Genomic DNA, 113,525 nt, shown 5'->3' on the forward strand with positions numbered 1-113,525 from the left:
GTCGGCGCGACCCTGCTGATCGCGGCGCTGTCGATGAGCGTGTGGGCGCACCACATGTTCGTCACCGGCCAGGTGCTGCTGCCGTTCTTCAGCTTCCTGAGCTTCCTGATCGCGGTGCCCACCGGCATGAAGTTCTTCGTGTGGATCGGCACGATGTGGCGCGGGCAGATCAGCTTCGAGTCGCCGATGCTCTTCGCGATCGGCTTCATGGTCACGTTCCTCTTCGGTGGCCTCTCCGGCGTGCTGCTGGCGGCCCCGCCGATCGACTTCCACGTGTCGGACTCGTACTTCGTCATCGCGCACTTCCACTACGTGCTGTTCGGCACGATCGTGTTCGCCGTGTTCTCCGGCATCTACTTCTGGTTCCCGAAGATGTTCGGCCGGATGCTCGACGACCGCCTCGGCAAGGTCCACTTCTGGCTGACCTTCCTCGGCTTCCACGGCACGTTCCTGGTGCAGCACTGGCTCGGCGCCGAGGGCTTCCCCCGCCGGTACGCCGACTACCAGGCCGACGACGGCTTCACCACGCTGAACATGATCTCGACCGTCGGCGCGTTCGTGCTCGGCGCCTCGACCCTGCCGTTCATCTACAACGTGTGGAAGTCGTACAAGGTCGGCCAGCTCGTCACGGTGGACGACCCGTGGGGCGCGGGCAACTCGCTGGAGTGGGCGACGTCCTGCCCGCCGCCGCTGCGCAACTTCGACCGCATGCCGCGCATCCGTTCGGAGCGCCCGGCGTTCGACGCCAAGTACCCGGAGCTGGCCGCCGGCGAGCAGTCCATCGCCGGCCCGCCCGAGGGCGGCGCCCGCCCGCTGACCGGCGAGTCCGACGGCGGCGCGACCTACCGGGAAGACGTGAGCGACCGCAAGTAACACCGAGGCGATCCTCGCACCGACGCAGCGAAGCCCGCTCCGGCGCCGACCCGGGGCGGGCTTCGCCGTGAGCTCCGTCAAATCCGTTGGGAATGTCGTACCCCTGGCGGACACTGTCGGGCGGAGGTTAGGACCGCAAATGACACTCACGCCTTACCGGGAGACGCTCGCCCTGCGCGGGATCCCGTCGTTGCTCATCGTCGCGACCCTCGCCCGGATCCCCGTCACCGCCGGCACGGTCGTGCTCACCCTGCACGTCACCCAGGATCTCCACCTCGGGTACGGCGCCGCCGGGCTGGTCGGCGCCGCCTTCACCATCGGTGGCTCGCTCGGCGCTCCCGTCCTGGGCCGGATCACCGACCGCAAGGGGCTGCGGCCCGTGCTGGTGCTCACCACCGCCGCCGAGGTGACGTTCTGGACGGCGGCGCAGTCCCTGCCGTACTGGACGCTCCTCGTCGCTGCCCTGATCGGCGGCTTCCTGACGCTGCCCGCGTTCTCGGTGGCCCGGCAGTCGATCGCGGCGCTGGCCCCCGAGTCGCATCGGCTGCCCGCCTTCGCGCTCGACTCGATCACCACCGAGCTGTCGTTCATGGCGGGGCCCGCCCTGGGCGTCCTGATCTCCACGACCGCGGGCGCGCGCGTCGCGATGTTCGCCGTCGGCGCCGGCATCCTGGCCTCCGGCCTCGGCCTCTACCTGCTCAACCCGCCGATCCGGGGCGAGGACGAGGCGCCGATCTCGGCCGGCGAACGGGTGCCCCGCAGCGCCTGGCTGCGACCCCGCCTGGTCGCCGTCCTGGCCGCCAGCAGCGCCGCCACCCTGGTGCTCAGCGGCACGGACGTCGCGGTGGTCGCCGTGCTCCAGCACTCCGGTGAGGTCCAGTGGACCGGGGCGGTGCTCGCCATGTGGGCCGCCTACTCGCTGCTGGGCGGCTTCGCGTACGGAACGGTCAAGCGGGGCCTGTCGCCGCTGCTCCTGCTGGCCCCGATGGCCCTGCTCACGATCCCCGTGGGCCTGGGCGGCGGTCACTGGTGGCTGCTCGGGTTGCTCCTGCTGCCCGCGGGCGCCCTGTGCGCCCCGACCATCACCGCGACGGCGGACGCGGTGAGCCGGCTGACCCCCGCCGCCGCCCGCGGCGAGGCGATGGGCTGGCACAACTCGTCCCTGACGGTGGGCGTCGCGCTGGGCGCACCGCTGGCGGGCGTGGTGATGGACGCCTCGTCCCCGGCCTGGGGCTTCGCGGCCGTCGGCGGGGTGGGGCTCGCGGTCGCCCTGCTGGTGCTCCCGGCGGAGCTCCGCCGCCGCGGCACCGAGCCCCCGGACGCCGCCGCGGAAGCCGGCGAAGGAGCGCAGGCCGCGGACGGCGTGGCGGCCCGGACCGGGGACGGCGTGGCGGTCCGGTCCGCGGACGGCGTGGCGGTCCGGTCCGCGGACGGCGTGGCGGTCCGGTCCGCGGACGGCGTGGCGGCCCGGGCCGGGGACGGAGTTTGGGAGCGCGGCGAGGCCGGTCCCGCCTGTGAGTTTCCGAGGCAGGACGACGAGCCGGTCCGGGCCCGCTGACCGCCCCTCGCGCGCCGGGCCGGGGCGGGGTCAGGGGGCGGTGATGACGACCGGCTCGCCCGTCGTCGTCACCGCGGCCTCCTCGAACTGCGTAAGGGCCGCCGCCGTGGTCGCGGGGGCCACGCCGGCCGTCAGGTCCAGCAGCACCGTGGTGGCGAAGCCCGCCGCCTTGGCGTCCAGCGCCGTCGCCCGTACGCAGTGGTCGGTCGCGATGCCCACCACGTCGACCTCGGTCACGCCGCGACCGCGCAGCCAGTCCGCCAGGCCCTCGCCGGAGTCGGTGTGGCCCTCGAAGCCGGAGTACGCCGCCGCGTGCTCGCCCTTGCGGAAGACCGCCTCCACCCGGTCGGTGACCAGTGCCGGGTGGAACTCCGAGCCGGGCGTGCCCACGACGCAGTGCGCCGGCCACGAGTCCACGAAGTCGGGGTGCGCGCTGAAATGCGCCCCCGGGTCGACGTGGTAGTCCTTCGTCGCCACGACGTGATCCCAGCGGTCCCCGGAGCCGGTGAGCGCCGAGGAGATGGCGGCCGCCACGCCGGCGCCGCCCTGGACGGCCAGCGAGCCGCCCTCGCAGAAGTCGTTCTGGACGTCAACGATGATCAAGGCGCGGGCCATGGTTCCTCCGGGATTCGGGCAGCGGTCAGGTGGTGGGGACGACCGTGACGGGAACGGCCGGGTCTCCGGCCGAGAGCTTGAGCCCCTCCCACGGGATCGAGATCAGGCACTGCCGCAGATGCTCGCGCGACTCCGCCAGCGTCGGCGCCTCGGCCACCTCGCCGCCCACCACGAAGGACCGCTGCAGCAGCCGGTCGTTCGGCTGGTGATCGGGCACGCCCTGGGAGACGACGATCTCCTCGGTGGCCGTGCCCGTGGGCTTGTGGCGGCGGATCGCCGTCTTGCGGCCGCCGACGGTCGCCTTGTTCTCCGAGCGCTTCACCACCGGCCGGCCCTCCACCTCGACCAGCTTGTAGACCAGCCCGGCCGTGGGCGCCCCGGAGCCGGTGACCACCGCCGTGCCCGCGCCGTACATGTCGACCGGTTCCGCGGCCAGGGTCGCGATCGCGTACTCGTCCATGTCGCCCGAAACGATGATCTTCGTCTCGGTGGCGCCGAGGGTGTCGAGCAGCTCGCGCGAGTGCTGGGCCAGGACCGACAGGTCGCCCGAGTCGATGCGGATCGCCCGCAGGTCCGGGCCCGCCACCGCGATGGCGTTGCGGATGCCCTGCGCGATGTCGTACGTGTCCACCAGCAGCGTCGTGTTCTTGCCCAGCGCCGCCACCTGCGAGGCGAACGCGGCCGGTTCGTCGTCGTGGAGCAGGGTGAAGGCGTGCGCGGACGTACCCGTGGTGGGAATGCCGTAGCGCCCGCCCGCCGCCAGGTTCGACGTGGACGCGAAACCCGCGAGGTAGGCCGCGCGGGCCGCGGCCACGGCGGCCTCCTCGTGCGTACGCCGGGAGCCCATCTCGATGATCGGCCTGCCCCGGGCGGCGGTGACCATCCGGGCGGCCGCCGAGGCGATCGCGCAGTCGTGGTTGAGCACCGACAGGATCAGCGTCTCCAGCACCACGCACTCGGCGAACCCGCCGGAGACGGTGAGGATCGGGGAGCCGGGGAAGAAGAGCTCGCCCTCGGCGTACCCGTCGATGTCGCCCGTGAACCGGTAGTCCGCGAGCCAGGATGCCGTGGTCTCGTCGACGATGCCCGCCTTCCGCAGGAAGGCCACGTCCTCGTCGGTGAAGCGGAAGTCGCGGACCAGCTCGATCAGCCGTCCCTGACCGGCGGCCACGCCGTAGCGGCGCCCGGTGGGCAGCCGGCGGGCGAACACCTCGAAGACGCTGCGGCGATGCGCCGTCCCGTCCCGCAGGGCCGCACTCACCATGGTCAGCTCGTAGTGATCGGTCAGCAGGGCCGGAGAGAACGCGGCAGTCACGAGTGCCTCCTCGACATGCCTTGCCGGCCGTTGCCGTCACGGCCGTTGCCGCGGAGAGGTGGGCGTAGCTCGGTGCAGTCAGTCACGCTGTGTCTCCTTGGCGTGCCTTCCTGGCCCTCGCCGTCACGGCCGTTGCCGCGGAGAGGTGGGCGTAGCTCGGTGCAGTCAGTCACGCCCCTACCTTATTGCGGCAGCAATCGCAGTGCGGGCGCCAGTTCGTTGCGGCCGCTGACGCCGAGCTTGGTGTAGACACGCTGTAGGTGATTCTCCACCGTGCGTGGTGAGAGGAAGAGCCGGTCGGCGATCTCGCGGCTGCGGACGCCGCTCGCCGCCAGCTCGGCCACCTGTCGCTCCCGGACGGTCAGCGTCGGCTGCACCGCCAGCAGCGCCGGCGTCCGCAGGGTCTCGCAGCGGGCCAGCAGATCGGCGAGCAGGGTGCTGGCACCGAGCGCCCGCGGATCCCGTTCGGTGCGGAAGATCTGGACCGCGCGCGCGGCCGCCTCGGCCGCGAAGACCTGATACCCGTGTACGGAGAGCTCGCGCGCCACCGCGAGGTGGGCCTCGCCGTCCGCGCCGGCGCACGCGTGGCGCACCAGCAGCGGGGTCGCCCGCCCGCCGACGGCCTCGGCGAGCTCGGCCATCCGGGCGGCGGCCAGCTCGGGGCTGCCGAGCCGGACGAGGTCGTAGAGCACCAGCAGCTCCACCGCGTGGAAGCCGGCCGTGCGCAGCCGCGCGGCGACGTCGAGCAGCACGCGTACGGCGGAGGCGAGATCCCCCGCGCAGGCGTGGGTCCAGGCCCGGGCCTGCTGCCGCCAGGCGTAGTAGAGGCCGGTGGCGTGGCCGGCGGCCGAGTCCGCGATCTCCAGCGACGACCGGGCCAGGGAGTGGTCGCCGCGCTGCGCCGCGACGGTGGCCCGGGCGACATGTGCGCAGCCGTCGTAGACGCGGGTCATGGCGAGCGCGGCGCAGGCCTGCTCCACCGCCCGCAACGCCTCGTCGGTGCGCCCGGACAACAACGCGGCCCGGGACTCCAGCAGCGACACCCAGCCCGAGCCGAACCCGAAGCCGCCCGTCTGGGCGAGGGCGGCGAACTCCGCGGTCACGATCCGGTCGATCGCCGGCAGGTCCAGCGAGACGCTGGCCAGGGTGCCCTCGCACATCTGGAGCGCGTACTGCAGGGCCGGGATGTCCCGCCGCCAGGCGGCGGGGTCGGCGCCGGCCGTCGTGAGCAGCTCCCGGGCGCCGTCGGGGTCGCCGGCGAGGGCCGCCAGGAAGGCCAGCACGCAGCGCGCCAGCCCGCGGGCGGGGACGCCCGCCGCCGGGTTGCCCAGGACGCCGACCGCGAGCTCCCGGGCCCGGGCGGCCTGGTCGCACTGCAGGCGGATGAAGGACTCGACGGCCCGTACGCGCGCCGCGTCGGCCGGGTCGGCGTGCACGGCGGCGGCGAGCGTGTCGGCGGCTTCCGGCCTGCCCAGGCCGAAGAACTCCACCGTCGCGCGGGCGGTGGTCCATCGGGCGCTGTCCTCCGGCGAGGCGTCCAGGACCGCCAGGGCCTCCTCGGGCTCGTCGGCGAAGAGCAGCGCCGTGGCGAGCAGCTCGGCGGCCGGGCCGGGCCTCGGGGCGCCGGACGTGGAAACGCGGCCGGGCCTGGCAGTGGGGCCGGGCGTGGAAACGCGGCCGGGTCTGGGGGCGAGGCCGGGTTTGGTAGCGGGGCCGGTCTTGGAAGCGAGGCCGGGTTTGGTAGCGGGGCCGGGTTTGGTAGCGGGGCCGGTCTTGGAAGCGGGGCCGGTCTTGGAAGCGGGGCCGGTCTTGGAAGCGGGGCCGGTCTTGGAAGCGGGGCCGGGATTCTGGGTGTCGGGGCGGGCGCCGGGTTCGCCGACGGCCAGGCCCGAGGCGGCTGGGCCGGGACTGGCCGGGCCGGAGGTGGCTGGGCCGGGGCCGGGGCTGGCCAGGCCGGGGGTGGCGTCGTGGGCGGCGGATGCCAGGCGGCGGGCCAGGGCGATGTCGAAGCGGGCGAAGGCCTGCGACGCCGCGTCGAGCAGGAGCGCGTCGTCCTGGGCCGTGCCGGAGTCGAGTCGCCAGACCGCGACCCGCAGCAGATCGTCGCGGCGCCGGGCGCCGACGGATTCCACCAGGTCGGCGAGGGTGGCCAGGAGCCGGCGGGCCCGGGTGACCGGGCAGCGGCGGCGCACCACCTCGCCGTAGAGCGGGTGGGCCAGGCTCACGTCGCGCCGGCGTTCGTCGCGGGTCACCCGGATCAGCCCGCGCTCCTCGGCGGCCTCGACGTCGGCCGGGTCCGCGGCACGCAACAGCAGCGGCAGGCCGATCGGCTCGCCGAAGGAGGTGAGCTCCAGGACGTCGCGGACCCCGGCCGTCAGGCTCCCGACCCGGGCGTCGACCAGCTCCGCCAGGCTCGGCGCCAGCATCAGGCGACCGGTCCAGCGCCAGAAACCGTACGCCTGGAGCAGCTCCCCGCCGCGGACCGCGGCCATGACCAGCTCGCGCAGCAGCAGTGGGTTGCCGCCGCCCAGCCGGCCGAGCCGTTGCGCGGACCCCGCCTCGACCGGTCCGCCGGTCAGGGCGGTGAGCAGCGCCTGCGACTCGTCGGTGGGCAGCGGGGCCAGCTCGGCGTGGCCGACGAGGCCCTCGGTCCACAGTGCCGAGATGGGCGGCGGCACCGGCTCGGAGGTCCGCAGGGTGGCGAGCAGCGTCGCTCCCTCGCGGACGAGCAGGTGCACCAGCGCCGCCGAGGGCGGATCGAGCAGGTGGGCGTCGTCGACGGCGAGCACGACCGGGCAGTCGCCGGCGGCGGCGTGCACGGCCTCGGCCGCCCACCGCAGCAACCCGGCGGGGGAGAGGCCGGCGGGCGGGTCCGGCGGCAGGATCTGGGCGAGGCCGCCGAACGGCAGCCCGGAGCTCGCGATGGTGGCCGAGGCGGAGAGGACCGCCCACTTGTCCCCCGGAAGGCCGGTGACCGCCTCCCGCAGCAACCGGCTCTTGCCGATGCCGGCAACGCCACTGAGGATCAGGCCGTGCTCGGACTGGCTGGTCGCGACGGTGCGGAGGCGGGCCAACTCGTCGGCGCGGCCGACGAATTCCCAGTGCTCCACGGGCTCAGCATATCGAGATCTATCATCCCCGCGGTGCCCCCGGTGCCCGCGTCCGGAATGAGTATGTGCGGGTAAAACGGTGAGTAATCCGACATCTGTCCCGAGCCGTTCCGGCCGTTTACGGTTCGGCGGTGCCGGCGCAACGTGCCCGGGCGTGCCTGGCGGGGCAGGCCCGGGCGCCCGCCCATCCTCGCCAGGGGCGGGCCAGGGTGCCCGCGCATCTCTGCCGGAGGGCGGGCCAGGGTACCCGCGCATCTTCGCCGGGGGCGGGCCCGGGCGCCTGCGCATCTTCGCCGGGGGCGGGCCCGCGCGCCTGCACTTCTTTGCGCCGGGAGCTGGCCCTGGCCGTCTCCACGTGTGCGGTGCGCCGGCGCTGACGACCGGCCGGGCGATCGCCGCCCGTGGCGGGCCGCTGGCGTCCTGTCGGACCGGGGGATCTGCGGGTTCGCCCTGGCGACCGGCGGCGCCGGGCACCGGGCCGGCGGGGTGGAACACGAGGTTCGCGCCGCGTCATCCCTCGGCGGCTGGACCCCAGCCCCGGGCGGCGTGGCACGATGGGGGCATGGCGTTGCCTCAGGTCGCTCCCGTCGAGACGCCGCAGATCGAGGAGGTGCCGGCTGATGACCGGCCGTGGGTGACCATCGTCTGGGACGATCCGGTCAATCTGATGTCGTACGTGACCTGGGTGTTCCAGAAGCTCTTCGGCTACAGCCACGAGAAGGCCGAGAAGCTCATGATGGACGTCCACAACAAGGGCAAGGCGATCGTCTCGTCCGGCGCGCGCGAGCGCATGGAGATGGACGCCTCCCAGCTTCACGGATACGGTCTGTGGGCGACGGTGGACCGCGCGTGACTTTTGAGCTTGGGTTCGATGCTAGGCGGGTGATCGGCTGATGTTCCGGCGCAACGGCAACCAATGCGTGGCCACCTTCGCCGTGGACGAGGTGCGGGTGCTGCGCAAGGTGGCCGGCGAGGTCGTCGGCCTGCTGATGGACGGCTTCGACCACACCGACCCCGTCGTCGCGCGGCTCTTTCCCGACACCTACCCCGACCGTCCCGACGACTCCGCCGAGTTCCGCCTCTACACCGAGGGGGACCTCAAGACGGGCAAGATCGACCAGGCGGGCGCGATCCTGGCCGCGCTGCCGGACGACGGCCCGGGCGAGGTGCGGCTGGACGGGGAGGAGGCCGAGGCCTGGCTGCGCGCGATCAACGACGCCCGGCTGGCCATGGCCACCCGGCTCGACATCCAGTCCGACACCGACCTCGGCGAGGAGCTCGACGAGGCCGTGATCCACGATCCCGGGTCCAGCCGGGTCTTCCAGCTTTCCGTGTACGCGTACCTGGGCTATCTCCAGGAGTCCCTGCTCAACGCCCTTCCGGAGATCGAGCAGGCGTAGCGCGTGACCACCGCCACGCCCGCGGTCCCGGCCCGTCGCGGTAATGTGAACGTCGTGCTGACCATCGACAGCGCGATCATCGAAGCGATCGTCGCCCACGCTCGCCGGGACCACCCCGACGAGGCCTGCGGCGTGGTCGCCGGCCCGATCGGCAGCGACCTGCCGACCCGGCACATCGCCATGGACAACGCGGCGCGTTCGATGACGTTCTACGAGTTCGACTCGATGGAGCAGCTGCGGGTGTGGCGCGAGATGGACGACAACGACGAGGAGCCGGTCGTCATCTACCACTCGCACACCGCGACCGAGGCCTATCCGTCCCGCACGGATATCTCTTTCGCCGGTGAGCCGGGTGCCCACTACCTGCTCGTCTCGACCCGTGAACCGGATTCCGAGGAGATCCGCTCGTTCCGTATCGTGGACGGTGTGGTGACCGAGGAAAAGGTCAACATCGTGGATGCGACGGTGGACGCGTGAGGAAGAGTGCGGACGGGTTCGCCGTCCAGTCGTACATGTTCGGGCAGAGCCCTGCGTCGGTCTATTACGAGTGTCGCTGAGCGACGACTCCCGACCTGTCCCGAACGTCTTTTCGACACCCTCTTTCTGCTAGGAGCCCACAACCATGGCTATCGAAGTTCGCGTTCCGACCATTCTGCGCACGTACACCGGCGGCTCGAAGGTCGTCGAGGGGTCCGGTGACACTCTGTCCCGCCTGATCGACGACCTGGACGCCAAGCACTCGGGCATCAAGCAGCGGCTCATCACCCCCGAGGGCGGCCTGCACCGCTTCGTCAACATCTACGTCAACGACGAGGACGTCCGCTTCCTCGGCGCGCTCGACGCCCAGGTCAACGACGGTGACTCCGTCACCATCCTGCCCGCCGTGGCCGGCGGCGCGCTCGGCTTCGTCGCCGCCGCCGCACTGCTCGGCCGCCCCTTCACCGAAGGCCAGTAATCCGATGGCTCGCTACGAGAGCCTTCTGGACGCCTGCGGGGGCACGCCGCTCGTCGGCCTGCCCCGGCTCGCACCGACGGTGCCCGAGGGGGCGCCGCCGGTGCGGCTGTGGGCGAAGCTCGAGGACCGCAACCCGACGGGCAGCATCAAGGACCGGCCGGCGCTGTTCATGGTGCGCGAGGCGGAGGAGTCCGGCCGCCTCCGCCCGGGCGACACGATCCTCGAACCCACCAGCGGCAACACCGGCATCTCGCTGGCCATGGTCGCCAAGACGCGCGGCTACCGGCTGGTCTGCGTGATGCCCGAGAACGTGTCCGCGGAGCGCGTCCAGCTCCTCCGCATGTACGGCGCGGAGATCATCTTCTCGCCCGCGGCGGGCGGCTCCAACCAGGCGGTCGCCGTCGCCAAGCAGATCGCGACGGAGCACCCGGACTGGGTGATGCTCTTCCAGTACGGCAACGCCGCGAACGCCCGGGCCCACTACGAGACGACCGGCCCGGAGCTGCTGCACGACCTGCCGACGATCACCCACTTCGTGGCCGGCCTGGGCACCACCGGCACGCTCATGGGCACCGGCCGCTACCTGCGGGAGAAGGTCGACGGCATCCAGATCGTCGCGGCGGAGCCCCGCTACGGCGAGCTGGTGTACGGCCTGCGCAACATCGACGAGGGCTACGTCCCCGAGCTCTACGACGCCACGGTGCTGACCCGGCGCTTCTCGGTCGGCACCCGGGACGCGGTCCTGCGCACCCGCCAGCTCGTCGAGGTCGAGGGCATCTTCGCGGGCTTCTCCAGCGGCGCCATCCTGCACGCGGCGCTCGCGGTGGCCCACGAGGCGGTCCGGGAGGGCCGGCGGGCGGACGTGGCCTTCGTGGTCGCCGACGCGGGCTGGAAATACCTCTCGACCGGCGCATATGGCGGCACCCTCTCCGACGCCGAGGACGCCCTCGAAGGTCAGCTCTGGGCCTGAGAGCCGGACGCCGCCAGGTGTGAGGCCGCCGAACCGGGGGCCGGAGCGGCCGGCTCCGGGCGAGGCGGCGGACTGCCGGGCCGGTGTCCGCCTGCCCGCGTCGGCGTCAGGCGGCCGGTCGGTGCGGTCCACGTGTCAGGCGGCCGGGATCCGTGTGGGACCGCCGCGCCGGGACAAACCGGGCCGGAGCGGACCGGGACACGGCCGTCTGAATCCACGATCGCGGCCGCTGTGTGGGGGCCGCCGGGGCGGGGTGGACGCCGCCCGGCCCGGGGTACGTCCCGGTTGCGGCCGGACGGCTTCAGTAGGCCACCGCGAGCATCACGTCCACGATCAGCGGCACGGCCGCGGAGATCAGCAGGAGCCACGGCAGGAGCCGCCGGTGGATCGACAGGAACGCGCCCACCGACAATGCCACGCTCACCATGCCGAGGAAGGCCAGAACCCACGTGTACCAGCCGGGCACCCCGCCGCCGATCTGCGACAGCAGGCCGCGTACGCCGACACCCACGCCGGCCAGGCCCAGCAGCGCCGAGTAGATCGACATGCCGAGCAGCCGGCGGGTGCCGGGAGCCGGGTCGTCGGCGGCGGGGAAGCGGAACAGGGCCTCCTCGCCGGCGGCCGGCGGGGCGGCCGGGCGGACCGGTTCCCAGCCGAAGGGCACGACCTCCGGCGCCGCCACCTCGGGTGCCTTGGTGGCGTGGTCCACGTCCGTCGTCGTCACTTTTCGCCCCTTTGCATTTGCCCCGTCTGTCCCCTTCACGGTGTGCAACGGATGGAACTCACGAGGCGTAACGCGACCGGAAATGACCCAGCTCACGCCCGGTGTGACATACGTTGTCGATTTAGCGACAAATCGATCAGACGTTTACGTGACGCGCTGGTCCCGGCGTAGGCTGCGCAGCGTGATTGACTGGTCTGCAATATTTGCCGGTGGTCAGTCGGCAAAGAAGTGGACGACCGAGTGTGAACCAGAGGGACCCGCATGCGACTGACCGTTCTCGGCTGTGCCGGCAGTTTCCCCGGCCCCGAGTCGGCCTGTTCCGCCTACCTCGTGGAGGCCGACGGCTTCCGGCTGCTGATCGACTTCGGCTCCGGCTCACTGTCCGCGCTGCAGCGCTACGCGGGCATCGACGCCGTCGACGCGATCCTGCTGACCCACCTGCACTGCGATCACATGCTCGACGCCTGCACGTACGTGGTGGTCCGCCGCTATGCGCCCGGCGGGCCGCTGCCTCCGCTGCCGGTCTACGCGCCGATGGGCGCCGCCGAGCGCATCTCCGCGGCCTACAGCGCCGACAACGAGCCCGTCGACGACGTCTACACCTTCTATGCCCTGCAGCCCGGCACGTTCCCGATCGGCCCGTTCACCGTCACCGCCGACCGGGTCAACCACCCCATCGAAACCTATGGCGTACGGGTGGAGCACAACGGCCGCGTCCTCGCCTACTCGTCGGACACCGCGCCCTGCGAGCCGTTGCTGCGCCTGGCGCAGGGCGCCGATCTGTTCCTCTGTGAGGCGAGTTACCTCGACGGCGTGGCCAACCCGCCCGACCTGCACCTGACCGGCGGCGAGGCGGGCGAGGCCGCCACCAAGGCCGACGTCGCCCGCCTGCTGCTGACCCATCTGGTTCCCGCCTGGGCCTCGGAAGCCTCTACTGTGGAGGCGGCGTGCGCCGCTTACGCGGGTCCGGTGGAGGTGGTCCGGCCCGGGGCCCGCTACGATCTGTGAGCCGAGGGGACGGCACCAGAGCGCCATCGATTCGATCGTGACCTTGGAGTGCCCTGCATGACCGGTGGATCAGTGGGCGGGCGCGGGCTGCGCATCGTCCGACTGGCGAACTTCGTCTCACCTCGCTCCGGCGGTCTGCGGACGGCCCTGCGCCACCTCGGCGAGGGCTACCGCCAGGCGGGGCACGAGCCGATTCTGATCATGCCGGGCCGCGCGCACTCCGACGAGATGACCGAGCAGGGCCGCGTCATCACGCTGCCGGGTCATCACCTGCCGCGCACGGGCGGCTACCGCGTCCTCGCGGGCCGCCGCCGGCTCGCCCGGCTGCTCGACGAGCTCGCGCCGGACCGCCTCGAGGTGTCCGACCAGGCCACCCTGCGCTGGACCGGCCGCTGGGCGCGCGAGCGCGGCGTGGGGTCGATGATGGTGTCCCACGAGAGCCTGGCGGGCCTGCTGGGCGTCTGGGGCATGCCGCACCGCGACGCGCTCGCCGACCGGCTCAACCGGCGTACGGCGGAGTCGTTCGACCAGATCGTCTGCACCACCGCCTTCGCCGCCGCGGAGTTCCGCCGCCTCGGCGTGCCCAACCTGGTGGAGATCCCGCTCGGGGTGAACCTGCGCCAGTTCCACCCGGGCCGCCGCGACCCGGCCCTGCGCGAGCGGTACGCCCGGCCCGACGAGCTGCTGGTCGTCTACTGCAGCCGGCTCTCCGCGGACAAGCGCCCCGAGCTCGCGGTGGACACCGTGGCCGCGCTGCGCGCCGCCAAGGCGCCCGCCGTGCTGGTGATGGCCGGCGACGGGTCGCGGCGGGCCGCGCTGGCCTACCGTGCGGCCCGGCTGCCGGTGCGCTTCGCGGGACACATCACCGACCGTGACGCCGTCGCCGCGCTGCTCGCCAGCGCGGACGTGGCCCTGGCGCCCGGGCCGGTGGAGACGTTCGGGCTCGCCGCCCTGGAGGCGCTGGCGTGCGGCACGCCGGTGGTGGTCGACCGGGCCAGCGCGCTCCCCGAGGTCGTGGGCCGGGCCGGGATGGCCGTGCCGGGCACGCCGGAGGACTTCGCCGCGGGCGTACGCAATCTGATGGAGCGTCCCGAGACGGAGCGCCGCGCCGCCGCACGGGCCCGGGCCGAGCTGTTCGGATGGCCGCAGGCAGTCGACGGCTTCCTGCGGGCCCACGGGACGTCGCCGGCGCCGCGGCCGGTGGTCGCCCGGCAGAGCCCGCGGACGCTGCGACCCGCGGTTCCGGTCGGCGCGCCCGGCGACAGCCTCTGACGAGCGCGTTGTCCGCAGGATCCTGCGGGCGAGTTGTCCACAGGATCTGGCGGGCGCTGGTGTCCACAGGCCCTGACGGGCGCGTTGTCCACAGGCTCGGCACCCGGCGGCGCGAAGAGGTCACCGTCCGCCTAGGCTCTTGGCCATGGCACGCCCCGACGGCCGAGCGCCGGATCAACTCCGTCCCGTGACCCTCACCCGCCGGTGGAGCATCCATCCGGAGGGATCGGTGCTCGTCGAGTTCGGCGACACCCGCGTGCTCTGCACGGCCAGCGTGACCGAGGGGGTCCCGCGCTGGCGCAAGGGTTCCGGGCTCGGCTGGGTCACCGCCGAATACGCGATGCTGCCGCGCGCCACCAACACCCGCGGCGACCGGGAGAGCGTCAAGGGCAAGGTCGGCGGCCGGACCCAGGAGATCTCCCGGCTGATCGGGCGCAGCCTGCGGGCCTGCATCGACCTCAAGGCGCTCGGTGAGAATTCCATCGTCCTCGACTGCGACGTGCTGCAGGCCGACGGCGGCACCCGGACGGCGGCCATCACCGGGGCCTATGTCGCGCTCCACGACGCCGTCACCTGGCTTGCCGACCGCAAGTCGCTGGCCGGCAAGCCGGCCGCGGTCGTGCACCGCTCGATCCAGGCGGTCAGCGTCGGCATCATCGCCGGCGAACCCCGCCTCGACCTCATGTATGCCGAGGACGTCGCCGCCGACGTCGACATGAACGTCGTCTGCACCGGCGACGGCGACTTCGTCGAGGTCCAGGGCACCGGCGAGGCGAACGTGTTCCGCCGTGACCAGCTCGACGCCCTGCTCGACCTCGGCGTCCTCGGCTGCGCGGAGCTCGCCGCCGCCCAGCAGAAGGCCCTCGCGTCGTGACCGCCCGCCTGCTGCTGGCCACGGCCAACGAGAAGAAGCTCGTCGAGCTGCAGCGCATCCTCGACGTCGCGCTCGGCGCGGGCGGCATCGAGCTGGTCGGCCTCGGCGACTTCCCGAACTATCCGGACGTTCCCGAGACCGGCCTGACCTTCGGCGAGAACGCGCTGATCAAGGCCCGCGAGGGCGTTTCCCGCACCGGCCTGCCTACGATCGCCGACGACTCCGGCCTGAGCGTCGACGCGCTCAACGGCATGCCGGGTGTCTTCAGCGCCCGCTGGTCCGGCGGCCACGGCGACGACCGGGCCAACCTCGACCTCGTCCTGGCGCAGATCAGCGACGTCCCCGACGGCCACCGCGGCGGCGCCTTCGTCTGCGCGGCGGCCCTGGTGCTGCCCAACGGCCGCGAGCACCTCGTCGAGGGCCGGCAGCGCGGCCAGATCCTGCGTTCCCGCCGCGGCACCGGCGGTTTCGGCTACGACCCGGTCTTCCTCGGCGAGGGCCAGGAGCGCACCAACGCGGAGCTGTCCCCGGTGGAGAAGGACGCCATCAGCCACCGCGGCAAGGCCTTCCGCGAGCTTGCCAAGGTGATCGCCAAGGAACTGACCCGCTGACCCGTCGGCGGGTCAGGCGGCGGTGCGCAGTGCCGTGATCAAGGCGTCGGCGGGTGTGCTGGCCGGGCGGTCGCTCACCTGCCCGTCGCCGATCTCGACCATCCGCCAGCCGCCGTCGGCGTGCCGGACCAGGTCCGCGGTCACGAACGGCAGGTCCAGTCCGGCGATCAGCGGTGCGAAGGCCGCCGGGTCGACATCGGCCGGTGGCTGCTCGCCGGGGGTGTCCGGATGGGCGGTGACCAGCCGGCAGACGCCGCCGATCCACCACGTGCGCACCTCCGCGCCGGTGAAGGGCTCGAAGCGGCGCAGGACGAAGCCGCCGGCGAAATCGTCGGCGCGCAGCTCCCGGAACCGGCTCGCGACCCGCCACGCGGCGTCCGCGTCGGCGACGTCGGGGATGAACGCGGCCTCGTCCCAGTGGTGCTTCATCGACTTGGTGTAGTCGCGCAGCACGGCCGGACCGGACGCCAGGGCGGCGAGCGCTTCCTCGAAGCCGGACCGCTCGGCTCCCTGCGTCCACACCGCCTCCGGAGTCGCCGCCCGCACCGCGGCGTACCAACCGGGAAGCTCGTGTCCGCGCCGATACTGCTCGGCGCTCGTCCGCAGCACCACGTCGCGGGCCGCCAGCGCCGTCGCCAGCGCCGCGTACTGCTCCGCGCGCAGCATCCATCCGCGGTAGACGGCGTCGCGACCGGCCGGCACCCGGGCGACCGCCGCGGCGTGGTCCCCGCCCCGGGTGAAGGCGTCATGGTCGACGACGGCGACCTCGAGGCAGGCCGCACGGGCCGCCGAAGCCTCGGCCGCGAAGTGTTCGTCCGGCCGGCGGGGCCGGAGCGGATCCCCGGGTACGAGCAGCAGCATGCGTCCATGATCGATGAGCCGCCGGTGGCGGGGCCGCGCAGGGTGGGACGGCAACCGCACCGCGACGTCAGCCGCGCCGGCCGGGCTACCGCTTGCAGGGGTCCGGCAGCAGACCGGTCTCGCGGGCACGCAGCACGGTCGCCAGCCGGTCGCTGGTGCCCAGCTTGCGGTACAGCCGGCCCAGATGCTTGTGGACGGTGCCCGGGCTTATCCCGAGCCGCCGGGCGATCGTCGCGGCGGTCAGCGAGTCGGCGAGCAGCCGCAGGATGCTCAGCTCGCGCGGGGTCAGCCGCGGGACCGGTGTCGTGGGCGGGGCGGGCGCACCCGCGACCGCCTCGCCCGCGGGGACCACGCCGCTCGGCGCGACGAGGGGGACGCCGGTCAGGGTCTCCAGCCAGCGGGGGAACGCGTCGCAGGCGGCGAAGCCCCGCCGGGCGGTGGCCCCGGCCCGGTCCGCGGCCGCCGTGGAGCCGAGGTCGCGGTACGCCGCCGCGGCGTACACGTGGGCCTGGGCGGCGCCGATCCGGTCGCCGGACCGCTCGAAGGCGGCGGCCGCGCGCGCCGCGTGGGCGGCGGCGGCCGCGGGGTCGCCGCGCCGTGTCGCGTGGACCTGCGCGAGGTGGATGAACCCCGCGCGGCGGGGCAGGTCGTCGATCGTCGGGAGCGCGCGGGCGCGGGCCGCCCACCGCGCCGCGCCGCGGTCGTCGCCGGCGTCGGCGGCGGCCGCGGTCAGCCACTGGTACCAGCGTGCCTGCCACACCGGCCGCACCGACACCCGGCCCCCGGTGTGCCCGCCGCGGATCATCAGCTCCAGGCCCGCCTCGGGGTCGCCGGCGGCGTGCCGGGCGAAGCCGTGGTAGATCTCCGTCGAGCCACCCTGCCAGTCCGGGCCGTCCCCGACGGCCGCCAGTTCCGCCGCCCGCTCGCCGAAGGCCAGCGCCTCGTCCAGCTCGCCCCGCCAGACGCTGACCCACGACCGGTAGCTGAGCACGCGCGCGTGGGTCTGCGGAGAGCCGGTGAGCACGGCCGACTCCATCGCGTCCGCCAGGTGCCCGAGGGCCCGGGTGAGCTGACCGGTCATGCTGGTGAGGACCCCCAGCAGGGTACGCAGCGCGCCGATCAGGTGGCTCTGCCCGCTGCCCCGGGCGACCCGCAGCGCCCGTTGCAGGTGCCGGCGGGCGGCGTCGAAGCGTTCCCGGTACAGCTCGCCCCAGCTCACGAACAGCACCGTGTCGAGCCGCTCGGCGAGCTCGCCGTCCGGCATGGCGTCCACGAGCCGGCCGGCCTCGTCCAGCCAGGTGGTGATGTGCGGGTCGGTGATGTCGAAGGAGTGCTTGGCCACCGCGCCGACGCTCAGGGCGAAGGCGAGCAGGGGGCGGTTGCCCGTACCGCGGGCCACGCGGATCGCCTCGCCCACGGCCGCGGGGTCGGACGGGCCGTACATGACGGTGGTCAGGGTCTGCCCGACCCGCAGTACGCCGGCGGCGAGACCGTACTGGTCCGGCAGCGTCGCCAGCTCCTGCGCCAGCAGGGCACGGGCCTCGGCGTGGTCGCCGATCAAGTTCTGCAGCACGGCCAGGAAGCTGACCGCCTTCATCCGCTCGTCGGTGCCGGCGGGCAGCAGCCGGAGGATCTCGCCGAGGATCTCCCGGCTCTCGTCGAGCCGGCCGGTGACGCCCAGCGCCCGGCCGCGCAGGTTCAGCAGCTCCAGCCGCAGCGCGACGGTGTCCGGTGACCGCGGCAGCAGCCGCAGCGCCGAGCCCAGCCAGTGCGCCGCGGCGGCCGGGGTGGCGTGCACCGCCTCCAGCGCGGCGGTGTGGAGCTGCTCGACCGCCGCCAGGTCGCCGACCGCCGCCGACGCCTCGATGTGCGGGGCCCGTACGTCCATCGGCGCCCGGCGGTCGCGCAGCTCCGCCGCCGCCCGGGCGTGCGCGCCGAGCCGCCATCCCGCTCCGGCGTGGTGGTACGCCGCGCTGCGCAGCAGCGGATGGCGGAACCGGAACCGGCCCGGGGCGCTGCCCTCCCGGAGGAGGTCGCGCTGCGCCAGCTCGTCCAGCGCGGCCAGCACGTCCGGCTCGGCGAGGTCGGCGACCGCTGCGAGCAGGCCGAGGTCGAACTCGTCGCCCGCGACCGCCGCGGCGTGCAGCACCCGCCGGCGCAGCGGCTCCAGCGTGGCGAACTCCCCGGCCAGGGCGGCGCCGACCGGTCCCCAGGCGGGCGAGTCCGGCGCCGGCGGGGCCGTCGCGCCGCTGCGGGCCAGCACCTCGAGGTAGAACGGGTTGCCTCCGGCGGCGCGGTACAGCCGCTCGCGCTGCATCGGGTTCAGGCCCGCGGGCAGCAGGCCGTCGGCCTCGGCGGCGCTCAGCGGTCCCACCTCGACCGTCGTGGCCAGCCCCCGCTGGACCGCCCCGGCCAGCGCCTGGAGCAGCCGGGTCGGCGCCTGCCGCGGCCGGTACGCCACGGCCAGCACGATCGGGGCACCGGGCGGATGCCGCATCAGGTGGTCGAGAAGTTCCAGCGAGCCGTCGTCGGCCCAGTGCAGGTCGTCGAGGGCGAGCACGAGTCCCGCGTCGCCGGCGATGGCCTCCAGCGCGGCCCGGACCGCCCGGTGCAGCCGGTACCGCTCACCGGCCAGCAGTACGGGGGCGCCGCCCGGCCCGTCCTCGGCGAGCGCGCGGAAGGCGCTGGGCAGCAGCCGCAGGTCGGTGGCTTCCAGACGCTCGGGTCGCGACGCGTGCCATCGGCGCAGATAGTCCTCCATGGCGTTGCGCAGCACACCGAACGGCACTTCGCGCTCGAACTCGGCGGCCCCGCCGGCCAGCACCACGCGACCGTCGCGCCCCGCCTCGGCGAGCAGCTCGGCCAGCAGGCGGGACTTGCCGATGCCCGGGTCGCCGGCGACGGCCACCACGGCCGGCGCGCCGGCACCCTGGCGGAGGGCGGCGCGCAGGGCCGCCACCTCCGGGGCCCGGCCGATCAGTGGGGCCGTGAGGCCGGCTTCCCGCTGCCCGTCGCCGTCGAGTGTCCGATGCCCCATGTCCCCTGCCCGCGCCCGTCCCGGCGTCGGGTGGATCGACGCCGATGGGATCGTAGCGAGCCGATGCATCCATGCCGGTCACGCGCGGGCGCCGGGGCCCGGGCGCGGCCCGGACCCCGGCGGATCGGCCGGTCACCAGTAGTACTGCTCCCACGGCCCGATCACCGTGGCGCGGGCGCGCAGCATGCCGTAGTCGCCGGCGCTGTAGCCGATCTCCGTGGAGACCCAGCGGCCGTTGCCGTAGGCGTACATCGAGAACCAGCTTCCCGGCTGGGAGGTGGTGTAGTACTGCTCCCACGGTCCGACGATGGTGGCGCGGGCGCGCAGCATGCCGTAGTCGCCGGCGCTGTAGCCGAGCTCCGTCGACACCACCAGGCCGGTGTCCTGGGAGGCCCAGTAGGTGTATCCGGTCACGTTGTCGCGGCAGACCACGAAGCGTTCCCACGGGCCGACGACCGTCGCGCGGGCGCGCAGCATGCCGTTGTCGGTGCCGCTGTAGCCCTTCTCCATGGAGACCCACCGGCGGTTGGCGTTGGCGTAGATCGTCACGTTGTGCCAGCAGAGGACGGCCTGGGCGGCCGCGTTGTGCCGGGCGGCGATGGCCGAGCGCTGCTGCTCCACCGCGGCCGAGCCCGCCCCGTACGGGATGAGCTCGGCGGTCGACGCGGGCGGAGCGGTCGCCGGTGCGGGAGCCGCGGCGGCGGGTGTGCCGGCGAGCCCGGCGGCGGTGGTCACGCCGATCGCCAGGATGGCGGCGGCGCGCGCGAACATTCTCATGTCTGCTACCTCCCCCTCACGGAGTCGGCGGCGGGGGTTCCGCGGCCGTCCTCCGTCCTATGTGCTACCAGGCAGAGAGATAGAAGATTACCGATCTGTCCTCGATCGATCACTGTGAAGAAAACGGCGATGTCCTCAGTGGAGGGTGCCGATTTCGTGCTCGATTTCCGTTCGCAGGACGCGATTCGCGATGACGGCTCGTGCCCGCTCCATCACCGGCGCGAGGAAGAGGTCGGGACCGGGCTCGCCGGCGAAGACCGATACCGCCGATACCGCGGCCCGGCCCGCCGGTGAAGGCGTCAGCGGCGCGCGGAGCTGGATCCCGCGGACGCCCGAGATGAGCTCGACCGCCAGCACGCTGGTGAGATTGTCGAGCACCGTGCGCAGCTTCTTCGTCGCCGCCCAGCCCATCGAGACGTGGTCCTCCTGCATGCCGCTGGTGGGCAGCGAGTCCACCGACGCGGGACTCGCCAGCCGGCGGTTCTCCGCGACGATCCCGGCCGCCGTGTACTGCGCGATCATCAGGCCCGAGTTGACGCCGGCGTCCGGGGAGAGGAACGGCGGCAGGTCGCGGGAGCGCGCCACGTCGAGCAGCCGGTCCACGCGGCGTTCCGCGATCGCGCCCACCTCGGCCGCGGCGATGGCGAGGAAGTCCGCGGCGAAGCCCAGCGGCGCGCCGTGGAAGTTGCCCGTCGACTCCACCCGGCCGTCGGTGAGCACGACCGGGTTGTCCACCACCGAGCGCAGCTCCCGCGCGGCCGTCGTACGGACGAACTCCAGCGTGTCCCGGGCGGCGCCGGCCACCTGCGGCGCGCACCGCATCGAGTACGCGTCCTGCACCGCGTGGGCGAGGTCGTCGCGGTGCGAATCCATGATCGCCGAGTTCTGCAGCAGCTTGTGGATGTTCGCGGCGGACGCCGCCTGGCCCGGGTGCGGGCGGATGGAGTGCAGCTCCGGCAGGAACGGGCGCTCCGAGCCGAGCATCGCCTCGATCGCCAGCGCGGCCGTCACGTCGGCCATCGCGAACAGGTGCTCGGCGTCGTCGATCGCCAGCAGCAGCATGCCGAGCATGCCGTCGGTGCCGTTGATCAGCGCCAGCCCCTCCTTGGCGGCCAGGTCGAGCGGCTCGAGGTGGGCGGCGTGCAGGGCCTGCGCGGCGTCCACGCGGGCGCCGTCCTTGCCCAGCACCCAGCCCTCGCCCAGCAGCACGAGCGCGCAGTGGGCGAGCGGCGCCAGGTCGCCGGAGGCACCCAGCGAGCCGTGCTCGGGCACCCACGGCGTGATGTCGTTGTTGAGCAGGTCGACCAGGCCCTGGGCCAGCTTGGGGCGGACGCCCGACAGGCCCAGCGCGAGCGAGCGGACCCGCAGCAGCATCATCGCGCGGACCACCTCCCGTGACATGGGGACGCCCACCCCGGCCGCGTGCGAGCGGATCAGGGCGTGCTGGAGCTCCGCCCGGCGCTCCGGCTCGATGGACGTGTTCGCCAGGGCGCCGAAGCCGGTGCTGACGCCGTACACGGGGCGGCCGGAGGCCTCGATGCCGTCGACGATGGCGCGGCTGCGTTCCATGGCCGCGACCGCGGCCTCGGAGAGCTCGACCTTCGCGTCGCGCCGGGCGACGGCGAGAACGTCGGCGGGGGTGATGCCGGTGGGCTGGACGATGACTCTCATTGGGGCACTCCGTCGTGCAGAACTGTGCTGATCAGCGGAACTCCGGGCCGGTAGGCCAGGTGCAGGTGGGAGGGCGCGTCGAGGACGACCGCGTCGGCGCGGGCGCCGGGGCGCAGCACCCCGATGTCGTCGCGGCGCAGCGCCCGGGCGCCGCCCAGGGTCGCGGCCCGGACGGCCTCCGCCGGCGTCATGCGCATCTCGCGCACGGCGAGGGCGATGCAGAACGGCATGGACGACGTGTACGACGAACCGGGGTTGCAGTCGGTGGCCAGCGCGACGGTCACGCCGGCGTCGAGCAGCCTGCGCGCATCCGGGTACGGCGACCGCGTCGAGAACTCGGCACCCGGCAGCAGCGTCGCCACGGTCGCCGATCCGGCGAGCGCGTCCACGTCCGCATCGCTCAGATGCGTGCAGTGGTCGGCGCTGGCGGCGCCCAGCTCCACGGCGAGCCGCACGCCGGGGCCGGCGGTGAGCTGGTTGGCGTGGATCCGCGCGCCCAGCCCCGCCTTCAGCCCGGCGGTGAGAATCTGCCGGGCCTGGTCGGCGTCGAAGGCGCCGCGCTCGCAGAACACGTCCACCCACCGGGCGTGGCCCGCGACGGCGTCCAGCATCGGCCCGCAGACCAGGTCGACGTAGTCGTCGGGCCGGTCGGCGTACTCGGCCGGCACCACGTGCGCGCCGAGGAACGTGGTCTCCTCGGTCAGGTCGCGGGCGATGCGCAGGCTGCGCGCCTCGTGCTCGACGTTCAGCCCGTAGCCGCTCTTGATCTCGACGGTGGTACTGCCCTGCCGCCGCATCTCGGCGACCAGCCGTGCGGCTGCCGCGCGCAGGTCGTCGTCGGAAGCCGCCCGGGTGGCGGCGACCGTGGTGCGGATGCCGCCGCCGGTGTAGGGCTCACCGTTCATCCGCGCGGCGAACTCGGCGGCGCGGTCGCCGGCGAAGACCAGATGGGCGTGGCTGTCGACGAAGCCCGGCAGCACCGCCCGCCCGCCCGCGTCGAGCCGCTCGTCGGCCGCCGGGGCCTGCGCGGCCGGCCCGACCCACGCGACGCGGCCGCCGTCTGCGACGAAGGCCGCGTCGTGCAGCGTGCCCAGCTCGTCGTCGCCGGTGACCAGCTCGCCGATGTTGGTGACCACGAGACTCATGAGAGCGCCTCCCGCAGGGCGGCCGGTACGTCGAAGCCGGTGTGCCGCCCCCCGTCCACGATCATCCGCCCGTCCGCGACGACGTGGGTGACATCGGCGTTGGTGGCGGCGAAGACCACCCCGGAGGGGTCGACGCCCGCGGTGCGTACCGAGTCGAGCGCGACCGCGACCAGGTCGGCCCGCCTGCCCACGGCGATCTCCCCGGCGTCGTCCCAGCCGAGCGCGGAGTGCGCGGTGGCGGCGGCGACCAGCTCGTCCGCCGCGAAGTGGCCCCGGCGCTCGGTCGCCAGGCGCTCGTCCAGCTCCACGCCGCGGGCCTCCTCGAACACGTCGATGACGGCGTGGCTGTCGCTGCCCAGGCTCAGCGGCGACCCCGCGTCGGCCAGCGCCCGGCCGGGTCCGATGCCGTCCGCGAGGTCGCGCTCGGTGGTGGGGCAGAGACACACGCCGGTGCCGCTGCCGCCCAGCAGCTTGATGTCGCCGTCGCTGAGGTGGGTCGCGTGCACCGCGGTGGTGCCCGGACCGAGGACGCCGTGCCGGTGCAGCAGCTCGGTGGGGGAACAGCCGTGCACCGCGCGGCACTGCTCGTTCTCGGCGCGCTGCTCGGAGAGGTGCACGTGCAGCGGCGCGCGGCCCGCGAGGCCGTCGAGGAAACGCGCCGGCACCGCGCGTACGGAATGCAGCGCCGCACCGATCCGCACGCCCTCGCCGTCGCGCAGCGCGGCGGTCCGCTCCCGCCAGCCGTCGAGGTCGCCGTCGCCGAAGCGGCGCTGGACGCCCTCGAGCGGCTTGCCGTCCACCGTGGACGTGAGATAGAGGGTGTCGAGCAGGGTGATCCGGATGCCGGCGTCCCGCGCCGCCCGCACCACGGCGTGGCCCATCGCGTTGGGATCGGCGTACGGCTGGCCGTCCGGGGCATGGTGCAGGTAGTGGAACTCGCCGACGCAGGTGATGCCGGCGAGGGCCATCTCGCCGTAGACCGCCCGGGCGAGCGTGTAGTAGCTGTCCGGGTCCAGGCGCCCGGCCACCTCGTACATCCGCTCGCGCCAGGTCCAGAAACTGCCGCGGTCGCCGTGCGTACGCCCGCGCAGCGCCCGGTGGAACGCGTGGGAATGGGCGTTGGCGAGGCCGGGCAGCACCAGGCCGGGCAGGCGGGTGCCGCCCGGGGCGGCGCCGGATGTGACCGCGGTGAACCGGCCGCCGGCGACGTCGACGGCGACGTCGCGCTCAACCCGTCCGCCGATCCAGGCCAGCTCCGCGAAGTACCTCATGTCAGCGCCTCGAGAACCTTCGCGAGCGCCTCGACGCCCGCCGCGCAGTCCTCGTCCGGCGCGTGCTCGGCGGGAGAGTGCGACACCCCGGTCGGGTTGCGCACGAACAGCATCGCGGTCGGCACGTGCGCCGAGAAGACGCCCGCGTCGTGCCCGGCCCCGGTCGGCAGGATCGGCGCACCGCCGAGCAGCTCGGCGATCCGCTGGGCCAGCGCCGTGTCGAACGCGACCTGGGCGGTCACCGACTCGGCCGTCACGTCGACCTCGGTGCCGTCGCGGCCGGCCCGGTCGTGGGCGCGCTTGACGATCGCGTCCACCACACCGTCCAGCGTGGACTCCTCCGCGGCCCGCGCGTCGAGCCAGCCGCGCACCCGCGCCGGGATGGCGTTGGTGGCGTTGGGCTCGACCTGCACCCGGGCCATCGTGGCGTGCGCACCGGAGAGCCGGGCCTCCTTGTTGGCGGCCAGCACGGTGTAGGCGAACGTCAGCATCGGGTCGCGCCGGTCGGCCATCAGCGTGGTGCCGGCGTGGTCGCCGCGCCCGGTGAAGTCGAACCGCCACCGCCCGTGCGGCCAGATGGCGCTCGCCACCCCGACCGGCACGTCCAGCGCCCGCCCCTGCTCGATGTGCAGCTCCACCAGCGCCGACACCCGGCCCACGAGATCGGGCCGGGCGCCGGACGGGGTCGCGCCCAGTGCCGCGCCGAAGCTCACCCCGTCGCGGTCGGTCAGCGCGGCCGCCCGCTCCGGGTCGATCGCGCCGGTCAGCAGCCGGGAGCCGAGGCACGGCAGCCCGAACCGGCCGCCCTCCTCCTCGACGAACGCGACGATGCCCAGCGGCCGGCCCGGCGCGTACCCGTCGGCGCGGAGCCGGTCGAGCGCCAGGAACGCGCTGACGATGCCGAGCGGCCCGTCGTACCCGCCGCCGTGCGGCACCGAGTCGAAGTGCGACCCGGTGAGCACGCATCCCTCGCCCCAGGGCTCGCCCCACCAGGCGAACAGGTTGCCGTTGCCGTCCTCGGTGACCGGCAGGTCGCGCGCGGCGGCCTGGGCCCGGAACCAGTCCCGCAGGGCCAGTTCCGGTGCGGTGAGGGCGTACCGCAGGTAGCCGCCGCCGTCGGCCCGGCCGATCGGCGCGATCTCCGCCCAGAGGGCGGCGAACTGCGCGACGCTCATCGCTTCATGGGGATGTGGACCCCGGAGGCGGCGGCCGACTCGTAGCCCGCGTCGACGTGCCGGATGACGCCCATGCCCGGGTCGTTGGTGAGCACCCGCTCGATCTTCTGCCCGGCGAGCTCGGTGCCGTCGGCGACGCAGACCTGCCCGGCGTGGATGGAGCGGCCGATGCCGACCCCGCCGCCGTGGTGGATGGAGACCCAGCTGGCGCCGCTGGCGGTGTTCACCAGGGCGTTCAGCAGCGGCCAGTCGGCGATCGCGTCCGAGCCGTCGAGCATCGCCTCGGTCTCCCGGTACGGCGACGCCACCGACCCGGCGTCGAGGTGGTCGCGGCCGATCACGATCGGGGCCGACACCTCGCCGCGCTGCACCATGTCGTTGAACCGCACGCCGGCCTTGTCGCGCTCGCCGTAGCCGAGCCAGCAGATCCGCGCGGGCAGGCCCTGGTACGCGACCCGCTCGCCGGCCATCTTGATCCACCGGGCCAGCGGCTCGTTCTCCGGGAACAGGTCGAGCACGGCCCGGTCGGTGGCCGCGATGTCGGCCGGGTCGCCGGAGAGCGCCGCCCAGCGGAACGGGCCCTTGCCCTCGGCGAACAGCGGCCGGATGTACGCCGGCACGAAGCCGGGGAACGCGAACGCCCGGTCGTACCCGCCGAGCTGGGCCTCGCCGCGGATGGAGTTGCCGTAGTCGAACACCTCGGCGCCGCCGTCCAGGAAGCCCACCATGGCCTCGACGTGCCGGGCCATGCTGGCGCGGGCCCGGTCGGTGAACTCCTCGGGCTTGCTGCGCGCGTACTCGGCGGCGTCGGCCAGGTCGACCCCGACGGGGATGTAGCTGAGCGGGTCGTGGGCGCTGGTCTGGTCGGTCACGATGTCGATGGCCACGCCGCGGCGCAGCAGCTCGGGGAAGATCTCGGCGGCGTTGCCCACCACGCCGACGCTCTTCGCCACCCGGTCCCGCTTGGCGGCCTCGACCTGCGCGACGGCGTCGTCCAGATCCCGGGCCACCGTGTCCAGGTAGCGGTCCTTCACCCGGCGGCGCAGCCGCGACTCGTCGACGTCCACGATCAGGCAGGCGCCGCCGTTCATCGTCACGGCCAGCGGCTGGGCGCCGCCCATGCCGCCGCAGCCGGCGGTCAGGGTCAGCGTGCCGGCGAGGTCGCCGCCGAAGCGCTTGGCGGCCACCGCGGCGAACGTCTCGTACGTGCCCTGCAGGATGCCCTGGGTGCCGATGTAGATCCACGAGCCCGCGGTCATCTGGCCGTACATGGTCAGGCCGAGCTTCTCCAGGCGGCGGAACTCCGGCCAGGTCGCCCAGTCGCCGACGAGGTTGGAGTTGGCGATCAGCACGCGCGGCGCCCACTCGTGGGTGCGGAACACGCCGACCGGGCGGCCGGACTGCACCAGCAGCGTCTCGTCGCCCTTCAGCTCGTCGAGCTCGCGGACGATCGCGTGGAACGAGGGCCAGTCGCGGGCGGCCCGGCCGGTGCCGCCGTAGACGACGAGGTCGTCGGGGCGCTCGGCCACGTCCGGGTCGAGGTTGTTCATCAGCATCCGCTTGGCGGCCTCCTGCGGCCAGCCGTTCGCGGTGTACGCCGTGCCGCGCGGCGCGCGTACCTCAGGCATGCCGGACTCCTTCATGCTTCGAAGATGTGGCGGCGGATGGCCGTCGCCTCGAACTCCTCCAGGCGGCGCTGCGCCGTTTCCGGCGCCGCGTCGCACATGGCTTGCAGCAGCACCATGGCCATCGCCATGGGGCCGGTGTGCAGGTCGAACACGAGCTGGGTGCCGACCGGCGCGGGCAGCACCACGTCGGCGGCCTCGGCGACCGGGCTCACCGCCGAGTCGGTGAGCGCGACCACGGCGAGACCCAGCTCCTTCGCCTCGCGGATCGCGTCGAGCGTCTCCCGCGGACAGCGCGGCAGCACGATGGCCAGCACCGCGCTCGCCCCGGCGGCCCGCGCCTGGTCGAGACGGTCGAGCAGGATGGTGCCGCCGCCGTCGAGCACCCGGACGTCGGGATGCACCTTGGCCGCGAAGTACCCGAAGTATCCGGCCAGCGGCGCCGCGGCGCGCAGGCCCAGCACGGGCAGCGGGCGGCTGCCGACGAGCATCCCCGCGGCTTGCTCGATCGCGCGGAGATCGCCGAGCTCGTCCGCCATCCGTTCCAGGCGCCGGCTCTCGGCCCGCAGCGCCTCCTGCATCGGGTTCTCGCCGGGCTCCGGCGGGATGGCCGGCTCCGCGGCGAGCGCCCGCAGCTCGCGCCGCAGGGCGGGATAGCCGGCGTAGCCGAGCGCCATCGCGAACCGGGTCACCGAGGGCTGGCTCACCCCGGCGAGCTCGGCGACCTCGGCGGCCGACAGGTACGCGGCCGACGGCCCGTGCTGCACCAGACTGTGCGCGATGCGCCGCTGGGTGGGGGTGAGCCGGGCGCCCTGGAAGAGGCCGAGCACCCGCCCGCCCGTTCCCACCGCCACGTCATTCACGTACGCAGACTATGCATAAAAACTTTCACTCCGCTAGTGCCTCGGCCGGATTGGCCGTGCACGGCTGTGCGAGGCTGGCCCGATGCGGATCGCTTCGCTGCACACGTACCCGCTCAAAGGGTGTCATCGGCTGGACCACGACGTGGCGGTGACCGAGCCCTGGGGCCTGGCCGGCGACCGGCGGTGGATGGCGGTCGACGCCGACGGGGTGGGCATCACCCAGCGCGAGGCGCCCGCCCTCACCCAGCTGCACGCCGTGCCGCGTCCCGGCGGCCTGCTGCTCGACGGCCTCGACGTGGACGAGCCCGCCGGGGGGCCGCCCGCGACCGCCCGCGTCTTCCGCGCCAAGCCGCCGGTGCCCGTCCGGCTCGCCCCGGCCGCCACGGCATTCCTGTCGGATCTCCTGGGCCGCGACGCCCGGCTCGCCTGGCTCGCCGACCCTGCCGCCGCGCGGCCGATCCAGCGCAACGCCCACCCGGACGACCGGGTCAACCTCGCGGACGGGTTTCCGATCCTGCTCACCAGCGAGGCTTCCCTGGACGCCCTCAACGGCCGGCTCGACGAGCCGGTGCCGATGACCCGGTTCCGGCCCAACCTGGTCCTCACCGGCGCCGGCGCCTGGGCCGAGGACACGTGGGTGGGCGGGCGCCTGCGGATCGGGGAGACGACCTACCGGGTCGCCGAGCCGAGCAACCGGTGTCTCGTCACCACCATCGACCAGGAGACCGGCGAGCGCGGCCGGGAGCCGCTGCGCACGCTCGGCCGGTTCCGCCGGCGCGACGGTGGGCTGCACTTCGGCGTCAACCTGATCCCGGACCTCCGCCCCGGCGACACGGGTGTCATCCGGGTGGGGGAGTCTGTCTTAAGCGTGTCTTAGGAGAGTTGCCCGCGGCGGCGGAGGCCCCGGAGTATGCCTCAGCGTGACAGCTCACCGCCTCCTGCGTCCCCGCTGGCTCGCCACCGGCGGTGCCGTGCTCCTGGCCGGCGTGCTCGGCGTGGCGATCCTGCTGCAGAACGGCGGTGGCGCGTGCGCGGCCCCGCCGACCAGCGCCAAGCGTTCGGGCAAGGCCACCTTCTACGACCTGGCGGGCACGGTGGGCAACTGCAACTTCGCGCCGCCGGCCGACGATCTGTACGTGGCCCTGGGGCGCAGCGAGTACTCCGGGGCGCTGTCCTGCGGCAGCTACCTCGACGTCACCGGACCCAAGGGCACGGTACGCGTCAAGGTCTTCGACTCCTGCCCCGAGTGCACGCCCGGCTGGCTGGACCTGAGCCGCACCGCGTTCCAGAGGATCGCGGACCCGGTGCAGGGCATCGTGCCGATCACCTACCGGGCCGTGCCGGACGCGCCGACACCCGGGCCGCTGAGCATCACCTTCGCCGAGGGATCGTCGCAGTACTGGTGGGCGGTGCTGATCGACAACCACGCCAACCCCATCGCCAAGGTGCGGGCCAAGGGGCCGGGCGGCGACTGGATGACCGCTTCGCGCACCGACTACAACTTCTGGATCATCGACCGGCAGACCGGGAACGGCCCGTTCCAGATCGCGGTGACCGACATCTACGGCAAGACGGTGACCGCGCGGAACGTCAAGCTCGTCCCCAAGAAGAAGCAGGTGACGTCCGCGCGGGCCGCCGCCGAGGTCTCGGCACCGGCGCCGAAGAAGAAGGCGACGGCGAAGGCCAAGGCGACGGTGAAGGTGAAGCCCACGGCGTCCCGCACGCCGATCGTCGAGTCGAGCTCGGCGCCCGCGACGGACGCCGGCGAGAGCGAGAACCTCGATCTGACCGCGGCGCCGGCCTGTTAACCACCCGGGTGGTTCGTGGAATGCTGGGACGGTGAACCGGGACGACCTCGTCCGGCTGCGCCGGGCCCGCGATCGGATGGACCGCGACTTCGCGGAGCCGCTGGACGTGCCCGCGCTGGCCCGGGAGGCCCTGATGTCGCCGGGACACTTCTCGCGCAGCTTCCGGGCGGCGTTCGGCGAGACCCCGTACAGCCACCTCATGACCCGGCGGATCGAGCGGGCGAAGGCGTTGCTGCGCCGCGGCGACCTGTCCGTCACCGAGGTCTGCTTCGCCGTCGGCTGCACCTCGCTCGGCTCGTTCAGCTCGCGCTTCACCGAGCTGGTCGGCGAGACGCCGAGCGCCTACCGGGCGCGGACCCACGAGGCCGGGGCCGCCATCCCCGCGTGCTTCGCCAAGATCCTGACCCGGCCGGTCAGGAACGGAGAAGCCCGCGCGGGGTCGCCGAACGTATCGTGACCTGCATGGACATCAGGGTTTCGCACTGCTTCATCACGGTTGACGACCACGACAAGGCGCTCGGCTTCTATCGGGACGTGCTCGGTCTGGAGGTCCGCAGCGACGTCAAGTTCGAGGGCATGCGGTGGGTGACGGTGTCCCCGCCGAGCCAGCCCGAGCTCGAGATCACCATCGAGACGCCCGACTCCAACCCGAGCTCCTCGGCCGAGGACAAGCGCAAGCAGTCGGAACTGCTCGCCAAGGGCCTGCTGCGCGGGCTCATCTTCGTCACCGACGACGTCGACGCCACCTTCGAGCACCTCCGCGCCTCCGGCGCCGAGGTGCTGCAGGAGCCGGTCGACCAGGCGTACGGCGTCCGCGACTGCGCCTTCCGCGACCCGGCAGGGAACATGATCCGCTTCAACCAGCCGCGCAAGAGCTGACGCGGGTCCCGCCGCATCCGCAGCGTGTCCCGGTCGTCGTCCGGTGCCACCCGGAGGGCGCCCGGGACGCGTCCCTCCGGTGCCAGCTGGGTGCGGAAGGCGGGACTTGAACCCGCACACCCTCACGGATACGGGCTCCTAAGGCCCGCGCGTCTGCCTATTCCGCCACTTCCGCCCGACGCGCCCCGGTGGGCCGTCGATGCCAGCAGTCTAGACGCTGGCCTGCGGATCCACCGCCCGGGCAGGCCCGGGACCCGGTACGCGGCACGGCGGCCGCCTCGCGGATCCAGGCCGCATGACGGCCGCCGTGGGCCGGGGTCCGCGCCGAGGGTGCCCAGTGGCGGAACACTCCAGACTTATCGGCACCGCGCCCCGGGATCCGCGAACTTCGCGCGGGAACTCAGTCGATACCGAGATCGCGTCGCAGCTTCGCGACGTGCCCGGTCGCCTTGACGTTGTAGAGCGCCCGCTCGATGACCCCGTTCTCGTCGATCACGAAGGTCGAGCGGATGACGCCGGTCACCGTCTTGCCGTAGAGCTGCTTCTCGCCGAAGGCCCCGTACGCCGTCAGCACGCTCTTGTCCCGGTCGCTGACCAGCGGGAACGTGATCGCGTCCCGCTCGCGGAAGGTCGCCAGCCGGGCCGGGGTGTCCGGCGAGATGCCGACCACCTCGTAGCCCGCGGCCTGCAGCGAGGCCAGGGAGTCGCGGAAGTCGCAGGCCTGCTTGGTGCAGCCCGGCGTCATCGCCGCGGGGTAGGCGTACAGCACGACCCGGCGGCCGCGGAGCTCCTTCAGCGTCAGAGTGCCGCCACTGTCGGTGGGCAGGGTGAAGTCGGGGGCCGGATCACCCGGCGAGAGACGCTCAGTCATGCGTCCGAAGATATCCGGGCCGGTGCCGGGGAACGCAGGCGCAGCAGCGCCGAGACGGCCGCACCGGCACCCGCGCCGAGCGCGACGAGCACCGCGGCGCGCGGGACCCAGCCCGGCCCCGGGAAGTCGACCACGGCCTGGGTGAGGACCCCCGCGTCGCCCAGGCCGCCGAAGATCACCAGCGCGGTGCCGCCGAGGAACGCCAGGAACGGCGTACGCCCGAGCACGGTCGCGGCCCCGGCGGCCGTCGCGAGCACGGCCGCCCCGATCGCCGGCGCCTGCCCGGGCACGCCCAGGGCGGCGCGCGTCACCGCGTACCCGATGGTGACGAGGCCCGCGACCAGCGTGATCGCGCCCACCCCGCGGAACCGGCGCACGCCCAGGGCGACCACCGCCGCGGCCAGCGCGGCCGCGCCCAGCCACCAGGCCCACGTCACGGGCGGCGGCTCCCAGGTCAGCGTGCCGCGCACCTCGAACGGGACCAGGTCCTGGCGCAGCGGCACCACCCAGTCCCGCAGCCGGTGCGCGCGGTCCGGGTCGGCCTGCGCCTGCGGCGGCAGGCCGGGGCTCAGCCACCGGGTGCGCTGGTCGTGCCAGCGCACGGTCCGCCCGGCGGAGATCTTCTGCCATTGCGGTGCGGCGGCCGGCGACGCATGCGACGGTACGGACGAATCGCCGCCGAGCGTCTGGTTCGTGTACGTGGCCGGCGAGTTGACGTTCTGGTACGTGCCGTCCGGCCGCACCTCCAGGTACGGCTCACCGGCGTAGCCGAGCACCTCGACCGCGCGCCCCGTGTCGTTGACCAGCTCCAGGCGGGCGCCCGCCTCGACCGCGCGCACGGTCAGCCCCGGCACCGGGGCGCTGAGGCCGGTCACCTCGGTGCGGTAGGCGGTGGCGTCGGGCGCCTCGCCGCCGTGCGCGGCCGCCGGACCGGCCGGCCCGAGGAGCAGGCCGGCCAGCACGGTCAGGAAGAGGACGCCGCGTCTCACGCCGCGGCCGCCCCCACCGCGGCGGTCAGCGCCTCCGGCGTCGGACGCTCCAGCGGCTTGCCCGCGACCAGCACGGTGGGCGTGGCCGTGATCCCGCGCGACGATGCGGTGTCGGTGACCTTCGTGGCCCAGGCCGTGTAGGTCCTGTTCTCGATCGCGTCGGCGAACGCCTGGTCGGTCAGGCCCACCGACCGGCCGATCTCGATCAGCTTCGCGTCGTCGAGCCCCGGGCCGCCCTCCGGGGGCTGCTGGGCGAACAGCGCCTCGTGGTACTCGAAGAACTTGCCGCTCTGCGCCGCGGCCGCCACCGCGCCCGCCGCCCGGGTGGAGTACTGCGTCGAGGAGAGGCGGTCGAGAATGGCGATGGGGTGGTAGCGCACCGTCACCTTGCCGGCGTCGACGAGCTGCGTGATCGCGGGCCCGGTCGCCGCCTCGACCCGCCGGCAGTTCGGGCACAGGAAGTCCTCGTAGACGTCGATCTGCACCGGTCCGGTGCCGCGGGCGAAGGCCGTCCCGTCGTCCACCGCCGTCGACGGAACCGTCAGCTTGCCCGCGGTGGCCTTCTCCTGCCCCGCGGCGACGCCCCAGCCGATCAGCCCCGCGATGACCAGCACCGCCACCACCCCCACGGTGGTCCAGAGCGTGACCGTGCGGCGGCGTTCCCGGGCGAGCTGCTCCCGTACCACCTGCTTGGCCTGCGCCCGTTTCTTGTCGCCCTTGCTCACTGCTCGTCCCCCATCAGGATGCCGTCGATCGAAAAGCGGGTCCGCGGCCGCCACAGCAGGATCCCGGCGAGCAGCAGGAAACCGGCGTCGCGGGCGATGTCCCACCCGTACGCCGGGTCGACGCCCGCGCCCAGCTCGCCGCCCGTGCTGAAGCAGCCGCAGTCGATCTGCAGGCCGCGAGCCCACGCCGAGACGATCCCGGCGATGAAGATCAGCAACAGGGCGGCGGAGATGCCGGCACTGAGGCGTACGGCGAGACCGGCCAGCAGGAGCAGCCCGAGGGCGATCTCCAGGAACGGCTGGACGGCGCCGACGACCTTCGCCACCTCGTACGGGAACAGCTGGTAGGCGTTGACCGCACGCCCGGAGGCGGCCAGGTCCCCGACCTTCAGGGCGCCGGCGATCAGCCACACCGCGGCGAGGCCGAGCCGGGCGGCGGTCGAGATCCACGGCCATGCCGTCCGCGTACGCGTTTCCATGCTCACCCCCCTTAGTCGGCGCGCGGCGTCGCCGGGTTCCGTTGTACCGCCTGGGGGTTGGCTGTGTATCGGGCCGAAAGACCCTGAGAATCAGCTCGCGCGGGCCGCGACGACCGCGGCCATCAGCTCGTCGCGGGCGCGCGCCACCCGGGAACGGATGGTGCCGACCGGGACGTCCTCGATCTCGGCGGCTTCCGCGTAGGACAAGCCGAGCAGCTGGGTGAGCACGAACGCCGTCCGCCGCTCCTCGCCGAGCCGCTGCAGCAGGTCGGCGCTGCCCAGCCGGTGCGCCGGGTCCGGGTGCGCCCGGTGGTCCGCGCACGCCTCGGCGGCCAGCCGGGCGTCGAGCCGGCGCCGCCGCACCACGCCGCGGAGGTGGTCGGCGCACGTGCGCCGGGCGATGCCGAGCAGCCAGGTGCGCACGTGCGCGCGCCCCTCGAACCCCGGCAGCGCCCGGAACGCCCGCAGAAAGGTCTCCTGCGTCAGGTCGTCCGCGGAACCGGGATCGACCAGCGCGGCGGTGAAACGCCACACCTCGGCCTGCGTGGCCCGCACCAGAGCGGACTGCGCGCCGGCGTCGCCGGACCGCGCCCGGAGGGCGAGCGCGGTGAGAGATTCGCTCGCTGTCACGACCGCACATCGTACGCGGTGGAGAATTGTCGTACTGAGCGGGAACTATCGGGCCCGGGCGTCCGACTGTTCTTCGTCCGTCCGCGCCCGCGCGACCACGTTGTCGTGCCCTTCGAGCCATCGGGGAGCATTGCTCGCATGACCGTTGATCGACGCCGGGCTTCGGTGGCCCTCGCCGGGCTGCTTCTCGGGCTCCTGGGCCTGCTCGCCGGGCCGGCGAGCCCGGCCAGCGCCCACGCCGCGCTGGTCGCCAGCGACCCCGGCGCCAACACGATCGTCCCGGACGCGCCCAACCGCGTCACCCTGACCTTCAGCGAGTCGGTGCAGCTCATCGCGGGCAAGATCCAGGTGCTCGCACCCGACGGCAGCCGCGCCGACCAGGGCGAACCGGAGGCCGCCGGGAGCACGGTGACCATCCCGCTGCGCTCCGGCGGCGCCCGCGGCACCTACCTGGTCAGTTACCGCGTCGTCTCCGCCGACAGCCACCCGGTGGCGGGCACGCTGACCTACTCGGTGGGCGCGACGTCCACCCCGCCGAGCGAGGCGGACGCCGCGCAGGCGGTCGACCCGGTCGTGCGCGCGCTCATCCCGGTCGGCAAATACCTCGGGTACGCCGGCCTGGTGCTGCTGGTCGGGCCGGTGCTGGTGCTCGCGCTGCTCTGGCCGCACCGGCTCTCCCGCACCGGACCCGCGCGGCTCGTCTGGACCGGCGTGGGGCTGGTGCTCGCGAGCACGGTGCTGGGGCTGTGGTTGCAGGCGCCGTACACCACCGGCAGCGGGCTGTTCGGCGTCTCCGGCGGCGATCTGCAGACCGTGCTCGGCAGCACGTTCGGAGCGGTGATGCTGGTCCGGCTCGGCGTCATCGGGGCGGCGGCCTTCCTGCTGCGACCGCTGCTGCGCGGCGACGGCGGCGAGTCCAAGGCCGACCTGGCCCTGCTCGGCGTCCTGGGCGTCTCGGCCCTGGCCACCTGGCCGCTGACCGGGCATCCGACCGCCTCGCCGGTGGCCGGCGTCTCCGTGGTCGTCGACGCGATCCACCTGGCCGCGATGGCGGTCTGGCTCGGCGGGCTGGTGATGCTGGCCGGCTTCCTGCTGCGGCACGCCAACGAGGGCGAGCTCGGCGCGATCCTGCCGATCTGGTCCCGGTGGGCGGCCACCGCCGTCGCCGCGCTGATCATCGCCGGCGTCGTCCAGGCGCTCATCGAGGTCGCGTCCTTCGACGGCCTGTTCACCACCACGTACGGGCGGCTCATCCTGGCCAAGGTCGGCCTCGCCGCGGTGGTGATCGCGATGGCGGCGTTCTCCCGCAAGCTGGTGCGCAGCCGCCGGGCCGAGACCGGCCCGCGCACCCTGCGCCGCGTGGTACTCGCCGAGCTGGCGGTCACGGCGGTGGTGCTCGGCGTGACGGCGGCGCTGGTGCAGATTCCGCCGCCGCGCACGGCCGAGGCGGCCGAGACCGGCGCCACGTCCACCACCATCACGCAGACCGTGTCGGACGCCCGGGTCTCGTTGCAGGTGGACGTCTTCCCCGCCACGGTGGGCAACAACTCGCTGCACCTGTACGCGTACACGCCGGACAACAAGCCACTGCCGGTCGTGGAGTGGACCGCCACGGCGGCCCTGCCGGCCAAGGGCATCGAGCCGATCGAGGTGCCGCTGCTGCGGATCACCGACTTCCACGCCATCGGCGACATCGCGCTGCCCATGGCGGGGGAGTGGACGTTCAAGTTCACCGTACGCACGAGCGAGATCGACCAGTCCACGCTCACCGTGAAAGCGAAGATCTCCTAAGCGCGCTCTCCTCGCGAGGGCCGGTCCGCCAGGGCCGGCCCTCGCTGCCTTTTGCTCTCCCCAGGGTTCTTTCAGCGACGCCCTTTATACCGGTAGGGGCTGAAGTAACCGTTTATCCATTTTGGTGTTATTTCGGTCTGTATGGTCTGCCGCAGTACCACCGAGAAGGGGGAGATCGAGATGCGGGTGCTCCGCACGATCCTCGGCATGCTGTTGCTGACCGTCGGCATCCCGGCGCTACTGGTAGGCGGCGCCTTCTGGGCCGCCATGCAACACCGGGACGCCGGAGGCGCCTTCAGCGGGACGATGCAGCGCGTGGCGACCTCCGGGTACGCCGTCGTGGTCGACGACGTCGACGCCCTGCTGCGCAAGGACGCCCCGTTCGCCCGCCTCGGCGACACCCGGCTGCGCATCACGGCGGTCTCCTCCGGCGCCCCCGCCTTCGTGGGCATCGCACCCCGCGGGCGCGCCGACGCGTACCTGGCCGACATCCCCCGCATCTCGGTGGCCGCGATCGACCTCGGCACCGGAGCACTCCCGGTGACGGCGAAACCCGTCCCCGGCACCCGGGCCCCGGAACAACTGCCGGGCCGGGAACGCATCTGGATCGCCGCGGGCACCGGCGCCGTCGACTGGAACCCCACCACGCTGCGCGACACCGAATACAGCCTGGTCATCATGAACCCGGCGGCGCAGCCCGGCATCCGCCTGGAATCCACCGCGGGCGTGCGCCCCGGCTGGCTCAACCAGGCCACCTGGACCCTGCTGACCGCCGGCAGCATCCTGGTGATGATCGGCATGATCATCCTCGGCTGGCCGTCCCGCCGCCGCGAGGTCGTCTACATCGTCGAACCCAGCCAGGTCCCGGACCTCATGCAGGCGATCGGCGCCCCGTTGCCGCTCAGCCGCGTCGGCGGAGGCCGCCACTCGGCAACCCACCGCCCCCGCACCCTCGCCGACTGCCAGCCCCGCAGCCGCCCACCGTCGCTGACCTGGCCGCCGTCGTCCACGAGAAACCAGCCGTCGGCCCGCGGCCCGGCCATCCCGATGCCGTCCTCCCCGGAACCCGCCCCGCCGGTACCGGTCGCCGCTCCTTCGTCCCCGGCGGTGGCTCCTTCCTCGCCGGTGGTCGCTCCCTCGGTGCCGGTGGCCGCTCCTTCGTCCCCGGCGGTGCCCTCGCCGTCGTTGCCGTCTCCCTCTTCCGCGTCTTCTCCCGAGGTGGCGCCCGCTGCTCCGGCGGCGGCTTCCCCGGTCCCATCGCCGGTGCCGGCGTCCGCGCTCCCTTCGCCGGCGTCCCCGGTCTCTTCGCCGGCATCCCCGGTCTCTTCGCCCGCGTCCTCGGTCTCCTCGCCGGCGCCCGGCGAGCCACTGGGTCTGATCACGCCCCGGGTCACTCCGGCAGCGGGCCCCGCGGCCGCACCGCCCGCGGCCGCCGCCACCGACCCGCTCTTCGGCCGCGCCCCGGATCGAGCCGCCCGCCGCCGGACCGCCCCCCAGCCCACGGACCTGCCCATCTTCGAGGCCTCAGCGGTCGGAGCCTGGGTAGCGGAGACGGCCGCAGCCCGAGCCCGCGAAACCGAGGCCCGCGCCGTAGCCGCCCTCAACGCCTCCCGCAAAGCAGCCGCCACCACCGCGGCGGCGGCGAAGCAGCCAACCGCCCAGCCCACCGACCCGAAGCCGCCTGCCACCACCGGCCCGGCCTCCGTGGTCGGGCCCGCTCCCACCAGCGGCGCGACGGTCGCCGCCGACGCCCTGGCCGGCCAAACCGAAGCTGACGCGGCGAAGACGCGCCCGGCCGTGGCGATCTCGCCTCCGGACCGTCCGGCCGCGACCGGTCCGGCTCCGGAGCGCCCGGCTGCATCCGTTCCGCCGAAGGGTTACGACGTCCTGGTGACCGGTCTCTCCGTACCCGCAGGGACGGACGAGCCGCTCCACGCCGAGCCCGGAACGGCGCCGCGCGCCGAGACCGCGAAAGCGTCCAGGCCCGCCGAGCCCGACACGGCTTCGCGCGCCGAGACCGCGAAAGCGTCCAGGCCCGCCGAGCCCGACACGGCTTCGCGCGCCGGGGCCGGGAAAGTCTCCGGGCCCGCCGAGGCCGGCACGGCGTCGCGCGCCGGGGCCGGGAAAGTCTCCGGGCCCGCCGAGGCCGGCACGGCGTCGCGCGCCGAGACCGCGAAGGCACCCCAGCCCACGCCCACCGAGCCGGCCGAGCCCAATGCGCCCGCCCAGCCCGCCCAAGGAGCCGAGTCCGCCGAGTCCGCCGAGCCCGCCGCCGGGAAGGGTGCGCCGGCCAGCACTGTCGGCGCCGCGCCGAAGCCCAGCCAGCCTGCGAAGAACCCGCCGCGGAACGCCCTCTTCGGCGGCCCGCCGGCGAGCGCCTGGGCGGCAACCGGCCTCACCCGGGCCGACTCGGGCCGAGTCGGCACCAGCCTCGGTGCGTCCAAGCCCGCCGATCCGGCTGCGGAGCCCGCCGATCCCGCTGCTCAGGCCAAGCCGGTCAGCCCGGTGGAGCCGAGCAAGCCGGTCAGCCCGGCTGCGCAGGGCAAGCCGGTCAGCCCGGTCGAGCCCGGCAAGCCGGTCAGCCCGGCTGCGCAGGGCAAGCCGGTCAGCCCGGTCGAGCCCGGCAAGCCGGTCAGCCCGGCTGCGCAGGCCAAGCCCGTCGGCCCGGCTGTGCTGGACAAGCCTGCGGGTCCGGCGACGCAGGGGAAGGCCGAGCAGGTGCCGGCGAAGGCTGGGTCCATGCCGCAGCCGGCCAAGGCGCAGGAGCCGGTCAAGGTGCAGGCCGAGCCGGCTCCGGTCAAGGCGGGCACCGCGCCCGCGCCGGCCAGGCCGGTGTCTCCGGGGCCGGTCTCGCCGAAGCCCGTGGCACCCGCGCCGGTCTCTCCCGCGCCCGCTCCGTCGCGGCCCTCGGTTCCCGGGCCCTCGAGGCCGGCCGAGCCGGCTCGCGAGCCCGTACCGTCGGGCAAGGTCGAAGCGTCCGGGGCGGCTCCGACGGCTACCGCCCAGCGACCTTCGGCGTGGCCGGCGGTCTCCTCCGGCCCGGCAGAGCCGGCATCCGGCTCGGCCCGCGCCGACGCGAGTCCCGCGAATGTCGCGGATGCGGCGCCGAAGGTCGAGACCCGGATCGCCGGGCAGCGCACCGAGCAGGCCCAGCCGGCGGAGGCGAAGCCGGAGCAGCGTGCCGCCGCAGATGTGCAGGCGGAGCAGCGTCCCGTCGCAGATGCGATGGCGGACCAGCGTGCCGTCGCGGACGCGAAGCCGCAGGAGCGTGCCGTCGCGGACATGACGTCGGAAGCACCGGCCGTCGCGGAGGTGAAGCCGGTGCAGGAGCAGGGCGCCGAGAAGGGTTCCGGCGAGGTGGCGAGCGCCCGGCAGCCTGTCAAGCGGGGGCTGTTGGGCAGCTACAAGGACGAGGTTGCCGAGTTGCTGGGCGGTGCGAAGGCCAGGCGCCGGCGCAATGTCACGGCGTCCGGGTTGCCGGCGCCGGATCCCGACAGCCAGGAGCCTCCGATCAAGGTGACCCGGCCTCCTCGCCGGGGTCGCGGGCAGAGCAAGGACTGACGGACGGAGCGAAGCGGGGAAGCCCCGGGCGACGAGCCCGGGGCTTCCGCGTTTTCGTACCGAAAGGGCCCTCCGCGCTGCCGACGCGGAGGGCCCTTTACCGGGGGAACGGAGTAACCGAAGGGGGGCTTCGTCCGTTAAGCCCAGTTTAGCCCGTACTTGGGCGAAGTGGGTAGTCCTGGTGCCGATACCGACAATCTAGGGTGAATCCGGACGCCTGGGTGCGTTGAGTATCGAACAGGTGGGTACTACCGGGCGTCCCGCGCGTCACCAGTTCGTGCGCGTAGGCTGATCCTGTGGCGGATCTTCTGGTATGGATCGACTGTGAGATGACCGGGCTCGACCTGGGCAAAGATGCCCTGATCGAGGTGGCGGCGCTGGTCACCGATCCGGATCTCAACATCCTCGGTGAGGGCGTCGACCTCGTCATCCACGCCGACGACGCCGCGCTGGACGCGATGCCCGAGGTCGTGCGGGAGATGCATGCCAAGTCCGGCCTCACCGAAGAGGTGCGGCGGTCCACGGTCACGATGGCGGAGGCCGAGGAGGTCGTCCTGGCGTACGTGAAGCAGTTCGTGACCAGCCCGCGCACCGCCCCCCTCTGCGGCAACTCGATCGCGACCGACCGGGGTTTCCTGGCCCGCGACATGCCGACGCTGGACAGCTTCCTGCACTACCGCATGATCGACGTCTCGTCGCTCAAGGAGCTGGCCCGCCGCTGGTACCCGCGGGTGTACTTCGGGCAGCCCCAGAAGGGCCTGGCGCACCGCGCGCTCGCCGACATCCGGGAGAGCATCCGCGAGCTGGAGTACTACCGGCGCACGATGTTCGTGCCGCAGCCGGGACCGGACGTCGACCAGGCCCGGGCGATCGCCGCCGAGCTGTAGGTCCGCCGCGCCGCGCCGGGCGGTAACCCGGTCGACGGCGGGGTGGGGAGTCCGGCTATGCTTGTCCGGCGCCCGCTGCGGAGGTCATCCTCAGGCGGGGCATGGTGGTCGTAGCTCAGCTGGTAGAGCACCGGGTTGTGGTCCCGGGGGTCGCGGGTTCGAGTCCCGTCGATCACCCCAGAGAAAGTCCAAGGTCAGAGCGCCGGATCGCGAAAGCGGTCCGGCGCTCTGCCGTTCAGGTGTCCGATTTTGGGAGCAGGCTGGGAGCGGGTGCTCCGAGCGGGAGCGATCGGGGCCGGTTGGGGAGCGCCAGCAGGGCCGCGTTCAGCGCCGGGACCGCCGAAGAGGGCGACAGGGCGGCACGAGCCCGCAGCGATGCCATCCAGCGTTCCTGAAGGGCTCCGCAGAGTTCGGCCTCGGCCCTGCGGCGGCGTGTGCGGCTGGTCCGTCTCCGCTGCCGGCCATGGCGGCAGCGGCTTGCCGGGCCAGGGGTGCCGGTGGTCGACCAGGAATGCGTACCCATGTCCGGTGCACCATGGGATGCCCCCGGTGCCGCTGGCCTGTGCCACACAGTCGCATCTCAGCGGGACGCCTGAGGAGAGGTGACGCTTTAAGAGCCCATTGAGGAACGGCGGCGTCGCTACCGTCCGCATGGACCCGTCTTTCGGGCGACCGCCGTAGAACCGGCCGTTGAGTTCGTACAGCTTCCAATGCAGATCGATAGCGACGTCGACGACGGGGACGCTCAGAATCGTCGGATGTCGACGCCTCGCTGTTCCAGCGGCGGCAGGACGGCGTTCAGGAACTCGGCCTTGTCCTCGGAGCCCCCGCCGTACACCGCGGCCGGAATGATCATCGGCTGGTTCTCCGCGCCCACGTGTACGCCCTCGGTGGCGAAGATGGCGATCTGGGTCACCTGGTCCCAGCGGATCGTCCTGATGGCGCCTCGGGCCGTGCCCACCAGGCCGTGGTCGTAGATGTAGACCGCCATCCGAGCCCGGAGCAGTCCACGCACCGCCCGGATCAGGCCGATCAGTACGCCGGCGACCAGAACGATGAGCAGGCCACGGAGGATCGTCACCCAGCCGGCGTCGCCGAATGGAGTCAGGATCAGGTTGATCACGTACAGCGCGGCCGCCGAACCGATGGCCAGCGCGATGCCGTTCAGGGTTTCGCCGGCCGGGCCGGGTTCCCGCCGGGCCAGCCGTAACGCGCCGAGCCCGGCGGCGGCCGAGCGGACGCGGTCAGTCTCGAGCGCCGGCCGCCAGGTGGTCGTACCGTTGCCGTCCGACTCCGGTACGGGCGGCGCGGTGTGACCCGCTTGATTTGCCGAATCCTGCTCTGCCATGAATGTCCTTCCGAATGTCGGAGCGGCATCGGAGCCTAATGGGGCGTCGCTGCTCTGGCCAATCCCTGGCCGCTGGGTTCTGCTGTTGTCCACACCTGGACGAGATCAGCAAGATGTGCGCGTTGGGACGTTTGAGAACTACCTGCGCCCAGGCGTTTACGTAATGAAGCGAAACCCTTACGCCTCTCATGGTTCGGGACGAAGACCGTCGGTCACTGCGTGGAGCGAAGGTGGGAGCGGAATGCGCGTTCAGGTGCGGTCAGGTGCTGCGAAGATCGGCCTCGAGGCCTAGCTGACCTGCGAGGATGCCCGACATCGCGGGTTCCGCCCAATCGGTAACCTTGGTTGTGGTCCCGGGGGTCGCGGGTTCGAGTCCCGTCGATCAACCCAGATAAGTGCAGGTGAGAGACTCGATCGCGGAAGCGGTCGGGCCTTTCGTCGGCCCCGGCCGCTCCACCGATCGGGGTCCGCGCGCCACCGACTCGGCCGGTGACTCGTTGACAGCGCATGCCGGACGCGGGAGGGCCGCGGTTGCGCCCGTCGGACGACGAGTCGCTGTGCGAGCGGATGCGGCAGTCGGTGGCCGCCACGGTGACGTCGAGCGCGGGTGCCCTGCGCTCGGCCTCCGCGTCCACGATCGTCGGGGTGCTGGCCGTCGCCGCGCTCGCGCCCGTGGTCGCGGCGGCCGGGGGCGCGGGCGTCACCCTGGTGGCGGGCGTCGGGGTGGCCGGGTCGGTCGGGGCGAACATGCTCACCGCGGTCATCTCCGACGCGGTGCAGAAGCTGCGTGGGGGAGGCGCCGACGCGCGGGACGATCTCGTCGAGCGGATCGCGGTGGCGTTCCGTACCGAGGAGAACCGGGCGTTGCGCGCCGAGATCGTCGCCCTCTTCCAGAAGGCCGACCTGGCCAGCGCGGCCGTGCGCTCCGCCGCCGAGGGCGGCGACCGGGAGCTGCTGCCCCGGCTCGGCTTCGCCTTCGCCCAGCTCAGCGGCGAGTTCGGCGCCGCGCTTGCCGAGCTGACGGACGAGGTACGCCGGGAGGCCACCCGGCGCAGCGCCGACCGTGAGCGGTTCCGGCAGATGGCGGCCGACCTGGCCTGGCTGCGCGAGACGTTGCGGTGCCGCGCGGTGGTGCCGGAGCCCGGCGTCGAGCCGCGCCCTCGCTGGGAAGGCAATCCGTACCGGGGATTGCTGCCGTTCGGGGAGTACCACGCCGCGGTCTTCCACGGCCGCCGGGAACTGACCCGCCGCCTGGTCGTCCGGGCCGCGGAACAGCTCGACGCCGGCGGCCTGCTGCTGGTGGTGGGACCGTCCGGCGCCGGGAAGTCGTCGCTGCTGGAGGCTGGTCTGCTGTACGCCCTCGCGAACGACGAGGTGGCGGCCGGCTCGTCGGCCTGGCCCCGGCGGGTGATCACGCCGACCGCGGATCCGCTGCGGCATCTGGCCACCCACCTGGCCGACCTGGCCGGGACCGACGCCATCTCCGCTCATCACGCGGTGCGGGCCGAGCCGTGCGCGGCGCATCTGCTCGTACGGCAGGCCTTGCTGACCGTCCCGCAGTCCCGGCTGGTGCTCGTGGTCGACCAGTTCGAGGAGCTGTTCACCCTGGTGGACGACCAGGCGACCCGGCAGGCGTACCTGGGCGCGCTGCACAGCCTGGCCACCGAGCCGGCCCTGCCGGACGGCCGGCCGGGCGCGCTGGTCGTCGTCGGGATCCGGGGTGACTTTCTGGACCAGGCGATGGCGTGGCCGGCGGTGCGGGACGCGGTGGAGGCCGGCCCGTTCGGGGTCGGCGCGATGAGCGAGGCCGAGCTGCGCGCGGCGATCACCGGGCCGGCCGCCCAGGCGGGTGTCGCGGTCCCGGCCGCGCTCACCGACGCGATCGTCGAGGACCTGCGGGATCCGGGACTGCCGACCGGGTTCGACACCGGGGCGCTGCCGCTGTTGTCCCAGGCGCTGTTCCTGATGTGGCCGGACGGGCTGACCTTGGACGGCTACCGGACCACCGAAGGTGTCGCGGACATCGTCCGGTCCAGCGCCGACCGGGTCCACGAGTCGCTCACCGAGGCGCAGCGCGAGGTCGCCCGGCGGGTGTTCCAGTACCTCGTGGTGCATACCGACGGCCGGCCGGCGCGGCGGCCGGCGACCCGGCAGGAACTTCGTCTGACCGCCGGTGACGAGGGCCTGGACAAGGTGCTGGAGGTCTTCGCGGAGCGGCGGCTGCTGATCCTCGGCGACGACGATCAGGTGCACATCGCCCACGAGCAGCTCATCCAGTCGTGGCACACGCTGCGCAACTGGCTGGAGAGCAGCGCCGCCGACCGGGCGCTGCACCGGGAACTGGTGGAGCAGGCGTCGGCCTGGCACCGCGGGCGCGACCCGTCCTATCTGTACCGGGGCACCCGGCTGGCTGCCGCCTGGTACGCCACCGAGCGGACCGGGGCCGAGCCGGCGGTCGAGGAGTTTCTCACGGCGAGTAGCCGGCGCGAGCGGCGCAGGCGCCGGCTGAACCGGGCGACCGCGGCCGCGGTGGTCTTGCTGCTGGCGGGTGTGGTCGCCGGTGCCGTCCTGTACGACCGGCAGTCCTCCGTCGCGCTGTCCCGCAAGTTCGCCGCCCGGAGTCTGCTGCTGGGTCCGGAATCCTGGCTGAGCGCGCAGCGGCTGGCCTTGGCGGCGCTGCGCACGGCACCCACCGAGGAGGCGTACAAGGCGGTGAACGCCGTGCTCACCGGCTATCACAGCACCCTCGGGGTGGACGGCCCGGTGGAGGCCCTCGCATTCAGCCCGGACGGCCGGCACCTGGCGGCAAGCGGGTCCCGCGGCACGCGGATCTGGGATCGTGGCAGCGACCGGGTGGTCGCCGAGCTGCCTTCGGCGACCGATCTCGCGTTCAGCCGGGACAGCCGGCACCTCGTCGCCTTCGACAGCCTCGGCCCGGCGGAATTGTGGAAGGTCCCGGCGCCAGGGCAGGCCTGGACGAACCGTGCGGACGTCCTGCCGTTCGACTCGCGAGACCTGCCCCGGTTCGGCGGCTCGGCGGCACTCAGTCCCGGCGGTGACCGGGTTGTCGTCGAGACCCACGGCCGCACGGCGGACCTGTTCGACACCGGAACCAGGAGCCGCGTCGCATCCCTGCCGGCCGGGCCGGGCACCACCACGGCCGACGTCGCCTACAGCCCGGACGGCCGGTACATCGCCGTCGGCGACGGACGCGGCGCGATCCGGGTCTGGCACACGGCAACCCGCACGGCGGCGTATCCGGCGCTCACGGGCGGGACGGCGGACATCGTCCAGGTGCTCTTCACGCCGGACGGCAAGATCCTGCTGGCCCTGGCTTCCGATGGCTCGGTGTCCAGGTGGGACACGGTGACCGGCAGGGCCCGGGGTGTCCTCCCCGCGCCGCCCGGGAAGACCGCCGGGACCGACGTGGCGATCTCGCCGGACGGCCGGATGCTCGCGCTGGCCGGGGGCGGCGGGCCGCCCGAGCTGGTGGACGCCGCGACCGGGCGGCCTGCCGGGCCGCCGCTGACCGGGCCGCGCGACGACGCGACCCGGGTCGCCTTCAGCCCGGACGGCCGGATCCTCGCGGCCGGTGCGAACGGTGTCGTCCGGTTGTGGGATCTGGCCGGTCGCCGGCTGGTGGAGGCGGCGCCCGAGCTTCCGGCCGCGGTGCGTGCCCTGGCCTACAGCCCGGACGGTGCCCGGCTCGCGGTCGCCGACGACCGGGACCGCGTGCAGATCTTGGACGCGGCCACGATGCTTCCCTCCGGCCCGGTCCTGCGCACCAGCGCGGACGGCCTGGCGTTTCATCGCGACGGCGGGCTGCTGGCCGGTCGCGCCTACGGCGGCCTGACTCACCTCTGGGAACTGGGCGCCGGCAAGTCGCGGAAGAGGACGTCGGCGGGCGAGTCGAGATTCCCGGAGGAGCCGTTGCGGCGAACCGGGGTCGGGCTGGCCTACAGCCGCGACGGCCGGGTGCTGGCCATCGGCGGTGAAGACAGCCGTCCCTGGGTCTGGCGGCCCGACAGCGAGCCGGCGGCCGTGCCGCTGGCCGGGCACCGCGGCAACCTGGTCAGCCTGGCGCTGACGCCGGACGGGACGACGCTGATCACCGGGAGCGCCGGGCGGGTCGAGCGGTGGGACACCCGGACCCGGGCGGCGCGGGGTGACCCGCTCATCGACGAGGACGTCGACGACGTCGACGTGGAGTTCGGACGCGCCGAGTTCTACCGGGTGGCGCTCGACCCGAGCGGAACCCTGCTGGCCACCGCGTCCTCCTCGGGTTCCGTCCGGATCTGGTATACGCCCACCGGCTCGCCGGCCGGCCCCGAGTGGAAGGCCGGCGAGAGCGTGGACGGCGTGGCGTTCAGCCCGGACGGCCGGCAGCTCCTGGTCACCAGCGAGGAGGGCGCCGTGCTGTGGGATCCGCGTACCGGCCGGCGCCTCGGCGTACCGATGAGCAGGGCCCGCTGGCAGACGACCTTGTTCGCCTTCCGGCCGGACGGCCGCCGGCTGGCCACCGCCGACGGCCACGGCATCCAGATCTGGGACCCGGAGGTCTACCGGGATCCGGTGGGCAGCCTCTGCGCCCAGGCCGGCGACATGACCGAGCTGGACTGGGACCTCTACGCGCCGGAGGAGACCTCGTTCCGGAGCTGTGGTTGACGACGGCGGACGAAGAACGCCGTTGCGAATTCCACGGGGGAAGAACTCGCAACGGCGTGAGTCCTACCCTAATCGATGAAGTGTCAATCGTCCATATCGGCGGTCGAGATTGCCCCAACGGGCACCAGATCCCGGCCCGCGACGGCCGTGGCCCGGCGGGGCGCGCCGGTCGGCGCTTCCTCGATATTGCCGTACATCGATGAACACTTGCCGTGCGTGACCGAAATGTATCTATAGTGAGGTAGGTGGTGGGGGCAGGCCGGCTGAGGAAGGCTCATGGGTCGTGTGCGGCACATTCGACTAGGGAGCACATCGGAGCCGTCGTGGTGAGCCGGAACGGTGGTCCCCGGCCGGTGCACCCGATCCACTCCGGAAACGCGCGTGCGCCCGTGCACCACTCCGGACGCGGTCGTACGGCCCCGCCCGCGGTCGTCGCGGAGCTCACCGAGATCGTCGGCGCGCCGGAGCCCATCGCGGTCCGGGCGGAGGCCGTGCTCACCACCGTGCGGCACCGCTTCCGCTTCGACGCCGGCCGGATCAGCCTGCTGGACCCGGAGCGCCGGATCCAGCCCACGCTGGTCAGCTACGGCTATGACCAGCGGGTACAGGACTATCTGGAGGGGCGGGACCTCCTCCACGACGTCGAGGTCGTGGATCTGCACCGGCATCCGGCACCCGTACGGATCAGCTCGCTGCCCGTGCCGCCCGCCGAACTGCCGGTCTGGGCGGAGTATCTGCACCCGGCCGGCTTCCGGGAGGGGATCGCCGTACCGCTGCGCACCGCCGACGGCCGCTATCTCGGGTTGTTCGGAGCCTGCACCGAGACGGCCGCGCCGATCTGCGACGCGACGTGCCGGTTGCTGGCCCGCGTCGGCGGCCTGATCGCGCACGCCGTCGATCCGATGCGCACCATCGCCGCCATGGCCGCGATCGTCACCGACGCCGTGGCGGGCGTGATCCTCACCCGCGCGGGCAACACCGAGGACCTGCCCGGCCTGCCCCGGCACCGGCTGCTCGCGCCCGGGTCGCCCGTCCTCGAGGAGGCCATCGCCTGTTACCGCGACGGCGACAGTCGCGCCGGGTTTCTCACCCCCACCCGTCCGCCGGATCCGCCCGGCTATCTGAAGGCCACCATGCTCGCCTGCGGCGACGAGCTGCCGCACCATCTCACCGCCGTCGTCGTGCTGCATCCCGCCGGCGATCTGCGGCACCTGTCCCACCGGGAGATGGCCGTCCTCGGCCGCCTGATCACCGGCGGCACGCCGGACCAGATCGCGGCCGCCCTGCACATCCCGCTCTCGGCCGTCATCGTGGCGCTCGAGCAGGCGCGGACGAAGCTCGGCGCCCGCAGCACCGCGGCCGCCGTCATGCGCGCGGCCGACCTGGGCCTCTACCTGCCGCCCGCGACGGCATCCGGGTGCCCACCCGTACCCGAGTGAGCACCCGGAGCAGGACCGTCCGGTCAGGCGGTCGCCCGGCGGTACTTCTCCCACCAGGTGAACGCCGTGCGGTAGGCCGCCGGTGTGTCGTCGGCCGCGTGGTTGGCCAGCCCGTTACGACCGAAGTAGTAGTCGTGGATCTGCTGGGCGGCCGGCGCCGACAGGTCGGGGTCCGAGATCGCGACGGCGTGGATGTGGTGCGGCCAGGATCCCTGGGGCGGGGTACGCCACCAGGCGGCGAAGCCGACCGTTCGCAGCGCCCGTACCGTCTGCCAGCGCTGGGTGGTCGTCAGGTTCGCCACCGTGATGTCGACCGCGCCGCCGCCGTCGTGCGTGCCCGCGGAGGTCGGGTCGGACGTGCTGTACGAGCCCTGGTCGAGCGCCAGGTTCCAGGTCAGCCGGGCGTCGGCGGCGGCCAGCATGTCCCGGGTACGGGCGTTGACCTTCCGGCCGCCGTACGTGGTGGAGGAGCCGGCGGAGACGGCCCGGGTCACCGTGAACCGGCCGTCCCCGAGCTTGGCGAGCGACGTGGCGCCCGGGAGGCCGTTCGCGTCGATGCCCGAGAAACCGAGGGAACGCTGCCAGGCGGCGTACGCGGACCGGGTGGAGGTCCCGTAGTGTCCGTCGACCGCACTCGCCGCGAGCAGCCCCTTGGCGTTCAGGGCCCGCTCCACCTCCCGGACGTGGGCGGCCGCGCCGTCGGTGGCGCCGGTGCCGTCCTTCGGCGGGTCGACCTGGGCGGCGAGGAGGACCATCTCCATGTCGACCGCCGGAAGGGCCGAGGCCTCGCCGGCGACCAGCATGCCGGTGACGGTCGCCGCGATGCCGACCGCGGTGCCGCGCGACAGCAGCCACCGTCTCGAGCGGCCGGTTCTCGGTGCGTGCTGGTTCATGGCGCGCTCCCTCAGCTGCAGTGGACGCGGTCGTAGTGGCTGTAACCGCCGCCGCCGGACGTGTCGAAGCTGCCCCAGATGTCGATGCAGGAGTTCGGCGCGTGGACGTACAGCGGCCCGGCGAACTTGGTGAAGTGCTGGCCCGGCTTCTGGCCGTCGCTCTGCCAGGTGCCGCCGCTCTTACGGACCCCGACGGCGATGTCGTTGGACCAGCTGTGGATCACGTTGTCGTTCACCCGCGCCATGACGCAGTTGTAGCCGTTGGTCCGGTTGTAGTAGACGTCGATGTAGCCACCGGTGCGGGTCCGCCAGTCGATGGACCACGACTTCAGGAACGCGTAGGCGCTGCCGCACTGGTTCGTCCGCGGGATGGCCTGAGCCGGTGCGGCCGAGATCCCGACCACGCCGCTGCTGATCAGGGCGACGGCGCCGAGCGCGGCGGCGGTCCGGGCACGGAGGGACTTTCGCATGGTGGGAGCATCCGTTCTGTCTGGGAAGGAACTCCGACCACCACACCAGGAGCCGGCCCCGCGCAGTAGGTGGCGAAGCGGCCACCAATTCCTCCCCCCGCCGCGTCGCTCGAAGCCTTCGTCAAGAAAAGCTCAAGCCGCCGCCCGGCCGGTCGATGGTGCCGCTGCCAACTCGCCCGGCGCCCCGCCGTGGCGGCATGCCGCAAGGTGGTGCTCGCATGTCAGTCTCTTCGATCGGCTCGGGTGCGGCGCTGTGGGGCCACGTCATGGCCCCCGGCCAGGTGCGCGACCCGCAGGCGGAGCAGGCGCAGGTCAATGCCCAGGCCGACCTGCTGCAGGCGGTCCGCGGCGTCCAGGCCGGGACCGTCGTCGCCGCCCGGGTCACCGGCGGGACCGGGATCGACGTCTACGCGTGACGTCCCCCCGGCCCGGGTGACGTCTTCGGCGGTGGACGCCCTATCGGGCGACGCCCGAGACAAGCCCGGGATGAGCGGCGACGAACTGCGGCAGCGTGCCGTCCCGGACCGCGCGGAACATCTCGTACGCCTCCGGTTCCAGCTCCTCGCCGAGATATTGGCCGGCGCGGTGCACGCCGTGCCCCGGCGTCTTGATCATGGTGATCCGGTCGGGGCTGATCCCGCGCAGGGCCAGCGCCAGGTCGGTCGGACTGGCCGGCCCGGTCGTCATCGTCATCGCGTTGCCGGCTCGCCGGAGCACCGCGTCGAGCTTGATCGGGTTGGTCGCCAGGTTCTGCCGCTTGGCCTCCGCGGCGATCGCCGCGATGAACTCCTGCTGGTGGTGCTGGCGCCCGTAGTCGCTGCCCTTGACCGCCTTGCGCTGGCGCAGGTAGTCGATGGCCTCGGCGCCGGTCATCCGGTTGCAGCCCTTCGGGAACACCCGGTCGGTGTGTATCGAGCGGACCTGGGCGTCGACGCAGACGCGCAGCCCGCCGAGCGCCCGGATCACGTCGGCGAAACCGTAGAAGTCGACGAGCACCGCAGCGTCCAGCCCGGGCAGGCCGGTCAGCCGCTTGACCGTGGCGGCCAGCAGCCGGCCGCCCCGGGCCCGGTCCTGGTCCAGCCCGGACCCGTACGCGAAGGAGCTGTTGAGCCGGTCGCGGCCGCCCTGGAAACCGACCTCGGGCAGCGCCGGGATGTCGACCAGGGTGTCCCGCGGCAGCGAGAACAGGTACGCGCGATCCTTGCTCTTCGGCACGTGCAGGACGATCACGGTGTCCGACCGGATCGTGCCGGTGGACCCCTTCCGCCAGTCGATGCCGATCAGCAGGATGGTGAGCGGCTTGTCGAGGCTCCAGCCGTCCGGGTCCATGCGGTAGGCGGCCGCGTCGCCGAGCAGGTCGGCGCGCTGGATGGAGTTCTCGTACCGGTGGCGCAGGGCCGTGGTGACCACCGCCGTCGTGCCGCTCATCGCGACCAGCACGACGCCGGTCCACAGGGTGATCCGGGCCCACAGCGGGCCCTTGTCGCGCCCGAGCCGCCGCAGCCGGACCCGCCGCTGGATGCGCGCGGCGCGGGAGTCGGCCGAGGGAGCGTTCGGGACGAGAGCCGCCGCACGCCCGGTGCGCGGCGTGACGTGCCAGCGCAGCCGGCTGCCGATCAGTGCGGTCACCGCCGACTGGATCGTCACCAGATAGATGAGCTGCCGGTAACCGATCTGCTGCAACGGCAGTGACCACAGCGGACCGGCCGGCTCCCGGTCGAGGCGGAACGCGTAGACGGCGACCAGGAACTGGGCGAGGTGGATGCCGAGCCAGAGCACCGCGATCCAGCCGGCCGGCTCGAACAGCAGCGACCAGAGCAGGTAGATGTCGACGGCCGGGGCCAGCATGGGCTGCAGGACCTGGAAGATGGCGACGTAGACCGAGCCACGGCGGCCGAGCCGGCCGCCGGCACCGCGTTCGCGCAGCGCGGCCCGGTGCTTCCACATCGCCTGCATGGTGCCGTAGCACCACCGGTAGCGTTGCCGCCACAGCCCGGCCCAGGTGCTCGGCGCCTCGGTCCAGGCGCAGGCCTTGTCGTCGTAGACCACCCGCCATCCGGCCCGGCAGATGGCCATCGTGATGTCGGTGTCCTCGGCCAGCGTGTCGGTGTCGAAACCGCCGGCCGCCTCCAGCGCGGCCCGGCGGAAGGCCCCGAGGGCGCCGGGCACGGTCATCATGCAGCCGGCGGTCTCGAACACCCGGCGGTCCAGGTTGAACGCGACGACGTACTCCACGTGCTGCCAGCGGCCGATCACGCCGGTACGGTTCGCGACCTTGGCGTTGCCGGCGACCGCGCCCACCCCCGCGTCGGCGAACCGCCGGACGAGCAGCTCGATGGTGTCCGGCTCGACGATCGTGTCGCCGTCGATCAGCACCAGGATGTCGTGACGCGCCTCCGCGACGCCGGTACGCAACGCGGCCGCCTTGCCCCGGTTCGCCCGGCGCAGGACGCGTACGCCGGGCCGGCCGAGCCCCTCCACCAGGGCCGCGGTGTCGTCGGTCGATCCGTCGTCGACGACCACGATCTCCAGGTCGGGATAGCCGGTGGCGAGCAGCGACTCGACGGTGGCGACGATGTTGGCGGCCTCGTTGTGCGCCGGCACGATCACCGACACCGGCGCGCGGAACGGTGGCGGCGTCCGGCGCGAGCGGCGGGAGTGCCGCCACGCGCAGAAGGTCTGGATCAGCATGCGGGTGCCGGCGAGCACGGTCGCGAAGATCATGAGGGCGAAGAGGGCGTCGCCCACCAGGCCGGCGCCGTGCTGCGCGATCGCGAACGCCTGACCGTGCACGCGCATGCGCTGTGGCGCCTGCGTGGTGGCGGGCAGGTCCGGCAGGGCGTCCGAGAGGGTGACGCTCTGCCGCCCCTGTGCGGCGAGCTGCGGCAGCAGCAGGTCCAGCGCCGCGACGGTCTGCCGCCGGTCGCCGCCGCCGTCGTGCATCAGCACGATCGTTCCGGCGTCCCCGCGGGGCAGGGCGGCGTCGACGATCCACCGGGTGCCCGGGCGGCGCCAGTCGTTGGTGTCCCGGTCCGCGAGCACCGTGACGTAGCCGTCGCGCCCGGCGGCCCGGATCAGGTCGAGGCCGCGTTGGTCGACGCGGGCCGCCGATGCCAGGTAGGGCGGCCGGAACAGGCGGACGTCGCGGCCGGTGGCGTGGGCGACCGCGTTGCGCGTCAAGGCGAACTCGATCCGGCGCCGGCTCGGCGACATCGCCGACAGGTCGTGATGGGTGAAGGAGTGCAGGCCCAGCTGATGGCCCTCGGCGAGGATCCGGCGTACCAGCTCGGGATGCTTGTTCACCTGGGCGCCCACCACGAAGAACGTGGCCTTGGCGCCGTGCCGGCGCAGCGCGTCGAGGATCTGCGGCGTCCACACCGGATCCGGGCCGTCGTCGAAGGTCAGGGCGACGGCCCGGGCGGGGAGCCGCCGGGCGCTCAACCGTTCGTCCTCGGACCGGATGACCGGCCCGGAGAGACCCGACGCCTTGTCGACGATCTCCGTCTTGCCGGGCTGCACGGTGCCGCCGCCGGTCGTCGTGGTGTACGCGTTGACACTCAGAGTGATCATCAGGGCGGTCACGGCCAGCGCGAAGATCACCCAGTGCGCGCGGGGACGATCGGCGCTTCGCCTGCGCCCCACCCATGAGCTCAGGACGGTGCCGCCGCGACGACGACGCTCACCACGATGATGGCGAGCCAGGCGGTGAGCGCGGCCGCCACGAGTACGCCGGCCGCGCCCAGCAGCCGGCGTCGCGCCCCCCGCCGATCGACGAACACACCCGGTCGTAGCAGGCCGAGCACCTGCGTGTCGCTTGTCTGTTCCCAGTTCCCCCGTTGCACGCGGCGATGGTAGTCATTGATGCCCACCGGTGCCCTTCAAGAGCCGGAGACGATCGACACACAGCGATCAGCAACCATCCGACCGCGCCCAGTGATCAGTGGCCGGTCTTTTGCGGCTCGGGCGGCAGACGACCGGTTCAGGCCGACACGGCGGCTATGACCAGTGCCAGCAGCAGCGAGTCCACCCGGTCCAACAGGCCGCCCGAGCCCGCCAGCCAGCTCGCGGAGTCCTTGGCGCCCAGCCCCCGTTTGAGCATCGACTCCACCAGGTCGCCCAGCGGGGCGCCGAGCACCACCGCGGTGATCAGAGGCAGGGTCCCGGCGCCCAGGGCGACCAGCGTGGCGGCCCCGGCGATCGCGCCGGTCAGGGCGCCGCTCCACCGCTTGGCCGGGGAGAGAGGTGACAGGCGCGGGCCGCCGAGCCGCCGTCCGCCGACGTAGGCGGCCACGTCGGCGACCGAGACGGCCACGAACAGCACCAGCGCCGTGGGGCCGAGTACCACGACCAGGGCCAGTGGCGCCAGCCAGAGCACGCCGAACGCGCCGTGGGTCAGCCGGCGGAAGCCGTCGGCGCCGTCGCCGGCGAGGAGCGGCACGAGCGCCACCGCCAGCATCCCGACGGCGAGCAGCCGCGGCAGCCACGCCGGTTCGAGCCAGGCCGCGACCACCGTCGCGAGGACCACGGCAGTGAGCACCACCCGGTCGGGCCGGGGCAGGGCCGCCAGTCGGGCGTACTCGGCGGCACACACGACGGCGACCAGACCGGCCAGGGCGGCGGTGCCCGGCGGACCCAGCAGGAAGGCGCCGACGACGACCGGGACACCGACCGCCCACGCGCACCACCGCAGGAGCAACTCGCGCCGGCGGGACACCAGCACGACCGCCCCGGCAGCGAGCAGCCCGCCGCCGAGATAGGGCACCAGGTGGCGGGCGCCGGTCATGCCCGCCCCGGCGCGGCGCCCGCGCGGGGCGAGCCCGCCGGCGACAACGTCCGCAGCGCCTCGGCCACCACGTCGACGATCCGCGCGTTGGCGGCCGTGTCGCGCACGGCCACCCGCACGGTACGCCCCTCGAACGCCGGCGACACCGGGGACAGGTCGCGCAGGAAGACACCGTGGCGCCGGCATTCGCGTACCAGGCGGGGCGCGCCCGGACCGTGCGGCGGCAGCGTCATCAGCACGAAGTTGGCCAGCGCCTGTTCCACTTCGACGCCCGGACCGGTCCCGGCGAGGCCGGCCGCCAGCTCGGCGCGCAGGGTCGCCGTCTGCGCCCAGCGACCGGCGTAGTACCGCGGGTCCTGCAGCGCGCGGACCGCCGCCAGCTGCGCGGGCAGGCTCACCGCCCACGGCGGCGTCCACCGCCGGATCTCGGCGGCGATCGGCTCCGCCGCCACCAGGTACGCCGCGCGCATCCCGGACAGCGCGTACGCCTTCGACAGCGACTTGCACACCACGACGTTCGGCCGGCCGGCCGCGTACGCCTCCAGCGACTGCCCGGCACCGGCGTAGTCCACGTACGCCTCGTCCACCCAGACCCGGGTCCGCTCGCTCGCCTCGTCGAGCAGCCGGCGCAGCTGGCCGGCCGGGAGCAGGCGGCCCGTGGGGTTGTTCGGATTGACCAGTACGACCAGGTCGGGGCCGTCGCGCAGGGCGGCGCGCAGCGCGTCCGGGTCGATGCGCCAGCCGTCGGCACGCCGCACCGGCAACCACCGCACCCGGCACCCGGCGACCCTGCTCACCACGTGGGCGTACTCGCCGTAGCTCGGGTCGACGAGCAGGACGCTGCTCGTGGGGTCCAGCCACCCGCGGAACGCCCGGAAGATGAGATCGGAGGAGCCGGCCCCGACGGCGACGGTGCCGGGCGCCAGGCCGCGGCGCGTCGCGATCTCGGCGACCAGACCCTCGGCGCCGGTCGGCGGCGAGGTACGCGCGCTCCAGGCCGGGTCCTCCGCCAGTGCGGCCACGACCCCCGGCGCGGGCGGGAACCAGGCGTCGAGCACATCCGCGGCGACGATCTCGTGCCGGCGGTGCAGCGTCGCGAAATCCGCGCCCAATGCGTCGAACGAGGCGCCGCCGTGCTCGCACGCGCCCGCACCGGGCAGCATCGGCACGTCCAGCTCCCAGCGCACGGCGCCCGCCATCCGGCGCAGCAGCCCGCCGTACCGGGAGAGGGCCCGGTCGGCCAGGTCGGACACGGCGCCCTCCAGCACCTCGAAGGTCACCGCCCCCCGCGGTGATGCGCCGGCCGACGGCCCGCAGCCCCACGGCCCGGTACATGTCGAGGATCTCGGTGCGCCCCATGGCGACCACCCGCCGGCCGCCGCGGGAAGTGATCCAGCGCAGTGCCGCCCACATGAGCGCCGGTGCGGCGAGGCAGCCCCGCCGCCGCGCGGTGACGGTGAGGACCCGGATCTCGAACGGGTCGTCCGCGACCAGTCTCTCGTCGCGGGGAACGTACTTCTCCAGGGAGTAGCGGCCCCACCAGGGCGGCGTGACGCTGACGAAGCCGACGCGCTCGGACCCGTACGCCGCGACGAGGTAGACGTTCCCCGCGTCGAGCCCGTCGGTGATCATGCCGCCGGGCTGGGGCGAATGCTGGCCCAGCTCGGCGGCGTAGACGTCGTGGCGGACCCGGTAGATCCACCGCCGGTCGGCGGCGGTCGCGGCTCGCAGTTCCAGCATGGGTGTGTGCATGCGCTGCCTCCTGGCTGCTCGGGCCGTTCAGCCTCGGGCATCGCCGCGCCGCATGACATGAGTACCCGTACCGGAATCGTGGAGGTCACTCCACCGGGACGGTCATCGCCCGGCGGCCTGGCGCAGCATCGCGTCGATCTCGGGGTCGGGCATGAGCTCCCGCACCTCCTGCGCGCAGCGGCAAGCGGCGGCGATCTTGGCAGCCCACGCCAGCGCCTCCTCGCGTGCGGCCACGTCGACGACCACGAGCCCGCCGATGACTTCCTTGGTCTCCGGATAAGGCCCGTCGGTGACGCTTCCGTCCATGGCCACGACGCTCGCCCTCTGCCTCTGCAGTCCGCCGCCGAACACCCACACGCCGGCGTTCATGGCCTCCTGGATCACCGCGTGCGCGGCCCTGCCCACGTCGGGCAGGTCCTGCTCGGGAATGTGGTCCATCGCGCCGTCGTCGAACGAGATCACGTACCGCGTCATCGCATGGCTCCCTGGTCGCGGCGGCCTCCGGCGGCCACCTGTCGTGTGTTCTACGAACGACCCGCCCCGGAATCGACGCCATGCCGGGAAGTTCTTCGCGGGATCTCCGCCGCGCGGCGCCCGGCCGTGCGTCGACGCACGCGGCCGGCGTCGAGGAGAGGTCGGGCTCACCAAACGGAGTCAGGGCGCACTGGTACGTCAAGGGCAGGCTGTCGGCCTGGCCTGTACCGGGGTACGCGGATCAGGGCGTCGTCGACGCGGCCGGGCTCGGCGGGGCGCCGGGGACGGTGGCGGAGACGTTGATGGTCTGGGAGCGCTGCTTCCCGCCGCCGACCGTGTACAGGGTGTAGACGTGGGTCTCGGTGCTCCCCGGCCCCCCACCGCAGGAGAAGTTGAGCGTCTCGGTGCCGGTGGTGCCGGTGTAGCTGCGGTAGCTGCCGACCACCCCGGGATTGTCCACCGAGAGCGCGGCGCCGGTCGCGCCGCTGAGCTTCCATTGCACGGTGGCGGGCGTGTGGTTGCCGGCGGTGTCGCACCTCGGCTGCTGCTGGACGCGGAAGTAGACGATCTGCGGGCCGGCCGGCTTCGGGGCGTGGTGGCCGCCGCCGGCGGGTGTCCCGGCCGCGGCCGGCGCCTGGTGGTCGCGGGTCGGGGGTTGGCTCACGGGCGGTGTCGACGAGATGTTGCTCAGGTCGGCCCGCGTGCCGGTGCCGGCCCGGTCCCGGGCGGCCTGCTGCTGTCGGCCGTCCGGCCCGTCCAGCACCACGATGGCGATGGCGGCGATGGCGCTGAGCAGGGCGAGCACGCCGAGGAAGACGAGCGCGACGGTGAGGCGCCGGTCGATGGTGCGGGTCGGCTGGTGGGGTTCCATGATGTTCTCCTCGGGAGCGGCAACCATTCGTGAGGCTAGGCGCCCGCCGCCTTCCCGCACCTCGCCGATTCGTGCCATTGCCACGAGGTCAGCGCCCCGCTGGCCAGCGCTGGAACCAAGCACCGCCGGTTCGGCCGGTGCGGCCCGCGTCGTGGGTAAGCCGGGCGGACCCCTCCTTCCTGATCGACTCCTGTCAGGCCGGTCGATGCGCCGAATCGGGGCCGGTGCCCGGTGCGCGACGGTTGAGAATGAGGTCGGCGGCACGGGCGCGGACCTGGGCGCGGGTGCGGTCGCCGTGGTCCGCGGCGAGGTAGTGCTCGCCGATCGCCACGCAGAAGGCGAGCAGACTGCGGGCTTCGACCTCATCGGCATCGGAGCAGAACGTGCCGATCGCTTCGCGAAGCAGCGCCATCCGCCGATTGTCGACCCGCTGCAGGCGCTCGGCGACCGCCTCGTCGCGTCGGGCCCAGTCCCGGATGGCGAGGTCGATGGGGAGCAGGCGATCGCTGGAGAAGGTGAGCTGACCCGCGCGCTGAACCTTGGTCGTCGGATCGCCGCCCTCTCGCTCGATGCGTTCGATCACCTCGTCGGTGCTCTCGCGCTCCCACACGTCGAGCATCGCCCGCAGCAGCGCGTCACGGTCGGCGAAGAACCCGTAGAACCCGCCTTTCGTGACGCCCAGTTCCTTGGCCAAGGCCTCGATCCGGATGGCATCCGGGCCGCCGACTGCGAGCGCTCGCAGTCCCGCTTCGATCCACCTGTCACGTGGCGTACGCGTCGCGCCCACGATGTGTCCCACCTCACACTCAGCCTCATCTATACGCCACCGTATAAAAGAGGCTAGCCTCGTCATATACGGCATCGTATACAAGATCGGGGGAATGCGATGACGTCAGGTTTCGTAGTCGGCACTGTGGGGACCCGCAAGATCTCGAAGCGCATCCGCGCGCTCAGCTCGTTGCGCGCCGTGGACTACGCCGACCAGTTCACCTTTTCCACGCACGTCGACGCCAACGCCGAGCGGTGGGCCCGAGCGATGTTCGGCGACGTTCCCAGCCTCGCCGAGCGGCTGATCTGGCGCGGTCTGCTCGGGCTGCAGCTCAGCCGAGGACGATCGCCCACCACCGTGGCCGGCTGGCAGATCACCGGACACGGCCCGGACTGGGTCCGGCTCGAGGCCGCTTCCTGGTTCCTCAGCGCCAACCTCGTCATCCAGGCAACCGACGGACGGGTGTCGCTGGGAACGTTCCTGCACTACGACCGGAGCCTGGGACGCGGCGCCTGGCCACCGCTGTCAGCCATCCACCGTCGCCTGGCACCGGGATTGCTGCGCAGCGCCGCAGAGAAGATCCGAGCCTCCGGCTGACGCGACCACATGTCGCTCGGAGTGCGTTCCAGCGGACCATCCACTACCAACTGTGCCCAGGCCAGCCGACGTCGCCTGGCCGGTGGCTGAGGGGAGTCCCACGTGGCGGGTGGCGGTGTGCCGGGTGCGGGAGCCGGGCGGCATCGGTGGCGCTGGCCCCGACTTTGGACCACCGAGCCGGACCGGCTTCGGCGTGCCGCGAATCCTGAGCTGGGGACCGGCGTCAGTCGACGCTGCAGCCCTACGACCCGGCAGCTGTGGCCGGCCCCGTCATGGACTGGCGGGGCCGGACAGCAGCAGCTCGGCTCCGATCTGGTGGAACAGCCATCGCAGACGTGGGCTCGCGCCGCGGACGTGGAAAGGGTCGCCATGGCCGGCCACCGCTTCGGCCAGCCTCGCCAAGGCCCGGGCCCCGGCAACGTCGCAGAAGGCGAGGCCGGTCAGATCCACCACGACCGGCCCGACCGGCCCGAGGGCGAGCACGGCGTGGAGCTCGTCCACCAATGCCGAGATGGTGGACAGGTCGAGTTCACCGGTGAGTCGGATAGTCAACTCGGTACTGACCGCCGTCGTGACGCGGACTGCACCCGTGGGGTCGTGGGCGGCCGAAGACTGCATGAACGTCACCGCTTCGCGACCTCGGGCCGGATCGTGGCCCAGACGGCCTTGCCCTGCGCGGTGGGTATCGCACCCCACACGGTGGCGGCCGCGTGCACCACCGCCAGCCCCAACCCGCGTGACGGCAGCACGCCCGCCGGTGTCGGGAGCACCGCCAGGAGCCGGGGCAGAATCGGATCACCGTCGTGCACCATCAGGTGCACGCCGGTGCCCCGCCGGGACACGACCAGGGTGATCGGGGTGCCGGCGTGTTGCGCGGCGTTGGCCACCAGTTCCGAAACCACCAGCTCGGCCCGGTCGGCGAGATCGCCGAGGTGCCAGGCCGCACACGCCTCGGTGACCGCGCGCCGGGCCGGGACCGCCGTGCCCGGCCCGGCGGGAAGCCGCACCACGATCCGGTCGGTCAACGGTCGCCGTTCGCACGCCGCGGCCCGGGCCTGCTCCATAGTGGCGAACACCGGAAGGAACCGCCGCGCGCCCCATCGCTGCAGCCGCGCCGCGACCTCGCTGTCCGCAGGGGCGCACACCACCACCTGCACCGGCGGATCCATCCGCTCGGCCCGACGGCAAATTGTCAGCCACAGACCCGCGCTGGCACCCGTCGGATCATCCAGCTCCTGCAGGTCGGCGATGAGACCGGCGGGATGCCCGCTCAGGCACTTACGAACCGCGAGGTGAGCATCGCGTTGCAGCCGCAGCACGTAGGTGCCGTGCACCGCCAGCACCGCCACCGACGACTCCATGTCCAACGTGGCGCTGACACCGGCATCCCGGCCGGGCTCGTTGCGATGCAATAGATACGGCGGTACCAGACGCTTGCCCCGGGCCATGCGTCCGCCGGCCCGGCCACGTCGATCTTCATGCACCAAGTTGCGGCCTTCCAGCCAGAGCTCCGCATCGCCGCGGCGCCGTCACCAGAAGTTTGCCAATGCGGCGGCTATGGTCACAACCGTTCGCATCTGCGTCACAGTGCCGACTCCTCGAACGCCTCTCGTCACACCGGCGGTCGCTCTGCCTGCGGAAACAGGTTCTGAGGCAGCCACTAACGTGGACCTCGACCGCCCGTCTCTCCTCCTACCCGCCAGCGGGACTGTTCACGGCGCTCATGCGCGGCGAACCGTTCGGCCGCCGCGGCGGCCGCGAGGTGCTCCCCGGCTCGCCCAGGATCCAAGGCAGCCATCTGCCGTCGAACCGCCGCGACCTGCTCCTCAGTGTCCGCGATCGCACCGGCGAGTCTGGCCACCTCCTCACACAACACCACCGCCCGATCAAGCTGGGTGGCAGCGCCGCGGTCGTCGCGCAACACGCCTCCAGAATCCGCCTAGAACCAGCCGGCAACAATGGCCGACTTGCCCTAAATCCACCGCGTCACAAGCGGTATGGTGCCGGTGGCGAGAGCGCGGCAGGTGTGCAGGGTGCCGATGGTTGCGGCGTCGATGAAGATCACGTGGCGCACGTCGAGGGTGATCGTGGCGCGGCCGGCGGCCAGATGTCATCAGACGAGGTTCTGCCCGGTGACTGTGCGGTGGGCGAAGTCGTCGGTCGCGGGCTGACCACGGCAGCTGCTCCGGAGCTGCTCGGCCCGGGCACGGGCGTGACGGGCGGCGGCACAGGCGTCGGCGGCCTGGCGACCGAACCGATTTGCGACGGCTCGGCGCTGTTCGGCGCGGTAGCGCGCCTGCTCGGCGTCGGCGCGCCGTTCGAGGGCGCGCCGACGGGCGTCCGGGATGTCATCCATGTCTTCAGGCGACCCTCGGTTGACGTCGGCGGCAAACCGGGTCGATGGTGGACTTCGTTGTGCGGGTAGATGCAACGTTTCACGCGTACTCGGGTGCAGCCTCGTGAAGGGATGAGGTGCATGTCCGCGCTGCCGCCCCGCCTGCCGATCCAGCAAGCCGCGACGCAATCGGGTGACCTCGGCGAAGAGTTGCCGCGAATCACGAGAAGCATCGGCGAGGTCGCGGAGTTGCGTTGAATGCAAAGAAGCTTCGTGTTTCTGACCTTCTGGCATGGGCGAGCGCAACAGTGCTGACCTTCCCTGATGGACCCGCTTGACCTGCGGCTTTGCAGCGCCTCGTGCGTTTGATGCAAGATTCGTGCACTGACCGGAGGGATCGCTGAGGCGAGGATCTCGCGTGCAGACACGGTCCTCATGCCGGCTGCGCCGCGAGATCCACAAGGGCCGGCCCGGCGCGGGACGACCGGTGGAAGCGTCGGCTGGTGCAGTGGTCAGCGATCAAGCATGGCGCGGATTCGGCGGTTTTCTGCCAGCAGGGCGTGGGCCCGATCGATCAGCGCCGCGGATGTGGCGGCTACTTCCTTTACGGTGCAGGGGGAGGCCGGCGTGGTGCGCCCGCGGCGGCCGGAGGGCGGTCTGTCCTCGACCTTCGGTTCCGGGCTGGCGTCGCGCCGGTCGTCGTGTGGGGTGGCGGTGAGGTTCAGGACCCAGGCGACGGCGTCGGTGGCGTTGCTGATGGCCATGGTGGCGCCGGCGTCGCGGACCAGGGCGTGGCAGGTGAGCAGGGTTCTGACGGTCGCGGCGTCGATGAACGTGACGCGGCGCAGGTCCACGATGATCGCGCGGTGGCCGGCGATGACCATGTCACGAACCGCGGCGGCGATCTTCTGACAATTGTCGAGGTCGAATTCGCCGCCGGCGTGCAGCGTCGCTGTGTGCGGGGTGGCCGGGTCGGGGGCGGCGATGTCGATCGAGCCCGGTTCGGCGGCGTCGGCCATCCATGCCTCCTCGGGTCGGTGTCGCCGCGGCAGCGGGCATGGCTGGCCGCACCGGTCCAAGTCCTGTCCATGCTCGTCCGGGCCTCAGCAGTCCGGCTAGGTCATGAGGCGAAGTTCTCGGCCGGTGATTGTGTGGTGGGCGAAGTGGCCGCGTGCGCATGCCCGACAGCGCTGCTGCGCAGCTGCTCGCGCCGGGCACAAGCGGCTGCTGCGGCGGTCGGGGCAGCTGCGGCCCGGCGGGGCGTGCTCGTCCGCAGCGGCCCGGCGCCGTTCCGAGCGCTTTTGCGCGCGCTGCGCGTGGCCAGCCACCGCAGAGCGCGCTGAGATGCGGCGGTGGGGTCGTCCACGCTTCCAGGTGACGCCAGGGTTGACGCACGAGCGTCGCTGGACTGAGGGTGGACTGCGTCCAGCGGGTAAGTACGACGTTCGGCACGCATTCCCGGTGTGTCCAGGGAAAAGGAGAGTGGCGATGTCCGTACCGGCGTCTCCCGTGCCGATCGAGCATGCCTCGGTGCGCTCCAGCGACCTGGACTGGGTGCGGGAGATCATCAATCAGCGATACACCGATCACGTTCCCCGCGTCATGGGACACGGTCACCAGTTCGGGTTCCGGTCGCAGTTGGCCAGGGCCGGCGTGCTGAGCATCGACCGGGTCAGCTACCAGGCGTGCATGGCAATCAGCGCCGATCCACACGAGACCATTCTGATCATCAGGATGGTCCGTGGCGGATTCGACGTCTCCGCGGGGCGGCAACGCTGCCGAGTCGGCGGCGGCGAGGCACTGTTTCTGCCCCCCGCTGGTCTTGACATGGTGCAGGACTGGCCGGCCTACGAGGTGGCGCAGTTCCCGGCCGAGGCGGTGACCCGGCTCGCCGACCAGCTCGGCGTCGCACCGGCCGACTTCCGGTTCGACGCGATGACCGCCGTATCCCCCGCGATGAACCGGCTGTGGCTGGCCACCCACACCCACCTCACCGAGCTGCTGGCCACTGCCGGCGACACCGGCGTACCCGCGCTGCTGCTGAGCGCGGCAATCGACACCGCGGCCGCCGCGGCGCTGAGCGTGTTCCCGAACACCACCATGACCGTCGACTACGTTCCCGGCCCGGGCCGGGTCCCGCCCGCCACGGTGCGCCGCGCGGTCGCCTACATCGACGCGCACGCCGCCGACCCGGTCACCGCCGCGGACATCGCCGCCGCGGCCGGGGTCAGCGTCCGCGCGCTGCAAGCCGGATTCCGCCGGCACCTGGACACCACCCCACTGGGCTACCAGCGCCGGGTCCGGCTCGAACGCGCCCACCGCGACCTGCAAGCCGCCGACCCCACCACCGGCGCCACCGTCGCCACCGTCGCCCGCCGCTGGGGCTTCACCGACATGAGCCGCTTCGCCGCCGACTACCGCACCACCTACGGCCAGCCGCCCAGCCGGACTCTGCGTACCTGACCGGAGACGACGCCATGACCACGGCGGACGCCACCGCCCCGCAGACCACCACGCTCACGCTCACCGGCGCGGACGCGATCGAGCAGTTCCTCAGGAGCACGTACAGCGGTATGCACATGCACAGCGACATCGACCGGCCGTGGCTGCGCCACCACCGCATCGGCGCCGGGGTGTTCGCCCTGGATGACGTCGAGCAGTCCACCAGCCTGGACTTTCGTGTCGCGCCACTGCACGCGATTCTGATCACCCGGCCACTTACCTCCCGGATGCAGCGCGCGTGTGGCGATGCCGACCAGCGCTACGCCCCTGGGGACCTGTTCATCGTCGCCGACCCCGATCAGCCCTACACGATGCGGTGGCTACCCGGAAGGCTCACCACAGCCGTCCTCGACCCCGGCGTGCTGGCCCGGGTCGCGGCCACCGCCCCCGGCCGGCGGCCCGAACCGATCCAATTCACCAGCCTCGACCCGATATCAGCGCCCGCGGCAGCGCAGTGGTGGAACGTCCGCGCGTACGCCACCGAACTGGTCGGCAACGCCGAAACTGCAGCGCCGCTGATCCTCGCCAGCACGGCTCAGCTGCTCGCCGCCGCAACCCTCACCACGTTCCCGAACACCGCGCTGACCGACCCCACCATCGAGGACCGCCACGACGCCCACCCGGCCAACCTGCGCCGCGCCATCAGCTTCATCGACGACAACGCCCACCACGCCATCAGCCCCGCCGACATCGCTACCGCCGCCCACGTCACCATCCGCACCCTGCAACTCGCCTTCCGCCGCCACCTGGAGACCACCCCCACCGGCTATCTACGCCGTGTACGACTCGACCACGCCCACCGCGACCTGCAAGCCGCCGACCCGACCACCGGCGCCACCGTCAGCGCCATCGCCGCCCGCTGGGGCTTCGCCAACCACAGCCGATTCACCGCCGAATACCGCACCACCTACGGCATCACCCCGTCACAGACCCTGCGCCGCTAGACCGCGAAGACCGGCCCACTGCCGGAACCAGCAACCGCAACCGTCTGAGTACGTCCAGCAACGACGTAGGCGAGCGAGTCGGTGGCTAGCAGGGTAGGGCAGACGACCCGGTTCTGCGGGTCGAGCAGGCTCGGAGTGAGCTCGCGGTCGACGGCGATCAGCCCCTACGGATGGGCTTGGCTGGCCAGCCACAGGTGCAGCGACTAGAAGGCGCTCCTGCGCGGCGACGAAGGCGGGCGCCCAGGCTTCGACGCGCGGCTCGTCGAACGCGCGGGTGAACGCGTCGACATCCAGCGTGATGGCGCTGCGGTCGTCGATGGCCAGGGCGTCCCCGCGCAGCCGGATCCGCCGCAGCGGTGGCTTCCGGCGCCTTGCATCGGCACTCATGCGGACCACATGGTCATGCCGACGGGGCCTGGGCAGAAGTCCCGTCCTGCTCGGGAACGTGAGGCACCCGTGAAACCGAAACTTGGACCCGCGGGATCAACAGCCGCTCCTCGAGCCGGTGCCGCCGGGCCGTGGTGCGGTGGCCGGTCAGGGCTGAGCAGCGAATGCACCGGGTAGCAGGTCGGCGGCCGGTAACGCGAAGTCGATGAACTGGGCGACCTGCAGGGCGACCGGTGGGTCCAGGTTGGCCAGCACCACCGTGACGTGCCCCGATGCGGGATGGATGGTCAGCACGGCGTTTGCGCCGGGGAACCCGCCGGTGCCACCGATCGCCCGGATGCTGTGTACGGTCTGCTCGCGGAACCCGTACGCCTGCCGCCCGTTGAAGCCCGCGTTCACCTTGCCGGTGGTCAGCAGGTCGGTGTGTGTGGCGTCCAACAGGTCGTGATGCAGGATCGCTAGCGCGAACCGGCGCAGGTCACCGGCTGTGGCGTAGGCGCCGCCGGCCGGGTTGCCCAGTAGCGACCGGTAGTCGGTGTTCGGGGTGAGTTCGTCGCCGTGATAGCCGATGGCCAGGTCCGGGGCCGGTGGCTCACTGGGGTTGTTGCCGGAGCGGGTCATGCCGGCCGGACGCAGCACAGCGGTGTCCAAGTCGGCCAGGTAGCCGTGGCCGGTCGTGCGCTCGATGATCGCCCCGAGCAGGATGTAGCCGTAGTTGCTGTAGTCGTACATGCTGCCGGGCTCGAAGGTGGGGGCTCGGCGGCCGAACAGGGCGATGAAGTCGTCCGGAGTACGGATCTCGTCTCGGCGGTCCCAGTAGCCGTCGGTGAGGATGTCGCCGGTGCCGCCGGTATGGGTGAGCAGGTGGTGCACAGTGACCTTGGCGGCCAGTTCGGCGTTCGGGTAGTCCGGTAGGTACCGGCCGATGGGGTCGGTCACGGACACCCGACCATCCTGGATCAGTCGCACGATCGAGGTGGCGGTGAACAGTTTGGTGATCGACCCTATCCGGAATCGGGTGTCCATGGTCACCGGTGTCTTCCGCTCCCGGTCGGCCAGACCGTAAGCACCGGTGAATAGCGTCTCATCGCGCCGGGTGACCAGGACCATTCCGCTGAACCGGTCGGCTGCCGACTCCTCGTCCAGGATCGCGGTCAAGCGCTGCTGCCAGTCCATGAATCCCCCTCGGGCACCCACGTGAGTGCACCCATTGGTCTAGCTGAACGTCCGGCAACCCGCCATCGAATTTCTAGCCGGCTCGGTACGGGAACCGCTCGCGATTCCCAACCCCACCGTCCACACGTCGGCAGCGGCGGCATTTGCGGATGCGAAAGGCCCACCGTCACCGGCAGATCCGGACGCCGTCGGGTCGACGAGCCTCCACCTCATGGAGTCGAGGATTCCATCTTCGCTGCGACCGACAACCGGAACCACCCGGAGCGGCGCTGAAACTCGCACGACACGCAGTCGCTGCAAAATCAAGCGACGCTGAAAGTGACCGACGGCCGGCGCTCAGGCCGCTCGGATGTCCTCGGTCAAGGCCGCATGTCGCCGCCGTCCAGGAGGGAGCGAGGTGCCGAGCGGCGTCAGCCGGGGAGGGGGGCCGCCGGCGGGTGGCCTAGGACCACGCGGTCGCGGCCGGCGTTCTTGGCGGCGTAGAGGGCGGCGTCGGCGACGCGGACCAGTTCGTCGGAGCCGGGGATCACGCGTGGGGTGGTTGCGCCGCCGAGCGATACGGTGACGGTCAGTTCCACCCCGGTGGTCACGGGTACGGGCTGGGCGACGATGCTGTGGCGTACGCGTTCGGCGAGCTCGTGCAGCTCGGTGCGGGACACGTCGGCGGCGAGGATGGCGAATTCCTCGCCGCCGAAGCGGGCGATGACGTCGTCGCGCCGGCACGCCTGCTCGAGCCGGCGGGCGACCTCGATCAGCACCCGGTCGCCGGCCGGGTGGCCGTACGTGTCGTTGACCTGTTTGAAGTGGTCCACGTCGACGATCAGCAGGCCCGTCTCGCCATCGCGACGTGGCCGCGGTGGTGGGGCTTCGAGGCGTTCCTGCAGGAAGCGGCGGGTGTGCAGGCCGGTCAGCTCGTCGGTGATGGCCAGCTGGCGCTGGGCGGAGACCAGGCCCGCCATCCGGGCCAGCACGAGCAGGAACAGCACGGTGCAGGCGGCGGCGATGATCAGCAGGTTGGTGCGTGAGCCGCGCAGGTGTTCCACGACCAGCACGGCGGGGACCACCATGACGGCGGCGGTGAGTAGCCCGAGGCGCCATCGGGAGATCGACTCGGTGTTGACCGGGCCCGGTTCGTCGATGCGCCGCATGGACGGGTGCAGTGCCGCGGCGCCGAGCAGCACGTACCCCGCCAGCCAGAGTGCGTCCAGCCAGCTGCCGTTGACGAACTCGCCGAGCAATGTCTGCAGCCCGTACGCGGTGTCGGCCAGCAGCGTGAGCGTGAGAAAGCCGGTCAGCAGGTGGAACGACGTGGTGTGGCGGCCGCCGCCGAGGACGAGGCGCAGCGCGACGGCGAGCACGGCAAGGTCCATCACCGGGTAGGCGGTCGCGGCGAACCGGTCCGCGGTCGAGACGCCGGGGGCGGTGACGATCGGCTGGATCAGGTACGTCCACCACAGCAGCGTCGCGCCCGTGGCCACGGTGCCGGCGTCGATGAAGGTGGTCGCGTTGTTGCCTGTGCTGCGGCGCCGGATCAGCAGTGCCAGGGCGGCGGCGACGAGCGGATACTGAGCGAGGTAGAAGAGGTTTGCGACGACGGGGTAGCTTGCGCTCGGGTCGTTGGTCGTGATCACGGTGTACGCGATGTCGCCCGTGGTGAACATGATCTGCCCGGCGCCGAGCAGCCACCATGCTGCCCGCGCCTGCGGCCGGTGCATGCGCTGCCCGGCCAGGACGGCGGCCGCCGAGCCGGAGCTGATCACGCAGTACCAGGCACCCTGGCCGGCCGGGGAAGCGCCGGCGAGTGGCAGCAGGTAGTACGCGACGACGGCGAAGGTGCCGCCCAGTAGCCACCACAGGTGAAGGGGCGGCCTACGTTGGCCGGTAGTCATCGGTCCAGTCGAGCGCGGCACCGTTGCAATCAGGTATCCGTACCGGAGCCGAACGGTGGTCGCCGGTCCATGCGTGCCGCGACCGGTCAGCTTGTCCTTCAGGCGGCCAGCCCTCACGGCCACGAGGCACTGCGGGCTGCCGTCCTTGCCTCGCGGCTACAGCGTTGTGGGCGAGCTCGACCCCGGGCCGCGCCATCGGCCTGAACTCCTGGTCCGGCGCCGAGGGCCAGGGTGCTGACGGCGATGGGAGCATCGGCAAAGCGGTGCGGCCGATTTTGCCGTTGGAGGGATTGCAGGGGTATTTGGCGTCACGGCGCGAGCTCGGTCGGCGTGCGTCGTGCGCGGTCGAGTTCGGCCGCCATCGCCCGGCCCAGCGCGGGCAGTCCCACGGCCACGGCGTGCCGCTCGGCCTCCGACAGGCTGGCCAGGATGCGTTCGTGCCTGCGGCCCATGGCGTCGGCGAGTTCCAGCGCGGTGCGGCGGCCTGGATCGGTGAGTCTTACCTTGTGATAGCGGCGGTTGTTCGCGTCGCGTTCCTTGATGACCCACCCTTTGCTGGCCATCGCGTCGATGAGCCGGCTGACGGTGCTTTTCTCCAGTCCCAGATGGGAGCCCAGCTCGGATTGGGTCGCCTCGCTGCGCGACAGGAGTTCCTGCAGCGCCATCGCCTCCGATAGCGACGCACTCAGGCCGGGGATGGCTTGGGTGGGGTCCAGGACTCCGCGTAGCCGGAACAGCATGCTGAGGCCGACCTGCAGGACGTCGGAGTCTTCCTTCATGGTCACCCTCACAGTTGTGTCATGCAACTATGACCGGCTAGGCTCGCCGGACAGTTGCACAATACAACTCAGGGGAGTGCGTCATGCGCGCAGCCATGGACGGCATGCAGTACCTGTTCGATCACCACGGCCACGGCTACGACCGGTTCACCCGTGCCGTCTTCGGCCGCTTGCACGCTCGCGTGCTGGCCGACGCTGCCGCGGCCGCGCCGACCGGGGGAGTGGTACTCGACGTCGGTGCCGGACCCGGACGCCTCGCCGTCGCCCTCGCCGCATCCCGGCCGGACCTCACGGTGCTCGCCGTCGACGTCTCGCCGAGCATGGTCGAGGTGGCGAACCGGCGCGCTGCGAACGCCGGACTCGGGCAGCGGGTGCGGGTGGACCGGGCCGATGTGGCGGCCCTGCCCCTCGACGACGCGAGCGTGGATCTCGTCGTGTCGAGCGTCAGCTTCCATCACTGGACCGACGTGCCGGGAGCGGTGCGCGAAATGCGTCGGGTGATCCGGCCCACCGGCCGCATCTGGATCTACGACGCCCGGATCGCCCCATGGCGACGGCTCGCCGCCGCCGCGTACGGCTCGCTGCCGCGTACGTCTGCTGGGTTGCTGTTCACCCGCGCCGAGGTGCCCGCCGCGGCAGGTGTCCGATGAGAATTCTGGTCCTGGGCGGGTACGGCGCCGTCGGCGCCCGGATCGTCGCCGAGCTGCGCGCGGCCGGAGAACAGGCCGTCGTCGCAGGCCGTGACCCCGCCCGCGCCGACCGGGTCGTCGACCTCAGCGACGTGACCACCTACCGTGCGGCGCTGACCGGCATCGACGTGGTGGTCAACGCCGCTGGCACCGAGGATCCGGCTCTCGCGGTGGTCGCCACCGAGTGCGGGGCGGCGTTCGTCGACATCACCGCCACCACCGGCTACGTCGCGGCGTTGCAGGGCCTCGCGCCCGCCAGGCCGATCATCCTCAGCGTGGGCCTCGCCCCGGGTCTGACCAACCTCCTTGCCGCCGCGGTATGCGCCGACGGGCCCGCGCCGGTGGACATCGCGGTGGTCCTCGGCGCGGGAGAGCGGCACGGCGCCGCAGCTACCGCCTGGTCCTACCGCCTGCTCGGGCGCACCTTCACCGATGCCGCCGGTGTGCGGGTGCGCAACTACACCCGGCCCCGCACCTTCGACCTGCCCAACCGCGGGCGCCGCCGCCTCTATCGCGCCGACTTCAGCGACCAGCACATCCTCACCCGCGACCTCGGCGTGCCGGTACGCACCTACTTCGGCGTCGACTCGCGCACTGCCATGGCGGCCCTGGCCTTGCTGACGTGGATTCCCGGCGCGGCCCGAGCTCCTCGCGGCCTGCACCTACCCGGCACCGATGCCTGGCTGGCATTGGCCCGCACCGACGCCGGCGCCCTGCGCTGGGCCGTCGGACGCGGCCAGTCGCACGCCACGGCCATCCTCGCCGTCACCGCGGCTCGTCTGGGCGCCCGGCTGTCGCCGGGCGTGCACCACCTGCACCAGGTCGCCACGCTCGCGGATGTACCGCCCGGAGTCGGCATCGAGCTGCATGGGTCCGGCCGAGGTGCCTGCCGAGTTCTCTAGCGGGCTCGGCGGCCGGGGGTTCTCCCGGCGGTCTTCATCAGCCTGCTTCCCATCCCTGCGGCGGTAGGGACCTTCGGTCCTCGTCAAGTGCCGTTGGCCGGTACCCGCCCCCCGGTTGCCCGGAGCAGGGTGGAGGTGTCCCGAGCGGAAGGGGAATGTCATGAGACTGGGTCTGTACGCGATCGCCGTGGCGCTCCTCGCCGTCGGACTCATCGCTCTCGGCGTGCCGGCGAACACGCTGGTGGTCGGGGCGTTGGTGCTGGCCTGCCCCCTGATGATGATGGCCATGATGGCGGGCATGCATGGCGCCCACGGCGCCGAGCAGCGCGACCGCACACCCGACGAAGCCCCCAGAACCCGTCGTCCGCGTAGCCCGCAGGACCGGTGACCAAGGAGGGCACGATGATGTACTTCGGCAACGGCATGGGTGGTTGGGGCATGGTCCTCATGGCCATGAGCAGCCTGCTGTTCTGGGCGCTGGTGATCGTCGGCATCGTCGCTCTGATCCGCTACACCAGCGGCGGTGCCCAGCGCAGCGAGCCTGTCGTGCATGGACCGACGCCGCAGCAGACCCTCGCCGAGCGGTTCGCCCGCGGGGACATCGACGAGGAGGAGTACGGCCGGCGCCTGCAGGTTCTCGGTGGGACGGCACCGACGAGCGGACCCGGCGGCTGACATGGACGCTGGTGCCGCGTACGGGCTGTGGCCCTTGGCCAGCCGACGGCTCGTCAGGCCTAGGTGGTTCCGGCGTCGATCTGCGGGTTCGAAACAGGCTGCATCTCCGTATCCGCTGGCAATTTCGGCAACGCACGATGGTGGCCCGGCGCCTCGCAGGGCCACCATGGCGAGAGGGATGAATTGCTAGAAGCAGTTCAGACTGGAGGCCCTGTCGTTGATGTTCTTGGGCAGTCCCGAACTTTCGGTCAAGGTGAACATCTGGAAGAGACGAGGGCCGCCGGCTCCGACGTCCGACCAGACGTCGACGTCGAAGTCGGTATTGTTGGCCCAGGACGAGGTTATGTCGTTGAAATTGAACGAGGGTAGGTTGATGATGCGGTTGTCGCACAGCCTGTCCCGGAACGATACGGAATCGCCGCCGAAGTTGGCGTCCGCGTACAGGCAGAACCGGCCGTCCGGGCAGGGCGCCGCATCCGCTGTCTGGACTCCCTCGATGTTCGTGCGTGCCAAGGTCAGAACGACGTCGCCCTGCTGCCAGGAGACAGTGTTCCTGCTGGTCTGAATGGCGTCGGGATGCTGGGCCAATAGTTTATCGATCTTCTGCTGGGTCGCATCAGGGGAGATGGCGACCGCCGCGGCGCCGCTGGTAGCCAGCAGAGCGATCCCCCCGGCGACTGTAGCGAGCATTGCGGCCAGAATGCGCTTCATCTCAGTTCCTCCGGTAATGCGAGGTGAATGTGATGCCCTCTATTAAGGCTGCACCGACTGGACCCTAACTGGACATCGACTGGACGAGGGCCATCCCTGGCTCGGATCGGCATGACACCTCCACCCAGCGAACGGGTCACCCGGGCGCCTTCGAATACAATCCGTCGATCCTCGCACCGGCTTTCCGGATGAGGCCAGATCACACCGCTACTCCATCGAGTACCGGTGGGGCCACTTCAAACCGCCCGAGCGCGGCCAACCGGAGGGTTCTGTCGCGGGAAGTGTGGTGGGTCAGCGATCCTGTGGCGGGGACTACACCCTTGTGTGGCCGGAGGCTCGTTCGAGTCGCGCTTTACCCTGATCCAGTCATCGTCCAGGATTGAATAGATCGCTGTGTCGCGCCACGAGCCGTCAGCGCGACGGCGGTGCTTTCGTAGTACGCCTTCCCGCACTGCGCCGAGGCGTTCGATGGCGTTCTGAGCCCGCTGGTTGCGAATGTCGGTGACCAGGACCACGCGCACCGCGTGCAGTGTCTCGAAGCGAAGGATGTCGTGCCGATGAACTGCCCTGTCGCGGAGTCGATCTGGGCGTAGGGGAGGCGTTTGGCGCGCGCACGTGCCGCCAGGGCAGCGGTGATGTGCCGGCGCGCGTCAGACAACGTCGCTGGTTGCGCCAACGCGCCGCCTGCAGGGCTCTGCCAGCGGAAAATCTCGGCCGCTTCGTCTGGCGTCCCGGCGGCCGTCTCCTCGCAGATGGTCCGTGACTGGAGCAACAACGCCTCGAGTCTTGCTGGATACCCCCCGGGGGTATATGTTGGGTACTGGGAGAGGTGATGGGAATGAGTTCCAACGACAGCGAGGACATGTCCCGTCCGCCTGTGACGGGCCACCCGCACCACAGCGCCACGGCCACCCGGTCCGTCGGCGCGCAAAGTGAGCACCGAGGCCACGGCGCCGGCGTGATGACCGCCCATGACCATGCCGATCACAGTGGTGCGGCCACCGGTCACGGGCACATGGCGCATGGCGCGCACGGCGGTCACGACAAGCACGCCGGTCATGACCCCGAGATGTTCCGGCGCAAGTTCCGGCTCAGCCTCCTGCTGACGGTGCCGATCGTGCTGACCAGCCACATGGTGATGGAGTGGTTCGGCTACCGGATCGGCTTCCCCGGCATGAACCTGGTCGGTCCGGTCCTGGGCACGGTCGTCTTCTTCTACGGTGGCTGGCCGTTCCTGGTCGGTGGAGTGCGCGAGGTCCGTGACCGGGCTCCGGGCATGATGCTGCTGATCTCGATGGCGATCACGGTCGCCTATGTGGCGTCGCTGGCCACCAGTCTGGGCGCGTTCGATCTCGATTTCTGGTGGGAGCTGGCCGGGCTGGTGACCATCATGCTGCTGGGCCACTGGCAGGAGATGAAGGCGATCGGCCAGGCGCAGGGGGCCCTGGCCGCGCTGGCGGCGCTGCTTCCCGACGACGCGGAACGCCTCGGCGGCGGCGGTGAGGTCGAGCGGGTGCCGGTCACCGAGCTGCGGGTCGCAGACATGGTGCTGGTGCGCTCCGGCGGCCGGGTGCCCGCCGACGGTCGCATCGTGGACGGTTCGGCCGAGTTCGACGAATCGATGATCACCGGAGAGTCGCGGCCGGTTGCGCGATCGGTGGGCGACCGGGTGGTCGCCGGCACCGTGGCCACCGACTCGGCGGTGCGCGTACAGGTCGATGCGGTGGGGGAGGACACCGCTCTGGCGGGGATCGGTCGGCTCGTCGCCCAGGCCCAGGCATCGAGCGGGCGGGCGCAGGTGCTGGCGGACCGGTTCGCGGCGATGCTGTTCTACATCGCGGCGGCTGCCGCCGTAATCACGTTCGCCGTGTGGTGGGCGCTCGGCGACCTCGACCAGTCGGTGGTGCGTACCGTGACGGTCTTGGTGATCGCCTGCCCCCACGCGCTCGGCCTGGCGATCCCGCTCGTGATCGCGTTGTCCACCGCTTTGTCGGCCAAGGCCGGCATCCTGGTCAAGGACCGCCTCGCCCTGGAGCGTATGCGTACCGTGGACGCGGTGCTGTTCGACAAGACCGGCACCCTGACCAAGGGCGCCCACACGGTCACCGCACTGGCAGCCGCGGACGGCAGCACCGAGCAGGACGTGTTGCGCATCGCCGGAGCGGTGGAGGCGGACAGCGAACACCCCCTGGCCCGGGCACTGGTCGCGGTCGCCCGTGAGCGCGCTCCGCGGGCGACGGCCACCGACTTCCGGTCGCTGACCGGCAGGGGAGTGCAGGCGGTCGTGGACGGTACGACGTACGCGGTGGGCGGCCCGGCACTGCTGCGCGAGCTCAACGCCGCCGTGCCCGACAGTCTCGCGCAGACTGCGAAGCAGTGGTCGGCGCGTGGTGCGGCCGTGCTGCACCTGGTGCGACTGCCCAGCACGGGCGGCCCGGAGGTGATCGGCGCGTTCGCGCTCGAGGACGAGATCCGGCCGGAGGCGCGGCAGGCGATCGAGCAGCTGCGCGGTCACGGCGTCCAGAAGATCGTGATGATCACCGGTGACGCCCGGCCGGTCGCCGAGGCCGTCGCGGCCGACCTGGGGTTCCGGCCCGGCGTGGACGAGGTCTTCGCCGATGTGCTGCCCGCGGACAAGGACCAGGCGGTCGCCGAGCTGCAAGCACGTGGACTGACCGTGGCGATGGTCGGCGACGGCGTCAACGACGCTCCGGCGCTGGCGCGCGCCGACGTCGGTCTGGCCATCGGCGCCGGCACCGACGTGGCGATCGAGTCGGCGGGCGTGGTGCTGGCCTCCTCGGACCCGCGCGCGGTGACCAGCGTGATCCGGCTGTCGAAGGCGTCGTACCGCAAGATGATCCAGAATCTCGCCTGGGCGGCCGGCTACAACGTGATCGCCATCCCGCTCGCGGCCGGTGTGCTGGCCTGGGCCGGCGTCACGCTGAGCCCGGCGATCGGCGCGGTGCTCATGTCAGCGTCGACGATCGTCGTGGCACTTAACGCGCAACTGCTGCGTCGGGTGCACCTCAATCCGCAGCAGCAGTAGTCGACGGCTACTGGGGTAGGGGCGCGGGTTCTTCCAGAATCCGCGCCCCTGTGCGGGATGCCGGCTGCCCGTCGGTGAATCCTGACCGGACTCGGCGGCGTTCGCATCAAGGTTGGCTGGCCCCCGCGCGTTGCCTGGCCGTCGCCTGCGCTCGCCGGCGACCGTACGTGGTCATCCCACGGGGCTTGTCAACGGCGAGAACGGTTGCCACCAGCAGTACCGCGAGACCGCCGCCGGCGTGCACCACCAGTGAGAACCGCGCCTCGCGCAACTGTCCGGACGTGAGACCCGCGCTGATGGAAAGGTCAGCCAGATAGCCGATCGGCGTCAGTTGCAGCAGCAACACGAGCGTGGCCACCACGACCAGCAGGAACTTCACCAGCACCCAGTAATGGCGAAACAGGCCCCACGTGGTGCCCAGCGACGAGACCAGCCCCGTGATCAGCGAGGCGAAGGCTAGCGGGACGATCGCGTAGCGCACCGACACGTCCATCGCCACATAGGCGGCGCGGGCCATCGCCTGATCGCGTTCGCGCACACCGGCGATCGCGAATACGAGAAACACCACGACCGCCCCGAACCAGCCCACCGAGGACAGCACGTGGGCGGTCAACGCCGCCCGCCGGCCGGCCGGCGGCAGCATCATCCGAGCGGCCCCATCAGCAGTACGGCGCCGAGCCCACCGGCCGGCACATGCCGATTCGGCCCATGCTGTCCGCCGCCGAAGATTTGATGGGCGACCACGGCGAGCACCAGCACCCCCACCACGACGAGCAGGACTCGGACCCACCGTGGCATCCGCTCGGAGGCGGGGTCGCCATCACGATGGTCGTCTGAGCGCTTGGCCATGACCTTCTCCGTGTCTGGGAGAGATGCGGACATCCGGCACAGCTTTATCGAGACAGCCTGTCTCTGTCAATGACGATGTGTCGTACCCTGACCGGTGTGTCGTATGGTGGCGGCGTGGCCCCCCGGTTGTGGAACGACACCATCGAGGCGCACCGGCGCGCGGTGCGCGACGCGACACTGGATGCCGCGCAGCGGCTCGTTGCCGAGCGAGGGCTCGCGTCGGTGACGATGTCGCAGATCGCGCAGACGACCGGGATCGGACGAGCCACGCTGTACAAGTACTTCCCGGACGTGGACGCCGTGTTGGTCGCTTGGCACGAGCGGCAGATTCACCGCCATCTGCACCAGCTGGCCGAGGCTCGCGCCGGCGAGAAGGACCCCGGGGACAGGTTGCGTGCCGTCCTGCTGACGTACGCCCTGCTGCGTCGCGATCACCCGGTCGGGGACCTCGCCGCCGGACTGCACCGCGACAGTCACGCAGTCGAGGCTCATCGGCATTTGCACGACTTCGTCGTTGAACTCATCGACGACGCCGCGCGTACTGCAGACGTGCGTACCGATGTGCCCGCCACGGAACTGGCCGCCTACTGCCTGCACGCCCTCAGCGCCTGCACCGGCATGGCCGAGGAGGCGGTCCATCGCCTGGTTGCGGTGACCTTGTCCGGGCTGCGCCCGTGACCGTTCACGACCCGGCACCCCGGGCCGGGGATGCCTGCGCCGCTGGCCGGCGGGCGCGCTAGCGTGGAGGCCGTGACCAGCGCAGGAGCACCAGGCGTCGGGCGTGCCGTCCGGTGGCTGCTGCTGTTCTGCACCGTTTTCGGGCTGGCGACCATGCACACGCTCGGCCACGCTGACCCACACGTGGACAGCCACGACCCTGCGGTCGCCATGGCCGTCACCGGGCCCGCCATGGGGTCAGGTGCCTTCCCTGCGGCTGTCGCCGAGATGGTCGGCGCGCCCGGCGGACACTGCCCGGAGGGTCATTGCGGCGGCGGGCCGGGCCATGGCGGCATGAGCGGCTGGGCGGTGTGCCTGGCGGTGCTCGGCGGCTTCGGCGTGGTCATGCTTCTGGCGGCACTCTTGCTGTTCGCGGCGGGCGGCGCCGTGGGGGCGGGCCGCCGGCGACTGTCCGTGCTGGGCGGGCCGAGGCCGCCGCCGCGACGGCGCTGGGGATTGACCGTGGCTTCGGTGGCGGTGCTGCGCATATAGAACGCCCTCGGCGCGCGCCCATGCCGGCGCCCTGAGACGTTCACGCGCACCATCGTTACCGTTTCTGAAAGGTCATTCACCCATGATGAGCACTTCTGCCCTGTCTTCCGTTGTCCTGCGTCGCAGCCTGCTCGCCGGCGCCGCTGTCACCGCCACCCTGGTCCTGTCCGCCTGCGGCGGCGACAGTACCTCCTCCGACTCGGGGATGAACCACGGCGGCATGACCGCGACCAGCAGCGCTCCGGTCAGCGCTTCGGCCGGTGCGTCGACGTCCAACGACGCGGACGTGACGTTCGCCCAGTCGATGATCGAACACCACCGGCAGGCGATCGAGATGGCCGAGATGGCCGACGGTCGCGCCGCCGACGCCGAGGTCAAGGACCTCGCGACCAAGGTCATGGCAGCCCAGCAGCCCGAGATCGACACCATGACCCAGTGGTTGACCGCCTGGGGCAAGCCCACCGCCCTGCCCAGCATGGGCGGGCACGGCACGGACCACAGCTCGATGCCCGGCATGATGTCCGAGAAGGACATGGCGAAGATGAGGGACGCCAAGGGAGCGGCTTTCGACAAGCAGTTCCTCACCATGATGATCGCCCACCACGAGGGCGCCGTGGAGATGTCTCAGCAGGAAACGGCGCAGGGGTCCAACCCCGAAGCCAAGGCCCTCGCCCAGAAGATCATCACGGACCAGCAGGCGGAGATCGCCACGATGAAGAAGATCCTCGAGCGACTCTGACCGGTGAGGCGCGTGTGCTGGGCGCCGCGCAGGCGCCCGGCACACGCGCGTAAGGCAGCAAACGGCAGTTCGTCCTCGCAGAGCTGCCGAGTTCCTGCGGTGAGCCGTCCGTGCGGAGTCGCGACTTGCACTGATCTCGAATGCGGCGACCGGATGGTGAGCCGCCGTGTGGCACGACCGAACCTTTCCTGACGCCGCACGTTTGCGCCGTATCGACTCGCGCATCACGCCCGAGCCGCCTTCTCTGAGAACTCCTGCGCTGAGGTGCGACTCACCCTCTCAACACTTCATACCCCTAGGGGGTATGGGTACAGTCGTTGGTGGGCGGGCACAGGCGTCCGCACACCCGACCGTTCGAGGAGGAGTTCGCCATGGCGACGACGACGTACACGGTGACCGGTATGACCTGCGGGCACTGCGTCAACTCGGTCAGTTCCGAGATCAAGCAGATCCCCGGCGTGACCGACGTCCAGGTCGACCTGGCCAGCGGCGCCGTCACCGTCACCAGCGACCAGCCCGTCGACGACGCCGCCGTAGCGGCCGCGGTCGACGAGGCCGGCTACGAACTTGCGAGGTAGTCATGCGCACCACCGTCAAGGTGAGCGGTTTCACGCTCGGGCTGGCGGCCGTGTTCACGGCCGCCCTCGGGCTCGGCCACGCGGTCGGCCCGACCCGGGCCACGACCGCCGCCCACACCGCCGGCCACGACAGCAACAGCACCGAACAGACCCCCGGTGCCTCCACGCATCTGCCGGCGGGCCTGCAAGTCACCCAGGACGGCTACCGGCTCACCCCGCTGACCGCCACCCTCGCCACCGGCGCCCCTCAGCCGTTCCGGTTCCAGATCACCGGCCCCGACGGCACCCCGGTGACCCGCTACACCACCAGCCACGACAAGGACCTGCACCTGATCGTGGTGCGCCGCGACCTGTCCGGCTTCCAGCACGTGCACCCCAGCCTCGCCGCGGACGGCACCTGGAGCGTCCCGCTCGCCGTGGCCGCGCCCGGGCAGTACCGGGCGTTCGCCGACTTCCAACCGGCCGGCCGGGCCGAAGGACTCACCTTGGGCGTCGACGTCGCCGCACCGGGCCACTACCGCCCTGCCGCGCTGCCCGCCCCGGCGGCGAGCGCCACGGTCGACGGCTACACCGTGACCCTCAACGGCACCCTCGTCCCGGGCACCTCCTCCAAGCTGACCCTGTCGGTCAGCAAGGACGGCAGCCCGGTCACCGACCTGCAGCCCTACCTCGGCGCGTACGGGCACCTGGTGGCGCTACGCGACGGCGATCTGGCATACCTGCACGTCCACCCGGACGGTGCACCGGGCGACGGCCGGACCGCCGCCGGGCCGCAGATCAGCTTCTCCGCCGAAGTCCCCTCGGCCGGCGCGTACCGCCTGTACCTGGACTTCCAGCACGCCGGGAAGGTGCGTACCGCCGAGTTCACCGCCGTCGCCGCAGCGCCCGGACGGCAAGCCGCCGCGCCGCCGCCGACGGGCACCGCGTCGCCGCAACCGTCGCCGAGTCACGGCGATGACAGCCACACCCACGGGTAAGGAGAGCAGTCATGGCCTCTGTCGCCAAGCCGTTGCCCACGGCCCCGCACCAGATCGAGCTGTCGATCGGCGGGATGACCTGTGCCTCCTGCGCGTCGCGGATCGAGAAGAAGCTCAACCGCATGGACGGCGTCACCGCCACGGTCAACTACGCCACCGAGAAGGCCACCGTCCGCTACGCCGACCAGGTGACCCCGGACGATCTGATCGCCACGGTCGAGAAGACCGGCTACACCGCCGCCGTCCCGGCGCCGCCGCGCTCGGCCGGCGATGATCCGGCCGAGCAGGCGCCACCGGTCGACGAGCTGCGCGCCCTGCGGACCCGGCTGTGGGTCGCGATCGTGCTCAGCGTCCCGGTGGTGGCGCTGGCCATGGTCCCGGCCTGGCAGTTCACCTACTGGCAATGGCTGTCGCTCACCCTCGCCGCACCCGTGGTCGTCTACGGCGGGCTGCCGTTCCACACGGCGGCCTGGACGAACCTGCGCCACGGCGCCGCGACCATGGACACCCTCATCTCGATGGGCACCCTGGCCGCGTTCGGCTGGTCGCTGTGGGCGCTGTTCTTCGGCACCGCCGGCACGCCCGGCATGACCCACCCGTTCGAGCTCGCGATCGGCCGTACCGACGGCGCCGGCGCCATCTACCTCGAGGCCGCCGCGGGCGTCACCACGTTCATCCTCGCCGGCCGTTACTTCGAGGCCCGTTCCAAGCGCCGCGCCGGGGCCGCCCTACGGGCCCTGCTCGAACTCGGCGCGAAGGACGTGACCGTGCTGCGCGACGGCGCCGAGCGGCGCATCCCGATCACCGAGCTGGCCGTCGGGGACCGGTTCGTGGTGCGGCCGGGGGAGAAGATCGCCACCGACGGCATCGTCGAGGACGGCAGCTCCGCGGTCGACGCGAGCATGCTGACCGGGGAATCCGTGCCGGTCGAGGTGCGAGCGGGCGACACCGTCACCGGCGCGACGGTCAACGCGGGCGGCCGGTTGATCGTGCGGGCTACCCGCGTCGGCGCCGACACCCAGCTGGCACAGATGGCCACGCTCGTCGAGCAGGCCCAGACCGGCAAGGCCGCCGTGCAACGCCTGGCCGACCGGATCTCCGGAGTGTTCGTGCCGATCGTCATCGCGCTCGCCGTGGCGACGCTGGGCTGGTGGGTCGGCACCGGCGGCGGCTGGACCGCCGCGTTCACCGCCGCGGTCGCCGTACTGATCATCGCCTGCCCGTGCGCGCTCGGCCTGGCCACCCCGACGGCGCTGCTGGTCGGCACCGGCCGCGGCGCCCAGCTCGGCATCCTCATCAAGGGCCCCGAGGTACTCGAATCCACCCGCACCGTCGACACGGTGGTGCTCGACAAGACCGGCACCGTCACCACCGGCCGGATGACCCTCGTCGAGGTCACACCGGCCGACGGTCAGGACCGCGAGCAGCTGCTGCGCCTGGCCGGCGCGGTCGAGGCCGCCTCCGAGCACCCCATCGCGCAGGCCGTCGCCCGCGGCGCCGCCGACATCGCCGGCGATCTGCCGCCCGTCGCGAACTTCGCCAACACCGAAGGGCTCGGCGTGCGCGGCACCGTCGACGGCCACGAGGTGGTCGTGGGACGTCCCGCGCTGCTGCGCCAGGCCGGCCTCGACGTACCCGCGCAGGTCGAGCAGGCGCTCGCCGCGGCGCAGCAGGGCGGGCGAACCGCCATCGTCGCCGGCTGGGACGGCACCGCCCGCGGTGCCCTCGCGGTCGCCGACGTCGTCAAGGCGACCAGCCGCGACGCCGTCGCGGCGCTGCGGCGTCTGGGGCTCACCCCGGTCCTGCTGACCGGTGACAACGCCACCGTCGCCCGAGCCGTGGCCGACGAGGTCGGCATCGAGCAGGTCTTCGCCGACGTGCTGCCCGCCGACAAGGTCGACGTGGTCAAACGGCTGCAGGCCGACGGTAAGGCGGTCGCCATGGTGGGCGACGGCGTCAACGACGCGGCGGCGCTCGCCCAGGCCGATCTGGGTCTCGCCATGGGCACCGGCACCGACGTCGCCATCGAGGCATCCGACCTGACCCTGGTACGCGGTGACCTGATGGCCGCGGTCGACGCGATCCGCCTGTCGCGGCGCACGCTGCGGATCATCAAGAGCAACCTGTTCTGGGCCTTCGCCTACAACGTGGCCGCCCTGCCGCTGGCCGCCGCCGGCATGCTGAACCCGATGATCGCCGGAGCCGCCATGGCGTTCTCCTCGGTGTTCGTCGTGGCCAACAGCCTGCGACTGCGCCGCTTCACCACCGTGCAGTAACCGCCGGCCCGTCCGAGGCGATCTGGTCTCGGGCGGGCCGCCGGCCGGTTCCGCGGGAGAAAGTCAGGACCGCACGAGCCGGGCGATCGCCGCCGTGGCCTCTTTGACCTTCTGGTCGGCGTTGCCCTCGGCCGCGGCCTGGACGACGCAATGGCGCAGATGGTCCTCCAACAGCCCCACCGCGACGGCCTGCAACGCCTTCGTCGCCGCCGAGATCTGGGTCAGTACGTCGATGCAGTACGTGTCCTCGTCGACCATGCGCTGAAGCCCGCGGATCTGGCCCTCCACCCGGCGCAACCGCGACAGCAACGCCTGCTTCTCCGCCGAGTAGCCGTGCTGTCCCGCCGACGTCTTCTCCACCATGGCCGCCAACATACCCCGTACCCGTACCACGTCGGCGCCCTTGGGCAGGGCCTGGAGCTGCTTCACGGTCGCCGCGATGGTGCTGCTCTGGCCCTGCGACACCCCGGCCGTTCCGACACCACCTGGTGGCCCGACCCAGGTCCACGGTCAGGTCCTCGCCGTGTCGCCGCAGCCGTGCCCCGCCGGGCCGGAAGCAGAAGACGATTTTCCTGTCGCCCCGAATGCGATCTGCGGGACCGTGACCGTGAAACTGGCCAGCGGCCCGGACACGGGCACCACCGTCACGACCGACATCCCCGCCGGTCCCGGCGCGGTACAGGTCACCGCTGGCGACGACGCCGTGCTGCTGATGCTGCAGAAGCCCGACGGCGGCGGCGTCACCTACTCGATCTCGGATTTCCAGCGGTCCACGCAGCTGTGGCTGCTGACCGTCACCCGGTCCGCGACCGTCAGGGAGCTGGCACGCGCGAACCCGAAGTACCGGTTCCGGCAGCTCTACGGCGCCGCGACCCGCATCGGCCGCGCCCACATCGCCTCGGTCGTCAACACCATCGTGCTGGCCTACGCCGGCGCGTCGCTGCCGCTGATGCTGCTGTTCGCCGTCGGTAACACACCCGCCGGAGAACTACTCACCGGACAACTCATCGCCCAGGAACTCGTCCGCGCCGCGGTCGGCACCATCGGGCTCATCGCCGGCGTTCCCATCACGACCGCCCTCGCCGCGCTCGTCGCCGCACGCACCTCCCACCCCGAGAAACTGTCCGACGTCGACAGCGACGGCGTCGTCCGGCCCGCCGCTGCAAGCCGGGCGAGCCCGCGCCCGGCCGACGACCCGTGGGCGGCGTTCGTGGAGCGGCACCCCGGCTGGCAGGAGAAGGAGACCCCTCAGATTCCCGGCGCCAGCTCGTCTGACGCGGCATCGGAGCAGGTGGGGGCGCACCGAACCGGTTGCGCCCCCCACCTGTGCACCTCCGCGCCGAGAAATCAGACCAGGCGGCGCACGACGTAGTTGTTGCTGTAGACCTTCTGCTTGCTGACGGAGCCACCCGGCTTCGGTGCGGCCCACATGTAGCCGCCGCCCGCGTAGATGGCGACGTGGGTGCCGTAGGAGCCGGAACGGAAGACGATCAGGTCGCCCGGCTTCTTGTTGCTCTTGCTCACGGCCTTGCCGTAGTTCTGCTGCAGGTTCGCCTTGTGCGGCAGCTTCTTGCCGATGGCCTTGCGGTAGACGTACTGCGTGTAACCCGAGCAGTCGAAGCGCCTGGGGCCCGCGGCGCCGAACACGTAAGGCGCGCCGTTGTGCTTCCTGGCCTCGGCGAGAATCTTGGAGCCATCGGCCCTGACGGTGATCCTCATGGGCTTGGTGGCTGCCGCGCCGTAGGTGGTGCGGAACAACCTGGTCACATGGGGACCGGTCTTGAAGGCGACGACCCCGGAGGTGTTGCGCCGCTTCTGCCAGGTCTTCCACTTGTTGCCGTACTTGCCCTGGAGGAGTACGTACCCGCCGACCAGCTTCTTGCCGGTCTTCGGGTCGATCACCGTCGTGGTCACTCGGACCTTGGTACCTCGGCTGATCGTGCGCTTGTCGTACGAGGCGGAGATGCGCGGCTTCACCGGGGCTGCGGCGACCGTCGTCGTGGCGGCGGAAGCGGATGCCGCGGAGGCTGCCGGCGTCGCGACCAGTTGGCCGGCGCAGAGGCAGAGACCCAGGGACAGTGCGACGGTTGCGGTGCCGGCGGACATGCGGCGGCCACGGCTCGAACTGCGTTCGTGCACGGTAGAAGATTCCCTCCGGCACGCCTGCGAGGTTAGCTGTCGGGTTCGGGCGGGAAGGTGTGCCCGGCCGCCGGAAAGGCGGCTTCACCCCGAGGTCCGCCGGGCCTTGCGACCCGGGATGGACCGGATATGGGTCCCCCGTCCCTGCCCCGTATGCCTGTGTGGTTGTGCGTGTACTTCGTGGTCGCACCACTGGGACCGGGGCAGGGCTCGGCGATGATCCGGGCGGTGCGAGCGGCGAGCGGTCGCTCACCAGCCCCTCTTGCCTATCCGATTTCCGGAGCGGCCGTCGGCCGCCGCCTGTAACCGTGCGTGTTTGGCATATCGCCCGGTGTCCGGTTTGTGACCTCGCTGTGACAAATGCCGTTGCAGTGGGCGGGCACTTGACTACCCAGAGGTTAAGGTTGCGGGTGGCTCTGATCACAGAAAATGGCGGACTGATGCCGGTCATGGAGGGTCTCAGGCTGTCTCAAGCGTCCCTGTTTGCTTGATTCGTCCCCGAACGGCCGATGTCGTCATCGGTCACCTGCCGTCCTTGATGGGCATGATCCTGGGTGGACGGGCCGCTCGGATTGGGTCGCCTCGCTGCACGACAGGAGTTCCTGCAGCGCCATCGCCTCCGATAGCGACGCACTCAGGCCGGGGATGGCTTGGGTGGGGTCCAGGACTCCGCGTAGCCGGAACAGCATGCTGAGGCCGACCTGCAGGAGGTCGGAGTCTTCCCCCATGGCGCTGAACGAGCCGGAGCCGGCGGTCGTCACCTCGACTGCCAAGACGGCGCTCGCGACGAGCATCGACCGGCACGGCGCGATCAGTCGCCGGCTGACGCGGCCTGCTCGGTGGGGTGCACCCCGGCGGCGAAGCGGATCAGATCCGCGTCGCCGACCGGGTACCGCGCCGGTACCCGGACGACGAGCGACTGTCCCCGGTCGTCGAGTGCGACCGTGAGCGTCGTGTCGGCCGCGGTGCGGCGCAGCGTTCCCCGGTACCGCCCGACCGGCGTGGTCGGCCCGGTCAGCGGTCGGGCGCCGATCAGCGTGCAGCTGATCCGGTCCGCGTCGGTGCCGGTCCCGCCGGCGGGCCGCCAGGACATCGTGGAGGTCGTGACGGTGTCCACCGGCATGCCGGCCGGTGCGAGGTCGAGCCGGAACGGCGCGGCCGCCGGAACGGTGTCCGGCCGCAGCCGGTTGGCGAAGTTGACCAGCTCCGCGTCGGTGAGCGTGTCGTCGGTGTCGATCCGTACCCATCGGGTCGGCGACTCCTGCCAGTAGAGGCTGAGCTGGGCGGCCGGCGTCACGGAGACCCGGCGCAGGGTGGCCGTCCGGTCGCCGCGCAGCCGGTGCGGACTCTCCCCCACCGGGCCGGCCGGCGCGGCGAAGCGCGGTCGGCCCGCACCGACGCTCACCGTGACGTCGGCGCCGCGCACGGGGTCCTTCGCCTCGTAGTACGCGACGATCCACCCGGCCTCGACCGAGACGACCGGCGGGGCCAGCCCACCGGCCGGCGTCACCCCCGGCCGGTACGGAAACACGGGCACGTCAGCCGCGGACGGCGGCGACAGCGACAACCCCGCGGAAGGATCATGGACGTCCTGCGGAGGTTGCGCGGCGAGCCGGGACGGGCTTCCGCCGCCCGGCCAGGCCACCGTGCCGGCCACCCCGGCGACGGCGAGGACCGCCGCCAGTCCGGCCCCGAGCGCCGTGAGACGCCGGCGGCGGCCCAGCCGCGCGGAGCGGCGATGGACGTCGGCCAGGAGGCTCGAGGCGGCCGGCGTACGCTCGGCGTGCTCGTGCAGCGACTCGCGCACCCGGCGGTCTATATCGCTCACTGTGCCCCCGCCCTGCTTCCGCTACCGGCCCGGTCGGCCAGCGCCGCGCGGAGCCGGCCCAACGCACGGGAAGCGTGCGCCCGCACGGTCGACGGGGCGCAATCCAACGTCACGGCGATCTCCTCGTCGGTCATGTCCGCATAGAACCGCAGGACCAGCACGACCCGCTGGGCCCGGGGGAGGCCGGCGAGCAACGTCCACATCTCGTCCCGGGCCGCCAGCTCGTGCGCCGGGTCGGCGGTGAGCGGCGGCCGGTCCGGCAGCTCGGCCATGGTCCGCTCGGTGCTGGACCGGCGGCGGCGCCAGGAGAGGAATTCCCGCACGACCGCCTTGCGGACGTACGCCTCGGGCAACGTCATGGCCTCGATCCGGTCCCAGCGCCGGTGCGCCCGGGCCAGCACCTCCTGGACGAGATCCTCGGCCAGGTGCGAATCGCCGCAGAGGACGTGGGCGAAACGCAGCAGCGCATGTCCCCGGGCCACCACGAAGGCGTCGAATCCCCTCGACATACGCTGCGGCCCCTCGGTCAGCAGGCTCGGTACACGTAGTCGGACGAGCCCGGTGCGGTCACGAGACGGTCCCGTAGAACGATCGACAGTGTACGGCCGAAGCCACGGCACGCCTCGTCGAAGTCATCCTCGGTGTACTCGATCACGATGACCCGGTCGCCGTACGTCTCGACGTACGTCTGACACTCGTCCCAGTGGGCGCACTCCTCGGCGATGGCGAAGTCGAAGCCTGTCGCCGGACGCATCCGCGCCGCCAGCTCGGCGGCGTTCTTCTGGCCGACGGCGAGGTCGCGGCCGTGGGCGTGGTCGGTCAGGAGCTTCCCGTACGCCGTGGCGTGGTCGGCGGTCAGCAGGTCGTCGGAGCGGGTGAAGGTGTCGAGGTTGTCCACCTCCACCGCCTGGAAACCCTTGCGCGCGCACTCGTCGATCCAGCCGTTGACGATGGCGGCCAGGGCCGAGCGTTTGGCCGGCGTGGAGATGTCGAGCAGGATCTCGCCCCACTCCTCGTCGATCACCTCCTGGCCGTCGCGGGTGAGCAGCAGGTCACGGTGGCGGGTGCGCCACCAGTCGGCGTCCTCCGGCTGGGTCTGGAAACCGTTGACGTAACAGACGTTGTACTTGCCGGCCGCCGGTGCGGCGCCGTGGTCGCGCAGCACCACGTCGACGCCGGCCGGCGGCGGGTACGGCGTACCGATCTGATAGTCGACGCCGGCGTTCGCCGGTGGCGGAGCGAAGCGCCCGACGGCCGCGTCCGGCGCCCGGGGTGCCGGAGAGGTCGGTCCGGCAGCTTGCAGGTCCGCGGCCCGCGCGACACCCGCACCCGGCCGGGCCCGGTCCGGACCGTGGTCGTCCGCCACCGCCACCCCCGTGCCGACGGCCAGGACCAGCATGGTGGTCCCGACGACCACGCCGCGCGGGCGCCACCGGGACCTGCTCTGTTCGCGTGCCGACATGCCTGCTCCCTCGGTCGAAGATCAGCGATCCAACTCTGGAACGCGGCGGCGGCCGCGTCCTGCTGTCAACGGAGGCCGAAAACTTTGCGTCACCGATCAGGAGGCGATGTTGACGAGGAACCAGACCTGGTCGTCGGTGGGTTCCCACGTGCACGGGCTGTGGACGATCCCGATGCCGTCCTCGGTGGACCGGTTCTGCACGCCCGCGCAGTACTCGCTGGCTTCGCTCTGCATCGCGATGCCGCCCGTGGGAGCGCCGGGGAACCGCCAGTGTTCGTACTCGACGGGCGTACCGCCGCAGCGCCGCAGTTGCAGGACGTGGGTGTCGTTCTCCCGCGGGGGAACGCTCAGGCACTGTCCGGTCGCGATGGAGATGATCTGACTGCCCTCCGTACCCGCGTGCAGCTTCCATTGTTGGCGGAGCTCCCCGGTGACGGATTGCTGCGCCACCGTGTTGCTGTCCTGCAGGACGTGCAGTGCCTTGCCGGTGACCTGGTTCTTCACCACGACGGGCCGCTCCCAGGTGGTGGATTTCTCGGTGGCGCCGAGCTTGACGGCGGTGGGGGCCGGGCGTTGCGGGCTGGTGGGAGCTGGACGCGGCGGGGCGGCGGTGGCTGCCGGTGGTGCCGGCCTGTTCTGCGAAGCCGACGCCGGGGGCGGTGTGACGGCGGCGGCGGACGTCGACGCCGAGCCTGCCTGTGACGGGGCCGTTGCGGGGAAGGCCGGTGCGTCGAGGGTTTGCGCAGGGGTCGCGGCGGCGGACGGTGGTTCGTCGGCATCGAGGAGCCGGGTGGCGATGAAGGCCGCGGCGAGCACGTTCAAGCAGGTCACGGCGGCTATCAAGGGACGCCGCGACCGCCTGGCACGGTCGGTGCGGCGGTGCCGGCCCAGCGGTACGGCGGTGAGAGCTGCGCTGCGGGTGGCGGGGATCGGTGTGGCGGGGATCGGTGTGGCGGCGGGCGGTGTGGCGGCGGGCGGTGTGGCGGCGGGCGTCCATCCGGGTGCCGGTGGGCGTGCCTTGTCCGGCGTGGGTGTCGGCGCGGGCCGACGCGGCGTGGTGGGTGCGGTTGCATCAGCCCTCGCCGCGCCCGCATCAGCTCCCGCGGCGGTTGCATCAGCCCTCGCCGCGGCCGCACCGGCCCTCGCCTCGCCGACGGTTCCCGCCGCCCCCACCGTTCCCGGCGCGTCCGACATCGCAGCGAACCGCCCGCTCACACTGTCCGCGACGGCGGTGGGTGCGGGTGGCGCCGCGGGTGCTGGTGCGGCGTATGCCGATGCGGCCGGAACGGCGCGCACGGCGGGCGGCGGTTCGGCGGGCGGCGGTTCGGCGGGCGGCGGTTCGGCGGGCGGCGGTTCGGCGGGCGGCGGTTCGGCGGGCGGCGGTTCGGCGGGCGGCGGTTCGGCGGGCGGCGCCGGGATGTCGCCCGGCGTGCTGAGGGTCGGCCGGTTCACGGTGACGGTCTCCGCAGGGGGCTGGGCGCGTCCGGCGGCCGCCCGCTTCCACAGGAGCTGCGTGGTCTGGGGGTCGGTGTCGGCGCAGACCTGCGCGAAGCGGAGTACGGCCGTGCCGTCGGGAAAGGACTCGCCGCTGAGCCAGCGGCTCAGGGTCGCCGGGGAGCAGTGCACCTTGCGGCCGATCTGTGCCGAGCTGGTGCCGCACGCTTCGCGCAGGGCGCGCAGCCGTACGACCAGGGCCCGATGCTCGTCGGTGAGCCCGTCGATGATCGGTTTGAGGCTGCGCCGGGTGGTTGCCTGCCCTGGATTGTCCATACCGGCCTTTCTCGCGATAGTCCATGACATCGACATCAACGGATCAACATAGTGGTGATGCCGGACCATCGGTAGGTCGTGTACTGACGGCGTCCCGCCCGCCGAGCCGCTCCGCGCCGGACGACCGCCGAGCCGCTCCGCGCCGGACGCCCGCCGAGCCGCTCCGCGCCGGACGGCCGCCGAGCCGCTCCGCGCCGGACGCCCGCCGAGCCGCTCCGCGCCGGACGGCCGCCGAGCCGCTCCGCGCCGGACGGCCGCCGAGCCGCTCCGCGCCGGACGGCCGCCGAGCCGCTCCGCGCCGGACGACCGCCGAGCCGCTCCGCGCCGGACGGCCGCCGAGAGCGATTGCCAGGTGCGAATGCCAATTGCGGTCACCAAGTGCAGTTGCCTAGCGCGGTTGCCGCTGCCGCTGCGGGTGCGCTTGTGGAGGTCACGACTCCGCGTGCGGTTGCCACGGCTGCGGACGCCGGGTGGGGCGACGCGGTGATGCGGGCGCGAGGAAGGACTCGACCGGTTCGCTCCAGCTGCGGAGATCCGGCTCCCTGCTCATCTGCTGTATCTCAGGGTCTCGGTGACTGTGGAGAGGCGGTTGGTGTGCAGTCGCGCGGCGGGCTTCCGGAGTCGTCCCCACCGTCCTGAGTGGATGCGGAGGGAGGAGCGGTGGAGGGCTGGTCGGGTCCGGGCAGGATTATCGGTCCGGCGCTGGGGTCGGGTCGGGGCGGGACCATCGGTCCAGCGCTGGGCTCGGGTCGGGGCAGCGGGATCGGGTCGAGGCAGGGGGCGGGAGTGGACGGCTCTGGGCGGGGTTGCCCGGGCTGGTCGTCGTCCGGTGCTGTGGTGGCGGGGAAGATGACGGGTGCATGGTTGCCGGCGGGCGAGGGGCGCCAGGGTGCGGCGAACGGCTGCGCCGCGGTGGCGCTGGAGGCGACGCCGTAGTCGATCTCCCGGGCGTTGCCGCTGCCGGTGACGTGGGTGAAGTGGCCGCTGGCCTGCACGGCGGCCCCGACGGGCAGCACGAACCGCGCATGGCGGGGATCGTTCCACGCCCGCGGGTTCACGTCGAAGGTACCGACGGCCCGCCACGGCGCCTCGCCTGCGGCGTCGGCGATGACTCGCAGCAGGGCCGGAGCGTCGCGGCCACCGGCCGTGGCGTGCAGGGTGAAGAGCCAGGTGCCGCTGATCCGTACGCCGAACGCCGGCCGGGAACCGTCGCCCTCGGGATGGGGGACCACCATGAACCCGTCGGTGGGTTGCGCCGCGGGCAGGACCAGGGCCAGGCCCGTCGGCCGGTTCCCGCCGGCCAGCGGCCAGTGGACGCGATAGCTGACTTCGTCGACGGTGAGCGTGCCCGTACGGTAGGTGAAGACCTCGCGGCCACCGACTGTGGTGACCGGGGTCGAGGCGGTGGCCACGTCACTCAGGCCGGTGAGGGGGCCGGTTCCCTGCAACGCCATCACCAACGAGCCGCCGCCCGGGTTGTGCTGACGCAACAGCGCGGTGATCTTCCGACCCCAGGAAGTCTCGCCCGGCGTCGATGCGTCCGATGGTGCCGCGGACACCTGGCCGGACACTGACACCGAAGGCGCCGGTCCGGGTGCAGACGGCCCGGCTCCGGTTGCTGACGGTGCCGGGTCGGAGGCCGACGTCGACGGTGCCGGTGCGGATGTCGGGGAGGCCGACATCGACGGTGCCGGTGCGGATGTCGGGGAGGCCGACATCGACGGTGCCGGTGCGGATGTCGGCGGTGCCGGGTCGGGCGCGGGACTCGATGGTGCTGGTCCGGACGCTGACGGCGCTGGACCGGGTGCCGGCGGGCGCGGGCTCGTCGCGGCGCCGTGCAGGTTGTAGCTCACCACGGTGGGGGCCGTGGTGACGGCGTCCGCGGGATACATGGCCATCGCGCCGGCGAGGCTCGGGATGCTGAGGGCGATCGCCCAGCCGGCGGCCCGGGCCCACCGGCTGGGAGCGCGGCGGTGCGAGACCGGTAGCGGGCGCGCCGACGAGAACGGCCGCGCCGCCGGTGCGCCGGGTGCGGCACGATGGCGTCCACCCGCGGCCGCCGCATGGCGTCCTCCGGCGTACGGCTGGGGCAGCGGACGGCGTTCTCCGGCGGGTGTCGCCGGAAACGTCCTGTGGAGCATCCACACAGCAGTCTCCTTCGCGGTTCGAGAAGAGGTGGCGCGCAGCCAGGGGGCCGGATCTCCGCCGGCCTCGGGATGGCCCGGGCGAGGACCGATCGCCCGCTCGTCGACCGGCCGGGCGTGCGGCTCGCCCGGGGGTCCCGCCCGCCTCGGCGTGAGCTCGGCGGCGGGCGGGACTGTCTTCACCGGGACTCAGATGTCACGGCTGAGGGGGATTCGGCTTGTGGCCGATTTCTTCACACAGCGTCGACTTGGCCGGGGGGATGCACAGGCCCGGATCCCCGGGCAGTTCGGGTTTCTCCTCCGGCAGGTCGGGCCAGGGCTCCTTCGGCCAGACCGGGCCGATCGGCCCGATCGGTTCCGGGATCGCCGGGTCGGCCGGGTGTTCCCGCCCCAGCGGGGGTTCGATGGTGGGTTCCTGCTCCCCGCGGGCGCGCAGGTTCATCCCGAAGGCGACGGGCACGTGGTCCGTACCGTTGGGGATCTGCGGCGGGATGATGGTCCGTGATCCGGGCGGCGCCTCCCCGGAGGTGATGCCGTAGTCGAGCTCCGCGAGGTCACCTTCCGGCCCGAAGTGGGTGTACGTCTCGGTGCGCTGGACCTGTGCCCCGGCGGGCAGGACGAAGTGCGGGTGTTCCGGGTTGTCCCACACGCCCGGATCCACGTTGAAGTCGCCGAACACGTGCCACGGCGCGGAGCCCACGGCGGCGGCGATCTCCCGCAGGAGAGGCGGCATGTCGTTGCCGCTGCCGGTGAATCCGTGCACGGTGAAGTACCAGGTCTGGCCGAGCCTGATGCCGAACGCCGGCCGGCCGCCCATCGGGCTGGTGACCAGCATCCGCCCCTGGGGTCGCTGACGGGACGGGACCAGGATCGCCAGGTTCACCCGGTTGCCGTTGGGGTCGGTCGGCACCCAGTAGATGGTGTAGGGCGTGCGGTGCTGTTCCCAGTCGCTGTACGTACGGATCGTGAAAGCCGGACCGCCGTTGACCGGGATGAGTGTCTGGGTGTCGGTGTGCCGGCCCGGCACCCAGTCGGCGCTGCCGGCTTCCTGCAGCGACATGACGAGCTCGGCGCCGCCCGGATTGTTGTCAGGGGACAGCGTGTGGCCCACCTCGGTGCTCCACGCCGACTCGCCCTGCGACGAACCGCCCTGCATGTTGTAGGTGATCACGGTGCGCTCACCCACGGCGGCATGCGCCACCGGGCCCGGCGACGCCAGCGCCAGCGCCGCACCGGTCCCTCCGGTCGCGACGACCAGGGCGGCCGCGGCCACCCGGCGCGCCCAGCGGGGAGCGACCGTACGGTGCGACACCGGTCCGAGCGTTGCGATGGGGACCGGCGAGGCCGGCCGGGAACGAAACGCCTCGTAGTGCCGTCCGGCTTTCGGCGGCGCGAACACCGCACGTGCTCTGTGCCAGATCAACACGGACTCCTTCCGTGAACAATGGAATTGCGGAGAAGGTCCCGGGCCCGGACCACTACCCGGCGCCCGGCCCGAGTGGGCCCGAGGCGTCGGATACGCATTCATCCTGTCCACTGCCACCACCCGGGCGGCAAGCAGTCCACATTGCATTTCCGCAGGTAGAAACGTTGCACCCGCGCTACCAGCCGAAAGCAACGACAACGCGATGCACCGCAACGTTGCCGCACGCGCTCAAGCTAAGCCCGCCCGACGGTGCCCCGAGGTGACGTCGTGGCCGGTACGGGGTCGCGCTCGTCAGGTCCGGACGGGCCCCGCCGCTGCCGTCCGTTGCGTCTTCCCACGTTTACTGCCACCTTCCTCACCCTCGTAGCGAAGGATCGGTTGCCGTGATGTGGTGGCGGGTCCAGCACGGCGGTATCGAATCCGATCTCCACGTTCGAACAAGCATTCTGGAGCCTCTCCGCCGGCACCTGACCGGCAGAGAGGCCCAAGCACTCGCGCACCCCGGAAGCGTCAGGAAACGGCTGCGTGGTGACGCAGCTTGGTGGGTAGTCGCACGGTGAAGGTGGTGGCCGCCTCGTCGGGTTCGTTGACTTCGATGGTGCCGCCGTGTTGTTCGACCACGGCCCGGGCGAAGGTCAGACCGAGCCCGGTGCCGGGTACGCCCTTTTGGTGGGCGTCAGCGGTGCGCATGAACAGCTCGAAGATGCGGTCGCGTTCCTCGGCGGGAATGCGCGGGCCGGTGTTGGTGACCGCGAGCGCGGCGGTGTGTTCATCGGCGTGCACTGTCAGCCCGACAGTGCTGTCTTCCGGTGCCCACGTGACGGCGTTGGTGAGCAGTTCGTCGATGACCGCACGGAGCCGGTGCGGATCGCCCTGCACCATCGCCTGCGGTGGGCTGTTGACCGCCACCGCTACCGGCGAGTCGGCTGCGGCCTGGTCAGCGGCCTCGTGTGCCAAGGCGGCGAGGTCGACCGGGACGGGCTCCAGGCTGATGTGCCCGGAGCGGGTACCGGCAACGTCGAGCAGCTTCGAGATCAGCGTGTGCACGCGGGTGGCGTTGCGGTGCATCACCTCGAGCATCGGCGCCCGCTCCTCAGCCGATAGGCCCGGCTCGGCACGCATCACTTCGGTGTAGGACTGGATGCTGGTCAACGGGGTGCGCAGCTCGTGACCGACCAGCGCGATGTACTCGTTGCGGGTTTGATCCAGCTCGGCGGCGTACTGCTGAGCCTTGCGGCGGGAGAAGAACTCGCCGATGTGCGCCGCGATGCCGGTCATCACGGCGGTGCGCGTGTCATCCGGTGTCTCGCAGTGACCGCTGTAACAGACAAGTACCCCGAGAGTGACACCGCCTTGGGGGACGGGCACGGCGAGGGCCCCGCGAAGGGTGCCCCAGTCATGGGTCTGCCGCGCGGCGTCGGCGTCAGCGCGCAAGTCACCCGACCAGGCAGGGTCGGTGGTGCGCCATGCGCGGCCGGCGACGCCTTCGCCCTCGCCGAGCTGGTCGGGCAGATCGCAGGGCAGTTGGTGACCGTGCGCGGCCCAGCAGGGTCCGCGGCGCAACACCTGCCCGACCGGATCGACGGTCCAGAACTCGGTGGCCGCCCAGTCGAGCATGTCCCCGATCACTCGCACGACGTTCGTGATCACCGTGTCGGGCGGCTCGGGCTCGGCCAGCAGATCGGAGACCCGCATCTCGCAGTCCTTGAGCCGCGCGGTGCGCCGCTGCACGGTGGTCTCGTGCAAAGCGACGACCGCGGCGACCGGGCCGTCGTCCGGCACGGTATTGCCGTGGACTCTGAAGGATCGCCAGGTCCCGTCCGGGTCAGTGAACACCACCTCAGTGGCGTCGATCTTGCCGCCGGCCAACGCACGCGCCAGGAGCGAATCTCCGCCGCGCACGCGACGACCGTGGGTATCGGTGACGTTGAGATGTTCCAGCCACGAGGTGACCGGCATGTCGTCGATCAAGGGGCCGAAGAGGGTCCCGAGCAGCCTGATTGCACAGCATGGCGCGACCCTCGGCGTCGCACCCCACCACGACCGTTTCGAGGCTATCGAGGACTGCCCGCAAGGCATGCTCGGATCCCATTGGCCACCCTTCGCCCTATTTGCCAATACTAGAAGGCGATAGCGGCGGCCGCGCGAGCTTCGCAAGATGGCATGCTCTACCTGCGTCACACTCGGCGCGAAATCGCAACAGCACCGATGAGTCGGCCTCTGCAGTTGGCCGCCGACCTGATCCGCAGGTCAATCCACCGGCGCGAAGAGCCGGTCGAGCTGGTGATCGATCAGCTCGATCGCCCGCTCCGCGCTCAGCTGCCCGAGCAGCATTTGGCCCTGCAGACCGGTCGTTCCCGCCAGCAGGAAGTCCGCTTCGTCGCGCCGTCCCTCTGGCAGGAGCATGGCGATCAGATCCTCCAGCTCCGGCGGCGCGTCGCGGATCCGATCGCGTAGGGCATCCTCGGTCATGAACCGAACGAAGTAGGCCATGTGCACCAGGTGCCGTTGTCGGCGGCTCTCGTCGAGCGGGAGGAATTCGAGCAGGACGCTGCGCAGTATGTCGCGAGGTTCCGGCTCCGGGCCTAGCGCGGCGACGCGTTCCCGGGCCTCCGCTTCACCGTCGCGGTTGAGTAGCTCGAGAGCGCCGAGTAGCAGGTCCTCGCGGGTGCCGAAGTAGTACTGCAACTGTCGGGCGGGTACTCCCGCCTCCGCGGCGACGCGCCGGATCGTCGCGTCTTCGAGCCCTCCGGATGCGGCCAGCCGCCATACCGCAGCAGCGATGTGGCGGCGTCGTGCCTCATGGTCGACCTGGCGAGGCATTCGAAGCTCCCATCGATCTGGTACGGTCGTACCAATAAGATTTGGTGCAGTCGTACCAATATAGGGGGGCTTTGCCATGAGGACAGCAACGCTGGTTGTCGGCATGATTCTGCTGGTCTACGGAGCTCAAGGCACGGTGCGCCAACTCGTGGACCACGACAACGCTGGCTTGCTCGGCTGGCTACCCGGCGGCTTCGGGGCTCAACTGGCTGGCCATATCGTCCTAGTGGTCGCCGGTCTGCTCCTTGCTGGCTGGGCTGGACACCGCCCCAGTCACTGAACGCCCGCTCCCCGAAGTAGGTCCTGAATCCAGTCCGCCGTTCAGGAGCGATGCCTTGAAGTCGTCCTGTCACTACGCAGACATCAACGGTCACCAACATGGAACCGATCTGCGTCAGGACGGATGGGGCTTAGGGCCGATCGGATGAGACAGGGACATCACCTCCCGGCTTCACGCGTTCTCATCACCGTCACGGTACGGTGATGAGAACGGCAGAAATGTGCCTCGGCAGGCCAAAATCACGCTACCTGCGGAACAGGTTGCGAGACACCCACCAACTAACGAGCATTCGATCGCCGACGGTCAACGCTGTCCCGGGGACCAGCCGGTGGCAGTCGCCCACTCCTCCGCGACAATCACGACGAGGTCGACCACTGGGTCTTTGACGTCCGTGTAGATGTCCACGTCGTCAACGGCGGCGGCCAGAACACCCTTGAACCGCGCATACGCCGGCACGGCCTGGGCGTGGGATCGAAACCAGTCTCGAAACAGCAGGGCAAGCCGCGCGTTCGGCGAGCCGACGAGTCGGCAGTGCAGATTGACCTGCTGCTCACCGGGGTTCCGCTTATTCCAGTACCGCTTGGCCCAGCGCTGCGGCGGGTCGTCACGACCGGCCGGTACGTGGTCTTGCTCGTACGGTCGTCGGAAGAACCCGAAGGCGGCCAGTGGCCCATCGAACGCGGTCGCCGCGGCGTCGAGGTCGGCGACACTGACCTGCAGATCGATCGCCGGCTTCGCTGCCATGCCCGGAATGGAAGTGCTGCCGATGTGATCCACCCGAAGCGCCAGCGGCATCAGCGCGACATGCAACTCGCTGGCGAGAGCTTCCCCCTGTCGCTGCCAGGCCGGATCGTACGCAACGATGAATGTCGCGGCGGCCGAGTCTGGAATGGACACGTGGAGCAAGGTAGCGCACCGGGTGCGGGAAGATTCCTGCGGCGTTCGTCTCTCGACGTCGAGGTTCGGCCTTGCGGCGTTCGAGCGATCGGCGTCACTGTGACGGCCGCGTTGTCAACGGCTGGCTAAAGGATGTCTCGTGACTGCCGCGCACACGACGGTGAGACGCTAGCCGGGAGGCGAGGTCATGCGCCCCGGGAGGATGAGGTCATGGGCAACGAGGCGAGACGCGGTGCGGTGGCTGCGCTGATTGAGCTTGCGGGAAGCTCCGACTACCGCGACCGAGCTGACGCAGGCCGCGGTCTGGCGAGCTTGGTCGACGTACCTCAGGCCCGGGGAATGCTGTTGGACCTCCTACTCGACGCGGAGGATACGTTCGTCACCCGGGTAACGGCGGAGGCGCTGCTGCGGCGTCGGGACAAGACTGGCCTCGCGACGGTCGCCTTAGCACTTGGTACTGCCGACCCTGACCACGTCGACTGGATCGACGCAGCGGTAGTGGAAGTGTTGGGGGTGTTCGCCAGCGACCGGGATGCCGCTGTGCGCGAGTGTGAGGCGTTGACCAAGGACGCGGATGACCAAGTCCGCCACGGCGCTCATCGATTGATGGCGATGCTCACCGAGCTGAATCCGATCCTTCTCCCGGCGCAGAACGGATAGGGGGAGTCCTATGACGCGGCGGCTGTTTCCTCTGCGTCGCCGTCTTGCCGCGCCATTCGATCAGCGTAGGCGCGCTGCGACGGCACAAGTAGGCGCGAGAGGGCTGGTGCCGTTACGAAGCGCATTCGTGGCGCGGCCGAGGCGAGAACACGGCGAGGCCCCGGCGGCGGCCATCCTCAGAGAGTCGGCCGAGCTCGCCGGGGCCACGTCAGAGGGTCAGTGCGTGTGCGCGTCGGTGCGAGGGTCGACGTCGCTGCTGCGGCTGCCCGACTTCGCGAGGCCGCGGCTGATCGTGTAGCCGATGGTCAGCAGGGTGATGTACCACCACGCCTTGTCCGCGGCGAAGTAGTCCCCGCCGTCGTTCTTGGCGCCATCGCCGACCACGTACGACGCGATCAGCACGCCGATCACGGCGAGCACGTAAACGACCAGCTCGGTGGTCTTGAATGACGGCTTGGTCTCCTCACCGCGCAGGCGGTTGTGGGCACCTCGCGTGACGTCGTTGTGCATGGGGGTAGACGTAGCCATCTGAAAACCAACTCCTGAAGCTTCGGGGATCACTGCCGCCGGCCACCTGATCACCGGCGCTGCCGTGATCTACCCGGTTGCCAGGACCTTCACACTCGTCGAAGCTGCGAGGTGACAATGTCATAGATGCGGGACGGGGATCCGGCCCGCCCGCGACACCGGTCCGGACAACTGCGCGAACTATCGCCATACTCGCCGGAGGACGGCGACTGCGATGGTTGTCTGCGCCTGCTAACTGGCGTGGTCCGCAGGGCGACCCGCCAGGTGCCCACCCCGGTCAGCGCCGACGGCAGCACCGAACTGGGCGAGACGCTCGGCGGCGAGGATCACGAGTATGAGCTGGCGGAGGCCCCGCATCGCTCTAGCTCCGACGATGGCGGCCCTGGACGTGCGGGAGCAGAAGATCGTCACGCTGCGGTTCTACGGCAACCTGACCCAGTCGCAGATCGCCGAGCAGGTCGGCATCTCCCAGATGCCCGTCTCCCGGCTGCTCACCAAGGCGCTGGTCAAGATGCGCGGGCACTTGGACGTCGCTGCCTGATCCTCAGTTGCCCACCAGCGCAGACGGGTCACGATGTGCAGGTCAGGGTCAGCGCGGGTCGAGCACTGTCTCCGCCGGTGGATGGCCTGTGGTCCACTGCCGGTGCGGCACGGGATGTCGTCGCTGTGCCGTCTGGCGCCGGCGTGTCGGCTCTCGACCAGCAGGGCGTCGAAGTATCGGTCGGGGTCTTCGGTGACGGCCAGGCGGGTGGCGAGATCGACGAAGAGTTCTTCGCCGAGGCGGGTGCCGTCATCGGTGGAGCCTTCGATGACACCGTCGGCGGACAGCAGCAATCCCGCCACGGCGGGCACGGTGGCCACCGGTTCACGCCACGGGCCCCGTCCGGGTGCCAATCGGAGGCCGAGCCGTACGTTATCGCTGCGGAGTGTGGGCCGAGAGCGCGGTCGGTTCCGGACGCCGGCGGTTTGAGCCCGCTGCCGGCGCGCCGCCCCGCGGCGGGGCCCGGGCGCGACGGCGTCGGGGCGGCCCGCTCACTGCAGGTCTAGGACGACCTTGATGTCGTCCGGGCGGGCGTCCAGGGCCTGGGCGAAGTCGGCCAGCGGGAGCCGGCGGGTGATCAGGCGGGCCAGCCAGCCGGCGTCGGCCGCGGCCAGCGCTTCGGCGGCCGCGGCGTAGTGGGCCAGGTTGGCGTTGACGGAGCCGACGACCACGTCGTTCTCGAGCACCATCTCGCGGTTCGCGGTGCCGACGTCGACCGAGATCTTGTGCCCGACGGGTGAGACACCGGTGAGACAGACGACCCCGTACGCGGCGTTGCCGGTCAGCGCCCCGAAGACGACGCTCGGCACGCCGGTCGCCTCGATGACGATGTCCGGCTTGACCCGCGCGGCCACCTCGTTCATCTCGGCCGAGTGGTACTGCGCTCCGAGATCGCGGACCACCGGGGGCTTCGGCCCGTCGGTGGCCACGTCGAGGACGTGCACGTCCAGGCCCCGCTGCACGCCGAGCAGGGCAGCGAGCAGCCCGATCGGCCCGGCGCCGGTGACGAGGACGCGTTCGGGGGCGAACCACGACCGCCCGCCGACCTTCTCTACCTGTTCCCATGCCTTGGCGACCACCGACGCGGGTTCCATCAGGACGCCGGTCTCCGACAGGCCGGCGTCCAGCTTCACTGCGTAGTCCGGCTCCACGGTCCACAGCTGGCTGCCGTACCCGTCGAGCTGCTTGATGCCCCGCTCGGTGTACCGGCCGTTGCGGCACATGTCGAACTCGCCGCGGGCGCACGCACCGCACGGCTCCGGGTCGGGCCTGCGTACCACGCCCACGACGAGGTCACCGGCGGCGAAGCCGCTGTCGGCGGGTGCGCTGCGCACCCGGCCCAGCGACTCGTGTCCGAGCACGAGCCGGTCCCCGCCGTCCGGTGGCCAGCCGTACTCGCCCTCGGCGATCTCCCGGTCGGTCCCACAGACGCCCAGCGACAGGCCCTCGACCAGCAGCTCGCCGGGGCCGGGCTCCGGGTCCGGCACATCGCGTACGTCGGCGCTGTTCGCCTTGAGCGGTTCGACGGTCAACGCCCGCATCGCATCTCCCCATGGTCAGGTGAGCCGGCGCAGCACCCTGATGCTGCGGCCGGTCAGTTCGACGGTGTCCCCCGCCTGGATCACCTCGTCCGGGTTCGGCACCGCGTGCTCGGTGTCGACCTCGGTGGCCCATTGCTTGCCGTACCCCGCGTCGGGCACGGTGAACGGCAGCGGCTCGTGGTGGGCGTTGAACATCACCAGGAACGAGTCGTCCACGACGCGCTCGCCGCGCCGCCCGGGCTCGGTGATGGCGTCGCCGTTGAGGAACATGGTCACCGTACGGGCGTGGTCGACGTCCCAGTGCTCCTCGGCCATCTCCGTGCCGTCGAGGGTGAGCCAGGCGATGTCCGGCAGCGCCTCGCCGACGTCGCGGACCGGTGAGCCGCGCAGGAACCGCCGCCGCCGGAAGACCGGGTGCCGCCGTTGCAGCGTGATGAGTCGCCGGGTGAAGTCCAGCAGGTCGGCGTTCGCTTCGGCGAGGGACCAGTCGATCCAGGAGATTTCGTTGTCCTGGCAGTAGGCGTTGTTGTTGCCGCCCTGGGTACGGCCGAACTCGTCGCCGGCCAGCAACATCGGCACACCCTGGGAGAGCAGCAGCGTGACCAGCATGTTGCGCTGCTGGCGGGCCCGTACCTCGAGCACCTGCCGGTCCTCGGAGGGGCCTTCGGCGCCGCAGTTCCAGGACCGGTTGTGGCTCTCCCCGTCGTTGTTGTCCTCGCCGTTCGCCTCGTTGTGCTTCTCGTGGTACGACACCAGGTCGTTCAGGGTGAAGCCGTCGTGCGCGGTGACGAAGTTGATCGACGCCACCGGCCGCCGTCCGTCGTCCTGGTACAGGTCCGCCGAGCCGGTCAGCCGGGAGGTGAAGTCGGCCAACGTCGCGGGTTCGCCACGCCAGAAGTCGCGTACGGTGTCGCGGAACTTGCCGTTCCATTCGGTCCACGCCGGCGGGAAGTTGCCGACCTGGTAGCCGCCGTCGCCGATGTCCCACGGTTCCGCGATCAGCTTGACCTGCGACACGACCGGGTCCTGCTGGATCAGGTCGAAGAACGCCGACAGCTTGTCGACCTCGTGGAACTGTCGGGCCAGCGTGGCGGCGAGGTCGAAGCGGAAGCCGTCGACGTGCATCTCGGTGACCCAGTACCGCAGCGAGTCCATGATCATCTGCAGCGTGTGCGGGTTGCGCATCAGCAGGCTGTTGCCGGTGCCGGTGGTGTCCATGTAGTAGCGCGGGTCGTCGTCGACGAGCCGGTAGTAGGCCTGGTTGTCCAGCCCGCGAAAGCTCAGCGTGGGCCCCATGTGGTTGCCCTCGGCGGTGTGGTTGTAGACCACGTCGAGGATCACCTCGATGCCGGCGCTGTGCAGCTCGCGGACCATCGCGCGGAATTCCTGGACCTGCTCGCCCCGGGTGCCCCAGGCCGCGTACGCGTTGTGCGGCGCGAAGAATCCGATGCTGTTGTAGCCCCAGTAGTTGCGCAGGCCGCGTTCCAGCAGGTGGTTGTCCTGGACGAACTGGTGCACCGGCATGAGCTCCACGGCGGTGACGCCGAGCCCGCACAGGTGCTCGATCATCGCCGGGTGGCCGAGGCCGGCATAGGTGCCGCGCAGGTGCTCCGGCACTGCGGGATGCAGCCGGGTCAGGCCCTTGACGTGCGCCTCGTAGATGACCGTCTTGTGGTAAGGGATGCGCGGCGGGCGGTCGTTGCGCCAGTCGAAGTACGGGTTGACCACCACCGCCTTCATCATGTGCGGCCCGCTGTCCAGGTCGTTGCGCGCATCGGGGTCGCCGAAGCGGTACCCGAACAGCGCCTCGTCCCAGTCGATGTCGCCGTCGATCGCCTTCGCGTACGGGTCCAGCAGCAGCTTCGCCGGGTTGCACCGAAACCCCGCCGCCGGCTCGTACGGCCCGGACACGCGGTAGCCGTACCGAGTCCCGGCGCCGACGCCCGGGAGGTAGGCATGCCACACGAAGCCGTCCACCGACGTCAGCCGGTGCCGGGTCTCGGCCCCCGCGTCGTCGAACAGGCACAGTTCCACCACCTCCGCGGCCTCGCTGAACACCGCGAAGTTCGTGCCGGTGCCGTCGTAGTTCGCGCCCAGTGGATAGCTGCTCCCGGGCCAGATTTCCTGCCGCATGTCGCCCCCGTTTTCTGCGGCCGGAAGCCACCGGGCGTCCCTCAGCCCGCGCCACCGACGCCCGACGGTGACGGATACCCCGTCCTAAATGTCGAAAACATGCTAAATGCGAGTGGGATCCGGAGCAGCTGCGGTGTGCAGCACGAACAAGGTGCCTGCAGACACAGTCGGTCGTGTCGTCGACGAGCTCTTCGCGACCGTTGGCCCGGCGTTGGTGCGAAGCGGCGATCTGTCCCTCGTGCTCGCCGGACTGCAGCGTTTGCGCCGGCAGGGCACGGGTGCGACCCGGCAACGCGGCGTCCACCAGCGCACCGGCGACCTGCGCGCGGTACTGGCCGACCTCGCGGAACAAACTGCCCGAGGATGACCACGCCACCGCCCTCGTCAAGAGGGTCCGACGGCAGGGCGTGTCCCGTATGTATCGACCGGCTACACGGCGCTGTCCGCCGCCGTGCAGCCCCAGGGCGGCGCGCCGGACATCACGAGGAGGCGGCGGGCTGTGCGAGCAGTGTTGTCGCCAGCTCGTCCCAGGACGAGATCACGGTGGTGACCCCCGCATCGAGGAGTTCACGCCGCCGGGCGTCGCGTTCCTCCGGCCGGACGAACGTGATGTTGCCGACCGTGGGGATCCCGGCTGCGACGGCTGACTGCGCTCCCGGGACGGAGTCCTCGATCGCAAGGCACTGCTGCGGTACGAGGCCGAGTTGCTCGGCGGCGTACCGGTAGACCGCGGGGTCCGGCTTGCTGGTCGGCCGGGGGAGTGAGTCCTCGGCGCTGTACCGGCGCGGGGCGGGAATGAGCTCGTCGAGGTCGGTTGCGCGGAAACACTCGTCGAGCCGGGACAGCGCGCTAGAGCTGACCGCTGCGAACTGGTAACGCGGGGCAAGCCGGCGCAGCGGTTCCACGACGGCCGGGTCCGGGCTCAGCACCTGGCCCAGGTACTCGCTGACGACCTTCTTCTCTTCCGTGACCCAGTCGTCCAGCACCGTAGCCGTCAGCGCAGGTCGGCCCGAGCCGGCGTCGGCGCCAGGGTGCGACGCCGGTTCCACGGCGACGCCGTGGGCGATGGCCAGGTCGACCGCGGTGGTGCGGAAGTTCTTACCAGTAGTGGTCTTGAGCAGCTGCTCTGCGGTGTAGCTCACGTTTACGCCCAGGGAGGCGAGGAAGCGGTTGGTGACGTCGGCGGAGGCGACGAAGGCGGGCTCCTCGGAGGGGAACAGGTTGCCGTCCGCGTCGAGCAGCAGCACCTGCAGGTCGGCGGGGAACATGGGGTCGGTCATCAGCGGACTCCTCGCACGGACAGCCAGGTCTCGATGGTCTCGCGCGGCCCCGCCCGTAACGCTTCGGACGCGACGTGCAGGTCGCGGACGAACTCCGGGTTGTCGGCAAGGCTGTCGAAGACGTCTCGCACAGTGAGCAGCGGCCGCGGGTTCAGCCCGTCCTGCTGGGCCAGCGGGACGAGCTCGTCCTCGCGGGGCCCCTCGACCCGGATGGGATCGCCGGCGTAGTCCTCGCCCTGCAGGTAGCGGAACCAGCCGGCGACGGCCAGCGTGAGCAGCGGCACCGGGCGTCCCTGTTCCAGCGTCTCGGTGATCGAGGGCAACAGATAGGAGGGCACCTTTGTGGAGCCGCGCCGGCACAGCCGGGAAAGTTGATCGGCGATCTCCGGGTTGGCCAGCCGTTCCATCAGTGCCGCCTGGTATTTGTCGAGGTCGATGCCATCGACAGCAGGGAGAAGCGGCTTGATCTCGTCGACCAGAGCGGAAATGTACGCGGCGTAGGCGGGGTCGGCCATGACCTCGGCTGTCGTGCGGTAGCCGGCCAGGTAGCCGAGGTAGCCGAGCGCGCAGTGGCTGGCGTTGAGCAGCCGCTTCTTGGTCAGCTCGTAGGGGGCGACGTCCTCGACGAACTGCACGCCCACTTTCTCCAAGGGCGGCCGGTCGTTGCAGAAGCGGTCCTCGATGACCCACTGGGTGAACCGCTCGGTGATCACCGGCCAGCGGTCGTCGATGCCGAACGACCGGACGATCCGATCGCGCTCCTCCGGCGTGGTCTCCGGGGTGATGCGGTCGACCATGCTGCTCGGGAACGCGACGTGCTCGTCGATCCACCGGGCCAGCTCGGGGTCGCGCAGCTCGGCGAAGGACACGACCATGGTGCGGGCCGCGACACCGTTGCTGGGAATGTTGTCGCAGGACAGGACGGTGAACGGTGCCGCACCGGCGCGGCGGCGGCGGTCCAGTGCCTCCACCAGGTAGCCGAAGACGGTGTCGGGCCGGCCGGGGTCCTCGAGCTCGGAGGCGACCAGCGGGTCGTCGACGGAGAACTCGCCGTCAGATGTCAGGTTGTAGCCGTTACCGGTGATCGTCAGCGTGACCAGGCGGGTGGCGGGATCGCTGAGCGCGTCCAGCACGGCCGGCCGTTCGTCCGGCGCGTACAGGTAGCGGCCCATCGCCGCGACGACCCTCGCGGTGGTGCCGGCCCCGCTGCGTTCGACGACCAGGTACAGGCCGTCCTGAGCCTTCAGCACCTCACCCATCTGCGGGCTGTGCAGCCCGACACCGACCAGCCCCCAGTCAGCGGCCAACCCTCGGCGGGCCAGCTCGTCGAAGTACACGGCCTGATGGGCCCGGTGGAAACCGCCGACGCCGATGTGTACGACGCCCGGTCGTACGGTGCCCCGGTCGTACCCCGGTGCCTCGACACCGTCCGGGAGTACGGGCAGATTCGCGTTGTTCAGCGGCACCAGGTCGGTGATGGTCCCGGGCTGTTCCTGTGCAGGCATGATGATCCGTTCAAAGCAGGCGAGTCGGGGAGGGCGTGGGGCCCTGGCTACCCGCCGGAGCAGCGGATACACTGCATTTCATGCTTTATCCGGACCTAGTGGTCATGCGTCCGTGCCGGATCGTGATCGCTCGACCCCCGTCTCGGGACGTGCGCGGGCAGCCGTCATGACACCGCATCCCCACGCCCGGGCTGTCGCCGGTTCATGCACTCGGCCTCCGGTCTATCGAGCGGCGTCCGGATGTCCGGGCATGCCGGATCCACCGCCGCTGCCGCCGGACGCACCGCCTGCTGTGCCGGAGCCGTCCGGCGCAGTGACGATGTCGCTCTGAGGCATTTCCTCGGGCATCCGCTCGCTATCTACCTGACCGGCTGGGGTCCTCTCCTCGCGCTTGACGGCCGGGTCGGTGACCGGCTCACCTGTGGGATTTCGATCATTCGTCGTCATGCCGGCCGCGTACCCCCGAGCTGCCCGTTCACACGTGCCCGGTCGCATGGCGCGGTCAGCAAGCAGAGATGTCTCCCCTAGATCTCCGTGCTCGCCGGTCCTCTCCCCACCGTGCACCGCCCTGTCCATGGTGTTCACCCGAGCCGGGTTCGCCGTACATGCGACGACCAGTGGGGCGGACGCTCTGAGTAGTGCACATGCCCAACGCCCGGACGTCGTACTCACCGACCTCGAGCTGCCCGACATGACGGGGACACAGCTGTGTCAGGCCAACCGGCAAGGCTCGGGCCGTGACCGTCACCCACGACGACGGCCCGTCCCCGCTGGTCGTCCGAAGCACTCCGGGAGCCGCCGCTTGGTCGCCGCAGACAACGATCCACGCGGTCCTGCCGTGTGTGCACGCCGCGTCGATCAACCCAACGGCAAGGACATGCATCTCATCGAGGCCGTCGCCGACCGGGGGCGTCCGTCGCCACGACGTGTCCGAGGACGGCGAGGGTGCGCAGGAGCGGTCGGTGGCCCAGCCTGCGAAGTCCCATAGCGGTGGTCAGGCGGGGGTGTGCCACTTCCTGTGTGCTTGCCTGTCGCCCAGCCACTCGCCGAGTCGGCGCCGCAGCCGGCCACGACGATATCCGCCGTGCACCGCCCCGGCGGGTGGCGGCTCGAACAGCGATCCCGGACCCGGCTCCGCTTTGCCCTGCCTGGTCACGAACGTCGCGCTCCACCGGGCGACCAACGCCTCGGTGATATGCGGCGCGATCCGGTGGCCCACGAGTGCCAGGTGGGAGACCACACCGGCGGTCGCCTGTCTGCGCGGACGACCGGCGCACGCGAGGATCTTGGCAGCGAGGCGCTCCGGAGCGTACGCGGGCGGGATCGCGCGCAGTTGGCGGCCCGAATGGTTGGCGGCCCGCCGGAAGAACGGCGTGTCGACCGGCCCGGGCAGTATGAGGCAGACGTCTATCCGCCGATGGCGGGCCACCGCCTGCTGAAGGTTCAGGGCCAGCCCCCTGATGGCGAACTTGCTCATGGAGTAGAGCGGCACCATCGGATTGGGGAACAGCGACAGCAGCGACCCCACAAGCACGAGCGTGCCGTGGCCCTGCGCGCGGAATGTGTTCAAGGCTGCGCGGACGCACAGCACGGTGCCGAAGACGTTGGTGTCCACCAACCGGCGAATCTCGCCCACCGACTCGGAGCCCAGCGGCCCGGCGATGCCGACGGCCACCGCCTCGACCCAGACGTCGATCTGCCCGAACCGCTGCACAGCCAGCCGGGCCAACCGCTCGACCGCTTCCGGATCTGCGATGTCGGTCGGCACCACCAGCGCCTGGCCGCCTCGCGCCCGGCAGTCCCGTTCCACCTCCGCAAGCGCTTCGGCGCTGCGCGACGCCAGTACCAACCTGGCCCCTTCGGCAGCGAACGCCAACGCGGTCGCACGCCCGATCCCACTAGAGGCCCCCGTGACCAGCACCACGGCGTCACGGAAGGTTCTACGCTTCGCCATCACACCTCCCGCAACGCAGCAAGTTCGGAACCAACCGCCTACCCACGTACCGGACGATCACTCCGGGCGCATCACGGCAAGGTGACCAGTTCTCTTCTCTACCGCTCGGCCGGCGACCGGGCGAGATCGGGCCTGTTCCCGGGCGGGTACGGCCAGCGGCACGTCCGCCGCGACGGGTCACACCGAGTCGCAGCGTGCCGTTGGCCGAGCTCGGACGACCGCAAGACACAAGCCGCCGGCGATATCTGCCCCGGCCACCGCCGAACCCGGCTGTTCAGTCGGGTGAGTGCTTCCGGCTGGCTCTGGCCTGCTGCATGCGGCTCTTGAATTCGGTGTGACCGTTCGGGCAAACCACGAGCATCACCAGACCGGCAGAGACCACCGGATCCACCGTGCTTGATCCCGTCGCGCCGACCGGCATGGATGACGTGTCGACCCGCCGCCAGCGGGTTCGCGAATCAGCGGATCCGCTGGCGGCCGCACCGACCAGCCGAACGGGACGGACATCGCCGATGAACACCGGAAGCACATCCAAACGCTGCCACTGCCGCGACCGGGGAACCGGCAAACCGCTGGGCAGCACATGCCCGAAGCTGCGCCGAGGCAACAGCTGGAACCCCAATCACGGCCAATGGCAATACCAGATCGAACTGCCGCGGGCGGCGAACGGACGGCGTCGCCCGCTCCGCCGAGGCGGCTTCGACAGCCCAGCCGAAGCGGGCGACGTCCTGCGCCGCATCACCGACGTGACCGGTCTGCTGACGATGTTCATGACCAGCAGAGGCGGAGGCCGAGGCAAGAGAAAGAAGATCAAGGAAGGCACCCGCCGCTCCTACCAAGGCCACATCGACAACCACCTCATCCCGCACCTGGGCACGGTCCGCGCCGACCGGCTCACCGCCGGCCTCATCGAAGGCATGTTCGACAAGATCGAAGAACGCAACGACCGCCTCGACCTGTACCGCGCCAGCCCCGACCCGAAGAAGCAGCGCGAGGTCAAAGGGCTCCGCACCGGCGGTATCGCCACCCAGCACCGGATCCTCGCCACCCTGCGCGCCGCCTACAACTGGGCCATGCGACGCGGCATCGTCACAGTCAACCCGGCGAAGCTGGTCGAGATCGCCCCCGAGAAGGCACCCAAGAAGGCCCCGGACGCCCGCCGGGCTCCCGCAACCGGCGCACCGCGATCCGTCACGACGTGGGACTCATCCTGGTCACCGGCCAGGTACACCACCGGCCTGCCCATCACAAGAGGGGGCACCGAGCCTCGCCGGACTGGTTGAACGACAAGCTCAGTGGCTGTCCTTGAACCTGAAAGGTCATCGAGATGATGGTCCGGGCCCAGATGTTCGACCGGCCGGGTCGGGTCAGTCCAGCCAGGCGAGTCGGGCCACCCTATCGGCGACCGTGACCACCCTCGCCCGGAGCAGCGCGTCGTTGATCTTCAGGACCACGTGTTCCTTGCGGGCTGGGCACTGCTGGGCGCCGGACACCACGCAGGCTATCCGGGTCGGCTTGGCGGTGACCGGCTGGGCGCCGATGCTGGACCACAGAACCGCGTCGGTGCTGGTGCCGTCCCAGGTTCGGGCGGGGCGAGTGAAAACCAGGTGCTTGGCCAGCTCCGACTCCTGCATGCCGATGTCGGTGTAGGCGAAGTGGGCCTGCCGGTCCTGCACGGTGATACACCGGGCGATTGCCAGCAGCGGCTGATAAGAGCCGTCTATCCGCACCGCCACGTCGGCTCCCTCCGGTGGCGCGTGGTCGAGCACAGCGGCGAATCCGCCGACCGACACGTCGAGGGTGTGACCGACGCTCTCCACGGAGGTGTGGGGCCACCACACCGTCACCGGAAGGTTCAGCTCCCGTCGCGGGTACTGGCGCCGGTCGGTCTCATCATGGGCAGGGCGGCCCAGTCGAACCCATCCGTCGCCGACCGTCCGCACCGCCGCCCACCATCGGCTTACCGGCGGCGTGTGGATCAGCTGTACCACATCGAACGGACTGACCCCAAGATCACCTTTGACTTCGACGTCCAGGGTGCCGGTTGTCGGATCCGCCGCGATCAGGACGGCGGAAGCGCCGTTGACAGTGACCGTCGAACCGACCCGCTCTGCCCAGCTGTCCACCCGGTCAGCGTAGAACCGAGCAGGACCTTCTCGCGGGCGAAGCGACGCTACGGCGACCCTGTCGGTGGCGGCCAACACGGGCCGAGGTCCGCATGCGGCCGCCCCCGGCCGTCGCGGCTTCGCCTGGGTTCGACGGGCACGCCTGGCGTGAAGGCACATACGGCTGGTGGGGCCGCTCCGGCACCTTCGGGTAACCATCACCGTGACGCAACACCGCACGACAGCCGCAAGCCCCCTATCACCCCAAACCGCGCCCCACCTGCGGAACCAGGGTTGAGAGAGAACCACTCAGCAGACTGGGGCAGCGTCAGCGAGCGCGCAGCCTGGCCCGGACGGGCGGGATACCCCGTCACCTCGGTCTACCGCTCCTGGCGCGATGAGCGGACCGGATGGGAACGCGGGAACGCGGGCTCACCAAGCCACGGACCCGGGCGCCGACAGAACCATCCCAATATGTGAACTGGATCACGCAGAGATCACCGCGACGTGAATGTCGGCCCCTGTCGCCCGGTATGAACATCTCTAGATCACGCGCTCGTCCACAGGGGACAGAAAAATGGCCCTGACCAAACATGGAACGCCTGGTCAAGGCCATGATCACCTGTGCGCCGCGTAGGACTTGAACCTACAACCCGCGGATTAAGAGTAGATCGCAGGTGCCGAGTACCGGATTGAGCGCCTGCTCTTGATGTACCCCGTTGTCGGTCAATGTCGCTCGACGTCTGAAGGCTTGGCTGTACTGGTGGCTGTACCCGACGGACCTCAGCCAGAATCCCGAACCTGCTCAACCAGTCGCCGAGGTCTTGACGCTTAGCGGAATGGGGATGGTCGAGCAGAGGACATGACCTCCCACTTCTGCTCCCATGCGGGATTCGTGCCGACGGCAAGACGACGCATCCTGCCAGCAGCCCCGGGTACGGCCGCCGCGCCGCACCCGGGCGCCAGCCTCAGGCCGCGAGGTCACCGCCGACAGCGCCCCACAAGCTCGCGAACAGCTCGATCTGGACGTCGAGGTACTTTTCCACGTGCGCCAGACCCCGGGCAGGCAGGTGGTAATCCTTGCTGCGGCGCACGTCGACCACGCAAGGGGTCGCCCCGGGATGCAAAGCTGCCCTGTGCCGCCACATCAGGTAGAGCAGCACCTCCGCGGCAGGCCCGGCCAACGGCTCCTCGTACGGCCACAGGTACAAGACCTCCACCCGACCGTCGCGGCACCTCAGACCCAGCTGGGGCGCAACCTTGATGCTGAGCCCGCAACGAACCTCGATCGCCTTGCCGACCGGGACCACGGAGAGGCCGCCAGGGCCGCCCCGAGACTCGACGAACTGCTTGAACCCGCGTCCGAGCTGGCAGTAGTGCTCACCGAGCCTCTCTGATATCTTCCGCGCGCGCTGGTACGCAGCCCGCAGGTGCTCGAAGTCGGACTGCTCCAAGTCGCGGCGGGCCGCGTCGTAGAAGATCTGCCAGTACCAGGAGTTACCGCGACTCAGGCGGAGCATGTCCCTCACCATTTGGGGGTGGTGAGACGCCTGACTGTTGAGGATGCGGGCGAGCTGGGGTCCGGTGAGGTGGTGCCTCGGTCTGGCTGTCATAGGTGCTCCTTTGGTCGGCGCCTGGGTCACGCGCAGCAGGGCACGTGAGGCCCCCGCCCAAGGAGTCCCGAGTTGGATCGGACGGCCAACTGACCGAGCCTCTCCGCACTCGGTAAAGTCAGAACTTGGTACGCCCTGACCCGTCCCTGAGGCGGGAGCCCGGCCTCGTGAGTTCCAGCTCACGAGGCCGGTTCACGTTTCGAGGGGGTCAGCCTAGCGGACGGTAGTGGCGAGCGCACACCACGCGACAATTGCGCGTCCCAGCCGTCGCGCGGGCAAACCACCGATTCGCAGCTCAGATGGCGCATCCGGGACCTAGGGCTACTCGATGACCAGGGAGCGCCTACTGTCGAAAACCTCACGCTGCGCATTCAAGCTCGCTGGTCGGCGGCTGGCCGGTCGCAGGTAGATCATGGTGTCCCAATTGTTCGCTCTCGGCAGTATTCGAACCTGCGCTTCGCCTCCGGAGGGCGACGGCGAGGCCAGCATCGCCAAGCCGCTGAACAGGACAAGCATCAGTGGCCGGTGCTGCGGCCATGCCACTTGGCCGCCCATTTGCCGCCAGCAGAAATGTCTCGACGGATTTACAGTCCGCATGACCGAGTGCTACTGAGCTGCTCAAACGCTCTTACGGGCGCGGCTGTGGCCGCATATTCGCCGTGCGAGCGCCCACCTGTGGGCGTGGAGCCGCCAACCTTCCGACCTTCAGTCCGCGTGTCCGCTTGTCAGCCCGTGGCGTCCGCTCGGTTCCGGTTCGCGCCGACGATGGTCACGACCGGCGCGCGTTGTCGCCGGTTGGGATTCAGTCTCATCGGTTGTTCAGGCAGTGCGTGAGCAGCCTATGAGCAACTCGCACAGTCTGCGACCTCACCGGAAACTGCTCAATGAGATCTTGTTCAGGCTGTTCGAAGGACGAATGACTGATCGTGTCGTCTTCGAGCCCTACGGGTGACACCTACCGAACAGGCTACTGATCTTGATCTCTAGGACTCGCAGCCGCCGGTGTCTGCGGGCACTAGACGGCCGAGCTGGGGTCCCGGGTCCAGACGCCACCCAGGCGGCCACGTAGCGTCCTTCTGGCCACCCATTTTCACTACAGCATTCTTCAGGATTGGCGGGAAAATGTGATTGTAGGCGACATCACGGAACTGGGCTTGTTCGGTGAAGGTCGCTTTGGCAAATATGGCTTTTCTTTTGAAGGTGGCCCGATCAAAGAGCGGGCCATGGTTGAACGTCGCATTGTTGAACCAGGCGTCCTCGCCGAAGGTCGCCTTGGCGAAGCCAGTGGGACCGTTAAAGGTTGCTTCCACGAACCTCGCTATCGTGGTGAAAGTAGTCTCAATAAACGTCGCGAAACTGGTGAAGGTTGCCGCGGTGAAGTCGGCGTTTCCGTTGAAGACGGATTCGCCGAAGTCGGCATTCTCATTGAAGGTTGCCACGCGAAAATCTACTTCCCGGGCAAAATTCGCCTCGGCGAATTCGGCGGCGCCCATGAAAAAAGCATTGGTAAACTTTGCTGAGTCGGTGAAGGTAGTTTTTGAAAATTCCGCATGTCCCGCGAACATCACCTCACGGAACTGTGCAGAGCCGACGAAGGTAGTCTTCGTGAAGGTTGCATTGCGGAGGTTTCCTCCTACGAGCTCCCAGTCGACGAGGGTGGCGCCGGTGAGATCAAGGTCCAGGCAGGGCCAGAAGGGCTGATGCGGGCTTGCGGCAAGCGAAGCGGCCTGTTGGACGTCTATGTCGCTTGGCGTGCGCAGATGGGTGGTGAGGATGCGTTGCGCAGTCAGCCGGACCTGCAGTTCCTGATGTGGGCCGCGACCATCGGCAAATGCGGCGGCGTCCGATGACAGTGATGGGGCGTTCAGCGGCATTGGTGCCGCTGCCGTCTCGAACGCGCCGTCGTCCGGCAGGGCATAGGGCATGCGCAGGTAAGCGCACAAGACATTAACGATAGTTTGCCGCTGGCGGGGGTTGTTCTGCGCAACGCGCTCCAAGGCGTACAGGGCACCGAGGCGGACGGCGGCGTCGGTAGAGCCGAGCAGTTCGACCGCTTTGGTGTAGAGATCGGTGACGCGACGTTCGGCGGCGTCGTCGACAGTGTGTTCGTGGACATTCTCTTCGTGTCGTTGCCGTCGTAGGGCCAGTAATAGGGCAGCAGCAGCCCCGCCGGCGGCAACGGAGCCGAGCCCATACTTGATCGCCTCAATCTGCAGTTTGGCCCGCTCGGCGGGCGCACTCACATCGGCGGCGATGCCTAGCATCAGGACGAGGGTGCTGGCGCCAAGGGCGACTAGAACACCCGCGACGGCAAACAAGCCTTTATCGGTCAGCAGCCACGGCAACCGCCGCCGATCAGAGGTTGCTTCCGATTCTGCCGTCCGACGGTGATGCCCCCATCCCGCGGCCAACGCAATGAGCAGAACGGAAGCGGCGAGTGGGACCAGATGCTTCCCGAGAACCGCAGCTATGGACGGCCATGGCCACCGCCAAACTTGAAGCTCCGCCACTCCCACAACCATCACGATCGCAGCGGCGATACCAACCCGAACGCTACGGCGCTCCCACATACACGCATGGTGACGCACGGCGGGCCGCAAAGGCGGTGTTCGGGCGGATCCACGCGCTGCCGAATCGCGTGACCTATGGCGCGCGGCGGGGCCGCCGGCCAGTTACCGAGGCCGAGCTCGCTCGCGTCGCCGAACTCCACTCGCACCACACGCAACGACCTCGCTTACGCCTACGCGTCGGCGGGACGCCTCGACGACGCGATTTCCCTGTACGAGCGGGCCCTCGCTCATTGCGAGCGAGTGCACGGGATCGTGCATCCCACGACGAAGGTGATCCGCGGCAACCTCGCCGCCGTACGTGCCGCTCGGGGTACCTAGTTGGGCTATATCCCCGTATCGATTTCCCCGATTGCCGCGAGTGGCGGCGGGTGTCGCGGCATGTCGCGTTGGGCCGGCGTGATGGCCATAGCGACGAGGTGTGCGTGGCCAGGGGAGATCTAGGTTCTCGTACTCACGTGTCTCTATCGCCTAGGTTGGTAGGTTCTCAACCGGAACCGAGGGGGCGGTATGGAGACGCAGGTCGACCCGGCGGTCTTGGATGCGGCTGCCGGCAAGTGCGGGGATCTGGGGCAGCGGCTGGGTCAGGCGGTGGCCGCGGTGCAGCCGGACAGTCGCGCGGCGGTTGCAGGGTTGGGCAGCGGGTTCCTGCTGCGCTCGGCGCTGGAGCGGGTGCTTGCCTCCCGGGTCGACGAGTTCGGCAAGTTCGAGCGTTACCTCGGCAAGGTCGGAGAGGCGCTGACGGCTACCGCGGCCGACTATCGGCGCAGCGACGAGGTCAGTGCGGACCGGTTCGCGTTCCTGCGGGAAGGCTGACCGCTGATGGTGACCGTCGGAGAGCTTCGCGACGCCCAGCTCAGCAGCCTGGACGCGGCGGCGGATGCCTGGATCGCCTTCGGCAAGCAGGCGGAGGATTGGTCCGGCGACACGTCCGCGGAGCTGATCGGCCCGCTGCGGGCATCGCCGTGGGCCGGGCCGGCCGCGGACGCCGCGTTCAGCCTGCTGGACAAGGTTGATGACGAGTTCGAGGTGGCGGCCATGCAGGTCCGTACCGTCGGCTCCCTGCTGGCCGGGGCTGCGGACGAGCTTCGCGGCCTGCAGCGGCAACTACAGACGGTGCTCGACGAGGCGGCCGGGCAGGGCTTCACCGTGGGAGACGACGGCAGGGTCATCCCGCCGCCGCAGACGTACGCCGAGATCCACGACCCGGACGCCGCGCTGATCGTGCGGCAGCGCATGGACGTCGCCCGCGATCTCGCCCAGCGCGTCGGTGAC

The 113,525-nt window shown here is 71.5% G+C and carries 101 protein-coding genes, 2 tRNA genes, 2 pseudogenes and 1 riboswitch (1 of these 106 running past the window's edge); of the genes and pseudogenes, 47 read left to right on the forward strand and 58 right to left on the reverse strand.

The features are described 5' to 3' along the window. A partial coding sequence (locus IEY99_RS26420) for a cytochrome c oxidase subunit I (RefSeq protein ID WP_189206797.1) occupies positions 1–873 on the forward strand: 873 nt, incomplete at its 5' end. A gap of 139 nt (positions 874–1,012) precedes the next feature. After that, positions 1,013–2,431, forward strand: a complete 1,419-nt coding sequence (locus IEY99_RS26425) for an MFS transporter (protein WP_189206798.1) — start codon at positions 1,013–1,015, stop codon at positions 2,429–2,431. A 30-nt stretch (positions 2,432–2,461) separates the two neighbouring features. Here IEY99_RS26425 and IEY99_RS26430 read toward each other — a convergent pair whose 3' ends face one another. The 3 genes from IEY99_RS26430 to IEY99_RS34525 form a co-directional block, all read right to left on the reverse strand. After that, positions 2,462–3,046, reverse strand: coding sequence for an isochorismatase family protein (locus tag IEY99_RS26430; RefSeq protein WP_189206799.1), 585 nt, complete (start codon positions 3,044–3,046; stop codon positions 2,462–2,464). A gap of 25 nt (positions 3,047–3,071) precedes the next feature. Further along, the gene (locus IEY99_RS26435) at positions 3,072–4,361 is read right to left on the reverse strand and encodes a nicotinate phosphoribosyltransferase (RefSeq protein WP_189206800.1); all 1,290 of its coding nucleotides are present in this window, start codon (positions 4,359–4,361) and stop codon (positions 3,072–3,074) included. A 182-nt stretch (positions 4,362–4,543) separates the two neighbouring features. Beyond that, a complete protein-coding gene (locus IEY99_RS34525; RefSeq protein WP_229799272.1) occupies positions 4,544–7,471 on the reverse strand; it encodes a helix-turn-helix transcriptional regulator in 2,928 nt (975 codons plus the stop codon). Between the two features lie 562 nt (positions 7,472–8,033). On the opposite strand from IEY99_RS34525, the gene clpS reads away from it, so the two are divergent. The 5 genes and pseudogenes from clpS to IEY99_RS26470 all read left to right on the forward strand — a co-directional run bounded on the left by clpS (position 8,034) and on the right by IEY99_RS26470 (position 10,796). Beyond that, on the forward strand, positions 8,034–8,324 hold the full coding sequence (clpS, locus tag IEY99_RS26450; RefSeq protein WP_189206801.1) for an ATP-dependent Clp protease adapter ClpS: 291 nt from the start codon (positions 8,034–8,036) through the stop codon (positions 8,322–8,324). A 40-nt stretch (positions 8,325–8,364) separates the two neighbouring features. After that, positions 8,365–8,871, forward strand: a complete 507-nt coding sequence (locus tag IEY99_RS26455) for a DUF2017 domain-containing protein (protein WP_189206802.1) — start codon at positions 8,365–8,367, stop codon at positions 8,869–8,871. Between the two features lie 54 nt (positions 8,872–8,925). After that, positions 8,926–9,428: pseudogene (locus IEY99_RS26460) on the forward strand (M67 family metallopeptidase). Positions 9,429–9,493: 65 nt separating this feature from the next. After that, positions 9,494–9,826, forward strand: coding sequence for a MoaD/ThiS family protein (locus IEY99_RS26465; RefSeq protein WP_189206803.1), 333 nt, complete (start codon positions 9,494–9,496; stop codon positions 9,824–9,826). A 4-nt stretch (positions 9,827–9,830) separates the two neighbouring features. Continuing rightward, on the forward strand, positions 9,831–10,796 hold the full coding sequence (locus IEY99_RS26470) for a PLP-dependent cysteine synthase family protein (RefSeq protein ID WP_189206804.1): 966 nt from the start codon (positions 9,831–9,833) through the stop codon (positions 10,794–10,796). Between the two features lie 301 nt (positions 10,797–11,097). Here IEY99_RS26470 and IEY99_RS26475 read toward each other — a convergent pair whose 3' ends face one another. Beyond that, positions 11,098–11,520: a hypothetical protein gene (locus IEY99_RS26475; RefSeq protein ID WP_229799273.1), complete on the reverse strand. Its 423-nt coding sequence runs from the start codon at positions 11,518–11,520 to the stop codon at positions 11,098–11,100. A gap of 261 nt (positions 11,521–11,781) precedes the next feature. Between IEY99_RS26475 and IEY99_RS26480 the strand changes: the two genes are divergently transcribed. From IEY99_RS26480 to rdgB, 4 genes are all read left to right on the forward strand, one after another. After that, on the forward strand, positions 11,782–12,528 hold the full coding sequence (locus IEY99_RS26480) for an MBL fold metallo-hydrolase (protein ID WP_189206805.1): 747 nt from the start codon (positions 11,782–11,784) through the stop codon (positions 12,526–12,528). A 57-nt stretch (positions 12,529–12,585) separates the two neighbouring features. After that, positions 12,586–13,800 (forward strand): glycosyltransferase, encoded by a 1,215-nt coding sequence (locus tag IEY99_RS26485; protein WP_189206806.1) that lies wholly within the window; start codon positions 12,586–12,588, stop codon positions 13,798–13,800. A 145-nt stretch (positions 13,801–13,945) separates the two neighbouring features. Continuing rightward, positions 13,946–14,674: a ribonuclease PH gene (rph, locus tag IEY99_RS26490; protein WP_189206807.1), complete on the forward strand. Its 729-nt coding sequence runs from the start codon at positions 13,946–13,948 to the stop codon at positions 14,672–14,674. Continuing rightward, positions 14,671–15,285 (forward strand): RdgB/HAM1 family non-canonical purine NTP pyrophosphatase, encoded by a 615-nt coding sequence (rdgB, locus tag IEY99_RS26495; RefSeq protein WP_189206808.1) that lies wholly within the window; start codon positions 14,671–14,673, stop codon positions 15,283–15,285. The genes rph and rdgB overlap by 4 nt, the downstream gene beginning before the upstream one ends. 12 nt (positions 15,286–15,297) lie before the next feature. On the opposite strand, the gene IEY99_RS26500 is transcribed toward rdgB, so the two are convergent. The 9 genes from IEY99_RS26500 to IEY99_RS26540 form a co-directional block, all read right to left on the reverse strand. Beyond that, entirely contained in the window at positions 15,298–16,146 is an 849-nt protein-coding gene (locus IEY99_RS26500) for an ATP-grasp domain-containing protein (RefSeq protein WP_189206809.1), read from the reverse strand. Between the two features lie 85 nt (positions 16,147–16,231). Continuing rightward, a complete protein-coding gene (locus tag IEY99_RS34995; RefSeq protein WP_189206810.1) occupies positions 16,232–19,183 on the reverse strand; it encodes a helix-turn-helix transcriptional regulator in 2,952 nt (983 codons plus the stop codon). 132 nt (positions 19,184–19,315) lie between these two features. Further along, the gene (locus IEY99_RS26510; protein WP_189206811.1) at positions 19,316–19,960 is read right to left on the reverse strand and encodes a fascin domain-containing protein; all 645 of its coding nucleotides are present in this window, start codon (positions 19,958–19,960) and stop codon (positions 19,316–19,318) included. Between the two features lie 135 nt (positions 19,961–20,095). Then, positions 20,096–21,631 (reverse strand): histidine ammonia-lyase, encoded by a 1,536-nt coding sequence (gene hutH, locus IEY99_RS26515; protein WP_189206812.1) that lies wholly within the window; start codon positions 21,629–21,631, stop codon positions 20,096–20,098. After that, complete coding sequence (gene hutI / locus IEY99_RS26520; protein ID WP_189206813.1) at positions 21,628–22,776, reverse strand: imidazolonepropionase; 1,149 nt, start codon at positions 22,774–22,776, stop codon at positions 21,628–21,630. Before hutI ends, hutH begins: the two co-directional genes overlap by 4 nt. Next, positions 22,773–24,047 carry a formimidoylglutamate deiminase gene (locus tag IEY99_RS26525; protein ID WP_189206814.1) on the reverse strand — a complete coding sequence of 425 codons (1,275 nt, stop codon included), beginning with the start codon at positions 24,045–24,047 and terminating at the stop codon, positions 22,773–22,775. The genes hutI and IEY99_RS26525 overlap by 4 nt, the downstream gene beginning before the upstream one ends. Beyond that, positions 24,044–25,222 carry an allantoate amidohydrolase gene (locus tag IEY99_RS26530; RefSeq protein WP_189206815.1) on the reverse strand — a complete coding sequence of 393 codons (1,179 nt, stop codon included), beginning with the start codon at positions 25,220–25,222 and terminating at the stop codon, positions 24,044–24,046. The genes IEY99_RS26525 and IEY99_RS26530 overlap by 4 nt, the downstream gene beginning before the upstream one ends. Beyond that, entirely contained in the window at positions 25,219–26,850 is a 1,632-nt protein-coding gene (gene hutU / locus IEY99_RS26535; protein WP_189206816.1) for a urocanate hydratase, read from the reverse strand. Before hutU ends, IEY99_RS26530 begins: the two co-directional genes overlap by 4 nt. Before the next feature lie 11 nt (positions 26,851–26,861). Further along, positions 26,862–27,710, reverse strand: coding sequence for a MurR/RpiR family transcriptional regulator (locus IEY99_RS26540; protein WP_189206817.1), 849 nt, complete (start codon positions 27,708–27,710; stop codon positions 26,862–26,864). Between the two features lie 82 nt (positions 27,711–27,792). On the opposite strand from IEY99_RS26540, the gene IEY99_RS26545 reads away from it, so the two are divergent. The 4 genes from IEY99_RS26545 to IEY99_RS26560 all read left to right on the forward strand — a co-directional run bounded on the left by IEY99_RS26545 (position 27,793) and on the right by IEY99_RS26560 (position 30,397). Then, positions 27,793–28,587: an MOSC domain-containing protein gene (locus IEY99_RS26545; RefSeq protein ID WP_189206818.1), complete on the forward strand. Its 795-nt coding sequence runs from the start codon at positions 27,793–27,795 to the stop codon at positions 28,585–28,587. Positions 28,588–28,630: 43 nt separating this feature from the next. Continuing rightward, entirely contained in the window at positions 28,631–29,518 is an 888-nt protein-coding gene (locus tag IEY99_RS26550) for an expansin EXLX1 family cellulose-binding protein (RefSeq protein WP_189206819.1), read from the forward strand. A 76-nt stretch (positions 29,519–29,594) separates the two neighbouring features. Beyond that, positions 29,595–29,975 (forward strand): helix-turn-helix transcriptional regulator, encoded by a 381-nt coding sequence (locus IEY99_RS26555; RefSeq protein WP_373293448.1) that lies wholly within the window; start codon positions 29,595–29,597, stop codon positions 29,973–29,975. A gap of 5 nt (positions 29,976–29,980) precedes the next feature. Then, positions 29,981–30,397, forward strand: coding sequence for a VOC family protein (locus tag IEY99_RS26560; protein WP_189206821.1), 417 nt, complete (start codon positions 29,981–29,983; stop codon positions 30,395–30,397). Between the two features lie 91 nt (positions 30,398–30,488). On the opposite strand, the gene IEY99_RS26565 is transcribed toward IEY99_RS26560, so the two are convergent. The 6 genes from IEY99_RS26565 to IEY99_RS26590 form a co-directional block, all read right to left on the reverse strand. Further along, positions 30,489–30,572, reverse strand: a tRNA-Leu gene (locus tag IEY99_RS26565). 225 nt (positions 30,573–30,797) lie between these two features. Next, positions 30,798–31,268 carry a thioredoxin-dependent thiol peroxidase gene (gene bcp / locus IEY99_RS26570; protein WP_189206822.1) on the reverse strand — a complete coding sequence of 157 codons (471 nt, stop codon included), beginning with the start codon at positions 31,266–31,268 and terminating at the stop codon, positions 30,798–30,800. Further along, entirely contained in the window at positions 31,265–32,257 is a 993-nt protein-coding gene (locus IEY99_RS26575) for a hypothetical protein (protein ID WP_229799274.1), read from the reverse strand. The genes bcp and IEY99_RS26575 overlap by 4 nt, the downstream gene beginning before the upstream one ends. Beyond that, a complete protein-coding gene (locus tag IEY99_RS26580) occupies positions 32,254–32,982 on the reverse strand; it encodes a DsbA family protein (RefSeq protein ID WP_189206823.1) in 729 nt (242 codons plus the stop codon). The genes IEY99_RS26575 and IEY99_RS26580 overlap by 4 nt, the downstream gene beginning before the upstream one ends. Next, a complete protein-coding gene (locus IEY99_RS26585; RefSeq protein ID WP_189206824.1) occupies positions 32,979–33,461 on the reverse strand; it encodes a MauE/DoxX family redox-associated membrane protein in 483 nt (160 codons plus the stop codon). The genes IEY99_RS26580 and IEY99_RS26585 overlap by 4 nt, the downstream gene beginning before the upstream one ends. Positions 33,462–33,551: 90 nt before the next feature. Continuing rightward, positions 33,552–34,091: a sigma-70 family RNA polymerase sigma factor gene (locus tag IEY99_RS26590; RefSeq protein ID WP_189206825.1), complete on the reverse strand. Its 540-nt coding sequence runs from the start codon at positions 34,089–34,091 to the stop codon at positions 33,552–33,554. Positions 34,092–34,229: 138 nt separating this feature from the next. Between IEY99_RS26590 and IEY99_RS26595 the strand changes: the two genes are divergently transcribed. The 4 genes from IEY99_RS26595 to IEY99_RS26630 all read left to right on the forward strand — a co-directional run bounded on the left by IEY99_RS26595 (position 34,230) and on the right by IEY99_RS26630 (position 40,510). Continuing rightward, positions 34,230–35,882 carry a copper resistance CopC/CopD family protein gene (locus IEY99_RS26595; protein ID WP_189206826.1) on the forward strand — a complete coding sequence of 551 codons (1,653 nt, stop codon included), beginning with the start codon at positions 34,230–34,232 and terminating at the stop codon, positions 35,880–35,882. Positions 35,883–36,023: 141 nt separating this feature from the next. Next, positions 36,024–39,443 carry a hypothetical protein gene (locus IEY99_RS34540; RefSeq protein WP_229799275.1) on the forward strand — a complete coding sequence of 1,140 codons (3,420 nt, stop codon included), beginning with the start codon at positions 36,024–36,026 and terminating at the stop codon, positions 39,441–39,443. Between the two features lie 296 nt (positions 39,444–39,739). After that, positions 39,740–40,330, forward strand: a complete 591-nt coding sequence (gene orn, locus IEY99_RS26625) for an oligoribonuclease (protein WP_189206832.1) — start codon at positions 39,740–39,742, stop codon at positions 40,328–40,330. A gap of 104 nt (positions 40,331–40,434) precedes the next feature. Next, positions 40,435–40,510 (forward strand) — tRNA-His (locus IEY99_RS26630). A 565-nt stretch (positions 40,511–41,075) separates the two neighbouring features. Here the strand turns inward: IEY99_RS26630 and IEY99_RS26635 are convergent. Then, positions 41,076–41,678 (reverse strand): hypothetical protein, encoded by a 603-nt coding sequence (locus tag IEY99_RS26635; RefSeq protein ID WP_189206833.1) that lies wholly within the window; start codon positions 41,676–41,678, stop codon positions 41,076–41,078. A gap of 507 nt (positions 41,679–42,185) precedes the next feature. On the opposite strand from IEY99_RS26635, the gene IEY99_RS35000 reads away from it, so the two are divergent. Further along, positions 42,186–46,343, forward strand: coding sequence for an nSTAND1 domain-containing NTPase (locus IEY99_RS35000; protein ID WP_189206834.1), 4,158 nt, complete (start codon positions 42,186–42,188; stop codon positions 46,341–46,343). Between the two features lie 389 nt (positions 46,344–46,732). Then, positions 46,733–47,782: a helix-turn-helix transcriptional regulator gene (locus IEY99_RS26645; RefSeq protein ID WP_194505978.1), complete on the forward strand. Its 1,050-nt coding sequence runs from the start codon at positions 46,733–46,735 to the stop codon at positions 47,780–47,782. 23 nt (positions 47,783–47,805) lie between these two features. On the opposite strand, the gene IEY99_RS26650 is transcribed toward IEY99_RS26645, so the two are convergent. Together IEY99_RS26650 and IEY99_RS26655 are read right to left on the reverse strand one after the other, a co-directional pair. Beyond that, positions 47,806–48,675, reverse strand: coding sequence for a peptidoglycan-binding protein (locus IEY99_RS26650; protein WP_189206836.1), 870 nt, complete (start codon positions 48,673–48,675; stop codon positions 47,806–47,808). A gap of 11 nt (positions 48,676–48,686) precedes the next feature. Beyond that, positions 48,687–49,145, reverse strand: a complete 459-nt coding sequence (locus tag IEY99_RS26655) for a hypothetical protein (protein ID WP_189206837.1) — start codon at positions 49,143–49,145, stop codon at positions 48,687–48,689. A gap of 218 nt (positions 49,146–49,363) precedes the next feature. Between IEY99_RS26655 and IEY99_RS26660 the strand changes: the two genes are divergently transcribed. Beyond that, entirely contained in the window at positions 49,364–49,561 is a 198-nt protein-coding gene (locus IEY99_RS26660) for a hypothetical protein (protein WP_189206838.1), read from the forward strand. A 40-nt stretch (positions 49,562–49,601) separates the two neighbouring features. Here IEY99_RS26660 and IEY99_RS26665 read toward each other — a convergent pair whose 3' ends face one another. From IEY99_RS26665 to IEY99_RS26695, 7 genes are all read right to left on the reverse strand, one after another. After that, the gene (locus IEY99_RS26665; RefSeq protein ID WP_189206839.1) at positions 49,602–52,787 is read right to left on the reverse strand and encodes an LCP family glycopolymer transferase; all 3,186 of its coding nucleotides are present in this window, start codon (positions 52,785–52,787) and stop codon (positions 49,602–49,604) included. Positions 52,788–52,795: 8 nt separating this feature from the next. Further along, positions 52,796–52,987: a hypothetical protein gene (locus IEY99_RS26670; RefSeq protein WP_189206840.1), complete on the reverse strand. Its 192-nt coding sequence runs from the start codon at positions 52,985–52,987 to the stop codon at positions 52,796–52,798. A gap of 137 nt (positions 52,988–53,124) precedes the next feature. Further along, entirely contained in the window at positions 53,125–53,928 is an 804-nt protein-coding gene (locus IEY99_RS26675; protein ID WP_189206841.1) for a phosphatidate cytidylyltransferase, read from the reverse strand. Next, positions 53,925–55,208 (reverse strand): pyridoxal phosphate-dependent aminotransferase, encoded by a 1,284-nt coding sequence (locus tag IEY99_RS26680; RefSeq protein ID WP_229799276.1) that lies wholly within the window; start codon positions 55,206–55,208, stop codon positions 53,925–53,927. Before IEY99_RS26680 ends, IEY99_RS26675 begins: the two co-directional genes overlap by 4 nt. A gap of 574 nt (positions 55,209–55,782) precedes the next feature. Beyond that, positions 55,783–56,154, reverse strand: coding sequence for a YciI family protein (locus IEY99_RS26685; RefSeq protein ID WP_189206842.1), 372 nt, complete (start codon positions 56,152–56,154; stop codon positions 55,783–55,785). 241 nt (positions 56,155–56,395) lie between these two features. Further along, the gene (locus IEY99_RS26690; RefSeq protein ID WP_189206843.1) at positions 56,396–57,025 is read right to left on the reverse strand and encodes a hypothetical protein; all 630 of its coding nucleotides are present in this window, start codon (positions 57,023–57,025) and stop codon (positions 56,396–56,398) included. 193 nt (positions 57,026–57,218) lie between these two features. Next, a complete protein-coding gene (locus IEY99_RS26695) occupies positions 57,219–57,812 on the reverse strand; it encodes a TetR/AcrR family transcriptional regulator (RefSeq protein ID WP_229799277.1) in 594 nt (197 codons plus the stop codon). Positions 57,813–57,938: 126 nt separating this feature from the next. On the opposite strand from IEY99_RS26695, the gene IEY99_RS26700 reads away from it, so the two are divergent. Then, entirely contained in the window at positions 57,939–58,391 is a 453-nt protein-coding gene (locus IEY99_RS26700; RefSeq protein WP_229799278.1) for a hypothetical protein, read from the forward strand. 270 nt (positions 58,392–58,661) lie between these two features. Here the strand turns inward: IEY99_RS26700 and IEY99_RS26705 are convergent, their stop codons facing one another. Then, positions 58,662–59,009 carry an STAS domain-containing protein gene (locus tag IEY99_RS26705; protein WP_229799308.1) on the reverse strand — a complete coding sequence of 116 codons (348 nt, stop codon included), beginning with the start codon at positions 59,007–59,009 and terminating at the stop codon, positions 58,662–58,664. A 5-nt stretch (positions 59,010–59,014) separates the two neighbouring features. Then, positions 59,015–59,740, reverse strand: a complete 726-nt coding sequence (locus IEY99_RS26710; protein ID WP_229799279.1) for an ATP-binding protein — start codon at positions 59,738–59,740, stop codon at positions 59,015–59,017. A gap of 374 nt (positions 59,741–60,114) precedes the next feature. On the opposite strand from IEY99_RS26710, the gene IEY99_RS26715 reads away from it, so the two are divergent. Further along, positions 60,115–60,816: a hypothetical protein gene (locus IEY99_RS26715; protein WP_189206848.1), complete on the forward strand. Its 702-nt coding sequence runs from the start codon at positions 60,115–60,117 to the stop codon at positions 60,814–60,816. A 422-nt stretch (positions 60,817–61,238) separates the two neighbouring features. Here the strand turns inward: IEY99_RS26715 and IEY99_RS26720 are convergent, their stop codons facing one another. Beyond that, positions 61,239–61,745: an STAS domain-containing protein gene (locus IEY99_RS26720; RefSeq protein ID WP_189206849.1), complete on the reverse strand. Its 507-nt coding sequence runs from the start codon at positions 61,743–61,745 to the stop codon at positions 61,239–61,241. A 469-nt stretch (positions 61,746–62,214) separates the two neighbouring features. On the opposite strand from IEY99_RS26720, the gene IEY99_RS26725 reads away from it, so the two are divergent. Then, the gene (locus tag IEY99_RS26725) at positions 62,215–63,189 is read left to right on the forward strand and encodes an AraC family transcriptional regulator (protein ID WP_189206850.1); all 975 of its coding nucleotides are present in this window, start codon (positions 62,215–62,217) and stop codon (positions 63,187–63,189) included. Between the two features lie 14 nt (positions 63,190–63,203). Continuing rightward, entirely contained in the window at positions 63,204–64,172 is a 969-nt protein-coding gene (locus tag IEY99_RS26730) for an AraC family transcriptional regulator (protein ID WP_189206851.1), read from the forward strand. A gap of 534 nt (positions 64,173–64,706) precedes the next feature. Here the strand turns inward: IEY99_RS26730 and IEY99_RS26735 are convergent. From IEY99_RS26735 to IEY99_RS26745, 3 genes are all read right to left on the reverse strand, one after another. Continuing rightward, a complete protein-coding gene (locus IEY99_RS26735; RefSeq protein WP_189206852.1) occupies positions 64,707–65,735 on the reverse strand; it encodes a serine hydrolase domain-containing protein in 1,029 nt (342 codons plus the stop codon). A gap of 410 nt (positions 65,736–66,145) precedes the next feature. Further along, positions 66,146–67,624 carry a GGDEF domain-containing protein gene (locus IEY99_RS26740; RefSeq protein WP_189206853.1) on the reverse strand — a complete coding sequence of 493 codons (1,479 nt, stop codon included), beginning with the start codon at positions 67,622–67,624 and terminating at the stop codon, positions 66,146–66,148. A gap of 308 nt (positions 67,625–67,932) precedes the next feature. After that, on the reverse strand, positions 67,933–68,403 hold the full coding sequence (locus IEY99_RS26745; protein ID WP_229799309.1) for a MarR family winged helix-turn-helix transcriptional regulator: 471 nt from the start codon (positions 68,401–68,403) through the stop codon (positions 67,933–67,935). Positions 68,404–68,486: 83 nt separating this feature from the next. On the opposite strand from IEY99_RS26745, the gene IEY99_RS26750 reads away from it, so the two are divergent. The 4 genes from IEY99_RS26750 to IEY99_RS26765 all read left to right on the forward strand — a co-directional run bounded on the left by IEY99_RS26750 (position 68,487) and on the right by IEY99_RS26765 (position 70,669). Continuing rightward, the gene (locus IEY99_RS26750; protein WP_189206855.1) at positions 68,487–69,053 is read left to right on the forward strand and encodes a class I SAM-dependent methyltransferase; all 567 of its coding nucleotides are present in this window, start codon (positions 68,487–68,489) and stop codon (positions 69,051–69,053) included. Next, the gene (locus IEY99_RS26755; RefSeq protein WP_189206856.1) at positions 69,050–69,994 is read left to right on the forward strand and encodes an NAD-dependent epimerase/dehydratase family protein; all 945 of its coding nucleotides are present in this window, start codon (positions 69,050–69,052) and stop codon (positions 69,992–69,994) included. Before IEY99_RS26750 ends, IEY99_RS26755 begins: the two co-directional genes overlap by 4 nt. A 160-nt stretch (positions 69,995–70,154) precedes the next feature. Continuing rightward, on the forward strand, positions 70,155–70,382 hold the full coding sequence (locus IEY99_RS26760; RefSeq protein WP_189206857.1) for a DUF2933 domain-containing protein: 228 nt from the start codon (positions 70,155–70,157) through the stop codon (positions 70,380–70,382). Beyond that, complete coding sequence (locus tag IEY99_RS26765; protein ID WP_229799280.1) at positions 70,379–70,669, forward strand: SHOCT domain-containing protein; 291 nt, start codon at positions 70,379–70,381, stop codon at positions 70,667–70,669. The genes IEY99_RS26760 and IEY99_RS26765 overlap by 4 nt, the downstream gene beginning before the upstream one ends. Positions 70,670–70,855: 186 nt before the next feature. Here the strand turns inward: IEY99_RS26765 and IEY99_RS26770 are convergent, their stop codons facing one another. Continuing rightward, entirely contained in the window at positions 70,856–71,380 is a 525-nt protein-coding gene (locus IEY99_RS26770; protein ID WP_189206859.1) for a peptidase inhibitor family I36 protein, read from the reverse strand. 961 nt (positions 71,381–72,341) lie between these two features. On the opposite strand from IEY99_RS26770, the gene IEY99_RS26775 reads away from it, so the two are divergent. Continuing rightward, positions 72,342–74,426: a heavy metal translocating P-type ATPase gene (locus IEY99_RS26775; protein ID WP_189207040.1), complete on the forward strand. Its 2,085-nt coding sequence runs from the start codon at positions 72,342–72,344 to the stop codon at positions 74,424–74,426. Positions 74,427–74,532: 106 nt separating this feature from the next. Here the strand turns inward: IEY99_RS26775 and IEY99_RS26780 are convergent, their stop codons facing one another. Together IEY99_RS26780 and IEY99_RS26785 are read right to left on the reverse strand one after the other, a co-directional pair. After that, positions 74,533–75,072 carry a hypothetical protein gene (locus tag IEY99_RS26780; RefSeq protein ID WP_189206860.1) on the reverse strand — a complete coding sequence of 180 codons (540 nt, stop codon included), beginning with the start codon at positions 75,070–75,072 and terminating at the stop codon, positions 74,533–74,535. After that, positions 75,069–75,275, reverse strand: coding sequence for a hypothetical protein (locus IEY99_RS26785; protein ID WP_189206861.1), 207 nt, complete (start codon positions 75,273–75,275; stop codon positions 75,069–75,071). The genes IEY99_RS26780 and IEY99_RS26785 overlap by 4 nt, the downstream gene beginning before the upstream one ends. A 114-nt stretch (positions 75,276–75,389) precedes the next feature. On the opposite strand from IEY99_RS26785, the gene IEY99_RS26790 reads away from it, so the two are divergent. The 6 genes from IEY99_RS26790 (at position 75,390) to IEY99_RS26815 (ending at position 81,054) form a co-directional block, all read left to right on the forward strand. Next, the gene (locus IEY99_RS26790) at positions 75,390–75,953 is read left to right on the forward strand and encodes a TetR/AcrR family transcriptional regulator (RefSeq protein ID WP_229799281.1); all 564 of its coding nucleotides are present in this window, start codon (positions 75,390–75,392) and stop codon (positions 75,951–75,953) included. 72 nt (positions 75,954–76,025) lie between these two features. Beyond that, complete coding sequence (locus tag IEY99_RS26795; RefSeq protein ID WP_189206863.1) at positions 76,026–76,484, forward strand: hypothetical protein; 459 nt, start codon at positions 76,026–76,028, stop codon at positions 76,482–76,484. A gap of 82 nt (positions 76,485–76,566) precedes the next feature. After that, complete coding sequence (locus IEY99_RS26800; protein WP_189206864.1) at positions 76,567–77,223, forward strand: DUF305 domain-containing protein; 657 nt, start codon at positions 76,567–76,569, stop codon at positions 77,221–77,223. Positions 77,224–77,594: 371 nt separating this feature from the next. Then, a complete protein-coding gene (locus IEY99_RS26805; protein WP_189206865.1) occupies positions 77,595–77,801 on the forward strand; it encodes a heavy-metal-associated domain-containing protein in 207 nt (68 codons plus the stop codon). A gap of 2 nt (positions 77,802–77,803) precedes the next feature. Continuing rightward, positions 77,804–78,778, forward strand: a complete 975-nt coding sequence (locus IEY99_RS26810) for a DUF8832 domain-containing protein (protein ID WP_189206866.1) — start codon at positions 77,804–77,806, stop codon at positions 78,776–78,778. Positions 78,779–78,789: 11 nt separating this feature from the next. After that, positions 78,790–81,054, forward strand: a complete 2,265-nt coding sequence (locus IEY99_RS26815) for a heavy metal translocating P-type ATPase (RefSeq protein WP_189206867.1) — start codon at positions 78,790–78,792, stop codon at positions 81,052–81,054. 63 nt (positions 81,055–81,117) lie between these two features. Here the strand turns inward: IEY99_RS26815 and IEY99_RS26820 are convergent, their stop codons facing one another. Beyond that, complete coding sequence (locus IEY99_RS26820) at positions 81,118–81,417, reverse strand: metal-sensitive transcriptional regulator (protein ID WP_189206868.1); 300 nt, start codon at positions 81,415–81,417, stop codon at positions 81,118–81,120. A 238-nt stretch (positions 81,418–81,655) separates the two neighbouring features. Between IEY99_RS26820 and IEY99_RS26825 the strand changes: the two genes are divergently transcribed. Further along, positions 81,656–82,426: a YibE/F family protein gene (locus IEY99_RS26825; RefSeq protein WP_229799282.1), complete on the forward strand. Its 771-nt coding sequence runs from the start codon at positions 81,656–81,658 to the stop codon at positions 82,424–82,426. On the opposite strand, the gene IEY99_RS26830 is transcribed toward IEY99_RS26825, so the two are convergent. From IEY99_RS26830 to IEY99_RS26855, 6 genes are all read right to left on the reverse strand, one after another. After that, positions 82,402–83,193, reverse strand: a complete 792-nt coding sequence (locus IEY99_RS26830) for a C40 family peptidase (protein WP_229799283.1) — start codon at positions 83,191–83,193, stop codon at positions 82,402–82,404. The genes IEY99_RS26825 and IEY99_RS26830 overlap by 25 nt on opposite strands. Positions 83,194–83,199: 6 nt before the next feature. Beyond that, a riboswitch (cyclic di-AMP (ydaO/yuaA leader) is annotated at positions 83,200–83,375 on the reverse strand. Between the two features lie 629 nt (positions 83,376–84,004). Next, entirely contained in the window at positions 84,005–85,021 is a 1,017-nt protein-coding gene (locus tag IEY99_RS26835; protein ID WP_189206870.1) for a hypothetical protein, read from the reverse strand. Then, complete coding sequence (locus IEY99_RS26840) at positions 85,018–85,530, reverse strand: SigE family RNA polymerase sigma factor (protein WP_189206871.1); 513 nt, start codon at positions 85,528–85,530, stop codon at positions 85,018–85,020. The genes IEY99_RS26835 and IEY99_RS26840 overlap by 4 nt, the downstream gene beginning before the upstream one ends. A gap of 17 nt (positions 85,531–85,547) precedes the next feature. After that, complete coding sequence (locus IEY99_RS26845; protein WP_229799284.1) at positions 85,548–86,483, reverse strand: endo alpha-1,4 polygalactosaminidase; 936 nt, start codon at positions 86,481–86,483, stop codon at positions 85,548–85,550. A gap of 96 nt (positions 86,484–86,579) precedes the next feature. Next, positions 86,580–88,253, reverse strand: a complete 1,674-nt coding sequence (locus IEY99_RS35005) for a helix-turn-helix domain-containing protein (RefSeq protein WP_189206872.1) — start codon at positions 88,251–88,253, stop codon at positions 86,580–86,582. 560 nt (positions 88,254–88,813) lie between these two features. Further along, positions 88,814–89,743, reverse strand: coding sequence for an exonuclease/endonuclease/phosphatase family protein (locus IEY99_RS26855; RefSeq protein WP_189206873.1), 930 nt, complete (start codon positions 89,741–89,743; stop codon positions 88,814–88,816). A 7-nt stretch (positions 89,744–89,750) separates the two neighbouring features. Between IEY99_RS26855 and IEY99_RS26860 the strand changes: the two genes are divergently transcribed. Further along, on the forward strand, positions 89,751–90,101 hold the full coding sequence (locus IEY99_RS26860; RefSeq protein WP_189206874.1) for a BatC protein: 351 nt from the start codon (positions 89,751–89,753) through the stop codon (positions 90,099–90,101). A 492-nt stretch (positions 90,102–90,593) separates the two neighbouring features. Here the strand turns inward: IEY99_RS26860 and IEY99_RS26865 are convergent, their stop codons facing one another. The 4 genes from IEY99_RS26865 to IEY99_RS26880 form a co-directional block, all read right to left on the reverse strand. Further along, entirely contained in the window at positions 90,594–91,709 is a 1,116-nt protein-coding gene (locus IEY99_RS26865; protein ID WP_189206875.1) for an exonuclease/endonuclease/phosphatase family protein, read from the reverse strand. 624 nt (positions 91,710–92,333) lie between these two features. Continuing rightward, the gene (locus IEY99_RS26870) at positions 92,334–93,794 is read right to left on the reverse strand and encodes a sensor histidine kinase (protein ID WP_189206876.1); all 1,461 of its coding nucleotides are present in this window, start codon (positions 93,792–93,794) and stop codon (positions 92,334–92,336) included. Positions 93,795–94,073: 279 nt separating this feature from the next. Then, positions 94,074–94,646 carry a TetR/AcrR family transcriptional regulator gene (locus IEY99_RS26875; RefSeq protein WP_189206877.1) on the reverse strand — a complete coding sequence of 191 codons (573 nt, stop codon included), beginning with the start codon at positions 94,644–94,646 and terminating at the stop codon, positions 94,074–94,076. A 583-nt stretch (positions 94,647–95,229) separates the two neighbouring features. Next, on the reverse strand, positions 95,230–95,823 hold the full coding sequence (locus IEY99_RS26880; RefSeq protein ID WP_229799285.1) for a GrpB family protein: 594 nt from the start codon (positions 95,821–95,823) through the stop codon (positions 95,230–95,232). Positions 95,824–96,033: 210 nt separating this feature from the next. Between IEY99_RS26880 and IEY99_RS26885 the strand changes: the two genes are divergently transcribed. Next, positions 96,034–96,483 carry a hypothetical protein gene (locus IEY99_RS26885; protein ID WP_189206878.1) on the forward strand — a complete coding sequence of 150 codons (450 nt, stop codon included), beginning with the start codon at positions 96,034–96,036 and terminating at the stop codon, positions 96,481–96,483. Between the two features lie 216 nt (positions 96,484–96,699). On the opposite strand, the gene IEY99_RS26890 is transcribed toward IEY99_RS26885, so the two are convergent. Then, a complete protein-coding gene (locus IEY99_RS26890) occupies positions 96,700–97,011 on the reverse strand; it encodes a hypothetical protein (RefSeq protein WP_189206879.1) in 312 nt (103 codons plus the stop codon). Between the two features lie 270 nt (positions 97,012–97,281). Here IEY99_RS26890 and IEY99_RS26895 point away from each other — a divergent pair. Then, positions 97,282–97,552 (forward strand): annotated as a pseudogene (locus tag IEY99_RS26895) (sigma-70 family RNA polymerase sigma factor); the annotation flags it as partial. 491 nt (positions 97,553–98,043) lie between these two features. Here IEY99_RS26895 and IEY99_RS26900 read toward each other — a convergent pair. Both IEY99_RS26900 and glgX read right to left on the reverse strand, forming a co-directional pair. Further along, a complete protein-coding gene (locus tag IEY99_RS26900; protein ID WP_189206880.1) occupies positions 98,044–99,093 on the reverse strand; it encodes a glucose 1-dehydrogenase in 1,050 nt (349 codons plus the stop codon). A gap of 15 nt (positions 99,094–99,108) precedes the next feature. Then, positions 99,109–101,226 carry a glycogen debranching protein GlgX gene (glgX, locus tag IEY99_RS26905; protein ID WP_189206881.1) on the reverse strand — a complete coding sequence of 706 codons (2,118 nt, stop codon included), beginning with the start codon at positions 101,224–101,226 and terminating at the stop codon, positions 99,109–99,111. Between the two features lie 151 nt (positions 101,227–101,377). On the opposite strand from glgX, the gene IEY99_RS26910 reads away from it, so the two are divergent. Then, positions 101,378–101,593: a hypothetical protein gene (locus IEY99_RS26910; protein WP_189206882.1), complete on the forward strand. Its 216-nt coding sequence runs from the start codon at positions 101,378–101,380 to the stop codon at positions 101,591–101,593. Between the two features lie 112 nt (positions 101,594–101,705). On the opposite strand, the gene IEY99_RS26915 is transcribed toward IEY99_RS26910, so the two are convergent. Further along, on the reverse strand, positions 101,706–102,506 hold the full coding sequence (locus IEY99_RS26915; RefSeq protein ID WP_189206883.1) for an HAD family hydrolase: 801 nt from the start codon (positions 102,504–102,506) through the stop codon (positions 101,706–101,708). Further along, the gene (locus IEY99_RS26920) at positions 102,506–104,011 is read right to left on the reverse strand and encodes a mannitol dehydrogenase family protein (protein ID WP_189206884.1); all 1,506 of its coding nucleotides are present in this window, start codon (positions 104,009–104,011) and stop codon (positions 102,506–102,508) included. The genes IEY99_RS26915 and IEY99_RS26920 overlap by 1 nt, the downstream gene beginning before the upstream one ends. A 574-nt stretch (positions 104,012–104,585) precedes the next feature. Between IEY99_RS26920 and IEY99_RS35305 the strand changes: the two genes are divergently transcribed. Next, positions 104,586–104,999 carry a response regulator gene (locus IEY99_RS35305; protein ID WP_189206885.1) on the forward strand — a complete coding sequence of 138 codons (414 nt, stop codon included), beginning with the start codon at positions 104,586–104,588 and terminating at the stop codon, positions 104,997–104,999. A gap of 6 nt (positions 105,000–105,005) precedes the next feature. Here the strand turns inward: IEY99_RS35305 and IEY99_RS26930 are convergent, their stop codons facing one another. Then, positions 105,006–105,965 (reverse strand): SDR family NAD(P)-dependent oxidoreductase, encoded by a 960-nt coding sequence (locus IEY99_RS26930; protein WP_189206886.1) that lies wholly within the window; start codon positions 105,963–105,965, stop codon positions 105,006–105,008. A gap of 392 nt (positions 105,966–106,357) precedes the next feature. On the opposite strand from IEY99_RS26930, the gene IEY99_RS26935 reads away from it, so the two are divergent. Next, complete coding sequence (locus IEY99_RS26935; RefSeq protein WP_189206887.1) at positions 106,358–107,248, forward strand: site-specific integrase; 891 nt, start codon at positions 106,358–106,360, stop codon at positions 107,246–107,248. Positions 107,249–107,332: 84 nt separating this feature from the next. Here IEY99_RS26935 and IEY99_RS26940 read toward each other — a convergent pair whose 3' ends face one another. From IEY99_RS26940 to IEY99_RS26950, 3 genes are all read right to left on the reverse strand, one after another. Next, entirely contained in the window at positions 107,333–108,091 is a 759-nt protein-coding gene (locus IEY99_RS26940; protein ID WP_189206888.1) for a PilZ domain-containing protein, read from the reverse strand. Between the two features lie 947 nt (positions 108,092–109,038). Next, positions 109,039–109,590, reverse strand: a complete 552-nt coding sequence (locus IEY99_RS26945; RefSeq protein WP_189206889.1) for a hypothetical protein — start codon at positions 109,588–109,590, stop codon at positions 109,039–109,041. Positions 109,591–110,666: 1,076 nt separating this feature from the next. Beyond that, on the reverse strand, positions 110,667–112,253 hold the full coding sequence (locus tag IEY99_RS26950; RefSeq protein WP_194505979.1) for a pentapeptide repeat-containing protein: 1,587 nt from the start codon (positions 112,251–112,253) through the stop codon (positions 110,667–110,669). A 75-nt stretch (positions 112,254–112,328) separates the two neighbouring features. Here IEY99_RS26950 and IEY99_RS35310 point away from each other — a divergent pair, with 75 nt between their 5' ends. From IEY99_RS35310 to IEY99_RS26965, 3 genes are all read left to right on the forward strand, one after another. Next, positions 112,329–112,571 (forward strand): tetratricopeptide repeat protein, encoded by a 243-nt coding sequence (locus tag IEY99_RS35310; RefSeq protein ID WP_189206891.1) that lies wholly within the window; start codon positions 112,329–112,331, stop codon positions 112,569–112,571. Between the two features lie 189 nt (positions 112,572–112,760). Continuing rightward, positions 112,761–113,066, forward strand: a complete 306-nt coding sequence (locus tag IEY99_RS26960; protein WP_189206892.1) for a type VII secretion target — start codon at positions 112,761–112,763, stop codon at positions 113,064–113,066. A gap of 6 nt (positions 113,067–113,072) precedes the next feature. Continuing rightward, positions 113,073–113,525, forward strand: partial view of an alpha/beta hydrolase gene (locus IEY99_RS26965; RefSeq protein WP_189206893.1) — the beginning only. The gene runs 1,209 nt beyond the window's last position; the window shows 453 of its 1,662 coding nt (coding positions 1–453); the start codon lies at positions 113,073–113,075; its stop codon lies beyond the right edge, outside the window.

It is taken from the genome of Couchioplanes azureus (assembly GCF_014648355.1).
Classification (GTDB): domain Bacteria; phylum Actinomycetota; class Actinomycetes; order Mycobacteriales; family Micromonosporaceae; genus Actinoplanes; species Actinoplanes azureus.

Coding starts and splice junctions, on each gene's coding strand:
- IEY99_RS26425 (WP_189206798.1), top strand. CDS start 1,013: ATGACACTCACGCCTTACCGGGAGACGCTCGCCCTGCGCGGGATCCCG.
- IEY99_RS26430 (WP_189206799.1), bottom strand. CDS start 3,046: ATGGCCCGCGCCTTGATCATCGTTGACGTCCAGAACGACTTCTGCGAG.
- clpS (WP_189206801.1), top strand. CDS start 8,034: ATGGCGTTGCCTCAGGTCGCTCCCGTCGAGACGCCGCAGATCGAGGAG.
- IEY99_RS26455 (WP_189206802.1), top strand. CDS start 8,365: ATGTTCCGGCGCAACGGCAACCAATGCGTGGCCACCTTCGCCGTGGAC.
- IEY99_RS26465 (WP_189206803.1), top strand. CDS start 9,494: ATGGCTATCGAAGTTCGCGTTCCGACCATTCTGCGCACGTACACCGGC.
- IEY99_RS26470 (WP_189206804.1), top strand. CDS start 9,831: ATGGCTCGCTACGAGAGCCTTCTGGACGCCTGCGGGGGCACGCCGCTC.
- IEY99_RS26480 (WP_189206805.1), top strand. CDS start 11,782: ATGCGACTGACCGTTCTCGGCTGTGCCGGCAGTTTCCCCGGCCCCGAG.
- IEY99_RS26485 (WP_189206806.1), top strand. CDS start 12,586: ATGACCGGTGGATCAGTGGGCGGGCGCGGGCTGCGCATCGTCCGACTG.
- rph (WP_189206807.1), top strand. CDS start 13,946: ATGGCACGCCCCGACGGCCGAGCGCCGGATCAACTCCGTCCCGTGACC.
- IEY99_RS26500 (WP_189206809.1), bottom strand. CDS start 16,146: ATGCTGCTGCTCGTACCCGGGGATCCGCTCCGGCCCCGCCGGCCGGAC.
- IEY99_RS34995 (WP_189206810.1), bottom strand. CDS start 19,183: ATGGGGCATCGGACACTCGACGGCGACGGGCAGCGGGAAGCCGGCCTC.
- IEY99_RS26510 (WP_189206811.1), bottom strand. CDS start 19,960: ATGAGAATGTTCGCGCGCGCCGCCGCCATCCTGGCGATCGGCGTGACC.
- hutH (WP_189206812.1), bottom strand. CDS start 21,631: ATGAGAGTCATCGTCCAGCCCACCGGCATCACCCCCGCCGACGTTCTC.
- hutI (WP_189206813.1), bottom strand. CDS start 22,776: ATGAGTCTCGTGGTCACCAACATCGGCGAGCTGGTCACCGGCGACGAC.
- IEY99_RS26525 (WP_189206814.1), bottom strand. CDS start 24,047: ATGAGGTACTTCGCGGAGCTGGCCTGGATCGGCGGACGGGTTGAGCGC.
- IEY99_RS26530 (WP_189206815.1), bottom strand. CDS start 25,222: ATGAGCGTCGCGCAGTTCGCCGCCCTCTGGGCGGAGATCGCGCCGATC.
- hutU (WP_189206816.1), bottom strand. CDS start 26,850: ATGCCTGAGGTACGCGCGCCGCGCGGCACGGCGTACACCGCGAACGGC.
- IEY99_RS26545 (WP_189206818.1), top strand. CDS start 27,793: ATGCGGATCGCTTCGCTGCACACGTACCCGCTCAAAGGGTGTCATCGG.
- IEY99_RS26555 (WP_373293448.1), top strand. CDS start 29,595: ATGGACCGCGACTTCGCGGAGCCGCTGGACGTGCCCGCGCTGGCCCGG.
- IEY99_RS26560 (WP_189206821.1), top strand. CDS start 29,981: ATGGACATCAGGGTTTCGCACTGCTTCATCACGGTTGACGACCACGAC.
- bcp (WP_189206822.1), bottom strand. CDS start 31,268: ATGACTGAGCGTCTCTCGCCGGGTGATCCGGCCCCCGACTTCACCCTG.
- IEY99_RS26585 (WP_189206824.1), bottom strand. CDS start 33,461: ATGGAAACGCGTACGCGGACGGCATGGCCGTGGATCTCGACCGCCGCC.
- IEY99_RS26595 (WP_189206826.1), top strand. CDS start 34,230: ATGACCGTTGATCGACGCCGGGCTTCGGTGGCCCTCGCCGGGCTGCTT.
- IEY99_RS34540 (WP_229799275.1), top strand. CDS start 36,024: ATGGTCTGCCGCAGTACCACCGAGAAGGGGGAGATCGAGATGCGGGTG.
- IEY99_RS26635 (WP_189206833.1), bottom strand. CDS start 41,678: ATGGCAGAGCAGGATTCGGCAAATCAAGCGGGTCACACCGCGCCGCCC.
- IEY99_RS35000 (WP_189206834.1), top strand. CDS start 42,186: ATGCCGGACGCGGGAGGGCCGCGGTTGCGCCCGTCGGACGACGAGTCG.
- IEY99_RS26650 (WP_189206836.1), bottom strand. CDS start 48,675: ATGAACCAGCACGCACCGAGAACCGGCCGCTCGAGACGGTGGCTGCTG.
- IEY99_RS26655 (WP_189206837.1), bottom strand. CDS start 49,145: ATGCGAAAGTCCCTCCGTGCCCGGACCGCCGCCGCGCTCGGCGCCGTC.
- IEY99_RS26660 (WP_189206838.1), top strand. CDS start 49,364: ATGTCAGTCTCTTCGATCGGCTCGGGTGCGGCGCTGTGGGGCCACGTC.
- IEY99_RS26675 (WP_189206841.1), bottom strand. CDS start 53,928: ATGACCGGCGCCCGCCACCTGGTGCCCTATCTCGGCGGCGGGCTGCTC.
- IEY99_RS26685 (WP_189206842.1), bottom strand. CDS start 56,154: ATGACGCGGTACGTGATCTCGTTCGACGACGGCGCGATGGACCACATT.
- IEY99_RS26690 (WP_189206843.1), bottom strand. CDS start 57,025: ATGGAACCCCACCAGCCGACCCGCACCATCGACCGGCGCCTCACCGTC.
- IEY99_RS26705 (WP_229799308.1), bottom strand. CDS start 59,009: ATGCAGTCTTCGGCCGCCCACGACCCCACGGGTGCAGTCCGCGTCACG.
- IEY99_RS26715 (WP_189206848.1), top strand. CDS start 60,115: ATGCGCGGCGAACCGTTCGGCCGCCGCGGCGGCCGCGAGGTGCTCCCC.
- IEY99_RS26720 (WP_189206849.1), bottom strand. CDS start 61,745: ATGGCCGACGCCGCCGAACCGGGCTCGATCGACATCGCCGCCCCCGAC.
- IEY99_RS26725 (WP_189206850.1), top strand. CDS start 62,215: ATGTCCGTACCGGCGTCTCCCGTGCCGATCGAGCATGCCTCGGTGCGC.
- IEY99_RS26730 (WP_189206851.1), top strand. CDS start 63,204: ATGACCACGGCGGACGCCACCGCCCCGCAGACCACCACGCTCACGCTC.
- IEY99_RS26735 (WP_189206852.1), bottom strand. CDS start 65,735: ATGGACTGGCAGCAGCGCTTGACCGCGATCCTGGACGAGGAGTCGGCA.
- IEY99_RS26740 (WP_189206853.1), bottom strand. CDS start 67,624: ATGACTACCGGCCAACGTAGGCCGCCCCTTCACCTGTGGTGGCTACTG.
- IEY99_RS26745 (WP_229799309.1), bottom strand. CDS start 68,403: ATGAAGGAAGACTCCGACGTCCTGCAGGTCGGCCTCAGCATGCTGTTC.
- IEY99_RS26750 (WP_189206855.1), top strand. CDS start 68,487: ATGCGCGCAGCCATGGACGGCATGCAGTACCTGTTCGATCACCACGGC.
- IEY99_RS26755 (WP_189206856.1), top strand. CDS start 69,050: ATGAGAATTCTGGTCCTGGGCGGGTACGGCGCCGTCGGCGCCCGGATC.
- IEY99_RS26760 (WP_189206857.1), top strand. CDS start 70,155: ATGAGACTGGGTCTGTACGCGATCGCCGTGGCGCTCCTCGCCGTCGGA.
- IEY99_RS26770 (WP_189206859.1), bottom strand. CDS start 71,380: ATGAAGCGCATTCTGGCCGCAATGCTCGCTACAGTCGCCGGGGGGATC.
- IEY99_RS26775 (WP_189207040.1), top strand. CDS start 72,342: ATGACCGCCCATGACCATGCCGATCACAGTGGTGCGGCCACCGGTCAC.
- IEY99_RS26780 (WP_189206860.1), bottom strand. CDS start 75,072: ATGATGCTGCCGCCGGCCGGCCGGCGGGCGGCGTTGACCGCCCACGTG.
- IEY99_RS26785 (WP_189206861.1), bottom strand. CDS start 75,275: ATGGCCAAGCGCTCAGACGACCATCGTGATGGCGACCCCGCCTCCGAG.
- IEY99_RS26800 (WP_189206864.1), top strand. CDS start 76,567: ATGATGAGCACTTCTGCCCTGTCTTCCGTTGTCCTGCGTCGCAGCCTG.
- IEY99_RS26805 (WP_189206865.1), top strand. CDS start 77,595: ATGGCGACGACGACGTACACGGTGACCGGTATGACCTGCGGGCACTGC.
- IEY99_RS26810 (WP_189206866.1), top strand. CDS start 77,804: ATGCGCACCACCGTCAAGGTGAGCGGTTTCACGCTCGGGCTGGCGGCC.
- IEY99_RS26815 (WP_189206867.1), top strand. CDS start 78,790: ATGGCCTCTGTCGCCAAGCCGTTGCCCACGGCCCCGCACCAGATCGAG.
- IEY99_RS26820 (WP_189206868.1), bottom strand. CDS start 81,417: ATGGTGGAGAAGACGTCGGCGGGACAGCACGGCTACTCGGCGGAGAAG.
- IEY99_RS26840 (WP_189206871.1), bottom strand. CDS start 85,530: ATGTCGAGGGGATTCGACGCCTTCGTGGTGGCCCGGGGACATGCGCTG.
- IEY99_RS26845 (WP_229799284.1), bottom strand. CDS start 86,483: ATGTCGGCACGCGAACAGAGCAGGTCCCGGTGGCGCCCGCGCGGCGTG.
- IEY99_RS35005 (WP_189206872.1), bottom strand. CDS start 88,253: ATGGACAATCCAGGGCAGGCAACCACCCGGCGCAGCCTCAAACCGATC.
- IEY99_RS26875 (WP_189206877.1), bottom strand. CDS start 94,646: ATGCCTCGCCAGGTCGACCATGAGGCACGACGCCGCCACATCGCTGCT.
- IEY99_RS26885 (WP_189206878.1), top strand. CDS start 96,034: ATGGGCAACGAGGCGAGACGCGGTGCGGTGGCTGCGCTGATTGAGCTT.
- IEY99_RS26890 (WP_189206879.1), bottom strand. CDS start 97,011: ATGGCTACGTCTACCCCCATGCACAACGACGTCACGCGAGGTGCCCAC.
- IEY99_RS26900 (WP_189206880.1), bottom strand. CDS start 99,093: ATGCGGGCGTTGACCGTCGAACCGCTCAAGGCGAACAGCGCCGACGTA.
- glgX (WP_189206881.1), bottom strand. CDS start 101,226: ATGCGGCAGGAAATCTGGCCCGGGAGCAGCTATCCACTGGGCGCGAAC.
- IEY99_RS26915 (WP_189206883.1), bottom strand. CDS start 102,506: ATGACCGACCCCATGTTCCCCGCCGACCTGCAGGTGCTGCTGCTCGAC.
- IEY99_RS26920 (WP_189206884.1), bottom strand. CDS start 104,011: ATGCCTGCACAGGAACAGCCCGGGACCATCACCGACCTGGTGCCGCTG.
- IEY99_RS35305 (WP_189206885.1), top strand. CDS start 104,586: ATGGTGTTCACCCGAGCCGGGTTCGCCGTACATGCGACGACCAGTGGG.
- IEY99_RS26930 (WP_189206886.1), bottom strand. CDS start 105,965: ATGGCGAAGCGTAGAACCTTCCGTGACGCCGTGGTGCTGGTCACGGGG.
- IEY99_RS26945 (WP_189206889.1), bottom strand. CDS start 109,590: ATGCTCCGCCTGAGTCGCGGTAACTCCTGGTACTGGCAGATCTTCTAC.
- IEY99_RS26950 (WP_194505979.1), bottom strand. CDS start 112,253: ATGTGGGAGCGCCGTAGCGTTCGGGTTGGTATCGCCGCTGCGATCGTG.
- IEY99_RS35310 (WP_189206891.1), top strand. CDS start 112,329: ATGGCGCGCGGCGGGGCCGCCGGCCAGTTACCGAGGCCGAGCTCGCTC.
- IEY99_RS26960 (WP_189206892.1), top strand. CDS start 112,761: ATGGAGACGCAGGTCGACCCGGCGGTCTTGGATGCGGCTGCCGGCAAG.